At 71.9% G+C, this 100,667-nt stretch carries 78 protein-coding genes, 4 pseudogenes and 1 riboswitch; of the genes and pseudogenes, 48 read left to right on the top strand and 34 right to left on the bottom strand.

The window, feature by feature from the left end; genetic code table 11:
* Positions 1-146 precede the first annotated feature (146 nt).
* Positions 147-1,982, bottom strand: a complete 1,836-nt coding sequence (locus ACFYOY_RS12195; RefSeq protein WP_351884504.1) for a glycoside hydrolase family 9 protein — start codon at positions 1,980-1,982, stop codon at positions 147-149.
* A 202-nt stretch (positions 1,983-2,184) separates the two neighbouring features.
* Here ACFYOY_RS12195 and sigJ point away from each other — a divergent pair, with 202 nt between their 5' ends.
* Positions 2,185-3,075, top strand: coding sequence for an RNA polymerase sigma factor SigJ (gene sigJ / locus ACFYOY_RS12190; RefSeq protein ID WP_351884507.1), 891 nt, complete (start codon positions 2,185-2,187; stop codon positions 3,073-3,075).
* Between the two features lie 137 nt (positions 3,076-3,212).
* Here the strand turns inward: sigJ and ACFYOY_RS12185 are convergent, their stop codons facing one another.
* Both ACFYOY_RS12185 and ACFYOY_RS12180 read right to left on the bottom strand, forming a co-directional pair.
* Positions 3,213-3,860: a response regulator gene (locus ACFYOY_RS12185; RefSeq protein ID WP_388586390.1), complete on the bottom strand. Its 648-nt coding sequence runs from the start codon at positions 3,858-3,860 to the stop codon at positions 3,213-3,215.
* Positions 3,851-5,071, bottom strand: coding sequence for a sensor histidine kinase (locus ACFYOY_RS12180; RefSeq protein WP_388586387.1), 1,221 nt, complete (start codon positions 5,069-5,071; stop codon positions 3,851-3,853). Before ACFYOY_RS12180 ends, ACFYOY_RS12185 begins: the two co-directional genes overlap by 10 nt.
* Positions 5,072-5,181: 110 nt before the next feature.
* Between ACFYOY_RS12180 and ACFYOY_RS12175 the strand changes: the two genes are divergently transcribed.
* The gene (locus tag ACFYOY_RS12175) at positions 5,182-6,807 is read left to right on the top strand and encodes a serine hydrolase domain-containing protein (RefSeq protein WP_388586385.1); all 1,626 of its coding nucleotides are present in this window, start codon (positions 5,182-5,184) and stop codon (positions 6,805-6,807) included.
* 129 nt (positions 6,808-6,936) lie between these two features.
* On the opposite strand, the gene ACFYOY_RS12170 is transcribed toward ACFYOY_RS12175, so the two are convergent.
* From ACFYOY_RS12170 to ACFYOY_RS12160, 3 genes are all read right to left on the bottom strand, one after another.
* The gene (locus tag ACFYOY_RS12170; RefSeq protein WP_351884519.1) at positions 6,937-7,863 is read right to left on the bottom strand and encodes an aldolase/citrate lyase family protein; all 927 of its coding nucleotides are present in this window, start codon (positions 7,861-7,863) and stop codon (positions 6,937-6,939) included.
* Between the two features lie 22 nt (positions 7,864-7,885).
* Positions 7,886-9,097 carry a CoA transferase gene (locus tag ACFYOY_RS12165; protein WP_351884522.1) on the bottom strand — a complete coding sequence of 404 codons (1,212 nt, stop codon included), beginning with the start codon at positions 9,095-9,097 and terminating at the stop codon, positions 7,886-7,888.
* 117 nt (positions 9,098-9,214) lie between these two features.
* Positions 9,215-10,159: a LysR family transcriptional regulator gene (locus ACFYOY_RS12160; RefSeq protein WP_351884525.1), complete on the bottom strand. Its 945-nt coding sequence runs from the start codon at positions 10,157-10,159 to the stop codon at positions 9,215-9,217.
* Between the two features lie 144 nt (positions 10,160-10,303).
* On the opposite strand from ACFYOY_RS12160, the gene ACFYOY_RS12155 reads away from it, so the two are divergent.
* Positions 10,304-11,611, top strand: a complete 1,308-nt coding sequence (locus tag ACFYOY_RS12155; protein WP_351884528.1) for a citrate:proton symporter — start codon at positions 10,304-10,306, stop codon at positions 11,609-11,611.
* Between the two features lie 261 nt (positions 11,612-11,872).
* Here ACFYOY_RS12155 and ACFYOY_RS12150 read toward each other — a convergent pair whose 3' ends face one another.
* From ACFYOY_RS12150 to ACFYOY_RS12140, 3 genes are all read right to left on the bottom strand, one after another.
* On the bottom strand, positions 11,873-12,937 hold the full coding sequence (locus ACFYOY_RS12150; protein WP_388586380.1) for a zinc-dependent alcohol dehydrogenase family protein: 1,065 nt from the start codon (positions 12,935-12,937) through the stop codon (positions 11,873-11,875).
* A gap of 82 nt (positions 12,938-13,019) precedes the next feature.
* Positions 13,020-15,425, bottom strand: coding sequence for a GH92 family glycosyl hydrolase (locus ACFYOY_RS12145; protein WP_388586377.1), 2,406 nt, complete (start codon positions 15,423-15,425; stop codon positions 13,020-13,022).
* Between the two features lie 125 nt (positions 15,426-15,550).
* The gene (locus tag ACFYOY_RS12140) at positions 15,551-16,342 is read right to left on the bottom strand and encodes an SDR family NAD(P)-dependent oxidoreductase (RefSeq protein WP_351884537.1); all 792 of its coding nucleotides are present in this window, start codon (positions 16,340-16,342) and stop codon (positions 15,551-15,553) included.
* Between the two features lie 714 nt (positions 16,343-17,056).
* Here ACFYOY_RS12140 and ACFYOY_RS12135 point away from each other — a divergent pair.
* The gene (locus ACFYOY_RS12135) at positions 17,057-17,320 is read left to right on the top strand and encodes an Ig-like domain-containing protein (RefSeq protein WP_351884540.1); all 264 of its coding nucleotides are present in this window, start codon (positions 17,057-17,059) and stop codon (positions 17,318-17,320) included.
* Between the two features lie 114 nt (positions 17,321-17,434).
* Here ACFYOY_RS12135 and ACFYOY_RS12130 read toward each other — a convergent pair whose 3' ends face one another.
* The 3 genes and pseudogenes from ACFYOY_RS12130 to ACFYOY_RS12120 form a co-directional block, all read right to left on the bottom strand.
* The gene (locus tag ACFYOY_RS12130) at positions 17,435-18,604 is read right to left on the bottom strand and encodes an amidohydrolase family protein (RefSeq protein WP_211122092.1); all 1,170 of its coding nucleotides are present in this window, start codon (positions 18,602-18,604) and stop codon (positions 17,435-17,437) included.
* 3 nt (positions 18,605-18,607) lie between these two features.
* A complete protein-coding gene (locus ACFYOY_RS12125; protein ID WP_351884543.1) occupies positions 18,608-19,966 on the bottom strand; it encodes a glutamine synthetase family protein in 1,359 nt (452 codons plus the stop codon).
* 231 nt (positions 19,967-20,197) lie between these two features.
* Positions 20,198-20,320 (bottom strand): annotated as a pseudogene (locus ACFYOY_RS12120) (iron-siderophore ABC transporter substrate-binding protein); the annotation flags it as partial.
* 8 nt (positions 20,321-20,328) lie between these two features.
* On the opposite strand from ACFYOY_RS12120, the pseudogene ACFYOY_RS12115 reads away from it, so the two are divergent.
* The 4 genes and pseudogenes from ACFYOY_RS12115 to ACFYOY_RS12100 all read left to right on the top strand — a co-directional run.
* A pseudogene (locus tag ACFYOY_RS12115) lies at positions 20,329-20,433 on the top strand (FAD-dependent oxidoreductase); the annotation flags it as partial.
* Positions 20,434-20,654: 221 nt separating this feature from the next.
* Positions 20,655-20,867 (top strand): hypothetical protein, encoded by a 213-nt coding sequence (locus ACFYOY_RS12110; protein ID WP_388586372.1) that lies wholly within the window; start codon positions 20,655-20,657, stop codon positions 20,865-20,867.
* A 15-nt stretch (positions 20,868-20,882) separates the two neighbouring features.
* A pseudogene (locus ACFYOY_RS12105) lies at positions 20,883-21,557 on the top strand (NAD(P)/FAD-dependent oxidoreductase); the annotation flags it as partial.
* A gap of 27 nt (positions 21,558-21,584) precedes the next feature.
* Positions 21,585-22,730, top strand: a complete 1,146-nt coding sequence (locus tag ACFYOY_RS12100) for a glycoside hydrolase family 88 protein (protein ID WP_351884549.1) — start codon at positions 21,585-21,587, stop codon at positions 22,728-22,730.
* 75 nt (positions 22,731-22,805) lie between these two features.
* Here ACFYOY_RS12100 and ACFYOY_RS12095 read toward each other — a convergent pair whose 3' ends face one another.
* The 3 genes and pseudogenes from ACFYOY_RS12095 to ACFYOY_RS12085 form a co-directional block, all read right to left on the bottom strand.
* Positions 22,806-23,888 (bottom strand): PQQ-dependent sugar dehydrogenase, encoded by a 1,083-nt coding sequence (locus ACFYOY_RS12095; RefSeq protein WP_351884552.1) that lies wholly within the window; start codon positions 23,886-23,888, stop codon positions 22,806-22,808.
* An 11-nt stretch (positions 23,889-23,899) separates the two neighbouring features.
* A complete protein-coding gene (locus ACFYOY_RS12090) occupies positions 23,900-24,706 on the bottom strand; it encodes a hypothetical protein (RefSeq protein ID WP_351884555.1) in 807 nt (268 codons plus the stop codon).
* A 90-nt stretch (positions 24,707-24,796) separates the two neighbouring features.
* A pseudogene (locus ACFYOY_RS12085) lies at positions 24,797-26,017 on the bottom strand (glycoside hydrolase family 27 protein); the annotation flags it as partial.
* Positions 26,018-26,296: 279 nt separating this feature from the next.
* Between ACFYOY_RS12085 and ACFYOY_RS12080 the strand changes: the two are divergent.
* The 7 genes from ACFYOY_RS12080 to ACFYOY_RS12050 all read left to right on the top strand — a co-directional run bounded on the left by ACFYOY_RS12080 (position 26,297) and on the right by ACFYOY_RS12050 (position 32,972).
* The gene (locus ACFYOY_RS12080; protein WP_388586368.1) at positions 26,297-28,090 is read left to right on the top strand and encodes a discoidin domain-containing protein; all 1,794 of its coding nucleotides are present in this window, start codon (positions 26,297-26,299) and stop codon (positions 28,088-28,090) included.
* A gap of 145 nt (positions 28,091-28,235) precedes the next feature.
* On the top strand, positions 28,236-28,379 hold the full coding sequence (gene pqqA, locus ACFYOY_RS12075; RefSeq protein ID WP_351884561.1) for a pyrroloquinoline quinone precursor peptide PqqA: 144 nt from the start codon (positions 28,236-28,238) through the stop codon (positions 28,377-28,379).
* 10 nt (positions 28,380-28,389) lie between these two features.
* Complete coding sequence (gene pqqB, locus ACFYOY_RS12070) at positions 28,390-29,289, top strand: pyrroloquinoline quinone biosynthesis protein PqqB (RefSeq protein WP_351884564.1); 900 nt, start codon at positions 28,390-28,392, stop codon at positions 29,287-29,289.
* Entirely contained in the window at positions 29,286-29,993 is a 708-nt protein-coding gene (pqqC, locus tag ACFYOY_RS12065) for a pyrroloquinoline-quinone synthase PqqC (protein ID WP_388586365.1), read from the top strand. The genes pqqB and pqqC overlap by 4 nt, the downstream gene beginning before the upstream one ends.
* The gene (gene pqqD, locus ACFYOY_RS12060; RefSeq protein WP_351884570.1) at positions 29,990-30,301 is read left to right on the top strand and encodes a pyrroloquinoline quinone biosynthesis peptide chaperone PqqD; all 312 of its coding nucleotides are present in this window, start codon (positions 29,990-29,992) and stop codon (positions 30,299-30,301) included. Before pqqC ends, pqqD begins: the two co-directional genes overlap by 4 nt.
* On the top strand, positions 30,298-31,404 hold the full coding sequence (gene pqqE, locus ACFYOY_RS12055) for a pyrroloquinoline quinone biosynthesis protein PqqE (protein ID WP_351884573.1): 1,107 nt from the start codon (positions 30,298-30,300) through the stop codon (positions 31,402-31,404). Before pqqD ends, pqqE begins: the two co-directional genes overlap by 4 nt.
* A gap of 89 nt (positions 31,405-31,493) precedes the next feature.
* Positions 31,494-32,972: an SDR family NAD(P)-dependent oxidoreductase gene (locus ACFYOY_RS12050; protein ID WP_351884576.1), complete on the top strand. Its 1,479-nt coding sequence runs from the start codon at positions 31,494-31,496 to the stop codon at positions 32,970-32,972.
* 75 nt (positions 32,973-33,047) lie between these two features.
* On the opposite strand, the gene ACFYOY_RS12045 is transcribed toward ACFYOY_RS12050, so the two are convergent.
* A complete protein-coding gene (locus tag ACFYOY_RS12045; RefSeq protein ID WP_351884579.1) occupies positions 33,048-34,310 on the bottom strand; it encodes a glycosyltransferase family 4 protein in 1,263 nt (420 codons plus the stop codon).
* Between the two features lie 175 nt (positions 34,311-34,485).
* Here ACFYOY_RS12045 and ACFYOY_RS12040 point away from each other — a divergent pair, with 175 nt between their 5' ends.
* Complete coding sequence (locus tag ACFYOY_RS12040) at positions 34,486-35,190, top strand: response regulator transcription factor (RefSeq protein WP_093467083.1); 705 nt, start codon at positions 34,486-34,488, stop codon at positions 35,188-35,190.
* Entirely contained in the window at positions 35,190-36,602 is a 1,413-nt protein-coding gene (locus tag ACFYOY_RS12035) for an ATP-binding protein (RefSeq protein WP_388586361.1), read from the top strand. Before ACFYOY_RS12040 ends, ACFYOY_RS12035 begins: the two co-directional genes overlap by 1 nt.
* A 37-nt stretch (positions 36,603-36,639) precedes the next feature.
* On the opposite strand, the gene ACFYOY_RS12030 is transcribed toward ACFYOY_RS12035, so the two are convergent.
* From ACFYOY_RS12030 to ACFYOY_RS12020, 3 genes are read right to left on the bottom strand one after another with little or no spacing between them, the layout of a single operon-like run.
* Positions 36,640-37,458 (bottom strand): SAM-dependent methyltransferase, encoded by an 819-nt coding sequence (locus ACFYOY_RS12030; protein ID WP_351884586.1) that lies wholly within the window; start codon positions 37,456-37,458, stop codon positions 36,640-36,642.
* The gene (locus ACFYOY_RS12025; protein ID WP_388587206.1) at positions 37,455-37,727 is read right to left on the bottom strand and encodes a DUF397 domain-containing protein; all 273 of its coding nucleotides are present in this window, start codon (positions 37,725-37,727) and stop codon (positions 37,455-37,457) included. Before ACFYOY_RS12025 ends, ACFYOY_RS12030 begins: the two co-directional genes overlap by 4 nt.
* A gap of 29 nt (positions 37,728-37,756) precedes the next feature.
* Positions 37,757-38,614: a helix-turn-helix transcriptional regulator gene (locus tag ACFYOY_RS12020; RefSeq protein ID WP_351884592.1), complete on the bottom strand. Its 858-nt coding sequence runs from the start codon at positions 38,612-38,614 to the stop codon at positions 37,757-37,759.
* 222 nt (positions 38,615-38,836) lie between these two features.
* On the opposite strand from ACFYOY_RS12020, the gene ACFYOY_RS12015 reads away from it, so the two are divergent.
* The gene (locus tag ACFYOY_RS12015; protein WP_351884595.1) at positions 38,837-39,304 is read left to right on the top strand and encodes an ATP-binding protein; all 468 of its coding nucleotides are present in this window, start codon (positions 38,837-38,839) and stop codon (positions 39,302-39,304) included.
* Positions 39,305-39,329: 25 nt separating this feature from the next.
* On the opposite strand, the gene ACFYOY_RS12010 is transcribed toward ACFYOY_RS12015, so the two are convergent.
* Positions 39,330-40,667, bottom strand: a complete 1,338-nt coding sequence (locus ACFYOY_RS12010) for an MFS transporter (RefSeq protein ID WP_351884598.1) — start codon at positions 40,665-40,667, stop codon at positions 39,330-39,332.
* 133 nt (positions 40,668-40,800) lie between these two features.
* Entirely contained in the window at positions 40,801-41,136 is a 336-nt protein-coding gene (locus ACFYOY_RS12005) for a helix-turn-helix domain-containing protein (protein WP_351884601.1), read from the bottom strand.
* A gap of 136 nt (positions 41,137-41,272) precedes the next feature.
* Between ACFYOY_RS12005 and ACFYOY_RS12000 the strand changes: the two genes are divergently transcribed.
* Complete coding sequence (locus ACFYOY_RS12000; protein ID WP_351884604.1) at positions 41,273-42,157, top strand: NAD(P)-binding domain-containing protein; 885 nt, start codon at positions 41,273-41,275, stop codon at positions 42,155-42,157.
* A 28-nt stretch (positions 42,158-42,185) separates the two neighbouring features.
* Here the strand turns inward: ACFYOY_RS12000 and ACFYOY_RS11995 are convergent, their stop codons facing one another.
* The 4 genes from ACFYOY_RS11995 to ACFYOY_RS11980 form a co-directional block, all read right to left on the bottom strand.
* Positions 42,186-43,292, bottom strand: coding sequence for a DMT family transporter (locus ACFYOY_RS11995; protein WP_351884607.1), 1,107 nt, complete (start codon positions 43,290-43,292; stop codon positions 42,186-42,188).
* Between the two features lie 97 nt (positions 43,293-43,389).
* Positions 43,390-44,949 carry a phosphatase PAP2 family protein gene (locus tag ACFYOY_RS11990; RefSeq protein ID WP_351884610.1) on the bottom strand — a complete coding sequence of 520 codons (1,560 nt, stop codon included), beginning with the start codon at positions 44,947-44,949 and terminating at the stop codon, positions 43,390-43,392.
* A gap of 192 nt (positions 44,950-45,141) precedes the next feature.
* On the bottom strand, positions 45,142-47,472 hold the full coding sequence (locus ACFYOY_RS11985) for a glycoside hydrolase family 95-like protein (RefSeq protein ID WP_351884613.1): 2,331 nt from the start codon (positions 47,470-47,472) through the stop codon (positions 45,142-45,144).
* A gap of 244 nt (positions 47,473-47,716) precedes the next feature.
* Positions 47,717-48,313: a TetR/AcrR family transcriptional regulator C-terminal domain-containing protein gene (locus ACFYOY_RS11980; RefSeq protein ID WP_351884616.1), complete on the bottom strand. Its 597-nt coding sequence runs from the start codon at positions 48,311-48,313 to the stop codon at positions 47,717-47,719.
* Between the two features lie 115 nt (positions 48,314-48,428).
* Between ACFYOY_RS11980 and ACFYOY_RS11975 the strand changes: the two genes are divergently transcribed.
* From ACFYOY_RS11975 to cobM, 13 genes are all read left to right on the top strand, one after another.
* Positions 48,429-49,955, top strand: coding sequence for an FAD-dependent monooxygenase (locus ACFYOY_RS11975; protein ID WP_351884618.1), 1,527 nt, complete (start codon positions 48,429-48,431; stop codon positions 49,953-49,955).
* Between the two features lie 181 nt (positions 49,956-50,136).
* A complete protein-coding gene (locus ACFYOY_RS11970) occupies positions 50,137-50,307 on the top strand; it encodes a hypothetical protein (RefSeq protein ID WP_014056925.1) in 171 nt (56 codons plus the stop codon).
* A 280-nt stretch (positions 50,308-50,587) separates the two neighbouring features.
* Entirely contained in the window at positions 50,588-51,115 is a 528-nt protein-coding gene (locus tag ACFYOY_RS11965; RefSeq protein WP_351884622.1) for a helix-turn-helix transcriptional regulator, read from the top strand.
* A complete protein-coding gene (locus ACFYOY_RS11960; protein ID WP_351884625.1) occupies positions 51,102-51,794 on the top strand; it encodes a hypothetical protein in 693 nt (230 codons plus the stop codon). The genes ACFYOY_RS11965 and ACFYOY_RS11960 overlap by 14 nt, the downstream gene beginning before the upstream one ends.
* Complete coding sequence (locus ACFYOY_RS11955) at positions 51,787-52,971, top strand: MAB_1171c family putative transporter (RefSeq protein ID WP_388586352.1); 1,185 nt, start codon at positions 51,787-51,789, stop codon at positions 52,969-52,971. The genes ACFYOY_RS11960 and ACFYOY_RS11955 overlap by 8 nt, the downstream gene beginning before the upstream one ends.
* Before the next feature lie 191 nt (positions 52,972-53,162).
* Positions 53,163-54,392, top strand: a complete 1,230-nt coding sequence (locus ACFYOY_RS11950; RefSeq protein ID WP_351884631.1) for a cytochrome P450 — start codon at positions 53,163-53,165, stop codon at positions 54,390-54,392.
* A gap of 333 nt (positions 54,393-54,725) precedes the next feature.
* Positions 54,726-56,609 (top strand): methylmalonyl-CoA mutase small subunit, encoded by a 1,884-nt coding sequence (mutA, locus tag ACFYOY_RS11945; protein WP_388586349.1) that lies wholly within the window; start codon positions 54,726-54,728, stop codon positions 56,607-56,609.
* The gene (scpA, locus tag ACFYOY_RS11940; RefSeq protein WP_388586347.1) at positions 56,609-58,837 is read left to right on the top strand and encodes a methylmalonyl-CoA mutase; all 2,229 of its coding nucleotides are present in this window, start codon (positions 56,609-56,611) and stop codon (positions 58,835-58,837) included. The genes mutA and scpA overlap by 1 nt, the downstream gene beginning before the upstream one ends.
* Before the next feature lie 4 nt (positions 58,838-58,841).
* Positions 58,842-59,840: a methylmalonyl Co-A mutase-associated GTPase MeaB gene (gene meaB, locus ACFYOY_RS11935; RefSeq protein ID WP_351884640.1), complete on the top strand. Its 999-nt coding sequence runs from the start codon at positions 58,842-58,844 to the stop codon at positions 59,838-59,840.
* Positions 59,833-60,591 carry a (2Fe-2S)-binding protein gene (locus ACFYOY_RS11930; protein WP_351884643.1) on the top strand — a complete coding sequence of 253 codons (759 nt, stop codon included), beginning with the start codon at positions 59,833-59,835 and terminating at the stop codon, positions 60,589-60,591. Before meaB ends, ACFYOY_RS11930 begins: the two co-directional genes overlap by 8 nt.
* Positions 60,592-60,628: 37 nt before the next feature.
* Positions 60,629-61,444: an acyltransferase gene (locus ACFYOY_RS11925; protein ID WP_388586344.1), complete on the top strand. Its 816-nt coding sequence runs from the start codon at positions 60,629-60,631 to the stop codon at positions 61,442-61,444.
* A 41-nt stretch (positions 61,445-61,485) separates the two neighbouring features.
* Entirely contained in the window at positions 61,486-62,790 is a 1,305-nt protein-coding gene (gene cbiE, locus ACFYOY_RS11920; RefSeq protein WP_351884757.1) for a precorrin-6y C5,15-methyltransferase (decarboxylating) subunit CbiE, read from the top strand.
* Positions 62,787-63,557, top strand: a complete 771-nt coding sequence (gene cobM, locus ACFYOY_RS11915) for a precorrin-4 C(11)-methyltransferase (RefSeq protein ID WP_388586341.1) — start codon at positions 62,787-62,789, stop codon at positions 63,555-63,557. The genes cbiE and cobM overlap by 4 nt, the downstream gene beginning before the upstream one ends.
* 546 nt (positions 63,558-64,103) lie before the next feature.
* Here the strand turns inward: cobM and ACFYOY_RS11910 are convergent.
* On the bottom strand, positions 64,104-65,252 hold the full coding sequence (locus ACFYOY_RS11910; protein WP_388586338.1) for a cobalt-precorrin-5B (C(1))-methyltransferase: 1,149 nt from the start codon (positions 65,250-65,252) through the stop codon (positions 64,104-64,106).
* A gap of 53 nt (positions 65,253-65,305) precedes the next feature.
* Here ACFYOY_RS11910 and ACFYOY_RS11905 point away from each other — a divergent pair, with 53 nt between their 5' ends.
* The 5 genes from ACFYOY_RS11905 (at position 65,306) to ACFYOY_RS11885 (ending at position 70,909) form a co-directional block, all read left to right on the top strand.
* Positions 65,306-66,067 carry a cobalt-precorrin-6A reductase gene (locus tag ACFYOY_RS11905; protein ID WP_351884655.1) on the top strand — a complete coding sequence of 254 codons (762 nt, stop codon included), beginning with the start codon at positions 65,306-65,308 and terminating at the stop codon, positions 66,065-66,067.
* Positions 66,068-66,288: 221 nt separating this feature from the next.
* Positions 66,289-67,002: a Crp/Fnr family transcriptional regulator gene (locus tag ACFYOY_RS11900; RefSeq protein ID WP_351884658.1), complete on the top strand. Its 714-nt coding sequence runs from the start codon at positions 66,289-66,291 to the stop codon at positions 67,000-67,002.
* 193 nt (positions 67,003-67,195) lie between these two features.
* Positions 67,196-67,888, top strand: coding sequence for an acyl carrier protein (locus ACFYOY_RS11895; protein WP_351884661.1), 693 nt, complete (start codon positions 67,196-67,198; stop codon positions 67,886-67,888).
* A gap of 13 nt (positions 67,889-67,901) precedes the next feature.
* A complete protein-coding gene (locus ACFYOY_RS11890) occupies positions 67,902-70,034 on the top strand; it encodes a hypothetical protein (RefSeq protein WP_388586334.1) in 2,133 nt (710 codons plus the stop codon).
* Positions 70,031-70,909 (top strand): hypothetical protein, encoded by an 879-nt coding sequence (locus ACFYOY_RS11885; protein WP_351884667.1) that lies wholly within the window; start codon positions 70,031-70,033, stop codon positions 70,907-70,909. Before ACFYOY_RS11890 ends, ACFYOY_RS11885 begins: the two co-directional genes overlap by 4 nt.
* 41 nt (positions 70,910-70,950) lie before the next feature.
* Here ACFYOY_RS11885 and ACFYOY_RS11880 read toward each other — a convergent pair whose 3' ends face one another.
* Positions 70,951-71,502: a hypothetical protein gene (locus ACFYOY_RS11880; protein ID WP_351884670.1), complete on the bottom strand. Its 552-nt coding sequence runs from the start codon at positions 71,500-71,502 to the stop codon at positions 70,951-70,953.
* Between the two features lie 101 nt (positions 71,503-71,603).
* Here ACFYOY_RS11880 and ACFYOY_RS11875 point away from each other — a divergent pair, with 101 nt between their 5' ends.
* Together ACFYOY_RS11875 and ACFYOY_RS11870 are read left to right on the top strand one after the other, a co-directional pair.
* Positions 71,604-72,872 carry an OmpA family protein gene (locus tag ACFYOY_RS11875; protein WP_351884673.1) on the top strand — a complete coding sequence of 423 codons (1,269 nt, stop codon included), beginning with the start codon at positions 71,604-71,606 and terminating at the stop codon, positions 72,870-72,872.
* A 68-nt stretch (positions 72,873-72,940) separates the two neighbouring features.
* A complete protein-coding gene (locus ACFYOY_RS11870) occupies positions 72,941-74,194 on the top strand; it encodes a hypothetical protein (RefSeq protein WP_388586330.1) in 1,254 nt (417 codons plus the stop codon).
* A 44-nt stretch (positions 74,195-74,238) separates the two neighbouring features.
* On the opposite strand, the gene ACFYOY_RS11865 is transcribed toward ACFYOY_RS11870, so the two are convergent.
* The 3 genes from ACFYOY_RS11865 to ACFYOY_RS11855 are packed head-to-tail and all read right to left on the bottom strand — an operon-like array spanning position 74,239 to position 77,911.
* A complete protein-coding gene (locus tag ACFYOY_RS11865; RefSeq protein WP_351884679.1) occupies positions 74,239-75,738 on the bottom strand; it encodes a precorrin-2 C(20)-methyltransferase in 1,500 nt (499 codons plus the stop codon).
* On the bottom strand, positions 75,735-76,385 hold the full coding sequence (locus ACFYOY_RS11860; protein WP_388586327.1) for a precorrin-8X methylmutase: 651 nt from the start codon (positions 76,383-76,385) through the stop codon (positions 75,735-75,737). Before ACFYOY_RS11860 ends, ACFYOY_RS11865 begins: the two co-directional genes overlap by 4 nt.
* Entirely contained in the window at positions 76,382-77,911 is a 1,530-nt protein-coding gene (locus ACFYOY_RS11855; RefSeq protein WP_388586324.1) for a nitrite reductase, read from the bottom strand. The genes ACFYOY_RS11860 and ACFYOY_RS11855 overlap by 4 nt, the downstream gene beginning before the upstream one ends.
* Before the next feature lie 189 nt (positions 77,912-78,100).
* Positions 78,101-78,184, top strand: a riboswitch (cobalamin riboswitch).
* Between the two features lie 54 nt (positions 78,185-78,238).
* On the opposite strand from ACFYOY_RS11855, the gene cobN reads away from it, so the two are divergent.
* A complete protein-coding gene (gene cobN / locus ACFYOY_RS11850; RefSeq protein ID WP_388586322.1) occupies positions 78,239-81,880 on the top strand; it encodes a cobaltochelatase subunit CobN in 3,642 nt (1,213 codons plus the stop codon).
* Between the two features lie 82 nt (positions 81,881-81,962).
* On the opposite strand, the gene ACFYOY_RS11845 is transcribed toward cobN, so the two are convergent.
* Entirely contained in the window at positions 81,963-82,217 is a 255-nt protein-coding gene (locus ACFYOY_RS11845; RefSeq protein ID WP_093467117.1) for a hypothetical protein, read from the bottom strand.
* Positions 82,218-82,510: 293 nt separating this feature from the next.
* On the opposite strand from ACFYOY_RS11845, the gene ACFYOY_RS11840 reads away from it, so the two are divergent.
* A complete protein-coding gene (locus tag ACFYOY_RS11840; RefSeq protein ID WP_351884688.1) occupies positions 82,511-83,509 on the top strand; it encodes a cation diffusion facilitator family transporter in 999 nt (332 codons plus the stop codon).
* A gap of 143 nt (positions 83,510-83,652) precedes the next feature.
* Here the strand turns inward: ACFYOY_RS11840 and ACFYOY_RS11835 are convergent, their stop codons facing one another.
* Complete coding sequence (locus ACFYOY_RS11835; protein WP_351884691.1) at positions 83,653-83,781, bottom strand: hypothetical protein; 129 nt, start codon at positions 83,779-83,781, stop codon at positions 83,653-83,655.
* 167 nt (positions 83,782-83,948) lie between these two features.
* On the bottom strand, positions 83,949-88,571 hold the full coding sequence (locus ACFYOY_RS11830; protein ID WP_388586318.1) for an HAD-IC family P-type ATPase: 4,623 nt from the start codon (positions 88,569-88,571) through the stop codon (positions 83,949-83,951).
* A 108-nt stretch (positions 88,572-88,679) separates the two neighbouring features.
* On the opposite strand from ACFYOY_RS11830, the gene ACFYOY_RS11825 reads away from it, so the two are divergent.
* Positions 88,680-88,994 carry a hypothetical protein gene (locus tag ACFYOY_RS11825; protein ID WP_351884697.1) on the top strand — a complete coding sequence of 105 codons (315 nt, stop codon included), beginning with the start codon at positions 88,680-88,682 and terminating at the stop codon, positions 88,992-88,994.
* Positions 88,995-89,013: 19 nt separating this feature from the next.
* On the opposite strand, the gene ACFYOY_RS11820 is transcribed toward ACFYOY_RS11825, so the two are convergent.
* Entirely contained in the window at positions 89,014-90,459 is a 1,446-nt protein-coding gene (locus tag ACFYOY_RS11820) for a lipase maturation factor family protein (protein WP_388586315.1), read from the bottom strand.
* 296 nt (positions 90,460-90,755) lie between these two features.
* Here ACFYOY_RS11820 and ACFYOY_RS11815 point away from each other — a divergent pair, with 296 nt between their 5' ends.
* The 6 genes from ACFYOY_RS11815 to ACFYOY_RS11790 all read left to right on the top strand — a co-directional run.
* Complete coding sequence (locus tag ACFYOY_RS11815; RefSeq protein ID WP_351884703.1) at positions 90,756-91,796, top strand: beta-ketoacyl-ACP synthase 3; 1,041 nt, start codon at positions 90,756-90,758, stop codon at positions 91,794-91,796.
* A gap of 38 nt (positions 91,797-91,834) precedes the next feature.
* Positions 91,835-93,553, top strand: coding sequence for a 3-hydroxyacyl-CoA dehydrogenase NAD-binding domain-containing protein (locus ACFYOY_RS11810; protein ID WP_351884706.1), 1,719 nt, complete (start codon positions 91,835-91,837; stop codon positions 93,551-93,553).
* A gap of 649 nt (positions 93,554-94,202) precedes the next feature.
* Entirely contained in the window at positions 94,203-97,079 is a 2,877-nt protein-coding gene (locus tag ACFYOY_RS11805) for an AAA family ATPase (protein ID WP_388586311.1), read from the top strand.
* A gap of 136 nt (positions 97,080-97,215) precedes the next feature.
* Entirely contained in the window at positions 97,216-98,088 is an 873-nt protein-coding gene (gene rfbA / locus ACFYOY_RS11800) for a glucose-1-phosphate thymidylyltransferase RfbA (RefSeq protein WP_351884759.1), read from the top strand.
* A 13-nt stretch (positions 98,089-98,101) separates the two neighbouring features.
* Entirely contained in the window at positions 98,102-99,076 is a 975-nt protein-coding gene (gene rfbB, locus ACFYOY_RS11795) for a dTDP-glucose 4,6-dehydratase (RefSeq protein ID WP_351884710.1), read from the top strand.
* A 137-nt stretch (positions 99,077-99,213) separates the two neighbouring features.
* The coding region (locus ACFYOY_RS11790) for a type I polyketide synthase (protein WP_388586309.1) at positions 99,214-100,667 on the top strand (1,454 nt) is incomplete at its 3' end.

Here is a 100,667-nt window from a genome sequence, read left to right as displayed (position 1 = left end):
GGGGGGGGGGGGGGGGGTGCCGCCCCCCCCCCGCCCGGGGGGGCCCCCCCCCCGCCCCCCCCCGGGGGGCCCCCCGCGGGGGGCCCCCGGCGGGGGGGGGGGGGCCCCCCGCCCCCCCCCCCGCCGAGTCGGCTCGTCCCGCCCGCTCAGCCGCGTTCCGCGGCAAACGCGGCCAGCCACGCCAGCGGCGCGTTCCAGTTGATCGCCACCTCATTGGTGGAGTACGAGCCGATGTCGTCGATGTAGCACGCCGCGGGCGCGCAGCCCGGGAGCTTCTCCTGCGCCACCGGATCCTGCAGTCCCGCGTTGGCGCCGCCCGCGATGGATCCGGCGGGCGGGTTCGGCAGCGAGGCGTCGTACTGATGCGCCCAGAAGCGGTGGTGCTGGTTCTGCGCGGCGTGCTCGCCGTAGCCGGTCACATAGGACTGGCCGAGTGCGTTGCGGCCGAGCAGATAGTCGAGCGTCTCCAGTGCCCCGGTGCGGTAGCGCCGCTGCTTGGTGAGCTCGTAGGCGACGGCCATGACGGTCCCGTTGTTGGCCACCTGGCCGTTGGAGCCCCACACATAGCCGGCCGCCGGCAGCGGCACTCCATAGCCCTGGCCGGCCATCGTGCTGAGCTGTCCGTCGGCGGCCGAGACCACGGAGGCGCGGACGCGGGCGCGGTCGGTGGCGGGCAGGCCGTTGGGGACGGTGGCCAGGACGATCCGGCCGAGGGGCGCGGTGTCCTGCCAGCTGAAGCCGAGCGGGGTGAACACATCGCTCGCGGTGTGATACGGCGAGGAGGTGACCGCGTCCCGGTACCGTGCCTCCCCGGTGGTCGCGTACAGCTCCGCCGCCGCCCAGTAGAACTCGTCGCCCACCTCGCTGTCGTCGTACGCCCCGCCGCCGGTGGAGTCGGAACCCGGTGCGAGCACATCCGGGTTCGCCTGCGCGGCGGCCCAGGCGCGGCGCGCGGAGTCCAGGCAGCGGGCGGCGAAGGCGGCGTCGTACGGTGCGTAGACCCGGGCGCACTGCGCCGCCGCGGCGGCCAGATTGAGGGTCGCGGCGGTGGACGGCGCGTGCAGCTCGCGTGGCTCGGCGTCCTGCTCCGGACGGGTGGGCAGCCCGGTCCAGGCGGCGTCATGGACCTTGTGGAAGGCCATTCCCGCCCGTGGCTTGCCCTCCGGGATCTGCATGCGCATCAGGAACTCCAGCTCCCAGCGCCCCTCGTCGAGCACATCGGGCATCCCGTTGCCGCGCTCGGGGACGCGCAGTGTGGAGTCGCCGAGCGCCGCCGCGTGCCCCGTGCGCTTCGCGCGCTCGAAGGAGTTGACCAGCTGCCAGACCGCGAGACCGCCGTTGACCACGTATTTGCCCTGGTCACCGGCGTCGTACCAGCCGCCGCGCACATCCCGGGTGTAGTCGCACACCCCGCTGACGCAGGGCACGGCGGTGTCGCCCCGGTTGGGGGCGACCCCCAGATGGCCCGCCGGGCGAGCGTAGGCCGCACCGGCCAGTGACGCCTCGATGGGGATACCGCTGCGCTGCTGGTAGAAGAAGGACATCGCGTCCGTGCGCAGCCCGTCATAGAGGTTCGCGCGGAGGTCGAAGGGATGGCTGGTCCGGCCGTCCACGGTAAGCGTGTAGCCGGTGCCCGTCCCCTGGTACGAGGAGAAGTCCACCAGATGGGCCGACTGCCCGGAGGCGGCGTCCGCGCCCCGTACGGTGGTGGTGCCCGAGGCGGCGGTGCGGCCCGCCGCGTCGCGCAGCTGCCAGGGCAGGGCGGTGGCGCTCGCGCTCACGACGGTGGCGCGTTTGGGGCCGTCCGGCAGATACCCCAGCTGATTGACCTGGACGGCGGACGGCGCGGCGGAGGCCGAGAGCGCGGCGGGGGAGTCCGCTCCGGCGGGCGCGGACTGGGTGGCGATCAGCAGCAGCGCACCGGTCAGCAGCGCGGTGGCGGTCCGCGCACCGCGCGGACGGGGTAACAGGGGCACGGGCATGACGGACCCTCCTTGGGAAGGCGTGGAAGATATGGGAGCGCTCCCAATTTATGTAATGATGTGATCGCAGTGCGTCAAGGGACTGGACGGGTGCACGGGCCCGCACAAAACATTCCGTCCCCCTCCGTCACATCGCACCCGGCCCATCCGTCAGCACGGTGTGGCCTGCGACGGTGCGGTCCGCGACAAGGGGATGTGACCGATGAACGAGAACCACCTTCTGGCGGAGGGCTTCGAGGCCCACCGCGGTCATCTGCGGGCGGTGGCCTACCGCATGCTCGGCTCGCTGAGCGAGGCGGACGACGCCGTCCAGGAGGCATGGCTGAGGCTCAGCCGCTCCGACACCGCCGCGGTGGAGAACCTCGGCGGCTGGCTGACCACCGTCGTCGGCCGGGTCTGCCTGGACATGCTGCGCTCGCGCACCGCGCGGCGCGAGGAGCCGCTGGGGGTGCACCTCCCCGACCCGGTCATCAGCGGTGAGACCGGGCCCGGCCCCGAGGACCAGGCGCTGCTCGCCGACTCCGTCGGCCTCGCCCTGCTGGTCGTCCTGGAGACGCTGGCCCCCGCCGAACGGCTGGCCTTCGTCCTGCACGATCTGTTCGCCGTGCCGTTCGACGAGATCGCCCCCATCGTCGACCGCACCCCGGCCGCCGCCCGTCAGCTCGCCAGCCGCGCCCGCCGCCGGGTGCGCGGAGCGGTCCCGGTCCCCGACGCGGACCTGGCCCGGCAGCGCGAGATCGTGAACGCCTTCCTCGCCGCCGCGCACGACGGCGACTTCGAGGGGCTGATCTCCGTACTCGACCCGGATGTCGTCCTGCGCGCCGACTACGGCGCCGCGCCCGCCCCGGCCCCGCGCGAGGTGTACGGCGCGGCCGCCGTCGCGGACCAGGCGCTCACCTTCTCCCGCCTCAGTAGCACGGGTCTCCTCGCCCGTCCCGCGCTCGTCAACGGCGCCGTGGGCGTGGTCAGCTCCCGGGACGGGCGGCCGTTCTCGGTGCTGGCCTTCACGGTCACGGACGGCAGGATCGTGGCGATCGACATCCTGGCCGACCCCGAGCGGCTGAGCGGGCTCGATCTGACGGTCCTGGACTGACGCCACCAGAGGCACATAGCCGCAAGAGCCCCATGGCCGCCTGACGCCGAGTCGGGCAGGCGGCGTCGGATTCGGTGGATTGGGAGCGCGTAAGCGGTCGGGGTCGAGGCCTTCGTCGTTTTCGGGGCATCGGGCTGTCAGGCGCGCAGGTAGGCGAGAACAGCGAGGACGCGCCGGTGTCCCTGGCCGTCCAGGCGGAGGTCGAGTTTCTGGAGGATGCTGCTGACATGCTTGTTGACCGCGGCCTCGGTGACATAGAGGTCGCGGGCGATCTCGCCATTGGAGCGTCCCTCGGCCATGAGGGAGAGGACCTCGCGCTCCCGGGGGGTGAGCTGCCGCAGGGGGTCATGCCGTCGGCGCAGGAGCTGGCGCACGACTTCGGGGTCCATGACCGTCGCACCGGCGGCCACCTCCTCGACCGCGCTCGCGAACTGGGTGACGGCACTGACCCGGTCCTTGAGCAGATAGCCGATGCCGGTGTCGCTGCCCAGGTCGAGCAGATGAGTGGCGTAGGACTGCTCGATGTACTGGCTGAGCACCAGAATGGGCAGGGTGGCGCGGTGATCGCGTAGCGCGACCGCGGCGCGGAGACCGTCGTCGGCGTTGCACGGTGGCATCCGTACATCGGTGATGACGATGTCGGGGTCGTGCTCGTGGGCCGCGGTGATCAGCGTGTCGGCGTCGCCGACAGCCGCCGACACCTGGTGGCCGACCCGGGTCAGCACGCTGACCAGGCCGTCCCGCAACAGCGGTGAGTCTTCGGCGAGCACGATGTTCAGCGGCACGGGAGCTCCACGCGCAGCAGTGTAGGGCCGCCCGCCGGGCTGGATATCCGCAGTCTGCCGTCCGCCGCGGCGACGCGGTCGGCCAGGCCGACCAGCCCGGTGCCCGCGGCCGGATCCGCCCCGCCGACGCCGTTGTCGTGGACCGTCAGCGTCAGGACATCCGCTTCCAGCCGGGCGTGGACCTCGGCCTGAGTGGCCCGGCTGTGCTTGGTGGCGTTGGCCAGGGCCTCGGCGACGACGAAGTACCCCGTGCTCTCCACGGTCATGGGCAAGCGGTACGGAAGCCGGATGTCGACGCTGACCGGCAGGGCGGAGCGGGTGGTGAGGTTGCCGACGGCCGCGGCGAGTCCGTGGTCGGTGAGGGCCTTGGGGTGCACACCTCGGCTGAGCTCACGCAACTCGCCCACGGCGAGGGTGACTTCGCTCTGGGCCAGAGCGAGTTGCCGGGCGACCGGCGAGCCCGGCTCCGCGTCAAGACCGGCCAGGCCGAGCATGACATTGATGGAGACGAGCCGCTGCTGGGCGCCGTCGTGCAGGTCACGCTCGATCCGTCGGCGCTCGGCGTCGAAGGCGTCCACCAGACGCGCCCGGGAGGCCCGGACTTCGGTCAGCTCCCGGCCCAGTTCGCCGTCGCGCGGTGCGAGGATCAGGCGGGTCAGCGCGGCGCGGGCGCCGGCCCAGGCGGTGATGGTGTACGGCGCCGCGGGCAGCAGGCACAGGCCGATGACCAGCCACGGCCAGGCACCGGGATCATCCATCGGTGAGGTCATGAGCAGTACGGGCAGGGCCAGGGCGAACCCGAGGACGAGCAGATCCATCCACCACAGGGCGGTCAGCGACACAGCGGTGAAACCCAGCTCCCGCCAGGTCGCGGACTCCCGCAGCCGGGTCTCCAGCCACCCCCGCGGCCCGGGACGGTCAGGAGCCCGGTGCGGATCCGGTGCCGGGTCCAGGTCCACCAGCCGCAGCCGGCGGCGTTCGATCCGGGTGACGACGATGCCGGACAGCGCCACGGCGAGGAGGAGCCCGGCTCCCACCACCACGACCAGCGACACCAGCCCGGCCACGGCCATGGTCAGCAACGTGACCAGGGCGATCGCGCCGAAGACGACCCCGGACAGCAGATAGACCAGCGCCCGCCAGGGCCACGCCGAGGCCAGGAACCCCAAGGGATGCTGTGCGAGAGCCTGCCAGGCTGTTCGAGAAGGCACCCGCAGAAGATATGCGACCCGTCCGGCCTCGGTCGGTAGTGCGCGCACTACCCCTGGTCTCGCACGCACACCAATGTGGCGGCCGCCCCGCTCCCGGTGGGATGAGAGCCATGCCGATGCGTAGATACAGCACCTACAGCAAGACCGCCCGGGCCGCGGGGCCGCGGCTCGTCCGACGCGTGCTCCGCCCCCGGCACGGCGGTGTTCGACGCGGGGCGCGCGGGCCGGTGGTGGCCGCCCTGGTCATCGCCTCGACGGCGTGGTGGTGCCCGGCGACCGCGGTCGCCGCCCCCTCCCACCCCACGCTGGACGCCGCCTCGATCGACGCTTACGTCAACGCCTACCTGGAGCGGACCCGGCTCCCAGGTGCCGTGGTGGCGGTCACCAGGGGCGACAAGGTCGTCCGCGCGGCCGGATACGGGCACACCGCGGCCGGGAACGCCATGACCGCACGGACACCGGTGCCCGTGGCCTCCCTCTCCAAGTCCATGACCGCCCTGGCCGTCATGCGGCTGGTGGAGGACGGCAGAGTCGACCTGGACAAGCCGGCCCACCGCTATCTGCCCGAGTTCACGATGGCCGACCGGCGGGCCCAAAAGATCACGGTACGGCAGCTGCTGAACCAGACATCGGGCATGGCCGACTCCGCCTACCCCGACCTGACCCGGCCCCAGGCACACACGCTCACCGAGGCGGTCGCGGATATGCGCAAGGCCGGGCTCGCCGCGGAACCGGGAGCCGAGTGGAACTACCACAACCCCAACTACTTCGTCGCCGCACGGCTGGTCGAGGTCGTCAGCGGGCGGCCCTTCGCGGACTACATGGCCACCCGAGTGTTCCGGCCGCTGGGCATGACACACACCGAGTCCGTCGACACCACCGATGAGATGCCCGATCACGCCCGGGGCTACGTCCGCGCCTACGGCATGCTGTTCTCACGTTCCCACCCCCGCTGGTTCGCGGCCGGGGGCCACGGCGTCGTCACCACGGCGGACGACCTCTCCCAATGGCTGATCGCACAGAACAACCAGGGCATGTCCGCGACGGGCCGGCGCGTCGTCTCCGCGCGGAGCATCGACGTCATGCACACCCCGCCGGAGGGGCGCGAGTACGCGATGGGCTGGTCCCTGAGCCCCGCTGGGGAAGAGCCCCGGCAGATCCGGCACACCGGTGAACTCCTGACCCACAACGCCATCCAGACCCTGCTGCCCGACAGCCGGACCGGCATCGCGATCGTGACCAACACCGGCATGATCTCCGGGGACGACGCCGCCGTCATGCTTCAGGGGCTGGTCGACCTGGCCCAGGGCAAGTCCCCGACGGTGCGGACCCCGTTCGCCATGAAGGCCGACTACGCCCTCGCGGCGCTCACCCTGCTGGCGGTCGCCCTGGGCGTGCTCGGCGCCGTTCGAGCACGCCGCTGGGCACGGCGCACCGTGGACCGACCGCTGTGGCGAATGGGCTTGCGCATGCTGCCCTGTGCCCTTCCCATCGTCCTTCTCGCTCACCTCACCGACCTCGTCGGCCTGTTCATGAACCGTGCGGGGACACTGGCTCAGCTGATGTACATATGGCCTGCCCTCGTCATCTTGTCGGCCACGGCTGCCCTGGCCTCAACCGCGGTGATCACCGCGCGGTCGCTCGCCGTGCTCATGATCCGGCGGGCCCGTGTTCTACGGCCGGTAGCCGGCGATGATGACGCCGCCGGCCGTCGTCATCGGCTGTTGTCGGCCTGATGGCCTGGGTACGCAGGCAGCGGTAGCGCGATGGGGGCCTGGGGGCGGAGCCTCCGGGACGGGGCCGGGGCGGAGCCCCGATTTCGGGGAGGGGCGGGGTGGGGCAAGTTTCGGTGGCCGGGGTCGCGTTCAACCCCCGCCGTGCTGGGCCAGCAGGTGGCGGGCCGTCGCCGCCATCGCCTCGTCGACCATCCGCCCCTCGAAGAGCACCGCCCCCGCCCCCTCGGCCTGTGCCCGCTCCACCGCCGCGATCAGCCGTCCGCAGCGGGCCAGCTCCTCGGCATCCGGTGCGAACACCTCGTTGACCACCGGCACATGGGACGGGTGGATCACCGCCATCCCCTCGTACCCCAGGGCGCGGTTCTGCTCGGCGAAGCGCCGCAGCCCCGCGAGGTCCGCCACGTCCGCCCATAGCCCGGCCACCGGATGGGGGCGGTCCGCGGCGCGTGCGTCGAGCAGCGCCCGGGCCCGCAGTTCACGGGTTTCCTCGCCCTCCGGGCTCCACCGGTAGCCGATCGCCCGCTCCACGTCCCCGCCCGGGGCGGTCACCGCGCCCAGGTGGGCGATCCGGGCGGCGGCCCGGCCGATGGCGTACGCCTCGCGCAGTCCGCGTGCCGTCTCCAGCAGCGGCAACAGGGCGAAATGGCCCTCGGGCAGGCCGTGTTCGCGCTCGCACCACGCCAGCAGCCGGTCGGCGGTGGTCACGTCCTCCGGGCCGCTCACCTTGGGCAGCACGATGCCGTAGAGCCCGGGGCGGGCCACCGCTCGCAGGTCGTCGGCGCCCTGCCAGCCCGTGGCGCGGTCCAGCGCGTTGATTCGTACGAGCAGCCGCATCGGAGCGGGAGTTCCGGTCCCCCGGTCGATGGCTCCGGACACCGCCCCCTCGACGGCCCCGGCCACGGCCTCGCGTGCTGCCGCCTTACCGTCCTCCGGGACGGCGTCCTCCAGGTCGAGGATGGCCGCGTCGGCGCCCGCCGCCTCCGCCTTGGGCAGCCAGTCGGTCCGGCTGCCGGGCACGAAGAGCAGGGAGCGCAGGGGGACGCGGTGCGTCGTCACGCCCGTCGCCCCCGTATCGCCGTCAGATGACACCCTCGGCCTCCAGCTTCGCCAGCCGTCCGTCGTCGATGCCCAGCCACTCCCCGTAGACCAGCGCGTTGTCCGCGCCGAGCGCGGGGCCGGTCCGCCACACGGCGCCGGGGGAGCGGTGGAAGCGCGGGATCACCGACTGCATCCGCACCGGGCCGAGGTCGGCGTCGTCCACCGTGATGATGTCCTCGCGTTCGGCGTAGACCGGGTCGGCGGCGATGTCGGCTGCGGTGAACACCCGCGAGGCCACCACCTCGGCCCGTTCGAACGCCGCCAGGCACTCGGCCGCCGGGCGCACCGCGACCCAGTCCCGCAGCGCCGCGTCGAGCCGCTCGCGCCCCGCGTGCTGCTGGTCCACGGTGGCGAACTCCTCGTCGGGCAGGCCCAGCAGTCGCACCACATTGCGCACCGAGCGGGTGGTGGCGGACGTGACGGTGAGCCAGTCGCCGTCGGCGCTGCGGTAGGTGTTGATGACGGCGGCCGGGGCGACGGCCAGTTGATTGCCCGCCCGCTCGGGGGCCGTGCCGAGCTGGTCGTACGCGATGATCTGCCACTCCACCAGGCGGTAGAGCGGCTCGAACAGCGCCAGGTCGATCCACTCGCCGTCGAAGTCCGGGTCGGTGTCACGGCGGTGCAGGGCGGCCAGGATCGCGAACGCGCCCATCAGCCCGGTGACCGCGTCACCGTGCGAGAAGCCGGTGTGCACGGGCGGGCCGTCCGGGAAGCCGGTGAGATGGACCACACCGCTGCGGGCCTCGCCCATCTTCCCGAAGCCGGGTGCGTCGGCACGGGAAGAGGTCGCGCCGAAGCCGGAGATCTGCAGCAGGATCGCGGTGGGGTTGAGCGCGTGGACGGCCTCCCAGTCCAGGCCCCAGGTGCGCAGGCGGCCCGCCCGGAGCGTCACGATCACCACATCGGCCCAGGCGATCAGCTCCCGGGCGACCTCCCGGCCCTCCTCGTGGTGCAGATCCAGGGTCACCGAGCGCTTGTTGCGGCCCGCCACCTTGAACCAGAGCGGAACGCCGTCGCGCCGCGGTCCCATCGCCCTCGCCGCGTCACCGGAGCCCGGCGGCTCCACGTGGACGACGTCCGCCCCCTGGTCGGCGAGCATCCCCCCGGCGAGGGGGCCCGCCACCACATGGGCGAACTCCACCACCTTCAGCCCTGTGAGCTGTCCCTGCCGTGTGCTGGTCTGGTCCTCCATGCGGCCAGGCTGGGGGGTGGGGTGTATGCGCGTCCAGCAATGAAAGGGGATCAATTCATGCGGATCTCGCAAGGATGACGCAAGGACGCCGCACGGGCCGGGTGGCGCACCCGTGCCTCACCACGGCCCGTCGTCCGCCTCCTCCCACGCCACCCCCGCCGGCAGGGCATCGGCGGCGGAGCGGAACTCCTCCAGCTGGTCCAGGAAGCGGCGCGCCCCCGGCGGCAGGGTGCGGCGCGTCGGCAGGACGACGTACAGCCGGCGCTCCACCACCGGCCCCACCAGCGGGCGCCGCACCAGCCGACCCGGCACCACCAGCGGATGGACCAGGGCCGGCAGCGCGGAGACGCCGAGCCCGGCGGACACCAGCCCGCCCACCGTGGCCACGTTCGACGCCTCGGCCGTCGGGTTCGCCTCCATACCGGCCTGGGCGAAGGCCGCGTCGGTCATCCGGCGCACGCTGGAGTCGGTGCCCACCGCGAGAAACGGCTCCCGGCCCAGCTCCTCCCAGGTCACCTCCTCCCGCTCGGCCAGCGGATGGTGCTCCGGGAGCACCGCGTCGAAGCGGTCGCGCACCAGCGGCCGCAGCTGTATGCCCGGGGCACGCCGGGCCACCGTGCTGACCGCGAAGTCGGCGTCCCCGTCGACCACCCGCTCCAGCACCGAGCGTTCGAGCCCGTCCAGCAGCCGTACGGTCATCTCCGGGCGCCGTGCGCGGAAGGCGGAGATCACCGGCGGCAGCAGCACGGCCGCGACCGAGGGCAGGGTCGCCAGGGCCACCGCACCGCGTTCACCGGCCCCGTAGCGCCCCAGCTGGGCCAGGCCCGCGCGGTGCGCGGAGAGGATCTGGTCGGCGATCCGCAGCGCCTCGGCGCCCGCCGGGGTGAGCCGCACATTGCGGGTGTCCCGCTCCAGCAGCCGCATCCCCAGCGTCCGTTCCAGATCGGCGACCGCACGGCTCAGCGACGACTGGGACACATGCAGTTCGGCGGCGGCCGCGGTGAAGCTCACGGCGCGCGCGACCGCCGCGTACGCGGTCAGCTGGCGCAGGGTGACGTCCATGGTCCGTGAGCGTAGGCGCGGTCGCCGCGCGGCGGAACTGTTGCGCAGATCGCATGGATAGATCTGTGTTCAATGCTGGACGCGGATCTTTCCCCGCTCGGAAACTCTTCGGCAGCACCCGACCGGACGAGGAAGCGAGCGGCCATGCTGGCAGCACTGGGATTCTGCACGATCGGCGGCTTCCTGCTGCTGACCATGTTCAAACGGGTCTCCGTGCTGGTCGCCCTCGTTCTCACGCCCGTGGTCACCGCGGTCATCGGCGGATACGGCGACGACCTGGGCCCGATGGCGCTCGACGGGCTGTCCAAGGTCGCCCCGACCGGCATCATGATCGCCTTCGCGGTGCTCTACTTCAGCCTGATGATCGACGCGGGCCTCTTCGAACCGCTGATCCGCGGCATTCTGCGCGCCGCCAAGAACGACCCGGTACGGATCACCGTCGGCACCGCCGTGCTGACGGTGTGCGTCGGGCTCGACGGCGACGGCGCCTCGACCTTCCTCATCAGCATCTCCGCGATGCTCCCCGTCTATCAGCGGCTCGGGATGAGCCGGCTGGTGCTCGCCGGGGTCGTCGGCCTCGGCGCGGGCGTGATGAACATGATTCCGTGGGGCGGGCCGACGGCCCGTGCCGCCGCGGCCCTGAAGATCGACACGTCCGACATCATCACGCCGCTGCTGCCCGCCCTTGCCGCCGGAATCGCCTGGGTGCTCCTGGCCGCCTACCTCATCGGACGCCGTGAGCGGCGGCGGCTCGAAGCCCTCGAGCCCGCCCCACTGGCCGAGGTGGCGGTCGGGGACGGCCCCGGCACGCCCCGGGTCGCCGCCCGCTCCGGCCTCGCGCTCACCGCCTTCAACCTGCTGCTCACCGTGGCGCTGCTGGTCTGCCTGGTGCTGGAGGCCATGCCGCTGCCCGTGCTCTTCGTCTTCGCCTTCGTCCTCGCGCTGCTGGTCAACCACCCCCGCTGGGAGGACCAGCAGGAGCTGCTGGAGAAGCACGGCAAGAGCGTGGTGCTCGTCATCACCATGATCTTCGCGGCCGGGGTGTTCACCGGCATCCTCGGCGGCACGGGAATGATCGGGAAGATGGCCGAGGCGCTGGTCGACATCATCCCCGACGGGCTCGGCGGGCATCTGCCGGTGCTCGTGGCCGTCACCAGCATGCCGCTGAGCCTCGTCCTCACCCCGGACGCCTACTACTTCGGCGTTCTGCCGGTCCTCGCTGGGACCGCCGACGCCTTCGGCACCGACCACGCCGAGATCGCCCGCGCCGCCGTCCTCGGCCAGATGACCACCGGCTTCCCGCTGAGCCCGCTCACCGCCGCGACCTTCATCCTCCTCAGCATGAGCGGCGTCCAGCTCGGGGAGCACCAGCGCTTCCTCTTCCGCTGGGCCTTCGGCACCACGCTCGTGATGACCGCCGCCGCCCTCGCGACGGGCGCCGTGCCGCTCTGACCCGGACCGCCCACGCCTTTTGGAGGCTCGGTTCCCTCCGGGGCGCTCAAGCCTTCCCCAGCTACCGCTGGGAGGTGCCCGCTGTCGACGGTCGACCGTGCTCGGCCCCTTCGTTCCACAGGGGCCTGCGCGCGCTCTCCCTTTCGACAGCGACGCGCCCCTTCGGCTCACTCGCAGGAACCATCGCCGACCGTTCCGGCGGCGGGGGACGGGAGCCGGGGGACCAGCGGGACGGTGTGCGCGCCGTGCCCGGACGGGCCGTCAGTTTCCGGTCAGCGGCGGGCGGTGGGGTTCGATGACGGTGACCCCGCCCCTGGCCCCCGACGCCATCGTGGACAGCGCCTCCGGGACCGCGTCCAGCCCGATGACATCGGTGACCAGCAGATCCGGCCGCAGCGAACCGGCCTCGACCATCTCCATCATCGGGCCGTAGTCGTGGGCGGCCATGCCGTGGCTGCCCAGCAGGCGCAGCTCCTGCGCGATGACCCGGTCCATCGGGATCATCGGGGTCCCGGCGGCCGGTGGCAGCAGTCCGACCTGGACATGGCGGCCGTGGCGGCGCAGGCTCTTGATGGACGCCGCGCAGGTCCGCGGGGAGCCCAGCGCGTCGAGCGAGACATGGGCGCCGCCGCCCGTGGCGTCCGCGACCGCCTCCGCCACCGAGCCCAGCGTGGACGCCACGTCCACGCACACCGCCGCGCCGAACCGGGCCGCGAGGGCGAGCGCTTCCGGCGAGATGTCCACCGCCACCACCCGGGCCCCGGCCGCGGCGGCGATCATCACCGCGGACAGCCCCACCCCGCCGCAGCCGTGCACCGCGACCCATTCGCCCGGGGCGACCTGGCCCTGGGCGACGACGGCGCGGAAGGCGGTGGCAAAACGGCAGCCCAGACCGGCGGCCGTGGTGAACGACAGCTCGTTGCGTATCCCCACCAGATTCACATCGGCGTTCTCGATCGCGACGTATTCGGCGAACGAGCCCCAGTGGGTGAACCCCGGCTGCGTCTGCCGCTCGCACACCTGCTGGGCGCCTTCCGCACAGGCGGCGCAGCGGCCACAGGCGCATACGAACGGCACGGTGACCCGCTGCCCCGGGCGCCAGTTGAGGACGTCGGGACCGACCTCCTCGATCACCCCCGCCAGCTCGTGGCCGGGGACATGCGGCAGCCGGATGTCCGGGTCGTGCCCCATCCAGCCGTGCCAGTCGCTACGGCACAGCCCGGTCGCCTCGACGCGGATCACCACGCCGCGCGGGGAGGGAGCGGGGTCCTCGACGCTCCGGACCTCGGGCCGGCGCCCGAAGTCGTCGAACACCACAGCACGCATGGACACCCGCTCCCTCGCTCGACCACACCCCCAGGCCCGTGTGTCCAGGCGGGCCCTAGAACCTACACCACAACCGGCCGGTTCAGCCCTTGCGGGTGGCGCCCACCGACGGCGGCTCCGCGCCCGGGCCGGTGCCCCAGGACGACGGCTCCGTGGACAGCCGGTGGGCCAGCTTCCCGCCGTGGGCGACCTGGTCCCAGTCCAGCCAGGTCCGCGCCACCTGACGGCCGCCCAGCGAGACGCTGCGGACATACCGCTTGGCGTCGCTCGCGCCCGGTGCGGTGACCGTCAGCGTGCCGCCCTGCCGGGCGCCGTACCGCCCGATGCGGACCACGGCCGAGGCGAACTGCGGGCTGGACAGGGCGAGGAAGTCCCCGCCGCTCATCGTCGGGTACAGGCCCAGTGAGGAGAAGACGTACCAGGCCGACATCGTGCCGAGGTCGTCATTGCCGGTCATCCCGTCCGGCCCGGTGGTGAACAGGGTCATCGCCGCCCGCACCGCGGTCGCCGCCTTCGCGGGCGCGCCCGCCCACAGATACATGTACGGGGCGTGCAGATCGGGCTCGTTGTTGGGGTTGTAGGTGGGCTTGCCGTAGTAGTCGTACGGGGCGGAGATCCAGTCCTTGCGGGCCGTGCCCGCCGGGTCGGTGAGCAGCTTGTCGTAGGCGAAGAAGTCGTCGAGCCGTTTCTCGGCCGCGCGCCTGCCGCCCATCAGCTCCACCAGACCGGCCGGGTCCTGCGGCACCAGCCACTGGTACTGGTAGGCGCCGCCCTCATGGAACTGCTTGCCCGCCTCCACCGGGTCGTACGGGGTCACCCACGCTCCGTCGGCCGTGCGCGGCCGGAAGTGCCCGATCGATGGGTCCCACAGCGTACGGAAGGTCTGGCCGCGCTCGGCGAACATCCGGGCGTCGGCGCGGTGTCCGAGTCCGCGCGCCATCAGGGCGAGCGCGGCGTCCGCGGCGGAGTACTCCAGGGTGGCCGAGGCGGGGTGGACGCAGTCGTTGTCACCGCCCTTGTCGGCGCAGTCGGTGCCGAGCTTCAGCCCCGAGGGGACATAGCCCAGCTTGCGGTAATAGTCCATTCCGGAGCGGCCGTTGTAGGGCGAGTCGGCGGGCGGGGTGCTGGTCGCGTTCTTCTTCAGCAGCGCGTACGCCTCGTCCTCGTGCCCGGCGAGCAGCCCCTTGGACCACGCCTCGACGAGGAACGGGGTCACCGGGTCACCCGTCATGATGTTGGTCTCGCTGTTGGCCAGCGCCCAGCGCGGCAGCCAGCCGCCGTCCCGGCCGATGGCGACGACCGACAGCGCGACATCGCGGGCCACCCCCGGCTCCAGCAGCTCCAGCAGCTGGTTCTGCGGCCGGTAGGTGTCCCACAGCGAGAAGTTCTGGTACGGCGTATAGCCGGAGGCGGTGTGGGTCGCGCCGTCGAAACCGGTGTAGCGGCCGTCCACGTCGCCCGCCACATTGGGGTGCAGCTGGGCGTGGTACAGCGCGGTGTAGAAGGCGCGTTGCCGCTCCTCGGTGCCGCCGCCGACTCGGATCGCGTCGAGCTTCTTGCGCCAGGTGTCGTGCAGCGCGGTGCGGGTGGCGTCGAAGTCGTAGGAGTCGCCGGTCTCGGCCGCGAGGTTCTTCCGGGCGCCTTCCGGCCCGGTGTACGACAGCCCGACCTTGACCACGACATCCCGGTCCTGGGTCGTGTCGAAGCTGGCCCAGGCGCCGTTGCCGCCCTCTCCGGCCGCCTCGCGGGAGTCGGGGGAGGGGGTCGTGCCGCGCCAGGTGCCGTAGGAGGCGAAGGGGCGGTCGAAGGTGGCGGTGAAGTAGACGGTGTGCCGGTCCTTTCCGGCGCAGAAGTTCCCGGCCTCCACCCGGCCCTCGACGGTCCGGTCCCCGACCACGCGGATCTCGGAGTCGAAGACGTTCTGATTGGCCTTGCCGGTGTTGAACAGCACATTGGCCGCGCCGGTGGCCGGGAAGGTGTAGCGCTGCCAGCCGGTGCGCTGAGTCGCGGTCAGCTCGGCGTCGATGCCGTAGGTCTTCAGGCCCACCCGGTAGTAGCCCGGGGTGGCCTCCTCGTCGTCATGGCTGTAGGTGGAGCGGTAGTGCTCCGGGTCGACGTCGGTGACCGCGCCGGTCGTCGGCATGATGGGCAGCTCGCCAGCCACCCCGCAGCCGACGCCGGAGAGATGGGTCTGGCTGAAGCCGTGGATGGCGTTCTGGTCGTAGTCGTAGCCGCCCTGACCGCCGGTGTCCGGGCTGACCTGGACCATGCCGAACGGGGCGCTCGCGCCGGGGAAGGTGTTGCCGAAGTTCTCGGTGCCCACGAAGGGATGGACCAGCGAGGTGGGGTCGGCCGGAGGGCCCCCGGCGGCGGAGGCCGCCGCCGCCCCCGGCGGTCCCAGCAGACCGCCGCCCAGCAGCGCCGCCGTCAACACGCCCGCGACCGTGCCCGCTATGCGCGCACGGATTCCACCGATCAGCGACCGCATGGGACGCACCTCCGCTTGACAACGTTGTCCGACCAGGGTCGCGAAACTTTGGCATGGTGGCTGGGCGGTGTCAATGACCCGTGCGCGGACGGTCATTGACACCGCCCGCACATCAGGCCGTGGGGCTATCGCTTGCCGCGTTGCCCGTCGGCGAGCTGACGGGACGTCTCCCCGGCGCCCGCACTCCGCTGGGCCCGCTCGGCGAGGGTCGGGAACAGCCCGCCGAGGGCGCTGCCCAGGCGCAGCTCCAGCGGCGCCACGTTCACCTCGGCCCGGTTCCGCTCGATGGCCCGGATGGTCGCGGCCGCCACCCGGCGGCTGGAGATCGTGCGGACCCCGGTGGGGAGGGACGTGCCCGCGTCGGCGAACATCCCGGCGTCGCCCACGAATCCGGGCTGCACCAGCGAGACCCCCACCCCCGTGCCATGCAGGTCCTGCCGCAGCCCGAGGGCGAAGCCGCGCAGCCCGAACTTGGCCGCGTTGTAGAGCGCGGCGCCGGGGGAGGCCGTACGGCCCGACAGCGAGCCGATCATCACCAGCTGACCGGATCCCGAATCCACCATGCGCGGTGCCATCAGCCGCGACAGCAGCATCGGGGCGCGCAGATTGACGTCGAGGGCGCGGTCCAGCTCCTCGGGCCGGTAGTCCAGGACCGGGCCGCTGGAGGGCAGCGCGGCGTTGGCGATGAGGATCCGGGCGTCCGCCGCCTCCTCGACCAGGCGCTCCAGATCGGACCGTTCGGCCAGATCGGCGACGATCACCCGGCCGCCCAGCCGCTCGGCCAGCGGCCGCAGCACCTCCTCACGGCGCCCGGTGAGCAGCAGCTTGGCACCCTTGGCCGCGAGCGCGCGGGCCAGAGTCTGCCCGATGCCGCCCGTGGCCCCGGTGAGCAGGACGGTCGTGCCGTCGATCCGCATGCGATCTCCTCCGGTTACGGTCGAGTACGTTCCGGCACGGTACTGGGTATGCGCGCCGCGCCGGGCGGGGACCCCGTTCCCGTACGTGCGAGGCTCGCGGCGGCGTGTCACCGTCGCTCCGGTCGCCCGCCGCCGCCTCCGGGCGCACAGGGGTTGGAGCCCCGGTCGGCCGCCGGGCGGGCTGGGGTTGGTTCGCTTCGGCGCGGCGGCCGACCTCCTGGCCACCAGCCTGCCCGCAACCCGCCCGACAAGCCGAAACGGCCCACCGGAAGAACCGACGGGCCGTCACGAAACGTCGAGGCCGGCGCCTGCCGCTCTTACCGGCCGTTGTGGTCCCGCCCCAGGGAATCGGTGGGGCGGGACCGGGTGCTCCCTGCGTACGCGGTGCCCCGACCGTGCGGGACGCGCACCGCACGGGACGGGCGGTGCGCGCGGGGACGTCCGTCGAGCGCTGCGCCGTACGGGGTAATTCGGGCGCCTTACTCTGGCGTCGACCGTGAGTCGCGCGCCTACTGGTGCTATAGACCGGTGGGTTCCACCTCCGCCGGCGGACGGTGACGCGGGCAACCCTCCAGCGGGCACGACTCGGCGTCGATCTCCGTACGTGTACATCCCCTGGCCCCCGATGCGCCCCCGCGCGCTGATCAGGCGTCGCAGGGCGAGCAACGGCCCACCGAACCACACCATTCGGAGGGCCCCTCATGGCTTCCCACGGTGGGAGAGACGGTCAGCTACATCGCCTTCGTGGAAGCCGTGCCCCCGGGAGCGGGCGTCCCCACCGGCAACGTCGGCACCGGCATCGACAAGGATGGCACCACCGTCTTCGGCGCAACCGTGGCCCTGGACGGCAACGGCTTCACCCTCTTCACCATCAACAACTTTCCAGCCGGTGAGTACACCGTCTGCAGCCAGTACGAAGGAGATACCAACTTCAACCAGTCGCCGTTCGACACCGTCCTGCACACCATCAATCCGTGACCCACACACCCTCCGCCTTGCGATGCTCCCCACCTACCGCTGGGAGGTGCCCCCTGCACCAGACGCCGCGGGACAGCCGCTGATGTCACAGGAGCGAAGATCCGCCGGACATGCCTAGCCTTCGCGGGGAGCCGGGGTGCCGAGGCCATAGACGCGGCGGGCGTTGTCCGCGCCCAGCAGCGCCGCCACCCGGCGGGCGTCGCGGCGCGACCAGGCGCCCTCCGCGACCCAGTGGGTCAGCAGCCCGGTCAGCGCCTCCCGGAAGAGCCGCGCCCCCACCACATACAGTTCGGGCAGCCCGTAGGCATCGGTCGAGAAGAGCACCTTGCCGAACGGGGCCAGTTCCAGCATCTCGGCGAGCACGGCCCCGGCCCGCGCCCCGGTGTGCGACAGGGCCAGTCCCACATCGGCGTAGACATGCGGGAAGACGGCGGCCAGATAGGCGGCGCCGCGGTGGTACGGATAGCCGTGCAGCAGGATCAGCGTGCAGCCCGTGGGGCGCACCGCGCGGATGAAGTCGGTGAGGGCCAGCGGATCGCAGCGGTCCAGCCGCAGATCGGGATCGCCGAAGCCGGTGTGCAGTTGCAGCGGCAGCCCGGTGTACGCCGCCGACCACAGCAGATGGCGCAGCAGCACGGGGTCGGTGACCCGGGCGGCGGCGGTGCCGCCCTGACCGCGCCGGGCGAGCCAGTGCTCGGCGGCGGTGTGGACGGCGCCGGGGCCCGGCGGATCCGGCTCGAAGTCCAGCCCATAGCGGTAGGCGGCCACCGACTTGAAACCGGCCGCCGTACGGGCCGCTTCCCGGATCCCGTCCGCCACCCCGGCCAGGAAGTCGTCGGCGGTCAGCGAGGTGTCGGCGATCCGCTCCGCCAACTGCTCCAGACGGACGATCTCATGAGCGGTGCCGCCCGCCGCGAGGGCCAATTCCTGAGGGGTGGTCAGGTTGCCCGGCAGCCCGGTGTCCACCAGGAACTCGCTGATCCCGGTGGAGCTCAGCAGCCGCCGGGTCACCTCCCGCGCGCCCAACTCGCGCCGCCGGGCGAGGTAGTGGGCGGGCGGGCAGTGCGGCTCGAGGCCCAGGAGCGGCGGACACCAGCGGCGCACCGCGAACCCCAGCTGGCTGTCGAAGAAGGTGGTGCCGAGCGCGGCGGGCGCGTCGGATTCGGTCAGGAACGCCTCGAACGCGGCCGAGCTCAGCTCGGAGCGGACCACCCCATGGCAGTGGTGGTCGACCAGAGGCGGCAGCGGCGGCTCGGTCGGATCCGTCTGCTCGGCGGCCTCCATCGGTCAGTACCGCCTCCGGGTCGCGACGGCGATCTCCCCCGGGGACGACTTCTCGAACAGGGCGGCCTCCGCCCGGCGCACCGCGGCGATCGACTCGAAGAGCGGATCGCCCAGCGCCTCGCGCAGCACCGTCGAGTCCTCGAAGTGCTCCAGCGCCGTCAGCAGCGAGGTGGGCAGCCGCCGCTCGCGCCCCTCGACCGCGGGGTCCCCGGAGACGGGTGGCGGCAGGGAGAGCCCGGAGTCCATCCCGCCGAGGCCCGCGGCGATGACCGCGCCCGCCACCAGATAGGGATTGGCCGCCGGGTCGAAGGACTTGATCTCGGCGTTGGCCGCTCCCGGGTCGTCCGGTGCGCCGGTGATGAAGCGCACCGCGGCCTCGCGGTTCTCCAGGCCCCAGCACTGGTACGCCCCGGCCCAGCGGGAGGGTTCGAGGCGGAGGTAGCTCGCGGGGGAGGGGGCGCCGATGGCGAGCAGGGCGGGCAGTTCGCGCAGCACCCCGGCGAGGAACGCCTCGGCCGATGCCGTCATGCCGTGCGGCCCGTCGCCGTCCCGGCACAGATTGCGGTCCCCCTGCCACAGGCTCACATGGACATGCGCGCCGTTGCCGACCCCGCCCGGGTCCACCACCGGGCCGAACATCGGGTTGAGCCCGGCGCGCCCGGAGCACGCCCGGATCGTCTCCCGCACCAGCACGGCGAGATCGGCGGCGCCGACCGGGTCGGTGGGCGCCAGGGACACCTCGAACTGCCCGGGGGAGTACTCCGGGTGGAGCTGAAGCACCTCGGTCTGCTGCGCGTCCAGCGCCCCGAGCAGATCGGCGAGGTAGTCGGCGAGGTCGGCCACGCGCGCCATGCCGTAGGCGGGACCGGCGGAGGGGTAGCGCGGCGGGTCCTGGTCCGGGTCGCCGGTGGTGACGACCCACTCGGTCTCGAACCCCATGCGTACGCTCAGCCCCCGCTCGCGCGCCCGCTCGGCCATCCGCCGGGCGAACAGCCGCTGGCAGACGGGGTGCGCCCGGCCCTGCTGGTCGTACCGGTCGACCGGGGCCCAGGCCCAGCCGGGCTGGGCGGCCAGCGGGATGAGCCGGTCCAGGTCGGGGATGAGCCGCAGATCCCCGTCGGGGCCGCCGATATGGCGGCTGGTGGTCATGGAGTCGTCCACGAGAAAGACGTCGAAGACGGGGGACATCCCGACCCCGCGCCGCGCGGCATGGGGCAGCCGCGTGGTGGGCACGGACTTCGCCCGGGTCACCCCCGCGTTGTCCACCCAGGTCAGCGCGATGCCCTGGATTCCGCTCGCGGTGAGCCGCTCGGCCTCCTGCCGAGCCCGTGCGTATGCCTGCTCGCGATCGCCGGTCCCCATGGGCGCCTCCTCAGCCACGTCCTGTACGCCGAGACTATTGCCTGAGGACGGTCTTGTGGTGACGCATTGTCCCGATCGCATACGGGGTGTGACGGTGGCTTATGCCGGTCGGAGGTTGACACGGCCGACCGGGGCGTCGAGGGGCCCGGCCCGCCGGTCGGGGGTTCGGTTTCGGCCATGGGGGACGCCCGTGGCACCGCCCGAGGTATCCGATGTCACCGCCCGAAGTGCTCATGTCAGCGTCTTGCTGACCACGGTCGGGGCGATGGCGGACAGGGTGGAGTGGAGATTGCCCTGGGTGCTGTTGACCAGGATCAGATCGGGCTTGGCGGCGGCCAGCTTCTCCATGTTGGGGGAGGTGCCTGACCTGTGCCCACTACCTCAGCGCCGCCGGGCTGCGGGTCACCGTCCTCGAACGCGACCGGCTGGGCAGCGGCGCCTCCCGCGGCAACGCCGGGGAGGTCTGCCCAGACCTGGTCGAACCGCTGGCCGCGCCCGGTGTCATCGGTACGGCGCTGCGCGGCTTGCACCGCCCGGACAGCGCCCTTGCCATCCACCCCCCCCGGCCGGTGCCGGACTGCTGGGGTTCCTGGTCCGGTTCGGGCTGCGGGCCACCTCGCGCCACTACGCGTGCGGGGCCGCCGCCCTCGGCGCGCTCGCGAGCGGCACCTTCGGGCTCTTCGAGGAGTTGGAGGCGGCCGGTGTCGACGGGGAGGCGCACAAGGACGGCTTCCTGTTCGCCTTCCCCTCCCGCGAGTACGCCGCCGAGGCGCTGGCCGCCTTCCGCCCGCTGGACGCCCCCATCGCGCCCGGCGGGGTGCTGGAGGGGACCCGGCTCGCGGAGGCGGAGCCCTCGCTCACCGACGGCGCGCGGGCGGGGTTCGTGGTGGAGCGCCAGTGATCACTCGACCCCTCGCTCTTCGTGGACCGGCTCGCCGAGCGGCTGCGAGGCCAGGGCGTCGAACTGATCGAGGGCGCCCGGGTGTCGGCCGTCACGGACCGGGGCGGCCGCACCGAGGTGCGCACCTCGGCCGGGACGTACCGGAGCGACGCGGTGGTCATCGCCGGGGGCATCTGGCCGCGTGAGCTGGTCCGCGGGCTCGGCCTGGACGTCGACCTGGTGGCGGGCAAGGGGTACAGCTTCTCCGTGGCGGCCGAACCGCCGCCCTCCCGCCTGGTCCACCTCGGCGCGGCCAAGGTGGTGCTCACTGCGATGGGCAAGCGGGTCCGGGTCGCCGGGACGATGGAGTTCGAGCGCGACGCCGACCGGTTCCGGCAGCGGCGCATCGAGGCCATCGTCGCCGCCGCGCGCCCGTATCTGCGCCATGCCGACTGGGACGACCGCCGGGAGGAGTGGGTGGGGCCGCGGCCCATGACCCCCGACGGGCTGCCGCTGATCGGCCCGGTACCCGGCCATCCCCGGGTACTGCTGGCGACCGGTCACAACATGCTGGGGCTGATGCTCCCGCCCGCCACCGGCCGGCTGGTGGCCGGACTACTGACGGGTACGGCGGATTCTCGACTTTCCTCCGCTTTTGCTCCGGTACGGAACGTTCGCCGATATTCTTGGCGTGTACATGGCGCTCGGTAGAGCGCCCTGACACCCAAGGAGATTCCAGTGATCAGTCGCAGAACCCTGCTCACGAGCACACTGGGCATCACCGGCGGCCTTCTCCTCCCGACGGCGGGCGCCGGTGCGGCGCCCGCCGACTGGTCCCGGGCGGTGGTGGACTCCACCATCGCCCGCTACCCCGACCCCGCGTCGCTCGGCGGCTGGGGCTACACCCGGGGGCTGTTCCTGCTCGGCGCCCACCGCGTCTACCAGCGGGTCAAGGAGCCCTCGTACCTGGCGTACATCAAGCGCTGGGTGGACAACTTCGTCGACGCCGACGGCCATATGAGCCGGACCTTCGACAACCTCGACGCGATGCAGTCCGGCAATCTGCTGCTGGTCCTCCATCAGGAGACCGGCGACCCCCGCTACCGGACCGCCGCCGACCAGATCCGGGACCGGATCACCACCTATCCGCGCACCGCCGACGGCGGGATGTGGCACGCCACCGGCAAGACCAACGAACTGTGGGGCGACGGCGTCTTCATGGCCCAGCCCTTCCTGCTGCGCTACGGCATCGCCTACGGCGACCAGGCGTACGCATACGAGGAGGTCACCAGGAACCTCTCGGTGTACTTCCGTCACCTCAAGGCGTCCAACGGGCTGCTCTACCACGCCTTTGACGCCGACGGGGACGCCCCGTGGAAGCCCGATCCCACCACCGGCACCTCCGGCTACTTCTGGGCACGGGCCATCGGCTGGACCGCGATGACCCATGTGGAGGTGCTGGAAATGCTCCCCGCAAACCACCCGCGCCGCGCCGAACTGATCGGTAACGTTCGGCATTTGGCGAAGGGCTTCGCGCGCTACCAGGACCCGGCCACCGGCCGCTGGTTCCAGGTCGTCGACAAGGCGAGCGACCCCGGCAACTGGACCGAGACCTCCGCCTCCAGCATGTACACCCTGATGCTGCACGCGGCCCTGAAACACGGCTGGATCAGCGGCGGCAGCTACGCCTCGGCGGCGCGCAGGGGCTATCAGGGCGTGCTGCGGAAGGTGTCGGTCGGCTCCGACGGGCTGACGAACATCTCCGACATCAGCGAGGGCACCAACGTCGGAGACCTGGCCTACTACCTCAACCGGCCGCGCAATACGAACGACCTTCACGGTCTGGGCGCCTTCCTGCTCATGAACGAGCGGCTCGCACACTGACACGGACGCACGGGCGCGACATGGACGTACGGGCACGGTCCGCGGACCGCGCCCGTACGCTCATCCGCGAAGGCGCTACTTCAACTCGACCTGGAACACCTTGTCCGCACCGTCCGGCTCCCCGCCGTTGTTGTCGGCGTTGGTCGTGGACAGCCACAGCGTGTTCTTGCCCGGCACGGTCTCCACGGTGCGCAGCCGCCCGTAGGAGCTGGTGTAGTACGCCTTGGGGGTGCCCGCGCTCGTCCCGTCCACCGGGATCCGCCACAGCCGCTCACCGCGCAGCGCCGCCATGTACATCGCGCCGTCGGCGTAGGTGACCCCGCTGGGCGAGGCGTCGCCGGTCGGCCACTGGCGCTTGGGGCTGGTCATCCCCGAGGTGGAGCACTCGCCCTCGCAGATCGGCCAGCCGTAGTTCTTGCCCGCTTCGATGAGGTTGAGCTCGTCGTACTTGCTGTTGCCGAACTCGGCCTCCCACAGCCTCCCTTGCGGATCCCAGGTGATGCCCTGCGGATTGCGGTGGCCGTAGGAGTAGACGAGCGTGCCGAACGGATTGCCCGGTGCGGGCTTGCCGTCCGTGGTCATCCGGAGGATCTTGCCGTTGAGGGAGTTCTTGTCCTGGGCGAGATCGGGGGTCTGGGCCTCCCCGGTGGTGGCGTACAGATAGCCGTCCGGGCCGAACTTCAGGCGTCCGCCGTTGTGGTACTTGTTCTTCTTGATGCCGGTGACGAGCGCCTTGTAGCCGCTGAGCGAGGAGCCGTCGTAGGTCATCCGGGCGATGCGGTTGCCGTCGGAGGCGGTGTGCATCAGATAGACGGCGTGGTCGCTGTTCCAGTTCGGGGAGACCGCGATGCCCATCAGTCCGCCCTCACCGCCGGTGGTCACCACATTGGGCACCGTGCCCACCTGGGTCCTGGTGCCCGACTGGGTGAGCTTGTAGACGTCGAACGAATCGCGCTCGGTGACCAGGGCCGAGCCGTCGGGCAGCCAGCTGAGCCCCCAGGGGATCGACCAGCCGGACGAGACGGTCTTGATGTCCGAGGGAGCCGAGTCGGCCGCCGAGGTCGCGGCGCTGCCGGTGCCGGTCTGGGTGAGCAGCAGTCCCGCGGTGAGTGCGGTGGTGGCGGCCGCGGCCACCAGGGTGTTCCGATAGCTCTTCATCGCGCGCCCTCCTACTGGAGCTTGTATGCCGTGAAGTTCCGGGTGAGCAGGTAGGTGGTCTGGAGGCCGGTGCTGTTCAGGCTCCGGTAGATGCCCCACTTGGGCCGCAGATAGTTCTTGCCGCGCCACAGGTCCAGGCCGGTGCGCTTGTACGAGGCGACCTTTTTGCCGTCGGTGGTCACCGACCAGTCCGCGTACGCGCCCGAGTCGGCCGCCTTGACCTCGACCGACACATCGCTCCACGTGCCCTGGATCGGCTTCATGTCGGCGGCCCCGGCCTCGGTGAGGTTGTCGTCGTCGTCCGACGTCCGGATCTCGACCTTCGGGCCGTCGCTGTGCTGATGCAGCGACATGGTGAACAGCGGGGCGGCCACGTCCCCCACCTTGATCTGCATGATGTGGGTGAAGCTGGTGGTCGCGTCGAGGGTGTCCGGCACATACATCTGGTACTGGATCCGCCAGGTCTCGTTCTTGAGGATCTTGACGGCGGAGCCGTTCTGCTCCATGCCCCTGACCTCTTGGCGCTGGCGGTCGGTGCTGGTGTCGACGTCCTTGGGGTAGTGGATGTCGGTACGGAAACCGCCCTGGTAGGGGTAGATATGGGTGACACCGGGATGGGAGTCGGCGCGGTCGTCCTCGGCGCCCTCGAAGGCGTCGGCGACGCTCGCCCCCGATGCGGGGTTCCACTTCAGACTCCAGGACGCGGCCGGCGCCTGAGGGGACCGCTCGGCACCGTAGGCGACCGCGGCCGGGGCGATCAGCGCGGCCGTCGCCGCGAGAGCGAGGGCGGTGCGCGGTAAGAGCGGTGAACGCTCCATCAAGGATTCTCCTGTCTGATCCTTGTTCACATGGGGGGACTGTAAGGAAGGCTTCCTAACGCGTCAACAGGTCGGCCACGGTCAGCCACGGGAGACCCGGTAGACGACCGTGCCGTGCGCGGGCACCGATGCGCTGATCGAGCCGCTCGTGGTGGAGGTGGCTTTCGACCACAGGTCCTTCAGGCGGTACGAGGGCGAGCCGCCGAGGCCGATCGCGCTCGCCGTCGTCGAGATCGTCTTGCTGGACGAGTTCTCGTTGAGCAGCGCCACCGCGCGATCGCCGTTCGCCAGTTGCTTGGTGTACGCGGTCTTCCCGCCGCTGGAGGAGACAATGGTGGCCTGCTTGCCCAGAGTGTCCTGGTCGAGCGCGATGATGTCGGTGTTCTTCAGGATCGACTGGGTGGTCGCGGAGGCGTTCCGGATGTCGCTGCCGATCAGCAGCGGCGCCGCCATCATCGCCCACAGGCTGAAGTGGGTGCGGTACTCGGTGGCCGTCATCCCGCCGTTGCCGACCTCCAGCATGTCGGGGTCGTTCCAGTGGCCGGGGCCCGCGTACTGCGCCAGATCCTCGTTGATGTGCAGCTTGTCGATCATGCTGGACCACTTGTCGCTGATGTCGCCGGTGGTGCGCCATGAGTTGCCGACCGGCTCGCCCCAGGTCCATACCTTGGGAGTGGTCTGGCCCCATTCGCACAGCGAGTACAGGATCGGGCGGCCGGTGGCGGCGAGCGCGTCGCGCATGGCCTTGTAGCGCTTCTGGGCGTCGACGCCCTGGTTGTTGCAGTTGTCGTACTTGAGGTAGTCCACGCCCCAGGACGCGAACTGCTTGGCGTCCTGCTTCTCGTGGTCCAGCCCGCCCGGGAAGCCGTTCGCCGCGTTGCAGGTCTTGGTGCCGGCGCTGGTGTAGATCCCGAACTTCAGCCCCTTGGCGTGCACATAGTCCGCCACGGCCTTGATGCCGTTCGGGAAGCGGGTGCGATGGGGCACCAGATTGCCGCTCGCGTCCCGGTTCGGCTCGGCCCAGCAGTCGTCGATGTTGACGTAGGTGTAGCCCACGTCCTTGAGGCCGAGTGAGATGAACGCGTCGGCCACGCCTTTGACCATGGACTCGTTGAACGAGGCGTCGCAGTGTGTGGCGTTCCAGTTGTTGAAGCCCATCGGGGGCGTACGGGCCAGGCCGTTGTCCAGCGCGAGGGCATGCGGCACCGCGGTGGTGAGACTCACGGTGAGGGCGCCGGCGGCGACCGTGGTGGCCGCGGTGACGGCCGCGAGGCAGGAGCGAAGACCGCGTGATCGTGTGGATCTTTGCATGATCATCTCCTTTGAGCGCGGACAGTGCATCGCGGAAGGTAGGAGGTGTGGTGCGATGAGTCAAGGAATGGTGTGGACCAAGGGGCCGGTGGCGTGGGGGCCGGTCGGCGGAAAGTGTCCATCTACCAGCGGATTCCGCTTGATCCTTGGCGTCGCACAGGGAATGTACAGCGGGAGAGGTCGGAGGATTTTTGACGCACGCTTCTTGACCGAACCCCAACAGCCGGTGACGCTGCAACAGAACGGCACATGACCGTACGCCCCCGAGAAGGAGCCCTCATGGGCCGCAGATCGCGCCGGCGCCTCGGCGCCTGGCCGGCAGCCGTGCTGTCGGTCGTCGCCACCCTCGCCCTGACCGGCCCCGCCCCGGCGCGGGCCGATGTGGTCAATCCCCGTCAGCAGTGGCTGCGCGACTCCCAGGCGGGCCTCTTCCTGCACTGGGGCATGCGCACCTCGCCCGGTTACACCAGCTGCTCCGCCTGGGAGAAGGTGGTCACCGACGGCGGCTGGAAGGCCGACTACTGGGTGGCCGAGGCCAAGCGGCTGCACGCCTCCTACCTGGTGCTGGCCTCCTTCCACAGCCGTCTGGGCTACGCGCGGGCCTGGCCGTCCGCCGTCCCCGGAAGCTGCTCCACCCGGCGGGACTTCCTCGGCGAGCTGATCGACGCGGCGAACGCCCAGGGTCTGAAGGTCATGCTCTATATGACCGACGACCCGCAGTGGCATGCCGAGGGCGGCCATGAATGGCTCGACTCGGCGGCCTACTCGGCCTACAAGGGCCGTGACGTCGACCTGACCACGCGCGACGGCTTCGGCGAGTACTCCTACGACAACTTCGTGGAAGTGATGCGGAAGTACCCGAAGTTGTCCGGGTTCTGGATCGACAACGACAACGACTACTGGATCGACCACGGGCTCTACGAGAAGATCCGTGCCGACCGTCCCGGCTGGCTGCTGAGCAACAACAACGAAGACACGCCGATGATGGACACGGTCAGCAATGAGCAGAAGACCGGGATGACCCCGGCCTATGACTATCCCCAGGCCATCTGGACCCCGCAGCCCCGGCTCACCGAAGCCTGCTTCAAGCTGCCCAGCAGTGGGGCCTGGTGGTACAGCGGCACCGACTCGGCGGTGGACCATGGACTCACCCTCGGCCGGCTGATCAGCAACTCCGGATCCTCCGTCAAATCGCTCATGGCAGAAACCGCCCAGGTGAACGGGCGGTTCCCGAGCAAGCAGGAAGCCTTCAACGACTACGCCAAGACCTATCTCGACAGGATCTGGGGGTCGCTGGGCGGCACCGAGGGGGGTGGCTACTCCTATGGCGGACTGCAGCCCGGCGCCTGGAACGACGGCGCCCACGGGGTGACCACGGTGAGCAAGACCGACCCCGATCGCCACTTCGTCCACGTCCTCACCAGGCCCTCGGGTTCCACACTGACCGTGCGGGACAACGGCTACAAGGCGACCGGCGTCACCGACTTCCGTACCGGCAAGAAGCTGAACTTCCGCCAGAGCGACGGCAGGATCACCATCTCCGGCATCACCGGCTGGGATCCGTACGACACCGTCCTCGCGGTCCGCACCGACGGCCGCCAGGGTGTCGTTCCGGCCAGTTCGGTCACCGCGAGCGCCAGTGTCTCCGCGAGCGGCCACCCCGCCTCCGCCGTGCTCGACGGCGACCCCGGGACCTACTGGGACAACGCCACCACCCTGCCCGCCTCGGTCACCTTCGATCTGCGGTCCGCCAAGAACCTCCGCTATCTGGCGGTGAACCAGCGGGAGTGGTCGGTCTCCTACGCCCGCTCCGACACCGAGCAGTCCGCCCGCATCCGCGACTACCAGGTGCAGGTCTCCGTCGACGGCCGCGACTGGGGCGGCCCGGTGGCGAGCGGAACGCTGCCCAGCGCCCGCGGGGTGGCGTTCATCGACATCCCCGCCACCACCAAGCGCTATGTCCGGCTCACGGTGAACAGCACCTGGGCGGCGTCCACCGACACCAAGCACTACCGCAAGCTGCTGCTCGACGAGGTGCGCATCGGAACCGCCTACCCCAGCAGCGGCTCATGACCCCGTCCCCGACGACGACGCCATCGACCACCGCGGACGACAGCACCACCCTCGACGGCGGGGCGTTGCGGATCCGGACCGCCGACCGACGGTCCGTCCCGTCCCGTTGACCAATCCCCACCCAGATGGAAGGCAGGTCGAAACCATGAACGACACCACACCGCACACGGCACCCGAGGCGACGGACCGGACCCGTACGGACGCCGGGGAAACCGCCTGGCAGGCGCCCGACTACGTGGTCGTGGAGACCGCGCTGGAGGTCACCGCCTACTCGCTGAACGCCCGCTGAGCTCCCCGCCATGCGCGTGCGCGTGCTCGGCACCGCGGCGGGTGGCGGCGTACCCCAGTGGAACTGCGCGTGCCCCGGATGCTCCGGGGCACGGGCCCACCCGGGGTGGCGCCGCCGCCATGCCTCGCTCGCCGTCCAGGCCGCCGAAGGCCGCTGGTATCTGGTCAACGCCACCCCCGACCTCGGCGAACAGGTCGAGGACTGCCCCGAGTTGCACCCCGGGCCCGAACCGCGCCGGACCCCGCTGGCCGGGGTGATCCTCACCGACGCCGAACTCGACCACACCCTCGGCATCGCCCGGCTGCGCGAGGCGGACGGCATCGAGATCGTGGCCACCGCCCCGGTCCGGCACGCCCTGCTGACCGGACTCCACCTGGGCGAGGTCCTCACCCCCTACGCCTCGCTGGCCTGGCGCCCCCTCGGCCCCGAGGACCGCCCGCTCGCCGAGGACTCGCCCCTCGCCGTCGGCGCCGTCCCCGTCTGCGCCAAACGCCCCCGCTACGCGGCCGGACTCGATGCCCCGGACGACGACGCCTGGGTGGTCGCCCTGCGGCTGACGGACCGCACCACCGGCCGCTCCCTCCTCTACGCCCCCGCGCTCGCCGCCTGGCCCGAGGCCTTCCAGCGCGCCGCCGAAAGCGCCGCCCACGTCATCGTCGACGGCACGTTCTGGTCCGACGACGAGCCCCTCACCAGTGGCTTCGGCTCGCGTACCGCCACCGCCATGGGGCATCTGCCGATCGACGGACCGGACGGCACGGCGCGGCGGCTCGCCGCACTCGAAGCGCGCACCCTGTACACCCACCTCAACAACACCAACCCCCTCAATGACCCGGCCGCGCCCCAGCACACGGTGCTGCGGGAACTGGGCGTCGAGGTGGCCGCCGACGGGATGGTGATCGACCTGTGAGCACCCCACGGACACGTCTTGAGGAGCGGCTGCGCGCGGTCGCGCAGGAGCGCTACCACGACCGCCACCCCTTCAACGTACGGATGCACGCGGGCGAACTCACCCCCGCCGAACTGCGCCGCTGGATCCTCAACCGCTTCCACTACCAGCGCCATATCCCCATCAAGGACGCGCTGATCACCGCCAAACTCGACACCGCACGGCTGCGCCGGATGTGGCTGCGCCGCATCCAGGACCACGACGGCGCCGCCGACGGCGAGGGCGGCATCGAGCGATGGCTGCGGCTCGGCGAGGCCGCCGGCCTGGACCGGGACCGGCTGCTGTCCGGCGCCGAGGTGGTGCCCGGGGTGCGGCTGGCGGTCGACGGCTATGTCAACTTCTGCCGGTTGGGCGGCCCGCTGGAAGCCGTCGCCGCCTCGCTCACCGAGCTGTCCGCGCCCGGCATCATGCTCACCCGTATCGACGCCTTCGAGCGGTACTACCCCTGGATCGAGCGCGAGGGCCTGGCCTACTTCCGCAACCGGGTCGACCAGGGGCGCCGGGACAGCACCGAGGCGCTCGACCTGGTCCTGACCTGGGCGCGGACCCCCGAGGACGGGGACCGCGCGGTGGCGGCGCTCGCCTTCAAATGCGATGTGCTGTGGTCGCTGCTGGACGCGGTCGAGCACGCCGACACCAAGGACGGCCCAGGGGAGGGGGCATGACCGCCGCCGACACCCCGCCCGCCCCGGACACCCCGCCCGCTCCGTCCGTCCCGGCCGGATGGCGGCCCGCGCTGTCCCCCGCCGTGAGCCTGCGCCACGACCGGGTGCGTGACGCCGATCTGCTGGTGCTGCCCGAGCGGGTGGTGGTGCTGCAGGGCAGCGCCGCGCGCATCCTGCGGCTGTGCGACGGCGACCGCGACCTCGACGCCATCGTGGCGGAGCTCACGAGCCGCTTCCCCGGCGCGCCCGTGGCCGAGGACGTGCCCGCCTTCCTCGGGCGGATGCGTACGGAGGGCTGGGTCCGATGACCGCCGCGCCCCGCCCCTGGGCCCTGCTCGCCGAGCTCACCCACGGCTGCCCGCTGCACTGCCCCTACTGCTCCAACCCGCTGGAGCTGGTCCGCCGCTCGCGTGAGCTGTCCACCGCCCAGTGGACGGAGGTGATGTGCCAGGCCGGGGAGTTCGGCGTGGTGCACACCCATCTCTCCGGCGGGGAACCGCTGTTGCGCGGCGATCTGGCCGAGATCGTCACCGCCGCCGAGTCCGCCGGGATCTACACCCAGCTCGTCACCAGCGGGGTGGGCCTGGACGAGGCCCGGCTGGCCGACCTGATCGCCGCCGGGCTGCGCAGTGTCCAGCTGTCCCTGCAGCACGCCGATCCGGCCGCCTCCGACCGGATCGCCGGGTACCGCTCCTTCACCGCCAAGGAGCGGGCCGCGGCCCTCGTGCGCAAGGCCGGTCTGCCGCTCGGGATCAATGTCGTCCTGCACCGCGACAACCTCGATGCGCTCGACGCCATCATCCAGCGCGGCCTGGACTGGGGCGCCGACCGGATCGAGCTGGCCAACACCCAGTTCTACGGCTGGGCGCTGCGCAACCGCGACGCCCTGCTGCCCACCCGCGACCAGCTCGCCCGGGCGCGGGAGACGGTCGAGCGCCGGCGGCAGCGGCTGGGCGGCACCGTCGACCTGGTGTGGGTCGTGCCCGACTACTTCGACGGCGTCGCCAAGCCCTGCATGGGCGGCTGGGGCGCGGTCTCGCTGACCGTCGCGCCCGACGGCACCGCGCTGCCCTGCCCCGCCGCCGCGAGCCTGCTGGACCTGGACCCGCCCAATGTGCGCGACCACACCCTGGAGTGGATCTGGGACCACTCCACCGCCTTCAACCGCTACCGGGGCGAGGAGTGGATGCGGGAGCCGTGCCGCACCTGCTCCCGCCGCGCGGAGGACTTCGGCGGCTGCCGCTGCCAGGCGTACGCCCTGACCGGCGACGCCGCCCGTACCGACCCGGCCTGTGCGCTCGCCCCGGACCACGGCGTGATCCGCGCGCTGACGGACGCCGGGCACCCGGCCGGAGCGCGGGTCCCGGCGCGGACCGGCGGCTATGTGTACCGCAAGCCCGGAGGAGGGTGAGGCCGGCGCGGTTTGGCGCATACGCCTCCGCTTCCGTAAAGTTTCGCCGTTGTCCAGGGGAACAGGCGAACCAGAAAGCGGCAGCGGCGATGACGGTGATAGACGAAGGCCGGGCCGAACGGGCGGCGGCCGAGGAGCCGGGCATCGACCCGGAGCGGCTGGCGACCTGTCTGAGCGTCCTCGCGGAACTCGACCGGCTGCCGGTCGACCATCCTGATGCGATCATGGTCCGCCGGGCCACCTCCGGGATCTACCGCAGCGTGAAGCAGCGCAGGCGCCAGGAGCGGCGAGCGGCGAAGACCGCCCATGACAAGGCCGTGACCGAGGCCACCGCCACCGGCGCCGCCGACCGGATCGACGACGAGACGCTGGGCCGCGCGCTCAGCAGCTCCGTCTCCACCGAGATCGCGGGCATCCTGGCGCGCCCCCGCTCCTGCTATGTGTGCAAGACCCGGTTCGTCGAGGTCGACGCCTTCTACCACCAGCTGTGCCGTGACTGTGCCGCCGAGAACCGGGCCCGCCGCGACGCCCGCACCGACCTCACCGGGCGCCGGGCCCTGCTCACCGGCGGCCGGGCGAAGATCGGCATGTATATCGCGCTGCGGCTGCTGCGCGACGGCGCGCACACCACCGTCACCACCCGCTTCCCGGGCGACGCCATCCGCCGCTTCAAGGCCATGCCGGACAGCGGGGAGTGGCTGCACCGGCTCAAGGTCGTCGGGATCGATCTGCGCGACCCCGCCCAGGTCATCGCGCTGGCCGACGAGGTCAGCGCCGCGGGGCCGCTGGACATACTGATCAACAACGCCGCCCAGACCGTCCGCCGCACACCCCAGGCGTACGCGGAGCTGATAGCGGGCGAGTCGGCGCCGCTCCCCGCCGGGGAGCTCCCCGAGTCCCTCGTCCTCGGCGCCTTCGGCAGCGGTGCCCAGGCGGCCCTGCCGGCGCCCCGCACACCACAGGACGGCGCCCTCACCCCGCAGGACCTCACCACCCTCGCCCTCACCAGCGGCTCCGCCTCACCGGCCCGGATCGAGGCCGGGACCGCGATCGACGCGGGCGGGCTGGTCCCGGACCTGGACCCGACCAACACCTGGGTGCAGCGGGTCAACGAGGTGGACCCGGTCGAGATGCTCGAGGTCCAGCTGTGCAATGAGACGGCGCCGTTCATCCTGGTGAGCCGGCTGCGCCCGGCGATGGCCGCCTCGCCCGCCCGGCGCAAGTACGTGGTCAACGTCTCCGCGATGGAGGGCAAGTTCGGCCGGGGCTACAAGGGCGCGGGCCATCCGCACACCAACATGGCCAAGGCCGCACTGAACATGCTGACCCGCACCAGCGCACGCGAGATGTTCGAGGCCGACTCCATCCTGATGACGAGCGTCGACACCGGATGGATCACCGACGAGCGCCCGCACCCGGAGAAGATGCGGCTGGCGGCCGAGGGCTTCCATGCCCCGCTCGACCTGGTGGACGGCGCGGCGCGGGTCTACGACCCGATCGTCCGGGGCGAGCGCGGCGAGGACCTCTTCGGCTGCTTCCTGAAGGACTACGCCCCGACGTCCTGGTAGCGCCGGGGCGCGGCGGGCGGCTCCGCGGCCCCGGCCGTAGCGGTTACGCCTCGCCCGGCGCGGTCCGGCGTGGCGTCAGGCGCTCGCCTTTCCGCCCGCCGCCGGGGTGCGGCGGGCCGGGGAGATGCCGAAGCGGCGGGCCAGGCGCCGCAGGCGGGCGCGGGCGGCGGCCCGGCCGCGCTCCCAGAAGCGGGCGAACCGGCTCGCGCGCAGCTCCTCGAAGAGCTGGTCGTAGCGTTGCGCGAGCGGTTCCGGGTCGTAGGCCCGGGAGCTCTCCAGGGCGGCCGCGGCCATCGCGTGCCGGGCCGGGGCGTCGGCCATCAGCTCCATCAGGGCGCTCGCCAGCGCCTCCTTGTCCCCGGTGGGGACGAGCCGCCCGGTGATCCCGTCCTCAATGATCTCGGCGGGGCCGAGCGGGCAGTCGGTGCTCACCACCGGCACCCCGCAGCGCATGGCCTCCACGATCGTCATCCCGAACGACTCGGCGTCCGAGGCCACCGCGACCAGCGACGCCTTCGCGAACTTCTCCTCGATGGGGGAGTAGGACCCCATCAGCTCCGCGCTCCCGGACAGGCCCAGCCGCTCGATGTGCTCCGCGAGCCGCTCCTTCTCCGCGCCCCCGCCGTAGATCCGCAGCCGCCAGGCCGGGAACTTCGCCGTGACCTCCGCGAAGGCGTCGATGAGCAGGTCGAAGCGCTTGCCGCGGACCAGCCGCCCGGCCGCCGCGATCACCGGCGTGGTGCCCTCGGAGGGGGCGACGGCCGGTTCGGGGACGCTGTTGGGTATCGCCAGGGTCCGCACCCCCGGCAACGGCATCTTCTTGCGGTAGATCGCGGCGTCCGCCTCCGTCGTGGTGACGATGGCGTCCAGCAGCCGGTAGTGCGGGGCCAGCTCCCGCCGCAGCTTCTTGCTGTGCGCGTCGTGCCGCAGATGCTCCTGGGCGATGCGCAGCGCACGACGGGGGGCGAAGCGGGATATGTAGACGTTCACCCCCGGCCGAGTGCCGATGATCACATCGGCGGGGCAGCCGCGCAGATACTCCGCGGCCCGCGTGTCGATCAGGCGGTTGTACTGGCGGTGCCGCTTCTCGGTGGCCGGGAAGTCCCGGCTGGCCTCGAAGAACAGCGGGTCCTTCGCGTCCGCGCTCTCCGGACGCGTGTCCACCAGGGGGACCAGCCGCACCCGGGGGTCGAGGGCGAAACGCGGCGTCTCGCGATGCCGCATCATCGAGACGATCTCCACCTCGTGGCGGTCGGCGAGCGCCGTCGCCAGGTTCATCGTCGTCCGGATCGTTCCGCCGATCCCGTAGGCGTTGTGCAGCAGGAATGCGATCTTCATGCGGTATTTTCTCCGGCCGGTTGCATCCCCGGGGCGGGTTCCCCCCGGAACGTATCGGACACCTTCTCCGGGCCCGGTAAGCCCGTCGCGTGAAGAAGGTGAGAGCGGGGTAAGAAGCCCCGCTCAGGAGCCCCGCCCGGGGCGGGTACCCCTGTGGCCTTGGCAGACTCGGGGTGTGACCAACACCGTGCTGCTCGCCGAGGACGACCGTGCCATCCGCCAGGCGCTGGAACGCGCCCTGACCCTGGAGGGGTACCGCGTCACCGCCGTGCCCGACGGGATAGAGGCGCTGGCGGCCATCCACCGCGAGCGCCCGGACGTGGTCGTCCTGGATGTGATGATGCCGGGCGTGGACGGGCTGCAGGTGTGCCGGGTGCTGCGCGCCGAGGGGGACCGCACCCCCATCCTGATGCTCACCGCGCGGGTCGAGACCGCCGACCGGATCGAGGGGCTGGACGCCGGGGCGGACGACTATGTGGCCAAGCCCTTCGAGGTCGAGGAGGTCTTCGCCCGGCTGCGCGCGCTGCTGCGCCGCGCCGCCCCCGCCGAACCGCCCGCGCCGGAGGACGCCGCCATCGACGGGGTACTGGAGGTCGCGGATCTGCACCTGGACTCCTCGGCGCGCCGGGTCTGGCGCGGCGGTACCGAGCTGGAGCTGACCCGCACCGAATTCGACCTGCTGGAGCTGCTGGCGCGCAACGCGGGCATCGTCCTGGACCACACCACCATCTACGCCCGCATCTGGGGCTACGACTTCGGCCCCGGATCGAAGAACCTCGCCGTCTACATCGGCTATCTGCGCCGCAAGGTCGATCCGGAGGGGCGCACCCCGCTGATCCATACGGTGCGCGGAGTCGGATACACCCTGCGGGAGGAGTAATGGTGCGCCTTCCACCGCTCCGCCGTGGGCGGCCCAGTCTGCGGACCACCTTCGCGCTCTCGTTCGCGGCGGTGGCCTCCGTGGTCACCCTCCTGGTCGGCGGTCTCAGCTATGACGCGGCGGCCGGGCTGGTGCGGGTGGACCAGCAGTCGGCGTTCGACGATGTGATCCACGATCTGCGCGGCGAGGTCCGCAGCGAGAAGGTGATCCTGCGGCAGTACCCCACCGAGGCCACCGTGCCCGTCCCGTACGACCTGCGGGACGATCTGCGCCGGATCAGCCGGATGGACGTGCAGGTGATCAACGGCAATGGCACGGTCTACGACGCGGGCAAGCCCCCGCTGCCGGTGAGCGGCGACGACCGGCTCACCGCCGCCTCCCGCACACCGGGCACCGTCGTACGGCGCGAGATCGGCATCGGCGGAGAGCAGTACCGCATGGCCACGGTGGCCGTGGGCGACGGCACCGGCGCGGTCCAGGTGGGCCAGCAGATCAGCGACACCGAGGATCTGCTGCGAGAACTCCAGAAGCGCACCGCGCTGTTCGTGGTCGCCGTCATCCTGGCCGCCGGACTGGCCGGCTGGTGGCTGGCCGGGCGGATCACCCGGCGGCTGGTGCGGCTGACCCGGGTCGCGGAGAGCGTGGCCGCGACCGGCCGGATGCAGGTGGCGGTGCCGGTCGCCGGGGACGACGAGGTGGGCCGCCTCGGGCGGGCCTTCGACGGCATGCTCGGACAGCTCGCGCGCTCCAAGGACGACCAGCGGCGGCTGGTCGAGGACGCCGGGCACGAGCTGCGCACCCCGCTCACCTCGCTGCGCACCAATATCTCGCTGCTGCGCCGCTTCGAGGAGCTGCCGGGGCCCGCACGCGAGGATCTGCTGGCCGATCTGGCCGGGGAGACCCGGGAGCTGACGGACCTCGTCAATGAGCTGGTGGAGCTGGCGGCCGGGCAGCGGGACGACGAACCCCGTACGGAGGTCTCGCTGGCGGAGGCGGCCACCACCGCCGCGACCCTCGCCCGGCGCAGGACCGGCCGGGAGATCACCGTACGGACCGAGGGCGACACCCGGCTGACGGGCCGCCCGGCCACCCTGCAGCGCGCGATCTCCAATCTGGTGGAGAACGCCGCCAAGTTCGACCAGGACGGCACCGAGCCCGTCGAGGTGGTGATCACCGGCCGCCGGGTGGAGGTCCTGGACCGGGGCCCGGGCATCGCCGAGGAGGACCGCGAGCGCGTCTTCGACCGCTTCTACCGCGCGCCCGGCGCGCGCAGCCTGCCCGGTTCGGGGCTGGGGCTGGCCATCGTGCGCGAGGTCGCCCTCGCACACGGCGGCACCGTCTTCGCCCGGCCGCGCCCGGGCGGGGGCGCGATACTGGGCTTCACGGTCGGCGACGGCACCAAGGCGCCGTGACACCGGGCCGTGAAGCCCGGCCGCGGGAATCGTGCCGCTAGGGCTTCCGGGCCACGCCCGCCCACATGTTGATGTCCGCGCTGCGGATGGTCTCCGGGCGGTCCCCGGGGTCCGGGTTCCAGTGGTGGGGCTCCGACACGCCCGGGTCGACCAGCTCCAGACCGTCGAAGAAGGCCCCGACCTCGCTCTGGGAGCGGGTGGTGAAGGAGATGCCGCTCTCCTTGTAGACCTGGATGACGTTCCGCCAGGTCTCCGCCGAGAAGTCATGCGTGGAGTGGGTCAGCATCAGATAGCTGCCCGAGGCCAGGGGCGCCATCAGCTCGCGGATGATCTCGTCCGGCTTGTCCTCTTCCGGGATGAAGTGGAAGAGCGCGTTCACGGAGATCGCCACCGGCTGGTCCAGGTCCAGCGTCTCATGCAGCTCGGGGGCGCTCATGATCCGCTGGGGATCGCGCACATCCGCCTGCACATAGGACGTACGGCCCTCGGGGGTGCCGATGAGCAGCGCCTGGGCATAGGCCAGCACGATGGGGTCGTAGTCGGTGTAGACCACCCGGGCCTCGGGGGCGACGCCCTGGGCGACCTGGTGGAGGTTGGGCTCGGTGGGTATGCCGGTGCCGATGTCGAGGAACTGCCGTATCCCGGCCTCCCGGGCCAGCCAGCGGGTGGCGCGGTGGATGAAGGCCCGGTTGATGGTGGCGTTGAGCCGGACGGTCGGATAGACCTCCAGCACCCGCCCGGCGGCCTCCGCGTCGACCTCGTAGTGGTCCTTGCCGTTGAGGTAGAAGTCGTACATCCGAGCCGGGTGCGGCTTGGTGGTGTCGATCTGGTCAGGGGCGAGCCCGTAATCGGTCACGCGGCCCTCCATTCCGGTGCGGTACCCGCCGAGGAGGTCAGGTTGGGGTCTGGACGTGTGAGCAGGAAGTCCGCGGCGCCGGCCTTGGCACCTTGGATGAACCTCTCGATTTCATGGTGGGTGTAGATCAGGGCAGGGCCGTCCGGATCGGTCGACTGACGCAGGGCGACCCGCCCGTCGTGCAGCCTCAGGACCTCCACGCACGCACCGCCGTTGGGACCGCTCCACGGCTTGGCCCAGCCTTCGGTCCCCAGATGTTTGGCCGGCATGCCGTTGTACACATGTACCTGATCCACAGTCAGAGCTCCTTGCGAATCCCACGGAGAAAACTCTCCGTGCGCCGCGCCGGTGTGGCCTGGGTGCCCATGCGGTCCAGGGCCTCCAAATAGGCGGCCACATCGGAACGTTGGTCGAGATAGCCGGCGCCGGTCAGGCCCTCGGCGTAGACGATGTCCGGCAGTTCCGGGATCTGGAACCGGAAGAGCTGGAAGGGTCCGCCCATGCCCGGGTGCGGGCCGGCGGAGAACGGCACCACCTGAAGGGTGATGTTGGGCTTCTGTGCCGCCTCGATCAGGTGGTCGATCTGGGCGCGCATCACCTGGGGACCCCCGATGGACAGCCGGAGCACGGTCTCGTCCATCACCACCCACAGATGCGGTCCGTCCGGGCGGCTGAGCAGCTCCTGACGCTCCATCCGCAGCGCCACCCGGCGGTCGAGCTCCTGGCTGGACCCGTGCGGGAAGCCGATGGAGAGCAGCGTGCGGGCGTATTCCTCGGTCTGCAGGAGTCCGGGGATGAAATGCGGCTCGTAGGCGCGGATACGGCTCGCCACGCCCTCGAGGCTCACATAGAGACTGAACCAGTCCGGCAGCACATCGCGGAACCGGTGCCACCAGCCCGGTCTGTTGGCCTCCTCGGCGAGCGCGAGGAAGGAGTCGATCTCTTCCTGTTCGGCGCCATAGGTCTGCAGCAGCTTCTCGACGTAGGGGAGTTTCAGGCCGACCTCGGCCTTCTCCATCCTGCGCACCGTGGTCTGGTTGACGTGCAGCGCCTTGGCAGCCTGGTCGTAGCTGACGCCGGCTTTCTCGCGAAGGTCCCGCAGCCTCATGCCGAGGACCATCTGCCCGACGGTCGGGGCAGATCGCGCTTCACCCACGTCGTACCTCCTGGGACGGTCTTGTCAGGATCAGTGTGCCACGTGCGAGGTGAGGGCAACAGAGTGCGCTGGCTATTCTGCATTTTGCAGATCGCGCCTTGCCAACTGGTGCTTGCAGCAACGATAGTGACGGGTGTGACCAGTCCAACGTGGCTGCTGTGTCGCACACTTGCGGCATTCACGTACGGCATTCACGCCCCCACATAGACGGACGGAAGGCACATGGCCGTGGCATTGCGTCAACGCTCGACGATGGCCCACCACCCGAACTCCGGGAGCGTTGACTCCGCCCTCCGTCAGGAGAGGTTCCAGCTGCCTGCCAGAGGCGCCTCGGTCGCCGTCGCCCGGCACCGGGTGCGCTCATGGGTGCTGGAGTGGGGCTTCCAGGAGGACCTCTGCGAGTCCGCCGAGCTGGTGATGTCCGAGCTGTTCACCAACGCCCTGGTGCACACCGGAAGCGAGCAGATCCTCTGTGTGCTGCGCGCCCATGAGCGGCGCATGCTCTATATCGAGGTCGCCGACCAGGGCGGCGGACCGGCCGTCCCCACGCCGAGGGAGGCCGGTCTTGAGGACGAGTGCGGACGCGGACTCGCGCTGGTCCGCGCCCTGGCCGAGGCGTGGGGGGACCGGCCGGGCGTGAACGGCGGACGGGTGGTCTGGGCTCAGATGAGCGTGACCGCCGGCCGCTGACGCCGGGCCCGGCCCCTCGGCGCCGTCACACCGCAGTCGTCCGTTGCTTCCCCGGGGCGGCCGGGCCGTCCGCGCGGTCCCGGGAGAGGGCGGCGTCGCGGGTCTCCCGCATGGTGAGGTAGACGATGAGCGAGACGGCCGCACACGCCGAGACGTACCAGTAGTACCCGGACTCCGCGCCGCCCTTCTTGAACCACAGCGCCACATACTCGGCGGTCCCGCCGAACAGCGCGTTCGCCAGCGCGTACGGCAGGGCCACCCCGAGCGCCCGGACATGGGTGGGGAACAGCTCGGCCTTCACCACGGCGTTGATCGAGGTGTAGCCGGTGACGATGACCAGCGCCGCGAGCGAGAGCAGCAGCGCCCCCGTGAAGGTGTCGGTGTGCGACAGCGCGGTCATGATGGGGACGGTGCCGAGCATCGAGCCGAAGCCGAAGGTGATCAGCAGCGGACGGCGCCCGATCCGGTCCGAGAGCGATCCGGCCAGCGGCTGCAACAGCATGAACAGGAACAGCGCACAGAAGCTGACCAGCGACGCGTCCGACTTGCTCAGACCGGCCGTGTTCGACAGGTACTTGGTGAGATAGGTGGTGTACGTGTAGTACGCGACCGTGCCGCCCATGGTCAGCGCGATGACGAGCGCCGCCTCCTTGCGGTGGCGCAGCAGCTCGGCGATCGTCCCTCGTTCCTCCTGGTGGGCGTCCTCCTCGGTGTAGACCTCGGTCTCCAGCAGATTGCGCCGCAGCCAGAAGACCACCGCCGCGCCCACGGCGCCGACGATGAACGGAATGCGCCAGCCGTAGGAGTGCAGCGCGTCATCGGACATGGTGTGCTGCAGCACGATCTGGAGACCGAGACCGATCAGTTGGCCCATCGTCATCGACACGTACTGGAAGCTGGAGACGAAACCGCGGCCCCCGGGCTGGGACGCCTCGGTGAGATAGGTGGCACTGGCTGCGTACTCACCGCCCACCGACAGCCCCTGCAGCAGCCGCGCTACCAGCAGCACGGCCGCGCCGAAGTAGCCGACCTGGTCATAGGTCGGGGCGATGGCGATGAGCAGCGCGCTGGCCGACATCAGCGTCACCGTCAGGGTGAGCGCCGCCTTACGGCCGCGCCGGTCGGCGAACCGGCCAAGCAGCCAGCCGCCGACGGGACGCATGAAGAAGCCGACCGCGAAGATCCCGGCGGTGTTGAGGAGCTGTGCGGTGTCGTTGCCCTTGGGGAAGAAGGCTCCGGCGAAGTAGGTGGCGAAACTGGCGTAGACGAACCAGTCGTACCACTCGACGAGATTTCCGATCGAGCCGCCGAAAACGGCTCGCCAGGGTGTGCGCGCTTGGCTCGGGGGAGCGCTGTCGGTCACGGGGCCTCCAAGTGAGCGGGGTGATCTCCACACCCCTACCCCGCGAAGGCCCGGTTGGAAAATACGTGCGACGGCGCCGGTTGACGCCGATTCGCCGGCGCCGCCGCCCCGGGCGGTGCGGCCGCCCCGGAGGTCAGCCCTGTGCCGCCTCCTCCAGCACCGCCATCCGGCGCTTGCCCCACGCGCCCAGCGGGCCCAGTGCCGTATTCAGCTCGTCGCCGAGCTCGGTCAGCGAATACTCCACCTTCGGCGGCACCACGTCGTACGTCTCCCGGTGGACGATTCCGTCCGCCTCCAGCTCCCTCAGCTGCTGCGTCAGTACCTTTTCGCTCACACCCGGAACCAGCCGCCGCAATTCCCCGAAGCGGCACCGCTGGTGATTGAGCGCCCAGATGATCAGCACCTTCCACTTGCCGTCGATCACATCCACGGCCGCGTCCAGACCGCAGACATAAGGCTGCTTCCGCATGGCCCCCCACTGACCTCAAGGTAAGTACGCACTCTTTAGTACGTACTTGCCCACGTTACCGCCGGGGAACGAGGCTGTGAGCGGCGCGCCGGACCCCTACGGACCAAGCGGTATCGAAACAACTGGAGCAACCTCAATGAGCGAAACCCCCGTGACGGTGCTGGGCCTCGGCGACATGGGCACCGCGCTGGCCCGCGCCCTGGTGACGGCCGGGCACCGGACGACGGTGTGGAACCGTACGGCCGCCAAGGCCGAGGCGCTCGCCGCCGAGGGCGCGCTGACCGCCGCCACGGCCGGTGAGGCCGTCGCGGCGAGCCCCCTGGTGGTGGTCTGCCTGCTGGACTACGACTCCGTAGGGCAGGTGCTGGAGCCCCTTGGGGACGCCCTGTCCGGTAAGGCCGTCGTCAACCTCACCAACGGCACTCCGCGGCAGGCCCGTGACCTGGCCGCATGGGCGGCCGGACACGGTGCCCAGTACCTCGACGGCGGCATCATGGCCGTCCCGCCGATGATCGGGACGCCCGCCGCCATCCTCCTCTACAGCGGCTCACCGGCCGCCTTCGCCGACCACCGGGCCGTGCTGGACCTCTTCGGCGAGAGCCGTCATCTCGGCGAGGACCCCGGCCGTGCCCCGCTGTACGACCTCGCCCTGCTCAGCGCGATGTACGGAATGTTCTCGGGCGTGCTGCACGCCTACGCCCTCGTGCGGTCGGACGAAGTGGCGGCGGCCGATGTCGCCCCGCTGCTGGGGCGCTGGCTGACCGCCATGTCCGGGGCCGTGGACGGCTTCGCGGGGCAGATCGACTCCGGAGACCACGCCACCGGGGTGGTCTCCAACCTCGCCATGCAGTCGGCCGCGTTCGTCAACTTCACCGGCTCCGCACGGGACCAGGGCATCAGCCCCGAACTGATCGCCCCGATCGGCGACCTCATGGCTCGCCGGGTCGCGGACGGCCATGGCCACGAGGGCCTGTCGGGGCTGGTGGAGCTGCTCGGCGCGGGACGGCCCGGCGCCGCCTAGGCGAGGTGCCGCCTAGGCGAGGTGCCGCCTAGGCGTGGTGCTGCAGTACGGCCTCGCCGCATTCGGGCAGGCGCGGGCCGGGGTCGTTCTCGCCGGTGGGCTGGCGGGGGATCGGCTGGGGGAGAAGGAGCGGGGTACCGGGCTCGGCAGGCCCGTCGGGGCCGTCCGGCACCTCGTGCGGGCCGGATCCGCCGGGCCCCTCCGGAACCTCCGGCCCGCCGCCCCCGGCACCGTGCCCGGGGGCGCCCGGGCCCTCGGCGGCCGCGGCCGGGGCCGCCCCGGCTGCTGCTTCGGTCGCTGCTTCGGCCTCCGCCTCGGCGTTGTGCACCGTCAGCATCACCAGGCCGGTGCTCGCGACGAGGGCCGCGCCCAGGGCCAGCAGGGTGCCGGGCGCGCCGTGCCGGAAGTTCTCGCCGAGCGCGGCGATGCCCACGGCGGTGGCGACCACGGGGTTGACCACGGTCGCTGTCGCCAGCGGCGAGGCCAGCCCGGCGCCCCGGTACGACGCCTGGGAGAGCAGTACCCCGCCCGAGGCCAGCAGCCCGATCGTGACGAGGCCGGGCAGGGCGTCCTGCCACGCGTCCCAGGTCCACTCCACGGCCACGTTCTTGGTGACCACCGACGAGACACCGAATGCCGTCCCCGCGGCCGCCGCCAGCAGCACACCGCGGATGACGGGCGACCGCATCAGGCGAGCCGCCCCGGCCAGCACGGCGATGGTGGAGACCGTGATCACGACCAGCCAGACGCCCTCCTGCTCGGCCAGCGCCTGGGCCCGCGAGGTGCCGGTCAGGGAGAGCAGCCCGGCGAGCCCCGCGGTCGCCAGCAGCGCGCCCCGCCAGCCGGATCCGCCGACCCGGCGGCGGACGAATATGGCCGCCATCGGCAGGGCGAAGACGATCGTCAGAGCCCCTAGGGGTTGCACCACGCTCAGCGGGCCGTAGGCCAGGGCGATCACATGGAGGACCGCGCCCGCGCCGTTGAGGGTCACCGCGGCCCACCAACTCCCGCGCCGCAGCGGAGCGGCCGCGAGGCGCGGCGTCGTGGCCGCGACATGCTCCTGGAGTATGGCCCCGGCGGCGTAGCAGACCGCCGAGACCAGGGCCAGCAGCACAGACAGCGCAAGGGAGGTCACGTCGCGGCCCCCTGGGCCGATCGGTCGTCGTCCATGCCCTCATCCTTGACGGTGGGAGGCGCCCCCGTCGTCGTCCTTGAGCACAGATTTCCGAGTACTACTTGCGTAGTAGAGACCTCCACCAATGGGGGGCCTTCGCGGCGGCCGTACGGGCCCGTTGGAGCAGTTCGTTCTGCGGCTCGGCGGGGCGGTAGACGGTCAGCGCCCCCGGCCACTTGTCGATCAGCAGCTCCTCCGCGGGGTCGGCGGCCACCTCTCCATCGTAGGCCCGGCTGTCCACGGAGTGGAGGCCCGACAGCCGCAGTTGGCGCATGCGCCGCGTCGTGTAGACGTGGGACCGCCCGAGCGTGCCGGTGAGCGCCGAGATCAGCAGCCGGGTGCGGGCCAGCCGCTCCTCGCCGTCGATCACCCGCACATCGAGCAGCCCGTCGTCGAGCTGCTGACGGTAGGCGGGCGCGAAACCCTCGGGGGAGTAGATGCCGTTGCCGGCGAACAGCATCCACAGCCGCCGCGGCCGCCCGTTGACCTCGACCTCCATGGGGCTCGCGGCGCGCAGCACCCGGGTGAGCGCGACGGCGGCCGCGGGCCACTTGCCGAGCCGGCCCTCCATGCTCTCCCGGATCCGCACCAGCTCCGGGTAGAACCCGATGCTGAAGGTGTTGACGAACTGGCTGGTCCCGCCGCCTCCCGCGAGGGGGGTGGCGCGGCCGAGGTCCACGGCCACGGCGTCGCCCTCGGTCACGGCGTGCGCGGTGTCCTCGAAGGCCGGTACGCCGACGTCCAGCGCGAAGTGGTCGAGGGTGCCGCCGGGGAACACGGCGAGCGGCAGCCCGCGTTCGGCCGCGATCGTCGCGGCGGCGTTGACGCTGCCGTCCCCGCCGCAGATGCCCAGCGCCCCGGCCCGGTCGGCGGCGCGCCGGGCGGCCTGTTGGAGCAGGTCCATGAAGTCGTCGTCGGGCCCGCACTCCAGGATCTCCGCGGCGGGCAGCAGCACCTGCAACTGCTCGGCGACCGTGAATCCGCCGGTGGGGGTGGCCGTCCCGGCCCGCTGGTTGACCAGGACCACCAGTCCCTCGCCCTTGGGCAGGGCGGGCGCCGAGATCCGCGGCCGGGCCTGCGCCGGAGCCTCGGGGCGCGGCGGCCAGTAGCGGCAGGTCAGCGCGGCGGCGCCGGCGCCGAGGGCGATTCCGGCCAGCACATCGCTGGGGTAGTGGACGCCCACGTAGACCCGGGAGGCGGCGACGGCGGCGGCGAGCGGGGCGACCATCAGGCCGTACCGCGAGGACTCCAGGGCCACCCCGGTGGCGAAGGCGGCGGCGGAGGCCGAATGCCCGGAGGGGAAGGAGCTGGTCCACGGCTGCCGGCGCAGCCGGCGGACCAGGGGCACCGTGTCCATGACCGGACGCTTGCGTTCCACCGTCCACTTGACCACGACGTTCGACACGAGTGAGGCGGCGGCGAGCGAGCCGATCCCGCGCAGCGCGGCCCGCCGCGCGGTGCGGCCGCCCACCGTGGCGAGCACTCCGGCGGTGCCGAACCACAGCCGGCCGTGGTCGGCGGCCCGGCTGAGCCGGGGCAGCAGCGGATGGGCGCCGCGGAGCCGGCTGTCCGCGACCCGCGCGAACAGCCGGCGGTCGAAGTCACTGATGCGTCTCATGCGTGATGGGTATCCCGGATCGGCGGTCGGCAGTCGTCATCGGACGCCGATCGGGCCGATCCGGACCGCTCCACCGACGGGACCGTGCCGTCGAACCGACCGCGTCATCGGACCGGACCGACCGGCCCGGACCGCCGCATCTCCCGGCCGGGCCCGGCCGGGAGATGCGTGCCGGGAGATCCTGCCGGAGGGTCAGGACGCGGGGAGCCCCCAGCGCGGCGCCGGCTCGCCTGGCTGGACCGGGCGCACCGTCAGGTCCGGGCGGTCGCCGCGGGCGGTGATGATCGCCTCCTGGCCCCTGCGGAGCGCGATCCGGATCGTTCCCGTGCCCACGGTCTCGTACGGCAGCCGCCGCCCGCGCACGTCCCGCACCTCGATCGGCCCGTCGAGGGAATGCCGCACGACACAGGGCGCGCCCGCCTCGCTGCGCAGCCGCACCCAGCGGGTTCGGCCGTCCTCGCGGGCGGCGCTCAGCAGGAACGCGCCCTGGGTGCGGAAGTCGTGGACCACCAGCTCACGCCAGGCGGCGGGCAGCGCGGGGAAGATCCGGATCACCCCGCCCCAGCTCTGGCACACCATGTCGTGCAGCGACTGCGCGGCGGACAGCGGAGTCTCGATGACCGGGCCCGACTCCTTGTACATGGTGTTCGGCTGGATGAAGCGGCTCATCAGCTCGCCCAGGTACTTGAGCGCGTCCTCACCACGCCCCATCTGCGCGGACATCGAGGCGGCGCCGGTGAAGGTGTAGCCCTGGAGCGCGCCCTCGAAGCCGACCCAGTGGTTGAGGGAGGTCTCGATCAGCTCGCGCTTGGCGGGGTCCTCCCAGGTGACCTCGTAGAGCGGATAGACGGCGAGCATATGGGAGTAGTGGCGGTGGGACTTGGCGAACGGGACACCCGCGCCGATCATGAACCCGTTCTCGTCGACGGGGTACGGCGTGAGCTTGGCCAGCACCTCCCGCCAGCGCGGCGCGGCGGGATCCTTGACGCCGAGCAGCCGGGCCGAGTCCAGGAGGGTGGCGCAGCCCCAGCGCAGCAGCATCAGGTCGTAGTTGCAGTCGGGCGCGTTGACGCCGTACTCGGGCGAGAAGGTGGCGGGCAGATGCAGCTTGCCGTCGCTGCCGGGGGTGAGGAAGTGGAGGTAGTAGGCGATGGCCTTGCGCAGCAGCGGGTAGACCACCTCGCGCAGCACCGCCTCGTCCATGGTGTGGCGGTAGGTCAGCCAGACGTTGTGCAGCGCCCAGGTGAGGTTGCCGACCTCGGGGGTGGGTGGGTCCTGGCCGGGGATGCCGACCGCGTAGCCGCCGTTCGCCGCGTCGCCGCCGTTGACCAGGTGGATGTCGGTGGTGCGGGGAATGCCCGCCGAGTCCTTGCGGTACGGGGTGTCGAGCTGGTTGGAGAGGTTGTCGCGGAATTCGCCGAGCGCCCGGGTCACCGCGTCGAGTTCGAGGTGGTTGGAGCCGTGGATCAGCCAGTACTCGAGCTGCACATTGAGGTTCCACCAGGTCGCGGGCCACGGGGTGGACTCCAGCCAGGGGCCCGAGGTGGCCATCACGGGGGCGTCGGCGCGTGCGGCCGCGGCCACCTTGTACAGCTGGATCCAGTAGAAGCGCTGCAGCCGGGCGTCGGGGAGGGAGAGGAAGCTCTTCCGGTAGTACGCGTGCCACCAGGCGCGATGGCTGGGCGCGAGGACGTCGTAGGAGAGCGCCGAGGCCAACCGGATGTCCTTGAGCGCACGGTCGCGCGCGGTGCGCCGGGGGTGGGAGTGGGCAACGGTGACATACAGCGTCCGCCGCCCCGCGTGGGTCCGCTCCCGCCAGGCCGTCACATGCTGTCCGCCGGCGAGCAGCGGCTGCACGGCGGCCCGGATGCCGTGGTGGTCCTCGACGACGGCCGGGGGGTTGCCGGTGTAGCCGTCGGGGACCGGTTTGAAGTCGACCCGCGGGCTGATGGCTTCGGCGGGGTGGAACACCCAGCGGAACGCGGCCTCACCGGCGCTCGGGGTCACCTCGATGGCCAGCAGGGAACGGGAGTTGTGGACCAGGGCACGCAGACGGAGGGTGCCCTGGTCGGTGGTGATGGTCCCGGTCAGCTCGGCGTCGCGCAGCCGCAGCCGCCAGTCGATGGTGGTGATGGCCCCGACCGGCTCCAGGGTGAAGTACCCGATGGGCAGCCGGGCGAGCCCGAAGAGGGAGCCGAACTCCGGCCGGTGGTCCTGGACCTCGCTGTGCTGCACATTGAAGCGCACCGCGTTCGCGTCGCCCGGCTCGGCGTAGATGCCCGAGCCGAGCAGGGCGTTCCCGAGGAAGGGGCCCTCGTACCAGGTCTGCGGCAGCTTCTGCCACACCATGTCGGCGTCGGCGAGGACCGTGGCCCAGGGGTCCCCCGCGGGGTGGGCGGCCGTGGCCGCGGCGGGGGCCTGCGGCTCGGCGGCGTACGCGGTGGCCGGGCCGGCGAGTCCGGCGGCGGCACCGGCGGCCACGGCGGTGCCGACGACTGTCCTTCGGGTGAGTGCGGATGACATGACACTCCAGGGGATGTGAACCGGGTGCGGGCGATCTTCTGCGGGGGCGGCAGCGGGCGGTCACGTACATGCCTGAGGTTCCACGATCTGAACCCCCGCGGGCATGATGCAGCCCGCGTGGCAGAACCGGAACCCCTTGTGCGCCATAAACATCGGATGGACGGCGGGCAGTCATGGGGAAAATGGCGCCCGCATGGCGGCAGACGCGGTAAGACCTCGGACCTCCCGGGCCTGAGAGGGCGGGTTACGCGCTTGCTTCCCGCCCCTTGACGATCAGCCCGACGCCGTGCTGGAAGCGGTGCTCGAAGTCGCCGAAGTGTCCGGCGACCGCGGCGAGGGCGGGGAAGCGCTCGGCGGTGGCCGCCCGCAGCAGCGGCTCCATGCCGCCGATGCCCTGGGCGGCCTGTTCCTCCTGGGTCAGGCCGAGTGTGAAGTAGACCAGCGACCAGGTTCGCCAGCCGGCTTCGGCGGGGCTGTGGCCGCCGCTGAGGAACGCGCCGGTCAGGGCGTCCGCGAAGCGCAGCGTGTGCTCCTCGGCGACATATGTCCCGGCCACGACCCGTGCGCCGTCGCGGCGGGAGAGCAGCGCGGCGCGATAGCGGTGGGCCAGGGTGCACGCCCGGTCGTCCCAGGAGTCCGGGAGCGGCGCGTCGGCGCATCCCTCGAGCATCGTGTCGGCCATCAGCTCCAGCAGCCGGGGCTTGCTGGAGGCGTGCCAGTAGACGGTGTTGAGCTGCACGCCCAGCCGCTCGGCCACCTTGCGCATCGTGAGCTTGTCCAGCCCCGCCTCGTCGAGCAGTTCCAGCGCCGCCGTCACCACGGCCGTGCGGTCCAGGCCCATGCCGCCGATCTCCTTCGCTTGCGTCTTGATCCAGGATCAAGTCTACTGGGGGCAGATTGTTGATCCTGGATCAAGAGAGGGATCAAGGGATGGATCGCGCGACAAGGGAGATGGTGTGGTGAACGACGTCGTCGTGGTGGGGGCCGGACCCGTGGGGCTGCTGCTCGCCGCCGAACTGCGGCTGGTGGGTGTGGGCGTCACCGTGATCGAGCGCGCCGCCGCCCGCAGCCCGCACTCCAAGGCGCTGACCCTGCATCCGCGCTCCCTGGAGGTGCTGGCGATGCGCGGTCTGGCCGGGCCGTTCGTCCGCGAGGGCGTTCCAATGCCCACCGGGCACTACGGCGGGCTGCCGGTCCGGCTGGACTTCTCCGTGCTGGACACCCGCTTCCCGTACACGCTGGTTCTGCCGCAACTCCGCACCGAGCAGCTGCTGGAGGAGCGGCTGCGGGAGCTGGGCGGGGAGATCCGCTGGGAGCACCGGGCGCTGGAGGTGCGCCAGGACGCGGACGCCGCCGAGGTGGATGTGGCGGGCCCCGACGGGACGTACACCTTGCGCGCGGCCTGGGTGGTGGGCTGCGACGGGGCCGGAAGCACCGTACGGATCTCCGCCGGTATCGACTTCCCCGGCACCCGCGCCACCACAACCGGCTTCCTCGGCGATGTGGTGCTCGACGCGCCGCCCTCGGCCCCCTCGGTCGACAATGAGCACGGGGGCTTCCTGGTCGTCCCGCTGGCCGACGGACACCACCGCATCGCGGGCTCCACCGGGGAGTCCCTCACCGTCCCCGCCGATCAGCCGCTCACCTTCGACGAGCTGCGCGGATATGTGCGCCAGGTCGCGGGCACGGACTTCGGGATGCGGGCGCCCCGCTGGCTGTCCCGGTTCGGCAACGCCTCCCGCCAGGCCGCCCGCTACCGTGACGGCCGCATCCTGCTCGCCGGGGACGCGGCGCATATGCATATGCCCATGGGGGGCCAGGGCCTGAACGTGGGGCTCCAGGACGCCTTCAACCTCGGGTGGAAGCTGGCCGCGGTGTGCCAGGGCCGCGCCCCCGAGGGGCTGCTGGACACCTACCACGCCGAGCGCCACCCCGTGGGGGCCGCGCTGCTGGAGAACACCCAGGCCCAGACCGTGCTCGGCGCCACGCACACCGCCGACGTGCGCGCCCTGCGCTCGGTGTTCGGCCGGCTCCTGGCCGCTCACCCGGCGGTCAACCGGCAGTTCGCCGGGGAGCTCTCCGCGCTGGACGTGGCCTACGGCCCGGCCGGGGGGAAGCCGGGGGAGGCCGGGCAGGCGGGGGAGCCGGGAGAGGCCGGGGGCGGCCACTCACTGGCCGGTACCCGCGCCCCCGACCTCGGGCTGGACGGGGCGCCCGAGCCCAGCCTGTATCCGCTGCTGGCCGATGGGCGCTTCGTACTGCTCCACCTCGGCCCGGGCGGCGATGCGGGGAGTGGGGCGGCCGACGGCCCGGGCGCCGCCGACGCCCGCGCCGCCGCCGAGGCGATCACCGGGAGTCCGGACCGGATACGGACCGTGGCCGCGCGCCCGACCACCGCCCATGACGGCTGGGCGGGCCGGAACGCGGTGCTGGTGCGCCCGGACGGCCATGTGGCCTGGGATGCGGCGCTGTCCAGCACGTGAGACGCGTTCGGTGGGTCTCGTACGTACCAGCTCACCACGGACGGCTCCGCGCGGCCACCGGGCGCGGAAGGGGGTCTCGGCGACGGCTCGTTGTCCAGTCCCTGAGAATCGACGCGCGGACCGTTCAGACGCTGGTTAATCTGACGACAGATCCGGTTCAGCCGACACGAGGGAGTGTGCGGTGACCCCCGAACAAACACAGAGCGACGATGCGCGCGCCGATAACAGCGGGCGGTTCGTGCAGGCCACGGAGGTGGGCAGTCTGGAAGTATGGGCGCGTTCCGCACCGATCCGACTCGCCGGTTACGAGGACGACCTCGCCGAGCCGCACATTCTCCAGAGCGTGGACTGAGCGCCCGGCGCATGCGCTGAGAGCGAGGGAGGACACCGGCCCCTCGGCCGCGGACGCTGGCAGCAAGCGGACATCGCGGCCGTCGGCCGACCTCCTCCCTCGCCTGATCGATCACCCTCTTGGCCCAGCTACCAACTGGTAGTTAAGTCGGCCGCCCCCACGATTCGGCACCGGACTGGTGTGCTGTGCGATGGACATGGCAGGATGCGTCGCGCGGCATCGTCCGCCTTAACCAACCGTGAGGGTGTTCGAGCCCGGGAGCAGCCGTGAGGGGGCGCAGATGGCAGCGGGTGCCGACAGGTCACCGGACGCCGCCGACAGCCCGCTGGCGGACCGGCTCAACTACCTGTTCACCACCATGCACCCGCCGGGCGCGCCGTACACCAACGCCCACGTCGCCGAGGAGATCAGCGGCGGCGAGGAGTACGGCGGGGTGAGCGTGACCGAGCAGTATCTGTCGATGCTGCGCAACGGCAAGCGCACCAATCCCAGCCCGGATGTGCTGCGGGCGCTCGCCAAGTTCTTCGCCGTGCCCGTCGGCTATCTGCTGGGCGACCTCTCGCCTTCGCAGGCCGAGCGGGTCGAGGAGGAGGTACGGTTCCTCGTCGCGATGCGCGACAAGCGGGTCCGCAGCATCGCGCTGCGCTCCGTGGGCCTCCCACCGGAGGTCCAGGACAGTCTCACCACGATCATCTCCCAGTTCCGGCAGCAGATGAACCTTCCGCCCGAGCCTCCCGGCCCGAACGGGGCCGCGGGAACGGACGGTTCGGGCGGTCCGGACGGCGAGGCGACGAATGGCCGCCGATGACCCGGAACTGTTCTCCTCCTGGCGGCAGACCGGATACGAGGGTGGTACAGGCATGCGAGTGGGCCGGATACGGCGGCAGTGCAAGCAGCTCATCAAGGAGCTCGGGCTGCCCGCCTCGACCGACCTGCCCGGTCTGTGCGATCTCGTCGCCCGCCGCGTCGGACGCCCCGTCCACCTGGTGCCGATGAGCCTGGGCGGTGTGGTCTCGGGCATGACCGCCTCCACCGACGAGGACTACTGGATCTTCTACGAGCTCAGGACGTCCCCCTGGCACCAGATCCATATCGTGCTGCATGAAATCGGCCATCTCCTGCTCGGACACGAGCAGGACCCGGCGGTCACCGAGGACGCGCTGCGGATGTGGACGCCGTCCGTCGATGTGACCACCGCGATGCGCCGGCTGGGGATGACCCCGGACTTCGCCCGCCACCACTGCTACGACAACCTCACCGAGCGCGAGACCGAGGTGCTGGGCACGCTGCTGATGGAGCATGTGGTGCCGACCTCGCCGGACCATGGACTGCCGCTCCAGGGCCGGGCGGCCGAACTCGCCGCGGCGCTCGGCCCGGCGCTGCGCCACGTCCGCAGCGACCGCGCGGACCGCGCCGATGGGGGCGACCGCACCGGCGGCGCCGACGGTGGCGTACGCGGTGAACCGGGCGGTGACACCGGTGTTTGACCTCGTGTATCTCTGCTTCGGCGCCGCCGCCTGGGCGATGGCCGGATACAAGGCCCGGGCCTGGTTCCGCGACCGTGCCAACGCCGATCTCGGCCTGGCCTGTGTGATGACGGCGGCCGTGGCGAATGTGTTCCTGCTCTCCGCGCCCAGCGTCTACCGCTGGTTCGACGGCCTGGTGGGCGTCGCCAATCTCGCCATGGTCTTCCTCTACTCCTCCGTCGTGGTGTTCGCCACCGGCGCCCTGGTGCTGCTGCTGCGCTGGACGGGGTCGGCGGTGCGGCCCGTCGTGGTGTTCGCCGCCGTGGCCGTGGCATGGACCGTGGCCATCATCGGCTTCGCGGTCGGCCGCCCGGACGCGGTCGAGCACCCCCGCGACTTCAGCACCGCCTACGCGGACGCCCCGGGAGTGGTCCTCTTCCTGGTGCTGTATCTGGCCATTTTCGGAGCCGGTCTGGCGGGGCTCGGCATCCTCTGCCCGCGCTATGCCGCCAGCCTGCGCGGCTCATGGCTGGCCCGGGGGCTGCGGGTGCTGGCCGCCGGATGCTGGCTGGGACTGGCGTACTGCGCCTGCAAGCTGATCGGTTTCGTCTTCTCCTGGGCGGGCCGTGAGCTGTACTGGCTCTCCAACGGGGTCGCCCCGCTGACCGCTTCGGTCGCGGCGCTCCTGGTGCTGGCCGGTTTCGCCATCCCCGCCGTGGGGCCGCGGGCGTCCGCGTGGCGCCGCTTCCGGAGGCTGCGGCCGCTGTGGCGGGAGGTCACCGAGCAGGCCCCCGAGGTGTCCATGGGCCACTCCCGCTGGACCGCCTGGTGGCCGTTCGCGGACCTCGAGTGGCGGGCCAACCGTCAGATGGCGGAGATCCGCGACGTCCAGCGCGGCGTACGGCGCCATGTGGAGGCCAGCGTCCTGGAGATCGCGCATGTCAAGGCCGGCGCGGCGCGACTCGACGATTGGCAACTTGCTGCCGTAGTGGAAGCAGCGGCGCTCAGACGCGGTTTGCTGAATCAAGCAGCGGGACATGTGCCGGAGTCCGCGGCGGACAGCGTGGTGATGACGACAGGGGCCGAACTGGTGGAGGAACACGAGCATCTGGCCCGTGTCGCCGACGTCTATCACCTGCCGCTCGTGGACGAGGTGCTCGCGGAACTGAGGGAGGGGGCCGCCGCCCAGCGGCGGTGAACGGGGGGATCACAGACGAGGTGGCCCTGGACGGGGGTCGGGGCCGCCCGTGGCACAGGCGGCGCCGGGGGGATTCAGCCCCGGCGCCGCCTCCCGGCCACCACCACGCGCATCCGTGCGCATCGCCCGGACGGGCGGAAACGCCCCACCCGTTCAGGCCCGGAGGACGCCACCGCCTAGAGTCGGGATCCATGCAGAACACCGCGCACGCCGCCGGAACGGACGGCCCGGAGCTCGTTGACACCGCCCCGATGATCGAGGACCTCTACCCGGCCCTGGCCACGCTCCGCGAGGCCGGCCCGGTCCATCGGATCGCCGGCACCGACGGACGACCCGCCTGGCTGGTGACCCGTTACGAGGATGTGCGGCGGCTGCTCGCCGATCCGCGCCTGGCCCTGGACAAGCGCCACGCCGCCCCGGGCAACTACAGCGGCTTCTCCCTGCCGCCCGCCCTCGACGCCAATCTGCTCAACATGGACCCGCCGGACCACACCCGGGTGCGCCGGCTGGTGGTCAAGGCGTTCACCCCCGGCCGCGTGGAGCGGATGCGCGAACCGGTCAGGCGGATCGCCGACGAACTGCTCGACGCCATCGCGTCCGACGGCCACGCGGACCTGCTCGCCGCCTACGCCGGACAGCTGCCCATCATCGTCATCTGCGATCTGCTCGGTGTCCCGCAGCGCGACCGGCGCGACTTCCGGGCCTGGAGCGACGCCCTGATCACCCCCGATCCGGCGCGGCCGCAGGCGGCGAAGGAAGCGGTCGGCGGCATGCTCCGCTTCTACACCGGGCTGATCGAGAAGAAGCGCGCCGAGCCCGGGGACGATCTGCTCTCGGATCTGATCCGGGTCCGCGACGACGAGGCCGGGGACGGCGACGGCAGGCTCACCGAGGACGAACTGACCTCGCTCGCCTTCCTCATCCTCCTCGCGGGCTACGAGAACACCGTCCACCTCATCGCCAACTCGGTGCTCACCTTGCTCGACCACCCCACGGTCCTCCGGACGCTGCGCGCGGATCCGAGCGGTCTCGCGGCCGCCTTCGACGAACTGGCGCGGTACGAGGGCCCGGCGTCGCTGGGGATCCGCCGCTTCCCGCTCGAGGAGATCGAGATCGGCGGTGTGACCATTCCCGCGGGGGAGACCGTGCTGCTCTCGGTGGCCTCGGCACACCGTGACCCGGCCCAGTTCAAGGATCCGGACGACTTCAATCCACATCTTGGCCGGTCCGGTCACCTTGCGCTCGGCCACGGCATCCACTACTGCCTCGGCGCGCCCCTGGCCCGGATGGAGCTGGAAATCGCTCTGGACGCGCTGCTTCGGCGTTTTCCTGGGCTGCGGCTGGACGTCCCGCGGGAGGAGCTCCGGTGGCGGCCGTCGATCCGCGCGCGTGGCCTGATCTCGCTGCCCGTCGCATGGTGAACCGGGGAAGCGAACACGCTTTTGATGCATAACCCCCCGCTGATGCGGTAAAAAGGTCTTCGAGCCCGCCCGGTGTGCATCCCCCGTCGCACCGGGCGGGCCTCTCTGTGCCCGAGGCGGTCCCATCTCCAAGCAGCCGGTCTGTATCCGGGGCCGTCGTCGACCATGGGCGCCCGTTCCGCACCCCGCGCCGGGCCCATACGCCTCACCCACCCCGGCCGTGGGCGGTCGCCACTACGGAAATCCCTAGAGCACACCCCTGAGATCACTAGAGAGTAAGCTCACAGGCTTAACCACTGCTCCGGCTTTAGTGGACCCCACTAGCCTCCTCCTATGACGGTCCTGCCCGACGGGCTTCCCCTAGCCGACGATTTCCCTGAAGTGACGCGAGAACAGTGGCGCCACCTCGTCGAAGGCGTGCTGCGCAAAACCGGCACATCGGACGCCGTGGGCGCCGAGGCCGAAGAGGCCCTCGCGACCGCGCTCGAGGACGGCATCACCGTCCACCCCCTCTACACCGCCGAAGACGCGCCCCAGGACGCCGGATTCCCCGGTTTCGCACCCTTCGTACGCGGCGGCCGGGCCGAGGGCTCCGCCGTATCCGGCTGGGACGTACGCCAGCGACACGCCCACCCCGATCCGGCGCGCACCAACCAGGCGATCCTCGCCGACCTGGAGAACGGCGCCGGTTCGATCTGGCTCGCGGCCGGCGCGGCCGGAGTGCCCGTGGACGCCCTGCCCGAGGCGCTCAAGGGGGTCTACCTCGACCTCGCCCCCGTCGCCCTCGACGCGGGCGCCGACTTCGAGGACGCCGCCCGCGCCCTGCTGCGGCTCTACGCCGGCCGCGAGGTGCCGCCGGGCGCCGCGCTCGGCAACCTCGGCGCGGACCCGCTGGGGCTCGCCGCCCGTACCGGAGGCGACGACGGCCTGGCCGGGCAGCTGGCCGCCGCGGCCGACCTCGCGGGGATCTGCCACCGCGACCACCCCGGGGTGACCGCCTTCGCCGTGGACGCCCTGCCGTACCATGAGGCGGGCGCCGGGGCGGCCCAGGAGCTCGGCTGCTCCCTCGCCGCCGCGGTGGCGTATCTGCGCACCCTCACCGAGGCCGGGCTGAGCGTCGAAGCCGCCTGCGCCCAGCTGGAGTTCCGCTACGCGGCCACCGCCGACCAGTTCCTCACCATCGCCAAGCTCCGGGCCGCCCGCCGCCTGTGGGCGCGTGTGGCGCAGGCGTGCGGCGCGCCCTCCCAGGCGCGTGCCCAGCGTCAGCACGCGGTGACCTCCCCGGTGATGATGACCCGGCGCGACCCCTGGGTGAACATGCTGCGCACCACCGTGGCCACCCTCGCCGCGGGCGTCGGCGGCGCGGACGCGGTCACCGTGCTGCCCTTCGACAGCGCGATCGGCCTCCCCGACGACTTCGCCCGCCGCATCGCCCGCAACACCTCCACGATCCTGCTGGAGGAGTCGCATCTGGCCCGGGTGATCGACCCGGCCGGTGGCTCCTGGTACGTCGAGAAGCTCACCGACGACGTCGCCCGCGCCGCCTGGGCCTGGTTCCAGGAGATCGAGCGCGCCGGCGGAATGGCCGCGGCCCTCGCCTCCGGGCTGGTCCGCGACCGGCTCGCCGAGACCTGGGCGCGCCGCGGCCGCGACCTCGCCCGCCGCAAGGAGCCGATCACCGGCGTCAGCGAGTTCCCGAACCTCGCCGAGCGGCCCGTCGAGCGCGAGCCCGTCCCGGAGCCGCCCAGTGGCGGACTGCCGAGGGTGCGCCGCGACGAGGCGTACGAGGCGCTGCGCACCCGCGTCGACGCCCACCTGGCGGCCGAGGGCAGCCGGCCCAGGATCTTCCTGGCCGCGCTGGGCCCCGCCGCCGCGCACACCGCCCGCGCCTCCTTCGCCGCCAACCTCTTCCAGGCGGGCGGGATCGAGGCGGTCCACGAACCCGCCACCGTGACCACGGAGACGGTCGCCGAGGCGTTCGCCGCCAGCGGCGCCCGCGTGGCCTGCCTGTGCTCCAGCGACAAGCTGTACGCACAGGAGGCGGCCGCCGTGGCCGAGCGGCTGAAGGCGGCCGGGGCGACCCGGGTCTACCTGGCCGGACGGCCGGGCACACAACAGGATGAGTACGAGCGGGCCGGAGTGGACGGATACGTCTTCGCGGGCTGCGACGCGGTCGAGGTGCTCTCCTCGGCTCTGAACACCATGGGGGTGGCGTGATGGCCGGCGCTCCGGTGGAGCCGGGGAAGATCCCGGACTTCTCGGCGGTCGATCTGGACGGACCGGCCGAAGGCCCGGTGCCCAGCTCCGGCGACTGGGCCGCCGCGCTGCAGAACAGCGTGGGCAAGGGCGTGGAGGACCTGGTGTGGGACACCCCCGAGGGCATCGGGGTCAAACCGCTCTACACCGCCGAGGACCTCCAAGGCGTCGACTTCCTGGGCACCTACCCCGGCGCCGCGCCCTATCTGCGCGGCCCGTACCCGACGATGTACGTCAACCAGCCCTGGACCATCCGGCAGTACGCGGGCTTCTCCACCGCCGAGGAGTCCAACGCCTTCTACCGCCGCAACCTCGCGGCCGGCCAGAAGGGCCTGTCGGTCGCCTTCGACCTGCCCACCCACCGTGGCTACGACAGCGACCACCCCCGGGTCACCGGTGACGTCGGCATGGCGGGCGTGGCCATCGACTCCATCTACGACATGCGGCAGCTCTTCGACGGCATCCCGCTGGACCGGATGAGCGTGTCGATGACGATGAACGGCGCGGTGCTGCCCGTGCTCGCGCTCTACATCGTGGCCGCCGAGGAACAGGGCGTACCGCCCGAGAAGCTGGCCGGGACCATTCAGAACGACATCCTCAAGGAGTTCATGGTCCGCAACACCTACATCTATCCGCCGCAGCCGTCGATGCGGATCATCTCCGACATCTTCTCCTTCACCTCGCAGCGGATGCCGCGCTACAACTCCATCTCCATCTCCGGCTACCACATCCAGGAGGCCGGAGCCACGGCCGATCTGGAGCTGGCGTACACCCTGGCCGACGGTGTGGAGTATCTGCGGGCCGGCCGGGACGCCGGGATGGACGTGGACGCCTTCGCGCCCCGGCTGTCGTTCTTCTGGGCCATCGGCATGAACTTCTTCATGGAGGTCGCCAAGCTGCGGGCGGCGCGGCTGCTGTGGGCCAAGCTGGTCAAGCAGTTCGACCCGAAGAACCCCAAGTCGCTGTCGCTGCGCACCCATTCGCAGACCTCCGGCTGGTCGCTGACCGCCCAGGACGTCTACAACAACGTGGCGCGCACCTGCGTGGAGGCCATGGCCGCCACCCAGGGCCACACCCAGTCGCTGCACACCAACGCGCTGGACGAGGCGCTCGCGCTGCCCACTGACTTCTCCGCCCGGATCGCCCGCAACACCCAGATCCTGCTCCAGCAGGAGTCGGGCACCACCCGGGTCATCGACCCGTGGGGCGGCAGCGCGTACGTCGAGAAGCTGACGTACGACCTGGCGCGGCGGGCCTGGCAGCACATCGAGGAGGTCGAGGCGGCCGGCGGCATGGCCAAGGCCATCGACGCGGGCATCCCCAAGCTGCGCGTAGAGGAGGCCGCCGCCCGCACCCAGGCGCGGATCGACTCCGGCCGCCAGCCGGTGATCGGCGTCAACAAGTACCGCATCGACAGCGATGAGCAGCTCGAGGTCCTCAAGGTCGACAACTCCGCGGTGCGCACCCAGCAGATCGAGAAGCTGCGGCGGCTGCGCGCCGAGCGCGACGAGGCCGTCTGCCAGGACGCGCTGCGCGCCCTGACCGCGGCCGCCGAGTCCGGTCCTGGCGCGGGCCTGGAGGGCAATCTGCTGGCGCTCGCGGTGGACGCCGCCCGCGCCAAGGCCACCGTGGGCGAGATCTCCGACGCGCTGGAGAAGGTCTATGGCCGCCACTCCGGCCAGATCCGTACGATCTCCGGTGTGTACCGAGACGAGGCCGGACCGTCGTCCGGCGTGGACCGCACCCGCGCGCTGGTCGAGGCGTTCGAGCGCGAGGAGGGCCGCCGCCCCCGCATCCTGGTCGCCAAGATGGGCCAGGACGGGCATGACCGCGGCCAGAAGGTGATCGCCACCGCCTTCGCCGACCTGGGCTTCGACGTCGACGTCGGCCCGCTGTTCCAGACCCCGGAGGAGGTCGCGCGGCAGGCGGTGGAGGCCGATGTGCACATCGTCGGCGTGTCGTCGCTCGCGGCCGGCCACCTCACGCTGGTGCCCGCGCTGCGCGAGCAACTGGCCGAGGCGGGGCGCGAGGACATCACCATCGTGGTCGGCGGGGTCATCCCGCCGCACGACGTCCAGACCCTGCACGAGGCCGGTGCCGCCGCCGTCTTCCTGCCGGGCACGGTCATCCCGGACGCCGCCCACGACCTGGTGCAGAAGCTGGCCGTCGACCTCGGCCACGAGCTGTAAGGCCATGCCGCGGACGATCGACATCGAGGAGTACGCCAAGGGTGTGCTCGACGGCAATCGCGCGTACATCGCCCGTGCGATCACGCTCGTCGAGTCCACCCGGCCCGACCACCACGACCTCGCCCAGCGACTGCTGGTCGAGCTGCTGCCGCACACCGGCGGGGCGCGGCGGATCGGCATCAGCGGAGTGCCCGGGGTGGGCAAGTCCACCTTCATCGACGCCCTGGGCACGATGCTCACCGGGACCGGCCACAAGGTCGCGGTGCTCGCCGTCGACCCCTCCTCCACCCGCACCGGCGGCTCCATCCTGGGTGACAAGACCCGGATGGAGCGGCTGGCGGTCGACCCCGACGCCTTCGTACGGCCCTCGCCCAGCGCCGGGACGCTGGGCGGGGTCGCCCGCGCCACCCGCGAGTCCATGGTCGTCATGGAGGCCGCGGGCTATGACGTGGTGCTGGTGGAGACCGTGGGCGTGGGCCAGTCCGAGACCGCGGTGGCCAATATGGTCGACTCCTTCCTGCTGCTCTCCCTGGCCCGCACCGGCGATCAGCTGCAGGGCATCAAGAAGGGCGTCCTGGAGCTGGCCGACGTGGTCACCATCAACAAGGCCGACGGCCCCCACGCGCGGGACGCCAAGTCAGCGGCCCGTGAACTGGCGGGCGCGCTGAGGCTGCTGCAGCCGCCAAACGCGCCCTGGAACCCGCCGGTGCTCACCTGCAGCGCCCGCGAGTCCACCGGGCTCGACGTGGTGTGGGAGCGCCTGGAGCAGCACCGCCGGGTGCTGGAGGCCACGGGCGCGCTGCAGGCCAAGCGGCGCGACCAGCAGGTCGACTGGACCTGGTCGATGGTGCGCGACCAGTTGCTCGCGCGGCTGCACGCCCACCCCGAGGTGCGGCGGCTCGGGCCCGAGCTGGAACAGCGGGTCCGCGAGGGCACGCTGACGGCCACGCTGGCGGCGGACCGGCTGCTGGAGGCGTTCCGGGCCCCGGCCGACGGTGAATGAGGCGCCGCTGCCGGAAGCGGCGCGGGTCGGGCCGTTCTTCGCCCTGCGCACCGGGAGCGGTGACCCCCGCGAGGAGGGGTACGTACGGATCGGCGAGGCGTACCGGCTGACCGGCGAGGGGGCCGCCGGGCCGGTGCTGCGCGCCCGGGTCGAGGCGGTCGCCGCGAGCCTGCGCACCGATGAGCCGAGGGTCGCGGCCTCGCTCGCCTTCCAGGGCCTCGCCGCCCGGGTGTGGTCGCTCGCGCTCGGCCCGGCGGCCCTGACCGGCCGGGTGCCCCACCTCCGGCCGGACCGGCTGTGGTGGAACCCCGGGCGAGTCGCCCCCGACGACCTGTGGTGGCCCGGCGTGCCGCCGGCGATGGGCGAACCGGGAGGACTCGCCGGTCAGGTGGGCACCGCGGCGTTCGTCCATCTGATGCCGCTGCACCGCGCCATCGGACGGGCCTACCGGGTCTCGGAGCGGCTGCTGTGGGGCAACGCCGCCTCGGCGCTGGCCGGTTCGCTGCGCGTGCTGCACGACTGGTGCCGGGCGCACGGCCTCGCCGAGGCGGCGGACCGGGCCACCGAGCTGGCGCGTGCCCAGCTCGTCCACCCGCCGCTGCGCGACGCCGGCACCCTGAGCACCGCGCCGCTCGGCTACCGGCGCCGCACCTGCTGTCTCTACTACCGCGTGCCCGGCGGCGGGTTGTGCGGCGACTGCGTCCTGCGCGAGGCCCCGGGGCGCGGGAGCGCACAGGGGACGCCGGGGTGACGCTGACGGTCTCCCGATAGGCCGATACGGTGGGCGAATGCCGAAGAACGAGAACCTGTTCTCATCCTGGCGGGGCTGGCGCGGGCGCGTCACCTCCCGTCTGGTCCACCGTGGATGGCGCGCCGTGCAGCGGGCCGGCGCGGTGACGGCCGGGCGCCCCGGCCCGTACCGGTTCGGCCGCATCGGCGTCGGCACCCGGCTGGCCTTTCCCCAGGGCACCCTCTTCGGCGAACCGTGGATCGAGCTCGGTGAGCACTGCGTCATCGGCGAGCAGGTGACCCTCACCGCCGGCATGATGCCCGGTGTGGACCTCGGCCCCGATCCGGTTCTGCGCATCGGCAACGGTGTGGTGCTGGGCCGGGGCAGCCATGTGATCGCGTCGGTGCCCGTGGAGTTCGGCGACGATGTCTTCTGTGGCCCGTACGTCTATGTGACCAGCGACAACCACTCCTACGACGATCCGGAGCAGCCCATCGGCCGCCAGTGGCCGCGCTCCGCGCCCGTCCATATCGGCCCCGGCAGCTGGCTGGGCGCGGGCGCGGTGATCCTGCCCGGGGCGAGGCTGGGCCGCAATGTCGTGGTCGCGGCGGGCGCGGTCGTACGGGGCGAGGTGCCCGACCACGCCGTGGTGGCCGGGGCGCCGGCCCGGATCATACGGCGGTGGGCCCCGGAGGAGGGCTGGCAGCCGCCGCTGCGCACCCCGGCGCCGGTGCCGATCCCCGAGGACATGACCGTTGAGCAACTGCTGGCGCTGGCGGAGCTGGAGCGCGAGCAGGAGCAGGCGGGGGAGCGGGGGCTGGAGGAGGCGCGGGAGGGGGGCCTGGGGCGGGAGCCGGGGGCCGGGGCGTCGTAGCAGGTCAGTAGAGTTTCGTGGACCGTTCCCCGACCCGTGAGGTGACCATCGTGAGCCCGCCGCCGCCCCCCGTGACCGTCATCGGCATCGGCGCCGACGGCTGGGACGGGCTCGGTCCCGCGGCCCGCGAGGCGTTGCGCACGGCCGAGGTGGTCATCGGCGGACGGCGCCATCTGGGCCTGCTGCCGCCGGAGTGCCACGGTGAGCGGGTGCCCTGGCCATCCCCGCTGCGCCCCGCCGTCCCCGGGCTGTTCGCCGGGCACACCGGGCGGCGGGTCTGTGTGCTGGCCAGCGGTGACCCCATGTTCTTCGGCATCGGCCGCACCCTGGCCGAGCTGCTGGGCCCCGAGCGGCTGCGGGTGCTGCCCCATCCCTCGTCCGTCTCCCTGGCGTGTGCGCGGCTGGGCTGGGCGCTGGAGGAGACCGAGGTGATCAGCCTCGTCGGCCGTCCCCTGGCCACGCTGAACCGTGAGCTGTACGCCGGACGGCGGCTGCTCGTGCTGAGCGCGGGCGCCGAAACCCCCGCCGAGGTGGCCTCGTTGCTCGGGGACCGCGGCTTCGGCTCGAGCCGGATGCGAGTGCTGGAGCAGTTGGGGAGCGCGCGGGAACGCTGTGCGGAGGGCACCGCCGAAAAGTGGCCCCATCAGCCCGGCGACCCCCTCAACGTCATCGCCGTCGACTGCGCCCCGGCGGACGGCGCCCGGCCGCTGTCGCTCGCGCCGGGGCTGCCCGACACGGCGTACGACCACGACGGACAGCTGACCAAGCGCCATGTGCGGGCAGCCACCCTCGCCGCGCTCGCGCCCGCCCCCGGGGAGCTGCTGTGGGACGTCGGCGGCGGCTCCGGCTCCATCGCCGTGGAGTGGATGCGCGCCCACCGCACCTGCCGGGCGGTCTCGGTCGAACGCGACCCGGTGCGCGCCGAGCGCATCGGCCGCAACGCCGCCGCGCTCGGTGTGCCCGGGCTGACCGTCGTCACCGGCGCCGCCCCGGACGCCCTGGCCGGACTGCCCACCCCCGACGCGGTGTTCATCGGCGGCGGCCTGACCGCCCCCGGGGTGCTGGAGGCGTGCTGGGCGGCCCTGCCGCCGGGCGGCCGGATCGTCGCCAACACCGTGACCCTGGAATCCGAGGCGCTGCTCGCCGACCGATACCGCCGCCACGGCGGCGACCTCGTCCGCCTCGCCGTCTCCCACGCCACCCCGGTCGGGGCGTTCACCGGCTGGCGGCAGGCGATGCCGGTCACCCAGTGGTCCGCCACCAAACCGCTCGACTCCCGAGGCCCCGGCGGGTACGCCGCCGATCCCGCGGGATCCGTCGAAGCCGCTCAAGGAGAGACACGATGACGGTGTACTTCATCGGCGCGGGCCCCGGTGCCGCCGATCTGATCACGGTGCGCGGCGCCCGGACCCTGGCCCGCTGCCAGGTGTGTCTGTACGCGGGCAGCCTGGTGCCGCGTGAACTGCTCGCCGAATGTCCGCCGGACGCCCGCCTTGTCGACACCGCCCGGCTCGACCTCGACCAGATCACCGCCGAGTTCGTCGCCGCTCATGAGGCGGGCCATGACGTGGCCCGCCTCCACTCCGGCGACCCGTCGGTCTTCAGCGCCGTCGCCGAGCAGATGCGCCGCCTGGACGCCGTCGGCGTTCCGTACGACGTCGTTCCGGGCGTTCCCGCCTTCGCCGCCGCGGCGGCCGCGCTGAAGCGCGAGCTGACGGTCCCGACCGTAGGCCAGACCGTCATCCTCACTCGCATCGCCCAGCAGGCCACCCCCATGCCGGAAGGGGAGGACCTCGCCACCCTCGGCCGCAGCGGCGCTCTCCTCGTGCTGCATCTCGCCGCCCGCTATGTGGATCGTGTCGTCGCCGAACTCCTCCCGCACTACGGCGCCGACTGCCCGGCGGCCGTGGTCGCCATGGCCAGCCGCCCCGACGAACTGGTGCTGCGCGGCACGCTGGACGACATCGCCACCCAGGTGAAGGCGGCAGGCGTGGTCCGGACGGCGGTCATCCTGGTCGGCCGCACCCTCGCCGCGCGGCAGTTCCGCGACAGCCACCTCTACTCCTCGGACCGCGAACGCCCCCACGAGCCCTGCCACCTGCCCGGCACCTGACCCCGGCCCGGCATGGCCGGGACCACTACCACCCGCCGCCTGATGGTGCCGGGGCATCGGCCCCGGTGGTGCGGCCCCGATGGGGTCCGGGACGCCGGGGCTCCGGCAGCGTGCGGCGCGTGCCCGAGCGGTGCCCCGCGCGGCGTCGTACGGGGCGTCGTACGGGGCGGCGGCGGGGCGGCGGCGGGGCCGCGCGACGGGTGCGGTGACGACCCGCACCCCCGTCCGGTGCGCCGCGCGCCGCGGGTGAGGGGCGGCCGTACCGCGCCCGGCAGATGTGTCGTCACATCGGCCGAAGGCGGCGGCGCCAGCGCGCGTGGCCTGCAGGGCGAGGTGTCCGCGGCGTGTCGGAGGGCTGGCTCCGTGCGTGGTGACGGCGGGCGCGGTGACGATACGTTCCCCGCCCCGTGCGCCGCGTCCCGCGGGGGTCGTATCCCACGTGTGTCGCCGTGCCTGCCGACGTGTCGCCCCGAAGGGGCGGCACGGGCCCGGGTGCCGTATCGCGCCGGGGCGCCCTGCCGCATCGCGCCGGGCGCGGTGAAAGGGTCAGCGCTCCCGGGGGCCGCGGGGTTCGGCGCGGCCCACGATCGTGCCCGCGCGGTCGATGCAGATCACGTCCACCGCCACCGGTGCCCCACGCAGCACTCCGAGCGCCGTGTCGCGGGCCGCCGCGGCGACCAGGTCGCCCAGTGGTACGCCGCGGGCGGAGCACAACTGCACCGTCTCCAGGCCGGTGTTGGCCGTCGCAACCGCCTCCGCCAGTTCCTCGTCCGCCCCGCCCCGGCGGGCCAGGTCCGCGAGGAACCCCTTGTCCACCTGGGAGCGTGCGGAGTGCAGATCCAGATGCCCGGCGGCCAGTTTGGAGAGCTTGGCGAAGCCTCCGGCGATCGTCAGCCGGTCCACCGGGTGGCGGCGCAGATACTTCAGCACCGCCCCCGCGAAGTCGCCCATGTCCAGCAGCGCGTCCTGCGGCAGCCCGTGCACGGCCACCGCCACCTTCTCGGACGTCGAGCCCGTACACCCCGCCACATGGCGGCGCCCCGCCGCGCGTGCGACATCCACCCCGCGCCGGATGCTGTCGATCCACGCCGAGCAGGAGTAGGGCACCACGATGCCCGTCGTGCCGAGAATGGACAGACCGCCGAGGATGCCCAGGCGCGGATTCCAGGTCGAGCGGGCGATCTCCTCGCCGTGGTCCACCGAGATCTCGATCTCGACGTCGCCGGTGCCGCCGTGCCGGGCCGCGACCGCGGCGATGTGGTCGCGCATCATCTGGCGCGGCACGGGATTGATGGCCGGTTCGCCCACCGGCAGCGGCAGCCCGGGCCGGGTGACCGTGCCGACGCCCGGACCGGCCCGGAAGACCACTCCGCTGCCCGGCGGCAGGGCCCGTACCGTGGCCCTGACCAGCGCGCCGTGGGTCACATCCGGGTCGTCGCCCGCGTCCTTGACGACCGCGGCCATGGCGTGGTCCGCCGCCAGCTCCTCGGCTGCGAGCGCGAACGCGGGCCGCTGCCCCTTGGGCAGTTCGATGGTCACCGGATCGGGGAAATCCGCGCCCAGCAGCGCGGTGTACGCGGCCGTCGTCGCGGCGGTGGCACAGGCCCCGGTGGTCCAGCCGTGCCGCAGCCCCGACCGCTCCAGCTGGGCGCCCCGCCCCCCGGTCGCCTTGGCCTCCGTCTCCGCCTCAGTCATGGGCCGGCCGCCGCGCATACGATGACGGGCGCACGGACGACGAAAGGCACCCGATGAACAGCGCTCCGGCGCAGCGCCATGTGCTCATCCTCGGCGGCACCACCGAGGCGCGCAGCCTCGCCGGGGAGCTGGCCGACGACCCCGCCCTGCGCGTCACCAGCTCCCTCGCGGGCCGGGTCGCCGCGCCGCGGCTGCCCGTGGGGCAGGTGCGGATCGGCGGGTTCGGGGGAGCCGAGGGCATGGCCCGCTGGCTCCGCGAGCACCAGGTGGACGCGCTCATCGACGCCACCCATCCTTTCGCCGACACGATCAGTTCCCACGCGGCCCGGGCGGCCGCCGACGTCCATGTTCCCCTGCTCGCCCTGCGCCGCCCCGGCTGGGTACCCGGCCCGGGCGACCGCTGGCATTCGGCCGGCTCACTGGCCGACGCGGCGCGGCTGGCCCCGGCCCTGGGGGAGCGGATCTTCCTCACCACGGGACGGATGGGCCTGGCCGCCTTCGCCCACCTCACCGAGCCATGGTTCCTGGTCCGCTCGGTCGACGCCCCCGAGCCGCCGGTCCCGCCCCGGATGGAGGTGATCCTCGACCGCGGCCCGTTCACCCTGGACGGCGAGGCCGAGCTGCTGCGCCGCCACCGCATCCAGGTGCTGGTCACCAAGGACAGCGGCGCCCACGCCACCGCCCCCAAACTCGCCGCGGCCCGCGCCGGAGGCATCCCGGTCGTCGTCATCCGCCGCCCGCCCGCCCCTCAGGGCGTCCCGGTGGCCGAGACCCCGGCAGTGGCAGTCGCCTGGCTGCGGACGACTCTGACCTGACGCCGAGATTTCCGGCGCGTTATGGGTCGGCCTGCTGCGTATTAGCCGATTCCGTACCAGGGCGCTCACGTTTTGCGTGCGCGCCCTAGCGTGCACCGGGCGCACCAGCCCATTTGGCGCACACTCTGCCCCCCTGCCTGCGCAGCTGCTCTTCTTGGACCGAATGCCTCGTGAGGATCACAGAGAGCGGGGTACGGATGAGGAGAAGGAGAGCCGTGTCCGTGACGCAGTCCGACGCAGCGGGGCAGGAAGTGTGGCCAACCCGCAGTTTCCTCGGTGGCCTGCCCGAGTCCGTGAAGACCGGGTTGCTGGGGCTCGGCACACGGTGCCGATATCTACGCGAGGAGATCCTGATACGCGAGGGTGACCGCTCCAACCATGTAGTGCTCCTGCGCTCTGGTTTCGTCAAGGTCACCTCCCGTCTCGACAACGGTCATGAGGCGCTGCTCGCCATCAGAGTCGGCGGAGACATCGTCGGTGAGATGGCCGCCATGGATGACGCGCCCAGGTCGGCCACCGTGACTGCCTGCGGCGAGATCGCCGCCAGTATCGTCCGCGAGTCCGACCTGCGGCGTTTTTTGAACAGTCATCCCGAGGCAGCGATGGCGCTGGCCGGGATCGTCGCTCAGCGGCTGCGCTGGGCGAACCGCCGACGGGTCGAGTTCGGCGGCTATCCGGTCAAGGTGAGGCTCGCCCGAGTGCTCGCCGAGCTGGCGGCGTCGTACGGGCTGCGAGTGCCGCGCGGACTGGTCATCGGGGTCGACCTGACCCAGCCGGAGCTGGCGGCGCTCACCGGCTCCGCGGAGGTCACCATCCACAAGGCACTCGCCGACCTGCGCAAGGACGGCCTCATCACCACCGGCTACCGCCGTACCACCGTGCTCGACCTGGATCGACTGCGGGACATCGCCCGACTCGATACGACGGGTCGGTAACACCCGCCACGCTAGCGGAAAACCGTATTTCTACGACTCACTCGGTGTTTCACGTGTCCCGCCGCAGAGTTGACGACCGAACCGACTCGACGACGGCAGGCAGGTGACCGAGTTCATGACCACACAAGCGCGCGGGTCCTCAGAACCGCGATCGACGGATACCACCGCACGTCAGCTGTGTATGGCGGCCGATGTGGAGAGTTACAGCCGCCGCACCACCCCGGGCCAAGCCGCCGTCCAAGCCGACCTGGCCCGGGTGCTGGAAGAGGCCGCCGTCCTCAGCGGCCTGAACCGGACGGCTTGGTCCCGCCAGCCGCAGGGCGACCAGGAGCTTGCCGTGCTGCCGCTGGACACCTCGGAGCCGGTGGTGCTCGGCGATTTCGTCCGGCACCTCACCAGACTGCTCGGTGAGCGCAACGCCAACCGCGCCGAGCGCGACCGGCTCCGGCTCCGCCTCGCCGTCGACTTCGGCGTGGCGCCCACCGCCGCCCTGGGCTACTCCGGGCCGACCGCGATCGCGGTGGCCCGCTACCTCAACGCGCCCCAGCTGAAGCGGGTACTGGGGGCCATCGACACGACCAACCTAGCGGTGATCGTCTCCGACCGTCTCTACCAGGACATCGTCAGGTCCTGTGACCAGGGCCTGGACCCGGAGCAGTACGTCAGGGCGCACATCGAGGAGAAGGAGTTCCACGGCTACGGCTGGATCTGCGTACCAGAACACAGCCCGGACCAGTTCCGGCCTGTGATCGCCGAAGCCGAGCGGAAGCCGGATCCGGCCCCGGCACCCGCACCCACCAATGTGGTGAACCAGACCCAGGGCGGTGTCTTCCACTTCGGCAGCGGTGACGCGGCCGAGACCATGCACAAGAAGTACTACCGGTGATGGGGCATCGGATATGGACGACATGACCGGTCCTGCCCGTGAGGATGAGCCAGTCGATGCGGCGTCGCCAGGGCCCATCGCTGGAGAAGAGGAGGCTGGGGCCACGTCCCTCGGCGCGGATGTGGAGGACGACCAGGCCGATCACATCAGGCTGCTGCGCCAGCAGGGGCTGCCCGAGTACGTCATGGCCAGGGGAGCCAAAGCCGGAGCCATGGGCTTCGGCAGCGGCGACGCGGCCGCGACGATGTACAAGACCTTCATCGGCGCCCAGACCGTCGACCCGGTCGACGGCCCGGTCCCGGACGACGACCTGGACCGGCTGCGCAAGGTGTACATCGCGCCCCCGGCCCACACCGTCCTGGTCGGGCATCTGGCCGAGCACGGGGTGGCGGTGTTGCGTGGCGCTCCCGGCTCCGGGCGGCACACCACGGCGCTGCTCGCCGCGCGGAAGGCCATGCCCCACGGCATCGTCATCCTGGACGCGGAAGCCGGGGTGCGGCGGCTGGTGAAGGAGGACGGGGGACTTCAGCCCAGCCGGGGCCACGTCATCGTGGGCGACGGCAAAGCGTGGGTGAACGAGTTGGCGCAGGTGCTCATACGGTTGCGGGGCGCGACATACAAGCGCTCGCCACTGGTGATCGTCGTCGATGACCAGGTGCCCGTAAGCGATCTGGCGGAGCATGTGGTCGAGCACATCGTCGAGGAAGATCTGCGGTTCAAGGTGCTGGAGCGGCATCTGACCGTCCAACTCGCCGATCAGCCCGATGACTGCCGCAAGCTGCTGGAACACGAGCGCCTCCAGGACGACCTGCGGGGACGCCGGGCGATGGCGGAGGTCGCCGGGCTGGCGACCCAACTGGCGCGCCGGGTACGTGACGGCGAGGACATCGACCAGATCGTGCAGGGCCTCGGGGCCGAGATGCGGGTCAAGGCGGCGAAACTGCTCGGACCGCCGCAGAAGGAGGCGGGCGACGGCGCCCGGAAGCCGGAGGTTTCTCTGTGGTCCCGCGCCTTCCTCCTGGCCTGCACGGTACTCGACGGAACGACGTTGAGCCGGGTGAGCCGGGAGTCCCACCGGCTGGCGGAACTGCTCCACGGGGTGCGTTCACCGTCCTCCGTACCGGAGATGCCGTTGTTCGAGGAAAGCGTGCAGGACTGGCTGCGACGCTCCGACGTGGAGTTCACCGACGGCGACGGCCGCCCGGTCGGGCCCCGGCACCCCGAGTGCCGGGTGCGGATCAGTCAGCCCGGTCTCGGCGATGCGGTCCTGGAAGTACTGTGGCACGACCACAGCGGGGCCCGGGGCCCGCTGTTGAGATGGCTGGACAGCCTCGTCATCAGGAGCGAGGAGGACATCCGGGTCCTGGCGGCCCAGACGGTCGGCCTGCTGGCGACCTTCGACTGGGCGTATGTACATGAGGAACTGCTCGTACCTTGGGCTTCCGACAAGGGCGAGCACGCCGACCGGCTGCGCTTTGCGGCGGCATGGGCACTGGAGCGAGCAGTGGTCGATCCGCTGCTCGCTTCCAGGGTCCGGCGGCTGTTGTGGCGATGGTCCCAGCGACGCGACTTCCACGCCTGCGCCCAGACCGCGTACGGCACCCGGATCGGCGCGATGTTCCCCACCGAGTCGCTGAACAACCTCGAACGGATCACCGGATCGGGGATGAGGAGCGTATGGCCCGCTGTGCGGGAGATCTACGCGGCCGGATCGCGGCCGCAGGTCCTGGAGCGGCTGGCCGACTGGTCCGCCTCCTCGCGCCATTGGCTCCGTGACGACGCGGCCAAATGCCTTCAGCGCCTCAGCAGATACGGCGGTGAGCGTTCGATCACGGGCTTTCTCAACGAGGCGGAGCCCCGTGGCGCCCTGCTACGGCTGACCCGGAACGTTCTGCTCAGCCCCAGTCGGCTGCACCGGGAGCGCGGCTGGAACACGATGCGGCACTGGGTCGAGCGCGCCGACGATCAGCCGGAACTCGAGGGACTGGTAGCCGACTTCGTGGCCGACCTGCCCGAACCGGGTGATGAAGGCGATGGCCTGCGTGAGCGGTTCCTGTTCTACCTGCGGCTGTGGGGCTATCAGCGTCCCGACGACAAGGTGGCCGCAAGGATCGGATCCTTTGTTTCGGAAAGGTGGTCGATGTGACCAGCACCCCGCGCCGCGGCCCCCTCGGCTGGCTGCGCTCCGTCTTCGGCAGCAGGCCACGACCCGTCGCGTTCGCGGCCATGCCGGTGGAGGTTCCCGAGGTCATGGCCGTCCACCGTGCCTCCACCGTCTCGTTCGACACACCGGCGAAGGGCGGTGGATTCGACTTCCAGGTCGAGATCCGCTGCGACTGGTGTGCCGAGGGCCGGCTGGACCAGGAGACCCTGAACGGTGCCATTGACGGCTATCAGGCGACGATGGCGCAACGGCTCACCGAGCGGGTCCGCGATATCGCCCGCGCGTACGAACCCTTTCACGCCGAGCAGGCGGAGCGTCACCTCAACCAGGAACTGCGGGAGGGAGAGTGTTTTGAGAACGGACTGGTGACGTGCAGTACGACCGCCTTCGTCCAGCCGCCCCTGCGGGTGCTGGAGCAGCAGCGCGAGGCGGCCCTGGAACTCCAGGAGGTCGAACACCGCTATGCGAAATCGGCCCTCCAGGTGCGGCTGCTGACCGAGGTAGCGGAACAGTGGCGGACGTTCCTGGCCGATGGTCTGGTCGGTGAACGGCCGGACGCCGACAGCATCTCCTGGCTGACACCCTGGGCGGTCCTGCTCGCCGAGCAGCCCGACAAGGCGGCCATCGAAGTCAGCGAGATGTTCCGCGAACGCCAGAAGCAGTTCCAGAACTTTGCCAAACTCCTGGGGCGCCAGGTGAAGGAGTACGACGCCCAGGACCTGTTCGAGTTCGTCAGGGCCAATGAACAACAACTTGGCCACGCCATGCGGGTTTTCGGGTTGCCCACACCGGGGCGAGAAGATCCGGAGGGAGGCTCGGCCGGGCCGCTGCCCAGGCCTCAGCCGGTCCGGGACTGAACCCGGTGGCGAGGCCCGGCCCAGGGCGCGCGCGACGTGGCTCAGACGAGCAGCGGACCGGTGAAGAGGGACAACCCCGCCGCCACCGTCATGATCCCCGTCCAGGCCATGGAGCGGGAGATATACCGGTGCTTGGTCATGGCGATCCTGGCGAGCACCGGGATCAGCTGCCAGATCTCCTCTCGCTCCCGGTCCTCGCCTGGAGGCGGAGGGGTGCCGTCGGCGGCCGCCAGTAAGGGCAGACTGAACCGGTTCGGGGCGGGCGGCGGCCCCAGCCGGGGACGGAGCGCCTGGACGACGCAGTAGACGGCCGCGAGGAACGCCACCACCTGCAGCGTCAGCAGCCCCGCCGCGATCCATGCTCCTGGCCCACCGTCCTCCCACGCGTCGCGTACGGCGCCGCGCTGGGGGACAGCGACGGCCATCAGCCCTGTCTGGACGGCTCCGAGGATGCCGACCTTCGCGTCGGCGAACTGGGTCGCCGCCTTGACCGAGGTGTAGACCGCCAGCCCTGACCGGAGACCGGCGGACACTTCCTCGCCCGCGGTGGATCCTCGGGCGGATTGTGCGGCGGCGGGGGTGGAGCGGGACACGGGAACCTCCTGACACCGATGGGTCGATGACGTCCAGTAACCCTCGCGACGCCCTACGAGAACAGTCATAAATGTGTGTTTCACTCACTATGGAGAGCCTTGTGAGCATCTTCATCCGAACCATTTCCGGAAAACTCATCGCACTCGCCCTGGCCTCGACCGCCCTGGTGGCGAGCAGCGGCTGCAGCGCCTTCGAGACCCCCAAGGCGCGGCCCTGCGGTTGGCTGGAACGCAGCTCGGACCAGGCGGACGACCCCCAGCGGCGGACCGCTGTGCTCGTGGACCGCAGCCCCTCCGCCCGTCCGGACACGTCCGCTGGACCGACGACCCGGGTGCCGGACTGGACCGCCACCCTGCTGGGCGCGCGGGAACTCGGGCTGCCGCGGCTGGAAGGCGGCTCCCTCTCCGTGGCAGCCTTCGACGGCACCCGGGCCACTGTCGACTGGGAGGTCGACCGTGTCTCCGTCACCCCCGTCAAGGGAAACGACAAGCTACGGGAGGATCGGCGCGCCGTTCGGCGCGGCTGTCTGGAAAAGCGCCTTCGCCAGATGTCCGACGAAGCACCGGGCAACGGCCGTACGGATGTGCTCGGCGCTCTCGCCGCGGCCGCCGCTCAGTTGGGTCCCGGCGGTGGCGAGCGCCGGATCGTCATGGCGACGGATGGACTGACCAACACCGGCTGCGCGAACCTCCGCTCCGCAGGGTTCGACGGCACGACGGAGATCGGCGCGATGGTCGACCGGTGTCGCGAGGCCGGTGAGCTGCCCGATCTGACCGGCGTCGAGGTGGACTTCCTCGGCGTCGGTCGCGCCGCCCGGGGCAAGGCGCCCTCATCGCCGCAGACCGCCTGGCTGACCGCGCTGTGGACTCGGCTGTGCCGGGCGACCGGCGCGTCGGACTGCCGGGTCGCCCCTGCCCGTACCCGTGAGGCGGGGCGGGCCATCACGGCCGTGAGGCCCGAACCGGAGGTGACCTTCCCGGCCGTCTCGGAACGTCCTGCGGGCCGGGTCACCACTATCACCCTCCCCGGTTCCGTACTGTTCGCCACAGATCGGGCAGAGCTGTCGTCGACGGCCCAGGAGACGCTGAACGACGCCGCGCGCCGGATCCGGGACCTGCACCCCGTCTCCGTGGCCGTATCCGGCCACACCGACTCCCGCGGCAGCGAACAGCGTGGCAAACAGCTCTCGCTGGCCCGGGCGCAAGCCGTCCGCTCCGCCCTTGCCCAGCGCGGGATCGACGTGATTTCCGCCCGCGGCCACTCCGACGAGCGCCCGCGCTGTACCCCCGAGTACCACGGCGGTGTGCCGGACTACCGGGCCATGGCGTGCAACCGCCGGGTGGAGATCGCCGTCACGATGCGCCGCTGACCGAAGCCACATGTCCCGCCGTGCGAGAAACACATCTATCGAGACCAACGAAGAATAGGACATCGCCCATGTCCCAGAACCATCGAGGCGTCCCCTGCCACCACGGCTGCGGATGCGATATCCGGCACATGGTGAAAAGCGCGGAACAGGGCCCCGAACGCGACCCGGAGCACTTGGACAACGGCGAGATGCGGGTGCTGCTGCGGGCGGCCCGCGAGGTCGCCGAGATCGTGAGCCACAACCGCGAACAGCTCGCCGCCGCCCGCGCCCGCACCATCGGTACGCACGCCAGGACCGAGGAGGCCATCCAGTCCCTCGCCCGCTTCGAGGCCACCGCCTCGCTCCGCGCGGCGCGCGTGGCCCTGGACGCGGTCGAGGCCCGCCACGCCGACGACGGGGCGCACGACCGGCGTCGTCGCGAGACCTGGATACGGGTGCTGCGCTGGCCGGTCATCGGAGCCATGGCCGTGTTTGACGCGTGGTACTTCATGCAGGTCTTCCAGTACCTCACCACCAGCGAGGAGGCGGTCTCGCCGGCCGAGCAGACGGTTTCCTTCCTGCCCGGCGTCGTGCTCGCCCTGGCCCTGATGCTGTCCGGGCACACCATCGCGGCTCCACTGCACCGGTTCCGTGAGTACGTGCGGTCGCGCACCGAGCACCGCCCCGGGCGCGCGCTCCTGGCTTCGCTCGCCCTGCCCGTGCTCTACCTCTTCGCCGTCCTGTTCACCGTCACCGTGTGGGCGGCGTTGCGGGCCCGCGATACCGGAGCGGGGGGCGGGGAATCCGTGGGCGCCCGGTACGCCCCCGGCTGGGTCGCCGCACTGATGCTGGTGCTCGCCATCACCGCCGTGGCGATGAAGGTTGTCGCTCACAACCCCTACGCCGACAGCGCCGTCGAGGCCCGCCGCGGCCTGCTGCGCGCCCGGTGGACATACGCCTGGCTGGTAAGGGCGACTGGTACCGCTCTGCGGGAACACGAGCGGGCCTGGAGCGATCTGTGTGCCCTGCGCGACGAGCTGGCCTCGCATGTACGTCTGGAGAGCATGCGTGTCTGGGAGGCCGCGATCCTCACCGCGCGTATGGTCCACGGCCAGGCTGGTCATCTGCCGCCGGATCCGGCCGCCCTGCCGGGCGGGGCGTCGGCCCAACCGCCGACGGCCCCCTGGATGAGTCCCCTGTTCACCAATGTCCCCGAGCCCCCACCGGAACTCGGCCCTCTCATCGAAGCCCACCGCGTCTCTATCGCCTGTGCGCCGGCCGAACTGCGCGTCCGCCGCGCCGAACTGATCAGCCGCATGGACCGTCAGCTCGGCTCGGCCTGACGTCGATCCGGAGGATACGTGCCGCGATCCACTACGTGACGGGGTCAGCCCTCGGGGTACCGGCGTGGCGTCCAGACGACGTCGGTGCCGTCGCCGCGGCGGACCGTGCGGGTCTGGGAGGAGCCCACCAGGAGGATCGTGCGCATGTCGACGTCGGCCGGGTCGAGGTCGGCCAGGCGGACGATCCGCACTCGTTCGCCGGGGCCGCCGATGTCGCGGCCCAGCACTACGGGCGTGTCGGGGGCGCGGTGCTCCAGCAGGAGTTCGCGGGCCTTGCCCACCTGCCAGACGCGGCTGCGGGAGCCGGGGTTGTAGAGGGCGAGCACCAGGTCGGCCGTCGCGGCGGCGCGCAGTCGCTCGGCGATGACCTCCCAGGGCTTGAGCCGGTCGGAGAGGGAGATCACCGCGTAGTCGTGGCCGAGCGGGGCGCCGGCCCGGGCGGCGGCGGCGTGGGCCGCGGTCATGCCGGGGACGATCCGCACCGGGACCTCGCGGTAGGGGTCATCGGAGGCGGCCTCCAGGACGGCGGTGGCCATGGCGAACACGCCGGGGTCGCCGGAGGAGACCACGGCGACACGCCGGCCCCGCCGGGCGAGGTCGAGGGCGAATTCGGCGCGTACGGACTCGACCTTGTTGTCGGAGGCGTGGCGCCGCTGGCCCGGCCGTACGGGCACCCGGTCCAGATAGGTGCTGTAGCCGACCAGGTCCTGCGCGGCGGCCAGTTCGGCCCGCGCCTCGGGGGTGAGCCACAGCGGACCGGCCGGGCCCAGGCCGACGACCACGACCTCGCCCGGGCCGGACTCATCGCGCGGCGCGTCCACCCGGCTGGGCAGCACCGCCATCGAGAAGTACGGCACCGACTCCGGGTCGACCTCGGCCAGCGGGGCGGTCCGCTCCGCGTCCATCGTGGCGCGCTCCACATAGCGCGCGTCCGCGAGCCGCCCCGACCGCTCCAGCGCGCGCCGCACCGCCGGGAACGTCCGGCCGAGCTTCATCACGGCCGCCGCGTCCGTCGTCGCCAGCCGGGCCGTCAACTCCTCCTCGGGCAGGGTGCCGGGGAGGACCGTCAGCACCTCCTCGCCCTCCACCAGCGGCGCGCCGAGCCGGGCGGCCGCCGCGCTGACCGAGGTGACACCGGGGATGACCTCGGTGGGGTAGCGGTCGGCGAGCCGCTTGTGCATGTGCATATACGAGCCGTAGAAGAGCGGATCGCCCTCCGCGAGCACGGCGACCGTGCGCCCCGCGTCCAGATGCGCGGCGAGCCTGGCGGCCGCGTCCGCGTAGAACTCGTCCATCGCGCCGCGATAGCCGCCCGGATGGTCGGTGGTCTCCGTGGTGACCGGGTAGACCAGCCGCTCCTCGATGTGGTCGGGCCGCAGATGCCGCTCGGCGATGGAGCGCGCGATGCTGCGCCCGTGCCGGGCGCTGTGGTACGCGATGACATCGGCCTCGGCGATGACCTCCACGGCGCGTACGGTCATCAGGGAGGGGTCGCCGGGGCCGAGTCCCACACCGTAGAGCCGGCCCGTCTGCTGCTCGCTCACTCTTCCTCGCTCGCTATCGCGTTGATCGCGGCCGCGGCGATGGCACTGCCGCCCCGCCGGCCGTGCACCACCAGGTGGTCGAGCGCCGCCGGATGCCCGGCCAGCGCCTCCTTGGACTCGGCGGCGCCGATGAAGCCCACCGGCACACCGATCACGGCGGCCGGGCGCGGCGCGCCCGCCCCTTCTTCTTCGATCATCTCCAGCAGCCGGAAGAGCGCCGTGGGGGCGTTGCCCACCGCCACCACCGCCCCTTCGATCCGGTCCCGCCACAGCTCCAGCGCGGCGGCGCTGCGCGTGGTGCCCATGCGCCGCGCCAACTCCGGTACGGCGGGGTCCGCGAGGGTGCAGATGACCTCGTTGTCGGCGGGCAGCCGCTTGCGGGTGACCCCGCTGGCGACCATGCGCGCGTCACAGAGCACCGGCGCGCCGGACCGCAGCGCGGCGCGGGCGCGGGAGACCACCTCGGGTGTGTACGCGAGGTCCTTGACCAGGTCGACCATGCCGCAGGCGTGGATCATCCGCACCGCCACCTGGCTGACGTCGGCGGGGAGCCCGCCGAGGTCGGCCTCGGCACGGATGGTGGCAAAGGACGCGCGGTAGATGGCCGCCCCGTCCTTCTCGTAGTCGAACACGGTGTCCTCGATCATGTCGTTCCACGGGCCGCCGCGACGGCGTCGGCCAACTGCTTCGCTGTCACATCCACGCTGTCCACGGTGTCCGCCTCCGGCGTGTCTCCCTTCGCGCCCCGTACGGTGACGCGGTAGTCCGTGTCGCCGGTCGCCAGCGCGTCCACCCAGCGGCCCCCGGGGTGACCGCAGCGCCGTTCACAGCCGGAGACGTACACCGGCAGCGGATCGGGCCCGGCCGGGTCGCCACCGGACGGCGTGCCGCTCACCGGCCACGGCATCGAACCGTCCACGACCACTCCCGCCGGATCCGTGGCTACCCCGGCCGTGCCCGCGGCTCCCCGAGCCGTGCCCGAGGTCCCCCGCGCCGTGTCCGCGACCATGTGCGCCGTGTCGGCCCGCACATCCGCCAGGGACTTGGCGCAGCCCGGCCGTCCCGTGCAGGCGCCGACCCCGAGCCACGGTGAGTCCGGCGTGGTCACCAGTCCCGCGTCGGACAGTTCGGCCAATGCACCGCGCGCGTCGTCCGGAGCGAACCCGGGGAGCACCACGCCGCGCCAGGGTGTCATACGCAGCTCGGCGGCCCCGCTCCGGGAGGCGAGCCCGGCGAGCAGCCGCCACTGCGCGGCGCTCACCCGGCCCAGGGGGAGGGCGACGGACAGCGCGTGACGTCCGTTCGGGCCGGGGACCGGCCCGGGGGCGGGTGGTGTGGCGCGGGCGCTGGGCGCTGGTCCATGCTCCACGGGTACGGCCTCGACGCCCGCGTCGGCGAGTCGCGCGGCCAATCCCTCGGCCGTCACGGCGTGTCGCGCGGGGAGTTCGCGCACCCGCCACGCCCGGGTGCCGCTCTCATGGGCCTTGGCCAGGAACTCCACCGCGGCCAGCGCCGCCGCGCGTGGCGCGTCCTCGCTGCGTACCCGGAGATCGCCCCCTGCCGCCGACCCGGCCGTATGAGACCCGCGCCGCGCTGCCGCGTCCGGGTGTGTCCCCGCCGGTGACGGCGACGGCACCTTCGGACGAGGCGGCGGACCGCCGACCCGCAGCACCGCTCCACCGTCCGACGTTGCGATCAATGTCACATCCGCGCCCAAGGTGGCCACATCGCCATGCCCATCGTCCAGCGCGAACAGGAATCTGCCCGACAAGCCCGACAATTCCCCGATCCCCGCCGGTGTGTCGTCGCACAGCACGGCGTCCAACTCCCGCACCCACGCCACCACATCCGCGTGTCCCCCGCCGTCCAGGCCGGACAGCGGAGACGCCACGATGTTGCGCACCCGGTCATGGCGGTCGGAGGGAAGCAGTCCGGCCGCCCGCAGCCGGGCCGCCAGTCGCGCGCCGCACCCCGCGTCCAGGCCGCGCACCTGCAGATTGCCCCGTGAGGTGATGTCCAGCCGCCCGTCGCCCAGCTCCTCGGCCACCCGCCCCAGCGACAGTGCCTGACGGGCCGTCAGCAGTCCGCCCGGCACCCGGATCCGGGCGAGCGAACCGTCGTCCGCCGGGTGCAGCCGCAGCGCGCCCGGACAGGCGTCATCGCGCCCGCGCACGGGGGTTTCATCCCCGGATGGGGTGGTTGTCGGGGGGAGGGACATGGCGGCGAGCATACCGACGATCCGGTCCGGCCCACCGCCCCGGCCAGGCCGGAACTCACCGTCCCGTGGCAGGTCAGCAACGCTTACTATGCTCAGCGGCGGGTCGGTCCCGGCCCGCCGAACGCACAAGACGGCACTCACGGTAGGAAGCCGGTGGAAATCCGGCGCGGTCCCGCCACTGTGAGCGCGGCGGCTGCCGAACGGCAGCGGCCACGCGAGCCAGGAACTGCCGCCGTCTTCAACCCGCCCGGGGCGCGGACCCCGAGGAAGGCGTGCCGCCGCATGATTCTTCTGCTGTCGACGTCCGACACCGACCTGCTGAGCGCCCGTGCCGCCGCGGGCCCGGTGCCGTACCGCCTCGCCAACCCGGCCCGCCTCGCTCCGGGCGACCTCCCCGGCCTCCTCGACGGCGTCGAACTCGTCGTCGTACGGCTCCTCGGCGGCATCCGCGCCTGGCAGGAGGGGCTCGACACGCTGCTCGCGGGCGACCTCCCCGTCGTCGTCCTCACCGGTGAACAGGCGCCCGACGCCCAGCTCATGGAGGCGTCCACGGTCCCGGTCGGCATCGCCGCCGAGGCCCACGCCTACCTCGCCCACGGCGGGCCCGCCAACCTGGACCAGCTCGCCCGGTTCCTCTCCGACACCGTGCTGCTCACCGGCCATGGCTTCGAACCGCCCGCGCCCGCACCCACCTGGGGTCCGCTGGAGCGCACCGACCGCGCGGCCGGCCCCGGGGCCGTGACCGCCCCGACCATCGCGGTGCTCTACTACCGCGCCCACCACATGAGCGGCAACACCGCCTTCGTGGAGGCCCTGTGCCGGGCCGTGGAGGACGCCGGTGGCCGCCCGCTGCCGCTGTTCGTCGCCTCGCTGCGGGCCCCAGAGCCCGAGTTGACCGAGGCCCTCGGCGCGGCCGACGCCATCGTCACCACCGTCCTCGCGGCCGGCGGCACCCGCCCCGCCGAGGCGTCCGCGGGCGGCGACGACGAGGCGTGGGACGCGGGCGCGCTCGCCGCGCTCGACGTGCCCGTGCTGCAGGCGCTGTGCCTGACCTCGTCGCGCGCCGCGTGGGAGGAGAACGACGAGGGGCTCTCCCCGCTGGACGCCGCGACCCAGGTCGCCGTCCCCGAGTTCGACGGGCGGCTCATCACCGTGCCGTTCTCGTTCAAGGAGGTCGACGAGGACGGCCTGCCGGTCTATGCCGCCGATGCCGAGCGCGCCGCGCGTGTCGCCGGAATCGCGGTACGACACGCCCGGCTCCGCCATATCCCCGCCGCCGACAAGCGCCTGGCGCTCGTCCTCTCCGCCTACCCCACCAAGCACTCCCGGATCGGCAACGCCGTCGGCCTCGACACCCCCGCGAGCGCCGTCGCCCTGCTGCGCCGGCTGCGCGCCGATGGCTACGACCTCGGCCCCGAGGACGGGCCGGACGCGCTCCCGGGCCTGGTCTCCGGCGACGGCGACGACCTGATCCGCGCCCTCATCGAGGCGGGCGGCCACGACCAGGAGTGGCTCACCGAGGAGCAGCTCGCCCGCAACCCCGTCCGCGTCCCGGCCGCCGACTACCGCCGCTGGTACGCCACGCTCCCGCAGGAGCTCCGCGACGCGGTCGAGGAGCACTGGGGCCCGCCGCCCGGCCAGATGTTCGTCGACACCAGCCGCGACCCGGAGGGCGAGATCGTGCTGGCCGCGCTGCGCCGCGGCAACCTCCTGGTGGTCATCCAGCCCCCGCGCGGCTTCGGCGAGAACCCCATCGCCATCTACCACGACCCCGATCTGCCGCCCTCGCACCACTACCTGGCCGCCTACCGCTGGATGGCCACCCCCCGCGCCGACGGCGGCTTCGGCGCCGACGCCATGGTCCATCTGGGCAAACACGGCAACCTGGAGTGGCTGCCGGGCAAGAACGCCGGACTGTCCGCCGCCTGCGGCCCCGACGCCGCGCTCGGCGATCTGCCGCTCATCTACCCGTTCCTGGTCAACGACCCGGGGGAGGGCACCCAGGCCAAGCGCCGCGTCCACGCCACCCTCGTCGACCACCTCGTCCCGCCGATGGCCCGAGCCGACTCCTACGGCGACATCGCGCGGCTGGAGCAACTGCTCGACGAGTACGCCGCCATCTCCGCGATGGACCCGGCCAAGCTCCCCGCCATCCGCGCCCAGATCTGGACCCTCATCCAGGCCGCCCGGCTCGACCATGACCTGGGCCTGGAGGACCGGCCGGACGACGACGGCTTCGACGACTTCCTGCTGCATGTCGACGGCTGGCTGTGCGAGGTCAAGGACGCCCAGATCCGCGACGGACTGCACGTCCTGGGCACCGCCCCGGCCGGGCCCGCGCGCGTGAACCTGGTGCTGGCCATCCTCCGCGCCCGCCAGATCTGGGGCGGTACGTCCGCGCTCCCCGGCCTGCGCGAGGCGCTCGGCCTCGACGAGTCGGCCGCCACCCGCACCGGCGCCGACGAGGCCGAGGAGCGGGCCCGCGGGCTGGTCCAGGCGATGGAGGACGCCGAATGGGCCCCGGAGGCCGTCGAGAAGGCCGTCCTCGCCCTGCCCGAGGAGCAGCGCCCCGCCGTCTCCGCGATTCTCGACTTCGCCGCCCGTGAGGTCGTCCCGCGGCTGGCCGCCACGACGGACGAGATCGACCACGCCGTCCACGCCCTCGCCGGTGGGTTCGTCCCCGCGGGGCCGTCCGGCTCGCCGCTGCGCGGACTGGTCAACGTCCTGCCGACCGGCCGCAACTTCTACTCCGTCGACCCCAAGGCCGTGCCCAGCAGGCTGGCCTGGGAGACCGGCCAGGCCCTCGCCGATTCGCTCCTGGAGCGCTACCGCGCCGACAACGACGGCCAGTGGCCGAAGTCTGTCGGCCTCTCGCTGTGGGGCACGAGCGCGATGCGCACCTCCGGCGACGATGTGGCCGAGGCGCTGGCGCTGCTGGGCATCCGCCCGGTGTGGGACGACGCCTCGCGCCGGGTGACGGGCCTGGAACCCGTGCCGCTCGGCCAGCTGGGCCGCCCGCGCGTCGATGTCACCCTGCGCATCAGCGGTTTCTTCCGGGACGCCTTCCCCCATGTCGTAGGGCTGCTGGACGACGCCGTACGGCTCGCCGCCTCCCTGGAGGAGAGCGACGAGGACAACTACATACGGGCGCACACCCGCGCCGACCTCGCCGCACACGGTGACGAGCGCCGCGCCACCACCCGGATCTTCGGCTCCCGCCCCGGCACCTACGGCGCCGGACTGCTCCAGCTCATCGACAGCCGCGACTGGCGCACCGACGCCGACCTCGCCGAGGTCTACACGGTCTGGGGCGGCTACGCCTACGGCCGCGGTCTCGAGGGGCGGCCGGCGCGAGCCGAGATGGAGAGCGCCTACCGCCGGATCGCGGTCGCGGCCAAGAACACCGACACCCGCGAGCACGACATCGCCGACTCCGACGACTACTTCCAGTACCACGGCGGCATGGTGGCCACCGTGCGCGCCCTCAAGGGCACCGCGCCCGCCGCGTACATCGGCGACTCCACCCGCCCCGAGACGGTCCGCACCCGCACCCTCCACGAGGAGACCTCACGGGTCTTCCGCGCCCGGGTGGTCAACCCGCGCTGGATCGAGGCGATGCGCCGCCACGGCTACAAGGGCGCCTTCGAGCTCGCCGCGACGGTCGACTACCTCTTCGGCTACGACGCGACCACGGGCGTGATCGCCGACTGGATGTACGACAAGCTCGCCCAGACCTATCTGCTCGACCCGGAGAACCGCGCCTTCCTGGAGGAGGCCAACCCCTGGGCGCTGCACGGCATGGCCGAGCGGCTGCTGGAGGCCGAGAGCCGCGGACTGTGGGACGAGCCCGACCCGGAGGTGCTGGAGCGGGTGCGGGAGCTGTATCTGGAGACGGAGGGCGGCCTGGAGGGCGGGGACGAGTAGGCGCGTCCGCGGGGGCGAGTAGGCATGTCCGCGGGGACGAGTGAGCGTGTTCGCGCCCCCGCGCGATGAGCCGGGCGGTGGCTCAGTCGGCGGACGGTCGTGCCGCCGGGCGGGCCGCCGCCCGGATCCGGTCCGGCCAGGGGGGACAGTTGACCAGTTCGGTCCACTCGCGGTCGTAGCGCCCGGGCACCGCGCGCCCCGCGGACGCCCAGCGCTCGACGAGCGCCGCGTAGATGGGTACGGATGTGGATGTGTGAACGGTCTGATGAACCGTTCCGTCGCCTTCGGTGCTCCGGTCCAGCGCTCTGCTCGGCTGCGAGAGAGAACGGCGTCGCATCGTCGTCGTCATAGTCGGACAACGCGCCGTGCCCCGCCGGGTCACCTTCCGCTCGCCGGTCTCACCCGCATCGGCGTGGTCTCGCACATGTCAGCGACTCCCTGGTGGCGGGCCCGGCGGTCGGTCCGCACACCCTTTTCGCACTCCGAAATGAAAAGCATTGCCGCATTCATAAAGCCCCTTCGCCGCCGGTGCGGAAGTTTGTTGATAACCGTGTCCATTGCAGTCTTTGGAGAATTCCCCTCGAGGCTGTTTCAATTGCGCTGTCCCGAAGACGATCCGAGGAGGAGCCGGTGGGAGCTCATGCGCACGGACCCGACGAGGGGCACGGCGGAGCTGGGCACGGCGGCCACGCCCACGGCGTGGCGGAGAACGCCGACCGCCGGTGGCTGTCCCTCGCCCTCGCGCTGATCAGCGGCTTCATGGCGGTCGAGGTCGTCGTCGGGATCATCGCCCGCTCCGTGGCGCTGCTGTCCGACGCGGCCCATATGCTCACCGACGCCGCCTCGATCGTTCTCGCGCTCATCGCGATCCGGCTCGCGGCGCGCCCCGCGCGTGGTGGATACACCTATGGGCTCAAGCGGTCGGAAATCCTTTCCGCCCAGGCCAATGGTCTTTCGCTGCTGCTGCTCGGCGCCTATCTCGGCTATGAGAGTGTGGGGCGGCTGATCGATCCGCCCGAGGTGACCGGCGGTCTGGTGCTGGTCACCGCGCTGGCCGGTGTGGCGGTGAATCTCGCGGCCGCCTGGTGCATGTCGAAGGCGAACCGCTCCTCGCTCAATGTCGAGGGTGCCTTCCAGCATGTGCTCAACGATCTCTACGCCTTCATCGCCACCGCGGTCGCCGGACTGGTGGTGGTGACGACGGGCTTCGCCCGCGCCGACGCGATCGCGGGTCTGCTGGTGGTCGTCCTCATGATCAAGGCGGGTGTGGAGCTGCTGCGGGCCTCCGGCCGGGTGCTGCTGGAGGCCGCCCCCGCCGGGGTCGAGCCCGATGAGGTGGGCGGCCGTCTCGTCGCCCATGGACAGGTGGCCGAGGTGCACGATCTGCATGTCTGGCAGATCACCTCGGGCGAGGTCTCGCTCTCGGCCCATGTCCTGGTCGCGGCGGGCGGGGACTGCCATGCGGTCCGGGAGGACCTGGAGGCGGTGCTGCGCGGCGAGTACGGGATCACCCACACCACGCTTCAGGTCGACCATCTGGACAGCCCCGCCGCGCGGGGGCGGGAGGAGGGGGAGCACTGTCCGACCGCCCACGGTCCGGTGCACCGGGCGGCGTCGTACGGCCACTGAGCGCGTCGCACTGAGCAGGGCCGCGCGGCGCCGCCGCCCTGCGGAAGGCCCGGGAGCGCCGCGGCGCCTCCGGGCGTCGATGACGATGGCGGGGCGCCGTCCCTGGGGGCGTCACCCCGAACGACCGGCGGGTGCCGGCCGTATCAGGCGGCGGCCGGAGCGGCGGCCGGCCGGAAGGTCGAGGTCAGAAGCGTCTTCACGAACTGGGCGGCAAACGCCTCCAGCGCGATCTGGGCCAGCTTGACCAGGACGGTCGTCAGAATGTGGGCCATGAGTACCTCACTGGACGGAACACGAACGGAAGCGAGGCATCCGCTTCCAATCCGTAGCCTGACCCGCGTCGGAAAGCGGGTGGCGCACACCGGGTGAGCGTCCGGTGAATGGACGGAAGGCTGAGGTTAAGAAGCGCTCGAGATGTCCCGTTTCCCGGGTGGCGTGTTCAGACCGCGAGCGGCGCCCGCCGGGGGAAGAACAGCCGTGGCGCGATGGCCGCCCCCAAAGTGGCGGCGGCCGAGCAGGTTCCGACCACCGACCAGGCCATCGGGCCCAGGGGGGTACAGCCGAAGAAGTGGCTGACCACCGGGGTCTCCACGATGGCGAACAGCGTGGCCGCCGAGGCGAAGCTGGTGACCAGCACCAGGGGGCTGTGCCAGTCGGTCATGAACGTCTGGCCGAGCTGGGTGCCGACCAGCGCCGCGAGCCCCATGGTGCTCGCCCGCCGCGCCCGGCCCGTCATCCGCCCGCACTGCCAGGCCGCGGCGGCGCCCAGCGCGGTGGCACTGCCGCGCACCGCGAGGGTACGGCCCAGATCGGAGCCGAACAGTGCGGACGCCGGGCCGCCGACCAGCGGGTCCTCACCGGACTTCTGCTCCCGGGACCGGGCGAGGGCGACCGCCAGGGCGGGCAGCATGTCGGTGAGCAGATTCACCAGGAGCAGCTGACGGGTGCCCAGCGGCGCCCGCCCGGCCACCGCCGCGCCCAGGACGGTGAAGGCGACCTCACCCGCGTTCCCGCCCACCAGGATCGCCACCGCGTCGCGCACACTGCGCCACAGCGCCCTGCCCTCCTGCAGCGCGTCGAGGATCCGGGTCGGGTCCGGGTCGGTGAGCACCATGTCGGCGGCGGCGCGGGCCGAGGCCGAACCGTGGGCGGACAGTCCGATGCCGATGTCCGCGAGGCGGATGGCGGCCGCGTCGTTCACCCCGTCCCCGGTCATGGCCACCACCTGTCCGGCCTGCCGCAGCGCCTGGACGATGCGGACCTTGTGCTCGGGGGAGACCCGGGCGAAGACGGTGGTACGGGCGATCCGCTCGACCCGCTCGCCTTCGGGCAGGGTGTCCAGCTCCGCCCCGGTGAGCACCGGCTCGGCGTCCGGGATGCCCAGCTCCCGGGCGATGGCGACCGCCGTGGTCGGATGGTCGCCGGTGACCATCGCGACGCGTACTCCGGCGTCCGTCAGCCGCTTGACGGTCTCGGCGGCACCCGGCCGTGTGGTGTCGGCGATGGCGATGAAGCCCAGCAGCGTGAGGTCCGTGGCGACCCCGGCCACTTCCGCCGACGGCGTGTCGGAGGCGGTGGGCCGGGTCTCGGCCACCGCCAGCACCCGCAGCCCGTCGGAGGCCAGCGAGTACAGCAGGCGCTCGGTGGCGTGCCGCCGCTCGGCGGTCAGCGGCACGGTGTCACCCGCCGCCCCCGGACTCAGGGCGTACGCACACCGGGCGAGCACGATCTCCGGTGCCCCCTTGACCGCCAGATGCGGGCGCCCGGACTCCATGCCCAGCGACGCCGAGAATCCCCGGCTGGCCTCGAAGGGCAGTTCGGACACCGGAGACCAGGCGCCGTCCCCGTCGCAGTGCGCGGCCGCCGCGTCGATGACCGCCTGGTCGGTGGCGTGGGCCAGCGCCCGCCCGCCCTCGCGCTCGGGGCAGGCCCGGGCCGCCGTACGCAGCAGCCGCATGCCCAGCTCGCTGCCGGTCGGCAGCTCGTGGTCGTACCCGGCGACCCGGGCCACGGCCAGCCGGCCCTCGGTCAGGGTGCCGGTCTTGTCGAAGCAGACGACGTCGACCCGGCCCAGGGCCTCCAGTACCCGCGGCGAGCGCGTCAGCACCCCGCGGTGCGAGAGCCGTCGCGCCGCGGCGGACTGCGCGACCGTGGCCACCAGCGGAAGCCCCTCGGGTACGGCGGCCACCGCGATGGCCACGCCGGTGGACAGCGCCTCGCGCACCGGCACCCCGCGCATCAGCCCCAGCAGGGTGACGGCGGCGCCGCCGAGGCCGGTGGCGGGCAGCGTGACCTTGGTGAGCGCGGCCAGCCGGCCCTCGATCCCGATGGGCGCGGTGGGGCGTCCGGCCAGTTCGGCGGCGCGCCCGGCCTCGGTCTGCGCTCCGGCGGCCACGACCACGGCGTATCCGGTTCCGGCGAGCACCGTGCAGCCCTCGTAGACCATGCAGGACCGGTCCGCGAGGTCGGTGCCCGGAGTGGCGGCCGGGTCCTTGGCGACCGGGCCGGACTCGCCGGTGAGCCCGGCCTCGTCCAGCTCCAGCCGGTCGCTCACCAGCAGCCGGGCGTCGGCCGGTACGACGTCCGAGGGCCGCAGCGCGATGATGTCCCCGACCCGCAGTTCCTCGGCGGCCACCGTGCGTACCGGGGCAGTGGTCAGCCCCGCGAAGAACACCTCGCGGTCCGCCGCCACCCCGTCGGCCAGGGACATCGCGGGAGCCCAGTCGACCAGCCGGCCGTTCATCCGCTCGCTCAGCAGCAGGCCGCGCAGCGAGCGTTCGGCGCGCAGCCGCTGTGCGCCGCTGATGACCGCGTTGCCCGCCATCACGCTGACGACGAGGAAGGAGTCCACACCGGATCCCACCGCCGCCGAGGCCGCGGCGCCCAGCGCCAGCACCGGGGTGAGCGGATCGTGCAGCTCCTCGCGCACCGCGTTCACCAGCGAGGCGGCGTTCCGGTGCAGCGCCGCGAAGCGGGCGGAGGCAGCCCCCATGGCACCGGGCGCCCCGGCCCGTACGACCGTCCCGGCGGCCTTGCGCACCGGGCGCACCCCGGCGGACCACAGGGCCCGCGGCGCGCCCGGCTCCCCGGGACCCGCACCGCGTGACGCGGCCGAGCCGTCGGGCAGCTCCGTCCCGTTCTCCCGGAACGCACACAGCACGCTCAGGGTCTCCCGCGCTCCCAGGGCGTGCCAGTTGCCGCGGACACGGGGCGGGGGCGGGGGGCGGCGCTCCACCCGGCGCGCCGCTCCGATCCCGCTGAGCACGGCCAGGAACGCCGCGCTGTACACCGGAGAGGTGGCGAGCCCGGCCACCGCGGGCCGGGTTCCCGCCGCGGCGATGAGCGCGCCGAGCGCGGAACCGCCCATCGACAGCCGCGCCGAGCGCCGGCTGACCGAGCGCGCGTCCTCCAGCGCCCGCAGCACACGCCACGCATGAACGAGCCCGGGGCCGCAGATCAGATCGGCCGACCAGCACACCCGGCTCTCGCCGCGCGTCGTGACGGCGACGCCGAGATCGGCCGCGCCGAGCGCCTCGTCATCCTCACCGCTGATCAGCAACACGCCGTGGCCCTCGATCTGCAGCCGGCGCACCGTGTCGGGGAGCGAGGTGCCGAGGGGGAGCAGTTCGTCGGCCCATGGAGCGATCTCGTCCGTGCTGGCGTGTCCGGTGAGCACCAGACGCCGGGCGCCAAAGCGGGCCGCCGCCACCACGGCGTCGGCCAGCGGGTCGAGTTCGCAGCCGATCCGGATCCGGGCCTGCCGCCGGCCGTCCTCGCCGTGCAGGTCCGCGGTCAGGGCCAAGGGGCTCGCCGGGACCGCCGCAGGGATGTCGTGGGGCCGCTCCAGTCGCCAGGGGCCGCGCGCCCAGGGCCCCTCGTCGGACAGCTCCCGCAGCGTGCGGCGGTCCAGGACGGACTGCGCGGCGCTCCACGCCTCGGCCTCGCCCAGGTCGCCGACGGTGGTGACCGACATCAGCCGCGGACGGCCGGCGCACAGCACCCGTGAGTCGATCAGCACCGCCGACACGCGGTCCAGCAGCCGCAGCGCGGTGCCGTCCATGGGCACCACACCATCGCGCGCCAGCACATCGCCCAGCCGGGCGGCGAATGCCTCCCGCCCCATGGTGGCCGCCTTCGGCACGGTGGCCAGCAGCGCCTTGGCGGCACGCTCGGGGTCGCGGGTCCACGCCAGCAGCCCGCCCGCACCGGAGAGCGAGGCCAGGCAGGTGCGGTCGACACAGGTCTCCACCGGCCCGTGAGGCAGCGCTGTGGGCCGGGGGGTGGGCGGGTGCGAGCGCTCCGGGAGCCCGTCGCCGTCCGTCACCAACTCCGGCTCCCGGCTCTGCCATACGACCTGCCGGCCGCGGATCTCGGCGAGTTGCAGCATGCGCTGCAGCGCGTCCAGGGCGAGCGGGGCCTCGCCCCTGGTCAGGGCGTGCACCACGGCGTTCGACATGCCGATAAGGGTGTCGGCCGGGGCGCGGCCGAGCCGGGACTCCAGCAGACCGCGCACCCGCGGCTGGATCTCCGCCATCACCGTGGGGATGCGCAGTGCGGGGGAGAGCGCGGGCACCATCGACACCCGCCGGATCGTGGCTGCCACCAGGCCCAGGCAATCGGCGGCGAGCGCGGTCGCGGCCAGCGTCGCCGGCGCGGAGGCGAACGGCGGCTGCGGACGGCCCGCCGGAAAGGAGTCCGCGTCCGTGCCTTGAGCCGCTTCGACGCGCTCGACCACCTTCAGCACGTCCTCGGGGCCGAGCTGGTCCTCGTCGAAATCGACCAGCACCTGGCCCAGCGCCGCGTTCACCCCGGCCCAGTTGACGCCCGCCACCCGCCGCAGCGCGTGCTGCACCGCGCGGGCCAGCCGCTCATGCCCCTCCCCGTGGCCGGTGAGCCCGTGGACCTCCACATGGGCCCGGCCGGCCCGAGCCCACACCCTCCGGCTGGTGCGCCGGTCGCCGGTGTCGCGCAGGGCGTCGGCGATGTCCGCGAGGCGCAGCCGCAGACCGTTCATCCCACGGGACGGGGCGGAGACGAGGCCCGTGAACATAGTGATGGGCAACAACGGCTGCTCTCCCCTCGGTCCTGACATGCCGGGATCGCAAATTCGTCCTATACTTACCTAATTACGCCACAAAGTAATCAAAATGACGTCCGGTAGGAGGAAGGCGTGAGCGCAGCGACGACAGCCAAGCCGACCGATACCCGGAAGACGGGCGCGTCCCCGGGGAAGGACCGCACCGTCACCTTCACCGTCCCCCGCGCCGCCATGGCCACGGCGAGCGTGGCCACGATGCCGATCAGGGCCGCACGGCGGATCCTGCCCGCCAAGGGCGGGCTGCCGCTCTACCTCGGCCTCGGCGCGATGGGCCTCGCCGGAGTGCTGGAATGGCCGATCGCGGTGGGCGTCGGCGTCGGCTACGCCGTGCTGCGCAACCCCCCGCCGGGCGCCGAGACTCCGAACGCGAAGGGCGCCGCCGCCTGAGCGTCGGCCCGGCCTGGTGTCACGTCCGTGACGAGCCCTGGTCCTCCAGCCGGACCGGCGGCAGAAACTCGCTCAGCAGGGTCCGATGCCACCAGGCCCCGGTGGCCCGCCGTTCCGCCGGGGTGGTGAAGCGGTAGAGATACAGCCGCGCGCGCAGATGAGTGGGCGGCGCCTCCGGGAAGGGGGTGGCGCGCAGGAGCTTCACCGTCGCCCGGTCGTTGACCAGCAGCTTGCCGATCAGCGGGGTGAACCAGGACCCGGCGTAGGCGGGTGAGAGCCCCGCGAACCACATCATCCAGTCCAGCCGCAGATGGTACGGGGCGTACTGGCGCGGCATCCGTCGCACATCACCCGGCTTGCCCCGGAACTCGTAGTCCTTCCAGACCGTATCCGGGGTGAGGACCGCGTCGCCGGTGCCCTGGATCACCACCTCCTGCCGGCTGCGGCTGATGCTGCCGAAGGCCCCGTAGGTGTTGACCAGGTGCAGCGGGTTGAACGAATAGTTCATCAGCTGACGGCCCGACAGCAGGTTGCGGGCCGGCCAGTAGCTGAGCACCAGCACCAGCGCGGTCGCTGCCAGCACCACCACCTCGTACCAGACCGGGGGAGCGGCGAGGGCCGTCGGCCGGGGCAGCCCCAGCACCTCGGCGGCGCGGCGCCCGTCGACGGCCGGGAGCGCCAGCAGGATCGTCAGCCAGTTGAGCCAGGCAAAGTTTCCGGAGGCCACCAGCCACAGTTGGGTGACCACGATGACCCCCGCCGCCACGCTCGCGACCGGCTGCGGGGTGAACAGCAGCACCGGCACGATCAGCTGCGCCACATGGTTGGCCGCCGCCTCCGCCCGGTGCAGCGGCCTCGGCAGATGGTGGAAGAACCAGCTCAGCGGCCCCGGCATCGGCTGGGTCTCATGGTGGTAGTAGAGGCACGTCAAGTCCCGCCAGCAGCGGTCCCCACGGATCTTGATCAGCCCGGCGCCGAACTCCACCCGGAACAGCAACCAGCGCAGCAGCCACAGGATGAGCACGGGCGGCGCGGTGTGCTCGTTGCCCAGGAAGACGGCGAGGAACCCCGACTCCAGCAGCAGGGACTCCCAGCCGAAGCCGTACCACACCTGTCCCACGTTGACGATCGACAGATACAGCAGCCACAGCACCAGCCACGCCATCATCGCGACCGCCAGGGGCGCCCGGTCCGCGGCCCCCACCAGCAGCGCGGCCGACAGCGCGGCCCCCAGCCAGGCGCAGCAGACGAGGAACCGGTCGGAGTAGTGCAGATGGAACAGGCTGGGCGAGCGCCGGAACGGCACCCGTTCGAGGAACTGCGGCACCGGGGTGAGCCCCCGCTCGCCGAGCAGCGCCCGGCCCTGCAGAGCCGCCGTCAGAAAGGCGATCAGATAGACGGCGGCCAGCCCGCGTTGGAAGACCAGTCGGCTCAGCCAGTAGTCGGATGAGGTGAACCACTCCATGCGGGCCGCTCCCTGAGCCGGTCTGCCTTCGGCCTGCATGTATCGGTACCACCTTGGGCGGGTGCCCGCCATGCGCCGGCTCATACGGCGGACCGGGTTCATCCGGTAGGGGGCCTAGGGGGGGTGATGGGTTAGGGGTTATCCGTGCCGTGCCCGGTCCGTAGCGTCAATGCCCGGCATGGATCCGGAGGGAACCACTCAATGCTTCTTCTCGAGCACCGCCGAACCCCGCGAACAGCGATGGCAGCGATGGCACCGGCGAAGGCGGCGGTGGCCGCGCGGGCCGGGAGACCCGGATGACCGACCATCCGGTCCGGACTCCGGGCACCCGGCCCGTCGGGATCCTCGGCACCGGCTCATATCTGCCGGCCGAGGCCGTGTCCAATGAGCTGGTGGCCGAGCGCGCGGGGGTGACCGCGGAGTGGATCTCGGCCAAGACCGGGATCCGGCGCCGCCGTTACGCCGCCGACCACGAGGCCACCTCCGACCTGGCCGTGGAGGCGGCCCGCGCCGCCCTCGCGGACGCCGGGATCCGCGCCGGTCAGCTCGGCTGGATCGTGGTGGCCACCTCGACCCCCGATCACCCCCAGCCCGCCACCGCCTGTCTGGTGCAGCACCGGATCGGCGCCACGGGCGCGGCCGCCTTCGACATCAACGCGGTCTGCAGCGGCTTCGTGTTCGCCCTGGTGACGGCGGCCGGGCTGCTGTCGGCCGGCTCCGGCGCCCCCGCCCCGTACGCCCTGGTGATCGGCGCCGATGTCTACTCCCGCATCATCGACCGCACCGACCGGCGCACCGCGGTGCTCTTCGGCGACGGGGCGGGGGCGGTGGTGCTGGGGCCCGTGCGCCCCGGCTACGGCCTCACCGGATCGCTGCTCACCAGTGACGGCGCACTCCACGAGCTGATCGAGGTGCCGGCGGGCGGCAGCCGCGCGCCGGCATCGGAGAAGACCCTCGCCGACGGGGGCCACTTCTTCCGGATGCGGGGCCGCGCGGTCAGCGAGTACGTCCTCGCCGAGTTGCCGCGTGCCATACGGGCCCTGCTGGCCGCGCAGCGCACGGACGCCGCGAGCGTGGACCACTTCATTCCCCATCAGGCCAATGGCGTGCTGCTGGCCAAGGCGCTCCCGGATCTCGGGCTGCCGCGGGCGCGCACGCATCTGACGGTGGCCGAGCACGGCAACACCAGCGCCGCCTCCATCCCGCTGGCGCTCGACGACGCCCGGCGGCAGGGCGTGTTCACCGACGGGGAGTTGCTGCTGCTGGCCGGTTTCGGCGGCGGGATGTCGCTCGGCGCGGCACTCATCAGGTGGCAGGACGGACACGGCGGTTCGTGACCAACCCAAGGTCCCAGCCAGTGAAAGGACTCATCGGCATGGCACAGCGCTTTCCCACCGTCGCGGTGTTCGGGCTCGGCACCACCGGCTGCCACCTCGTGGACGCCCTGGTCCGCGGCGGTCGGCGGGTGATCGCCGTGGAGCGGGACGAGGCGGCCCTGCGGCGCGGCCGGGGGCGGGTGACGGCGGCGGACTCCGCCGTCGAGTTCACCACCGACCCGGCGGCCGCCGCACGGGCCGACCTGGTGGTCGAGGCGGTCCCCGAACGGCTGGAGACCAAGCGCCGGCTGCTCGCCCGCGCCCACGCCGACTGTCCGCCGGAGACGGTGTTCGCCACCACGACCACCGGACTCCCGGTGACCGAGATCGCCTTCGGCTCCGGCCGGACCGACCGCACGGTGGGGCTGCACCTCTTCCCGCTGGGCCCCGACCGCGAGGACCGGGCGGTGGAGGTGGTGGGCACCCCGCTCACCGGCGACGCGGTCCTGGCGGACGTCCGGGAACTGGTCCGCGACCTGGGCCGGATCCCGGTGCCGGTGGCCGACCGGCCGGGCTTCATCGGGGGCGCGCTCACCATGGCGTACCTCAACAACGCCGTGGCCATGTACGAGCGGCGCTACGCCTCGCGCGACAGCATCGACACCGCCATGACCCTGGGCTGCGGACTGCCGATGGGGCCGCTGGCCCAGCTCGACGCCATGGGCCTGGACACCGCGCGGGACTCCCTGGAGGCGCTGTACGAGCGCACCGGCGATCCGCGGTACGCGCCCGCGCCCACCCTGGCCCATATGGTCACCGCCGGCCTGGTGGGGGTGAAGGCGGGTCGCGGCTTCTACGAGTACGAGGCGGGCGGCGCCGCCCGGGGCGGGGAGGCGGACGGCCTCGGCGAGCCCGTACCGGCCCGCGCGGTGCGGCGGATCGGGGTGGTGGGCTCGGGCACGATGGCCGTCGGCATCGCGGAGGTGTGCGCGCGTTCCGGCTATCCGACGGTGCTGGTGGCCCGGACCGAGCTGCGCGCGAAGGAGGCCACGGCCGCCGTGGAGCGCTCGCTGGAGCGGGGGGTGCGGCGGGGCAAGCTGGCGCCCGGGCTGCTCACCGAGTCGATGGCCCGGCTGACCGCGGGACGTGAACTTCAGGCGCTCGGCACCTGTGACCTGGTGGTCGAGGCCGTGGCGGAGGACATCGAGGTCAAGCGGGCCGTCTTCGCCGATCTGGACCGGGTGTGCGCACCGGGGGCGGTGCTGGCCACCTCCACCTCGAGCCTGCCCGTCATCGAGTGCGCGATGGCGACGCGGCGGCCCGAGGACGTCATCGGGATGCACTTCTTCAACCCGGCGCCGGTGATGCGGCTGGTCGAGGTGGTGCACACCGTGCTCACCTCCAAGGAGGCGCTGGGCACGGCGCACGCGGTGGCCGCGGCGCTCGGCAAGCGTGCGGTGGACTGCCCGGACCGGGCCGGTTTCATTGTCAACGCCCTGCTCTTTCCCTATCTGAACAGCGCGGTGGCGATGGTTCAGGAGGGCTGGGCCACCGCCGAGTACATCGACACGGTGATGGCGGCCGGGCAGGGCTATCCGATGGGTCCGCTGCGCCTGCTGGATGTGATCGGCCTCGATGTCTCCCTCGCCATCCAGCGCACCCTGCACGGCACCTTCCGGGATCCGGCCCTGGCCCCGGCCCGCCATCTGGAGCGGCTGGTCGAGGCGGGTCACCTGGGCCGCAAGGGCGGCAGGGGGCTGCACCTCCACGAGCGCTAGCGGCGGGCCACGGGGGATGCCGGGGTCGGGGACACGCCGTCCCCGACCCCGGCATCCGTATGCCCCGGAGCGATGACAATGGGTATGCACGTGCCATTGGAATAGTCCAAGGGCTGGATGTGCGGGCTGGATGTGTGGCCGCGGAATTCATTGTGACAGGGATTGGCACGCCACGTCTCTGTCCGCTTTATGGCATGAGAATTCCCGGCGAATCACTTGCGGTTACCAGCGGCAACAGACATAAGAATCGCATTAGCGATCAAAACGGGCAAATAAATGTTCGAAGGGGATCCCAGGGTGCCTCAATCGATGACCACTTGGTGTCGAAGTCAAGGATGTCATGGGTTATCCCGGGTCCGGCTAGGGGGTCTCGTGTATGCTGGCCCTCCGAACAAATGCCCACGTGAACGGGGGTGGCGCAGGGTTGTCAGGGTGTTGGTGCACTTCGGCTTCGCGGTGTTGCCCCACGTAGGGGCCGGCTCGATCGCATCGATTTTGTCGATCGTCGGGCAGTCCGCTCAGAATTGGTAATTCGTTAACGATGATTTTACGTGCGGCGATGGTGGCGTGGCAGGTGGGCGTATAGCTTGCTGGAAGTCGTTCGGGCTGCCGTGAGCAGTGCTTCGCGTCGCATTCGGGGGTGCGAGCAATGGTATTTTCATCGGCTAGAGCCAGACAATTCGACGCACAATTCGACAGACTTCGTCGGGCGTTTTCCCGATGCCTGTCAGGGGAAGCGGGTATCGTGCTCGTCGAGGGCGCGGTCGGATGCGGCAAGACCCATACGCTCGAAGCCGTCACGGCCCATGCGGCGAAGGCCGGAGCCCTCGTCCTCAAGGCATACGGAACGTCTGCCGACCGGGCTCCGCTCGGCACACTGCGCCAGCTTCTGGACTCGCCCCGGCTGCCCAAGGCGACCGCCGACCATCTGCGCAAGGCGCTCGACCAGGGCGCCCTCGACGCCTCACAGCTCCGTGAAACCCCTGGTGGCGACCCCGCCGGCGTGACCCCGCCGCATATTCAGGCAGCCCGGGAGTTCCGTGCCGCGCTGTATGAACTCGCCTCACGCGAACCGGTGGTGATCTGCGTCGACGAACTCCAACTCGTCGACGCGGAGTCACTCCAGTACCTGCTGTACCTGGCGACCCGTTCACGCTCCGCCAAACTACTCATGGTGTTCGCACAGGCGACGGACAGCGATCAGAAAGACGCCGTCTTCAATACCGAACTTTTGCGCCAGCCCAATTTCCAGCGGCTGCGGCTGGAGAGGCTGTCCTGGGAGGAGACCGCGCATCTGCTGACCACCCGTCTGGGACTCCCGGATTCGGCCGATGTGGCCTACACCTGGTACGAGGTGAGCGGCGGTAATCCGTTGTTGCTACGCGCGGTGATAGACGATTACCGCACCGCCGGGGCGCCCCCACGGCACGGTCGCGCCGTGGAACCCGTGGTGGGCGACATGTTCGTCCAGGCCGTGCTCACCTGTGTCTACCGCAGCGGGCACACCGTCTCCCGGCTCGCCGAGGGCATCGCGGTGCTCGGCGCCTCCGCCTCCCCCGAACTCCTCGGCCGGCTGCTGCGCATCGGCTCCGCCGGAACCCGGCGCGGAGTCGCCGCGCTGGACGCGGCGGGCCTCGTCGACGGTCTCGCCTTCCGCCACCCGTATGTCGAGGCCGCGGTGCTGGAGGACATGGACCCCGAGGTCCGGCTGGACATGAACCGCCGCGCCGCCGTCCTGCTGCACCAGGGCGGCGGGGCCACCCTTGCCGTGGCCCGTCATCTGCTCGCCGCCCAGGGCGCCGACGAGCCCTGGGCGGTGCCGCTGCTGCGCGACGCCGCGCAGCAGGCGCTCGCCGAGGACGACGCCAAACTGGCGGTTGCCTGCCTGGAGTTGGCGTACGCGGACTGCCAGGACGAGGAGCTGCGGGCCGGCATCAGGATCGGCACCGCCGGGATCATGTGGCGGCTCAACCCCTCGGCGTCCGAGCGGATGCTGGAGGAGCCACTGGCCGCGCTGTGCGCCGACCGGCTCCCCGCCTCCCATATCGGGCGGCTGATCGAGCTGTTGCTCGCCCACGGCCGGATCGAGGAGGCGCGCGGCGCCATCGGCCGGCTCCACGCCGTCATGAGCAACGCGGAACCCACTTCGATGGCCCAGTTCCGGATGACCGCCCGCTGGGCCCAGGAGTCCGGTGCGCAGGACCGGGGCGCCGGGGCCGCGGCACGCCAGGGCGAGGACGGCGGCGCCTCCCGTACGCCGCTCAGATCCCGCAGACCCTCCTCGCTGTCGACGATCACCGCGGCGTTCAGCGGCTTCTTCGGCCGCGGGGGGAGCGAGGAGTCGCCGGTCGCCGCGGCGGAGAAGGTGCTCGAGGTCTCCCCGCTCACCGACGCCACCTTCGAACCCATCGTCAACTCGGTGAACGCGCTGGTGTACGCGGGCCGCCCGGACAAGGCGGCGCCGTGGTGCGATTCGCTGATGGAGGAGGCCGAGCGACGCCGGGCACCGGGCTGGCGGGCCATCTTCGCCTCGATCCGGGCCGAGATCGCCCTGCGGCAGGGCAACCTCGTGGAGTCGGCGGCCTATGCCACCACCGCCTTGGCCATCGTGCCCGGCAGCGACGGAAGTGTCTTCATCGGCGGCCCCCTGGCCAGCCAGATCCTCGCGTATACGGCGATGGGCAAGTACGACGCGGCGGCGCGGCAGCTGAGCCGCCCGGTCCCCGAGGCGCTGTTCAAGAGCATCTACGGACTCGGCTACACCCGCGCCCGCGGCCGCTACTACCTGGCCACCAACCGCATCAACGCGGCGCTCGGCGAATTCCTGATGGCCGGCCGGCTCGCCCAGCTGTGGGAGCTCGACCAGCCGGCGCTGCTGCCCTGGCGCTCCGACGCCGCCGAGGCGTGGCTGGAGCTCGGCGACCGGGAGAAGGCCGCGAACCTGGTCTCCGAGCAGCTGGCCAGGAACGGCGCCGGGGACTCCCGGGTCCGCGGCGTCTCCCTGCGGTTACTGGCCGCCGCGGGAGACATCGAGAACCGGTCCCGGCTGCTCGGTCAGGCCGCGGAGGAGCTGCAGTGCTCCGGCGACCGGCTGGAGCTGGCCCGGGCGCTGGACGATCTGGGCCGTACGCTGCGCGGCTCCGGGGAGCTCGGACGGGCCGACGCCATCACCGGCCGGGCCTGGCGGATGGCCAAGGAGTGCGGCGCCGAGGAGCTGTGTGACCGGATCCGCCTCGACTCCGGTCTGGAGGCCCGCGATCCACGGCCGGTGGTGCGGCCGGTGTCCGGACCGCTCGGCCCGAAACCGGCGGTGCCGCCGTCCCTGGGGACGAAGCTCAGCGAATCCGAGGCCCGGGTCGCCGCCCTGGCGGTGGACGGTTATACGAACCGGGAAATAGCCGCCAGCCTGTTCATCACCATCAGCACAGTTGAACAGCATTTGACGCGGGTGTACCGCAAGCTGAATATCAGGAGTCGCCAGCAGCTGCCGACCGCGCTGCGGGCCCAGGTGGATGAAATCGCCTGAGCGCTGACGGGGGCGAGGTCCCGCGGAAGGGGTGGCGGCACGATGCCACCCCTGTTCCATGGCCACCCCTGATTACCCCCCTATCGCCGCGGCAGACCTGGAGCGCGGGCCGACGGCATTGATAGCTTCTGGCCGCATGAAGGGCATAGTCCTCGCCGGAGGAAGCGGTACCCGACTGCATCCTTTGACACACGCGGTGTCGAAGCAGATCCTTCCCGTCTACAACAAACCGATGATCTATTACCCGCTGTCGGTGCTCATGCTCGGCGGCGTCAGGGAAATCCAGATCATTTCCACCCCGCTCCATGTGGGGCTGTTTCGCGAACTCCTCGGCGACGGCCGCCGGCTGGGCCTTTCGATCGAGTACGCCGAACAGCCCGAGGCCAATGGCATCGCCGAGGCATTCATCATCGGAGCCGAGTTCATCGGCGACGACCAGGTGGCGCTGGTCCTCGGCGACAACATCTTCCACGGGCCCGGGTTTTCGAAGATGCTGCACAACGAGGCAAGCCATGTCGACGGCTGTGTGCTTTTCGGCTACGGAGTCAAGGACCCCGAGCGCTATGGTGTCGGCGAAATGGACGAGCAGGGCCGGCTGATCTCCCTCGAGGAGAAGCCGGCCACCCCCAAATCCAATCTGGCGATCACCGGCCTGTATCTCTACGACAACGACGTCGTGGACATCGCCAAGAACGTACAGCCCTCCGCGCGCGGCGAACTGGAGATCACGGACGTCAATCGCGTCTATCTGGAGCGGGGAAAGGCCAGGCTGGTCGGGCTCGGCCGCGGATTCGCCTGGCTGGACACCGGAACCCATGACTCGCTGCTGCAGGCGGGCCAGTATGTGCAGCTTCTGGAACAGCGCCAGGGGGTGCGGATCGCCTGTCTCGAGGAGATAGCCTTCCGCATGGGTTTCATCGACGCGGCCACCTGCTATGAGCTCGGTGCGGAACTCGGCAAGACGGACTACGGAAAATATCTGATGGACATCGCGGCCAATCATCGCTGAAGGGTTGTCTCCAGTGCGCATAGTTGTGACCGGTGGCGCGGGCTTCATCGGCTCCCACTTCGTCCGGCAGACGTTGACAGGGGCGTACGCCGCCTGGGCGGACGCCCAAGTCGTGGTGCTCGACAAGCTCACCTACGCGGGCAACGAGGCCAACCTGGCCGAGGTCGCCGACAGCCCCCGGCTGCGCTTCGTCCACGGTGACATCTGCGACGGCGAGCTCGTCGGCGAGCTGCTGCGCGGCACCGATCTGGTGGTCCACTTCGCCGCGGAATCGCATGTCGACCGCTCGATATCCGGCGCCGAGGAATTCGTGCGCACCAATGTCCTGGGCACGCACACACTCCTCAACGCGGCCGCGAACGCGGAGGTCGGAAAATTTGTCCACGTCTCCACGGACGAGGTCTATGGCTCCATTGAAAGCGGCTCCTGGAACGAGGAGGAACCGCTGGAGCCCAACTCCCCGTATTCCGCGTCCAAGGCATCCTCCGATCTGCTGGCCAGGGCCTTCCACCGCACCCATGGACTGCCCGTCTGCGTGACTCGCTGCTCCAACAACTACGGCCCGTACCAGCACCCCGAGAAGCTCATTCCGCTCTTTGTCACCAACCTCATGGACGGCAAACCGGTGCCGCTCTACGGCGACGGCGGAAACATCCGGGACTGGCTGCATGTGGACGACCACTGCCGCGGTATCGCCTTGGTCGCCGAGAACGGCCGCCCGGGAGAGGTCTACAACATCGGCGGCGGCACCGAACTGACCAATCTGGACCTCACGGAACGACTGCTCGAACTCCTCGGTGCCGAGCGGTCGATGGTCGATAGGGTGCCCGACCGCAAGGGCCATGACCGCCGTTACTCGGTGGACATCGCGAAAATCTCCGCCGAACTCGGATACCGTCCCGAGACGTCGTTCGAGAACGGCCTCGCGGAAACCGCCAAGTGGTACATGACACACCGCGGTTGGTGGGAACCTCTCAAGAAGAGGTGACCACCCCTATGCCCACGGTTAGGGGTGCCGATGGTTAGGGGTGGTTGAGGCGACTCCCGAGCCCATACCGTCGACTTCCGGATCATGGTCAGTCCAGTCGCGTCGTATCTCAACTGAGAGAAGAGTCTGAGGTCGTGATGTCGGAGAACTCCCTGGTGCGGCACGGGCACATCGCGGTCATCGGTATGGCATGTCGCGTACCGGGCGCATCGACACCGGATGAGTTCTGGCAGTTGCTGCGCAATGGAGAGAGCGCCATCACGGAGATTCCGGCGGACCGGTATGCCGATGATCTCCGGGACGTCGGCATTCGATTCGGCGGGTTCGTCGAAACGGCAGCCGAGTTCGATCCGGAGTTCTTCGGGATTTCACCCCGCGAGGCCCTGGCGATGGACCCCCAGCAGCGGCTCGCGCTGGAACTGTGCTGGGAGGCCCTGGAAAACGCCGGACTCGTCCCCGCACACCTCGAAGGCAGCCGCACCGGCGTCTTCATCGGCGCGATCGCCGACGACTACGCGACACTGGTCCACCGCCGTGAACAGGCCGCCATCACCCAGCACACCCTCACCGGCCTGAACCGCGGCATCATCGCCAACCGGGTCTCCTACGCCCTGGGACTGCGCGGCCCCAGCGTGGCCGTGGACACCGGGCAGTCCTCGTCCCTGGCCGCCGTCCACCTGGCCTGCGAGAGCCTGCGGCGCGGCGAGACCGAGACCGCCGTCGCGGGCGGCGTCCAGCTCAACCTCGCCCCCGACAGCTTCATCGCCGCCTCCCGGTTCGGCGCGCTCTCCCCGGACGGCCGATCCTTCACCTTCGACGCCCGCGCCAACGGCTATGTGCGCGGTGAGGGCGGCGGCCTCGTCGTGCTCAAGCGGCTCGCGGACGCCCGACGCGACGGTGACCCCGTGCTGGGTGTGATCCGCGGCTCCGAGGCCAACAACGACGGCGGCGGCAGCAGCCTCACCGCCCCCGCGGCCCACGGACAGGAGGCCATGCTGCGCGCCGCCTACGAGCGCGCCGGGGTCGACCCCTCCCGGGTCCAGTACGTCGAACTGCACGGCACCGGCACCAAGGTCGGCGACCCGGTCGAGGCCGAGGCACTCGGCGCGGTCCTGGGCGCCGGCAGGGCCAACGGCGCGCCCCTGCGCGTCGGCTCCGCCAAGACGAACGTCGGCCACCTCGAGGGCGCCGCCGGAATCACCGGCCTCATCAAGACGCTGCTCTCGCTCACCCACCGCGAACTGTTCCCGAGCCTCAACTACGAGACACCGAACCCCGCCATCCCCCTGGACACCCTGGGCCTCACGGTCCAGACCGCCCTCGCTTCCTGGGCCCCGGAGGCGGACACCCCACGGCTCGCGGGTGTCAGCTCGTTCGGCATGGGCGGCACCAATGTGCACATGGTGCTGGAGCAGGCACCCGCCGAAGACCCGGCCGCGGAACGGCCGATGGACCTCGACGTGGTGCCCTGGGTGCTCTCGGCCCGTGGCGAGGCCGCGTTGCGGGCTCAGGCACGGCGGCTGCGGTCGTACGTGGCGGCGCGGCCGGAGCTCGATCCGGTGGATGTGGGCTGCTCGCTGGCGCTGAGCCG

The organism is Streptomyces sp. NPDC007875 (genome assembly GCF_042868035.1).
In the GTDB taxonomy this organism is placed as follows: domain Bacteria; phylum Actinomycetota; class Actinomycetes; order Streptomycetales; family Streptomycetaceae; genus Streptomyces; species Streptomyces antimycoticus.
This window is presented reverse-complemented; position numbering and strand designations above follow the sequence as displayed.

Coding starts and splice junctions, on each gene's coding strand:
- ACFYOY_RS12195 (WP_351884504.1), bottom strand. CDS start 1,982: ATGCCCGTGCCCCTGTTACCCCGTCCGCGCGGTGCGCGGACCGCCACC.
- sigJ (WP_351884507.1), top strand. CDS start 2,185: ATGAACGAGAACCACCTTCTGGCGGAGGGCTTCGAGGCCCACCGCGGT.
- ACFYOY_RS12175 (WP_388586385.1), top strand. CDS start 5,182: ATGCCGATGCGTAGATACAGCACCTACAGCAAGACCGCCCGGGCCGCG.
- ACFYOY_RS12165 (WP_351884522.1), bottom strand. CDS start 9,097: ATGGAGGACCAGACCAGCACACGGCAGGGACAGCTCACAGGGCTGAAG.
- ACFYOY_RS12160 (WP_351884525.1), bottom strand. CDS start 10,159: ATGGACGTCACCCTGCGCCAGCTGACCGCGTACGCGGCGGTCGCGCGC.
- ACFYOY_RS12155 (WP_351884528.1), top strand. CDS start 10,304: ATGCTGGCAGCACTGGGATTCTGCACGATCGGCGGCTTCCTGCTGCTG.
- ACFYOY_RS12150 (WP_388586380.1), bottom strand. CDS start 12,937: ATGCGTGCTGTGGTGTTCGACGACTTCGGGCGCCGGCCCGAGGTCCGG.
- ACFYOY_RS12145 (WP_388586377.1), bottom strand. CDS start 15,425: ATGCGGTCGCTGATCGGTGGAATCCGTGCGCGCATAGCGGGCACGGTC.
- ACFYOY_RS12140 (WP_351884537.1), bottom strand. CDS start 16,342: ATGCGGATCGACGGCACGACCGTCCTGCTCACCGGGGCCACGGGCGGC.
- ACFYOY_RS12130 (WP_211122092.1), bottom strand. CDS start 18,604: ATGGAGGCCGCCGAGCAGACGGATCCGACCGAGCCGCCGCTGCCGCCT.
- ACFYOY_RS12125 (WP_351884543.1), bottom strand. CDS start 19,966: ATGGGGACCGGCGATCGCGAGCAGGCATACGCACGGGCTCGGCAGGAG.
- ACFYOY_RS12095 (WP_351884552.1), bottom strand. CDS start 23,888: ATGAAGAGCTATCGGAACACCCTGGTGGCCGCGGCCGCCACCACCGCA.
- ACFYOY_RS12090 (WP_351884555.1), bottom strand. CDS start 24,706: ATGGAGCGTTCACCGCTCTTACCGCGCACCGCCCTCGCTCTCGCGGCG.
- ACFYOY_RS12080 (WP_388586368.1), top strand. CDS start 26,297: ATGGGCCGCAGATCGCGCCGGCGCCTCGGCGCCTGGCCGGCAGCCGTG.
- pqqA (WP_351884561.1), top strand. CDS start 28,236: ATGAACGACACCACACCGCACACGGCACCCGAGGCGACGGACCGGACC.
- pqqB (WP_351884564.1), top strand. CDS start 28,390: ATGCGCGTGCGCGTGCTCGGCACCGCGGCGGGTGGCGGCGTACCCCAG.
- pqqD (WP_351884570.1), top strand. CDS start 29,990: ATGACCGCCGCCGACACCCCGCCCGCCCCGGACACCCCGCCCGCTCCG.
- pqqE (WP_351884573.1), top strand. CDS start 30,298: ATGACCGCCGCGCCCCGCCCCTGGGCCCTGCTCGCCGAGCTCACCCAC.
- ACFYOY_RS12050 (WP_351884576.1), top strand. CDS start 31,494: ATGACGGTGATAGACGAAGGCCGGGCCGAACGGGCGGCGGCCGAGGAG.
- ACFYOY_RS12045 (WP_351884579.1), bottom strand. CDS start 34,310: ATGAAGATCGCATTCCTGCTGCACAACGCCTACGGGATCGGCGGAACG.
- ACFYOY_RS12035 (WP_388586361.1), top strand. CDS start 35,190: ATGGTGCGCCTTCCACCGCTCCGCCGTGGGCGGCCCAGTCTGCGGACC.
- ACFYOY_RS12025 (WP_388587206.1), bottom strand. CDS start 37,727: ATGCCGGCCAAACATCTGGGGACCGAAGGCTGGGCCAAGCCGTGGAGC.
- ACFYOY_RS12015 (WP_351884595.1), top strand. CDS start 38,837: ATGGCCGTGGCATTGCGTCAACGCTCGACGATGGCCCACCACCCGAAC.
- ACFYOY_RS12005 (WP_351884601.1), bottom strand. CDS start 41,136: ATGCGGAAGCAGCCTTATGTCTGCGGTCTGGACGCGGCCGTGGATGTG.
- ACFYOY_RS12000 (WP_351884604.1), top strand. CDS start 41,273: ATGAGCGAAACCCCCGTGACGGTGCTGGGCCTCGGCGACATGGGCACC.
- ACFYOY_RS11990 (WP_351884610.1), bottom strand. CDS start 44,949: ATGAGACGCATCAGTGACTTCGACCGCCGGCTGTTCGCGCGGGTCGCG.
- ACFYOY_RS11985 (WP_351884613.1), bottom strand. CDS start 47,472: ATGTCATCCGCACTCACCCGAAGGACAGTCGTCGGCACCGCCGTGGCC.
- ACFYOY_RS11980 (WP_351884616.1), bottom strand. CDS start 48,313: ATGGGCCTGGACCGCACGGCCGTGGTGACGGCGGCGCTGGAACTGCTC.
- ACFYOY_RS11965 (WP_351884622.1), top strand. CDS start 50,588: ATGGCAGCGGGTGCCGACAGGTCACCGGACGCCGCCGACAGCCCGCTG.
- ACFYOY_RS11960 (WP_351884625.1), top strand. CDS start 51,102: ATGGCCGCCGATGACCCGGAACTGTTCTCCTCCTGGCGGCAGACCGGA.
- ACFYOY_RS11950 (WP_351884631.1), top strand. CDS start 53,163: ATGCAGAACACCGCGCACGCCGCCGGAACGGACGGCCCGGAGCTCGTT.
- mutA (WP_388586349.1), top strand. CDS start 54,726: ATGACGGTCCTGCCCGACGGGCTTCCCCTAGCCGACGATTTCCCTGAA.
- scpA (WP_388586347.1), top strand. CDS start 56,609: ATGGCCGGCGCTCCGGTGGAGCCGGGGAAGATCCCGGACTTCTCGGCG.
- meaB (WP_351884640.1), top strand. CDS start 58,842: ATGCCGCGGACGATCGACATCGAGGAGTACGCCAAGGGTGTGCTCGAC.
- ACFYOY_RS11925 (WP_388586344.1), top strand. CDS start 60,629: ATGCCGAAGAACGAGAACCTGTTCTCATCCTGGCGGGGCTGGCGCGGG.
- cobM (WP_388586341.1), top strand. CDS start 62,787: ATGACGGTGTACTTCATCGGCGCGGGCCCCGGTGCCGCCGATCTGATC.
- ACFYOY_RS11910 (WP_388586338.1), bottom strand. CDS start 65,252: ATGACTGAGGCGGAGACGGAGGCCAAGGCGACCGGGGGGCGGGGCGCC.
- ACFYOY_RS11905 (WP_351884655.1), top strand. CDS start 65,306: ATGAACAGCGCTCCGGCGCAGCGCCATGTGCTCATCCTCGGCGGCACC.
- ACFYOY_RS11890 (WP_388586334.1), top strand. CDS start 67,902: ATGGACGACATGACCGGTCCTGCCCGTGAGGATGAGCCAGTCGATGCG.
- ACFYOY_RS11870 (WP_388586330.1), top strand. CDS start 72,941: ATGTCCCAGAACCATCGAGGCGTCCCCTGCCACCACGGCTGCGGATGC.
- ACFYOY_RS11860 (WP_388586327.1), bottom strand. CDS start 76,385: ATGATCGAGGACACCGTGTTCGACTACGAGAAGGACGGGGCGGCCATC.
- cobN (WP_388586322.1), top strand. CDS start 78,239: ATGATTCTTCTGCTGTCGACGTCCGACACCGACCTGCTGAGCGCCCGT.
- ACFYOY_RS11845 (WP_093467117.1), bottom strand. CDS start 82,217: ATGCGACGCCGTTCTCTCTCGCAGCCGAGCAGAGCGCTGGACCGGAGC.
- ACFYOY_RS11835 (WP_351884691.1), bottom strand. CDS start 83,781: ATGGCCCACATTCTGACGACCGTCCTGGTCAAGCTGGCCCAGATCGCG.
- ACFYOY_RS11820 (WP_388586315.1), bottom strand. CDS start 90,459: ATGGAGTGGTTCACCTCATCCGACTACTGGCTGAGCCGACTGGTCTTC.
- ACFYOY_RS11815 (WP_351884703.1), top strand. CDS start 90,756: ATGACCGACCATCCGGTCCGGACTCCGGGCACCCGGCCCGTCGGGATC.
- ACFYOY_RS11810 (WP_351884706.1), top strand. CDS start 91,835: ATGGCACAGCGCTTTCCCACCGTCGCGGTGTTCGGGCTCGGCACCACC.
- ACFYOY_RS11805 (WP_388586311.1), top strand. CDS start 94,203: ATGGTATTTTCATCGGCTAGAGCCAGACAATTCGACGCACAATTCGAC.
- rfbA (WP_351884759.1), top strand. CDS start 97,216: ATGAAGGGCATAGTCCTCGCCGGAGGAAGCGGTACCCGACTGCATCCT.